General features: G+C 71.1%; 104 protein-coding genes and 3 tRNA genes (1 of these 107 only partly in view). 53 read left to right on the plus strand and 54 right to left on the minus strand.

The window, feature by feature from the left end:
* The 3 genes from ACIQPR_RS29990 to ACIQPR_RS30000 all read left to right on the plus strand — a co-directional run.
* A protein-coding gene (locus tag ACIQPR_RS29990; protein ID WP_403654583.1) for a LamG-like jellyroll fold domain-containing protein crosses the window boundary here: on the plus strand, positions 1 to 3666 show its 3' portion. Its footprint begins 2457 nt before the window's first position; only the last 3666 of its 6123 coding nucleotides appear in the window; its start codon lies off the left edge, out of view; it ends in the stop codon at positions 3664 to 3666.
* 173 nt (positions 3667 to 3839) lie between these two features.
* The gene (locus tag ACIQPR_RS29995; RefSeq protein ID WP_398943718.1) at positions 3840 to 4094 is read left to right on the plus strand and encodes a type II toxin-antitoxin system VapB family antitoxin; all 255 of its coding nucleotides are present in this window, start codon (positions 3840 to 3842) and stop codon (positions 4092 to 4094) included.
* The gene (locus tag ACIQPR_RS30000; RefSeq protein ID WP_403654585.1) at positions 4091 to 4498 is read left to right on the plus strand and encodes a PIN domain-containing protein; all 408 of its coding nucleotides are present in this window, start codon (positions 4091 to 4093) and stop codon (positions 4496 to 4498) included. The genes ACIQPR_RS29995 and ACIQPR_RS30000 overlap by 4 nt, the downstream gene beginning before the upstream one ends.
* Positions 4499 to 4831: 333 nt before the next feature.
* Here ACIQPR_RS30000 and ACIQPR_RS30005 read toward each other — a convergent pair.
* The 3 genes from ACIQPR_RS30005 to ACIQPR_RS30015 form a co-directional block, all read right to left on the minus strand.
* Positions 4832 to 4908 (minus strand) — tRNA-Ile (locus ACIQPR_RS30005).
* Positions 4909 to 5086: 178 nt separating this feature from the next.
* Positions 5087 to 5159, minus strand: a tRNA-Asn gene (locus ACIQPR_RS30010).
* Positions 5160 to 5165: 6 nt separating this feature from the next.
* A tRNA-Asn gene (locus ACIQPR_RS30015) sits at positions 5166 to 5238 on the minus strand.
* Between the two features lie 167 nt (positions 5239 to 5405).
* Here ACIQPR_RS30015 and ACIQPR_RS30020 point away from each other — a divergent pair.
* The 4 genes from ACIQPR_RS30020 (at position 5406) to ACIQPR_RS30035 (ending at position 11039) form a co-directional block, all read left to right on the plus strand.
* Positions 5406 to 5711 (plus strand): YtxH domain-containing protein, encoded by a 306-nt coding sequence (locus ACIQPR_RS30020; protein ID WP_403654587.1) that lies wholly within the window; start codon positions 5406 to 5408, stop codon positions 5709 to 5711.
* Positions 5712 to 5762: 51 nt separating this feature from the next.
* Entirely contained in the window at positions 5763 to 7220 is a 1458-nt protein-coding gene (locus ACIQPR_RS30025; RefSeq protein WP_403654589.1) for an FGGY family carbohydrate kinase, read from the plus strand.
* Between the two features lie 157 nt (positions 7221 to 7377).
* Entirely contained in the window at positions 7378 to 9111 is a 1734-nt protein-coding gene (locus ACIQPR_RS30030; RefSeq protein WP_403654591.1) for an ABC transporter ATP-binding protein, read from the plus strand.
* On the plus strand, positions 9111 to 11039 hold the full coding sequence (locus ACIQPR_RS30035) for an ABC transporter ATP-binding protein (protein WP_403654593.1): 1929 nt from the start codon (positions 9111 to 9113) through the stop codon (positions 11037 to 11039). The genes ACIQPR_RS30030 and ACIQPR_RS30035 overlap by 1 nt, the downstream gene beginning before the upstream one ends.
* 103 nt (positions 11040 to 11142) lie before the next feature.
* Here ACIQPR_RS30035 and ACIQPR_RS30040 read toward each other — a convergent pair whose 3' ends face one another.
* Positions 11143 to 12450: an RNA polymerase sigma factor gene (locus ACIQPR_RS30040; RefSeq protein WP_403654595.1), complete on the minus strand. Its 1308-nt coding sequence runs from the start codon at positions 12448 to 12450 to the stop codon at positions 11143 to 11145.
* A gap of 124 nt (positions 12451 to 12574) precedes the next feature.
* Here ACIQPR_RS30040 and ACIQPR_RS30045 point away from each other — a divergent pair, with 124 nt between their 5' ends.
* Together ACIQPR_RS30045 and ACIQPR_RS30050 are read left to right on the plus strand one after the other, a co-directional pair.
* Positions 12575 to 13066 (plus strand): GNAT family N-acetyltransferase, encoded by a 492-nt coding sequence (locus tag ACIQPR_RS30045; protein WP_403654597.1) that lies wholly within the window; start codon positions 12575 to 12577, stop codon positions 13064 to 13066.
* Positions 13067 to 13075: 9 nt separating this feature from the next.
* A complete protein-coding gene (locus ACIQPR_RS30050; protein WP_403654599.1) occupies positions 13076 to 14623 on the plus strand; it encodes a hypothetical protein in 1548 nt (515 codons plus the stop codon).
* Positions 14624 to 14641: 18 nt separating this feature from the next.
* Here ACIQPR_RS30050 and dnaG read toward each other — a convergent pair whose 3' ends face one another.
* The 4 genes from dnaG to ACIQPR_RS30070 form a co-directional block, all read right to left on the minus strand.
* Entirely contained in the window at positions 14642 to 16549 is a 1908-nt protein-coding gene (dnaG, locus tag ACIQPR_RS30055; RefSeq protein WP_403654601.1) for a DNA primase, read from the minus strand.
* 47 nt (positions 16550 to 16596) lie between these two features.
* Positions 16597 to 17862 (minus strand): NAD(P)/FAD-dependent oxidoreductase, encoded by a 1266-nt coding sequence (locus tag ACIQPR_RS30060; protein WP_403654603.1) that lies wholly within the window; start codon positions 17860 to 17862, stop codon positions 16597 to 16599.
* Between the two features lie 93 nt (positions 17863 to 17955).
* Positions 17956 to 19257: a deoxyguanosinetriphosphate triphosphohydrolase gene (locus ACIQPR_RS30065; RefSeq protein ID WP_403654605.1), complete on the minus strand. Its 1302-nt coding sequence runs from the start codon at positions 19255 to 19257 to the stop codon at positions 17956 to 17958.
* 91 nt (positions 19258 to 19348) lie between these two features.
* Positions 19349 to 20215: a sirohydrochlorin chelatase gene (locus tag ACIQPR_RS30070; protein WP_403654607.1), complete on the minus strand. Its 867-nt coding sequence runs from the start codon at positions 20213 to 20215 to the stop codon at positions 19349 to 19351.
* Positions 20216 to 20455: 240 nt separating this feature from the next.
* On the opposite strand from ACIQPR_RS30070, the gene ACIQPR_RS30075 reads away from it, so the two are divergent.
* Positions 20456 to 21151, plus strand: a complete 696-nt coding sequence (locus ACIQPR_RS30075) for a vancomycin high temperature exclusion protein (RefSeq protein ID WP_403654840.1) — start codon at positions 20456 to 20458, stop codon at positions 21149 to 21151.
* A 7-nt stretch (positions 21152 to 21158) separates the two neighbouring features.
* Here ACIQPR_RS30075 and ACIQPR_RS30080 read toward each other — a convergent pair whose 3' ends face one another.
* The gene (locus ACIQPR_RS30080; protein ID WP_403654609.1) at positions 21159 to 21578 is read right to left on the minus strand and encodes a gamma-glutamylcyclotransferase family protein; all 420 of its coding nucleotides are present in this window, start codon (positions 21576 to 21578) and stop codon (positions 21159 to 21161) included.
* Positions 21579 to 21733: 155 nt separating this feature from the next.
* On the opposite strand from ACIQPR_RS30080, the gene ACIQPR_RS30085 reads away from it, so the two are divergent.
* From ACIQPR_RS30085 to ACIQPR_RS30095, 3 genes are all read left to right on the plus strand, one after another.
* Positions 21734 to 23377 (plus strand): M4 family metallopeptidase, encoded by a 1644-nt coding sequence (locus ACIQPR_RS30085; protein WP_403654611.1) that lies wholly within the window; start codon positions 21734 to 21736, stop codon positions 23375 to 23377.
* Between the two features lie 91 nt (positions 23378 to 23468).
* Positions 23469 to 23945, plus strand: coding sequence for a carboxymuconolactone decarboxylase family protein (locus ACIQPR_RS30090; RefSeq protein WP_403654613.1), 477 nt, complete (start codon positions 23469 to 23471; stop codon positions 23943 to 23945).
* 38 nt (positions 23946 to 23983) lie between these two features.
* The gene (locus ACIQPR_RS30095) at positions 23984 to 24913 is read left to right on the plus strand and encodes an RNA polymerase sigma-70 factor (protein ID WP_403654615.1); all 930 of its coding nucleotides are present in this window, start codon (positions 23984 to 23986) and stop codon (positions 24911 to 24913) included.
* 6 nt (positions 24914 to 24919) lie between these two features.
* Here ACIQPR_RS30095 and ACIQPR_RS30100 read toward each other — a convergent pair whose 3' ends face one another.
* From ACIQPR_RS30100 to ACIQPR_RS30110, 3 genes are read right to left on the minus strand one after another with little or no spacing between them, the layout of a single operon-like run.
* Positions 24920 to 25543 (minus strand): hypothetical protein, encoded by a 624-nt coding sequence (locus ACIQPR_RS30100; protein ID WP_403654617.1) that lies wholly within the window; start codon positions 25541 to 25543, stop codon positions 24920 to 24922.
* Complete coding sequence (locus ACIQPR_RS30105) at positions 25540 to 27111, minus strand: hypothetical protein (RefSeq protein WP_403654619.1); 1572 nt, start codon at positions 27109 to 27111, stop codon at positions 25540 to 25542. The genes ACIQPR_RS30100 and ACIQPR_RS30105 overlap by 4 nt, the downstream gene beginning before the upstream one ends.
* Before the next feature lie 14 nt (positions 27112 to 27125).
* The gene (locus ACIQPR_RS30110; protein ID WP_403654621.1) at positions 27126 to 28589 is read right to left on the minus strand and encodes a hypothetical protein; all 1464 of its coding nucleotides are present in this window, start codon (positions 28587 to 28589) and stop codon (positions 27126 to 27128) included.
* 307 nt (positions 28590 to 28896) lie between these two features.
* Here ACIQPR_RS30110 and ACIQPR_RS30115 point away from each other — a divergent pair, with 307 nt between their 5' ends.
* Positions 28897 to 29145: a hypothetical protein gene (locus ACIQPR_RS30115; RefSeq protein WP_403654623.1), complete on the plus strand. Its 249-nt coding sequence runs from the start codon at positions 28897 to 28899 to the stop codon at positions 29143 to 29145.
* Between the two features lie 103 nt (positions 29146 to 29248).
* Here the strand turns inward: ACIQPR_RS30115 and ACIQPR_RS30120 are convergent, their stop codons facing one another.
* Positions 29249 to 29884, minus strand: coding sequence for an NADPH-dependent FMN reductase (locus ACIQPR_RS30120; protein WP_403654625.1), 636 nt, complete (start codon positions 29882 to 29884; stop codon positions 29249 to 29251).
* Between the two features lie 272 nt (positions 29885 to 30156).
* Here ACIQPR_RS30120 and ACIQPR_RS30125 point away from each other — a divergent pair, with 272 nt between their 5' ends.
* Positions 30157 to 30675 (plus strand): hypothetical protein, encoded by a 519-nt coding sequence (locus ACIQPR_RS30125; RefSeq protein WP_403654627.1) that lies wholly within the window; start codon positions 30157 to 30159, stop codon positions 30673 to 30675.
* A gap of 120 nt (positions 30676 to 30795) precedes the next feature.
* Entirely contained in the window at positions 30796 to 31413 is a 618-nt protein-coding gene (locus ACIQPR_RS30130; RefSeq protein ID WP_403654629.1) for a class F sortase, read from the plus strand.
* A 50-nt stretch (positions 31414 to 31463) separates the two neighbouring features.
* On the opposite strand, the gene ACIQPR_RS30135 is transcribed toward ACIQPR_RS30130, so the two are convergent.
* The 7 genes from ACIQPR_RS30135 to ACIQPR_RS30165 all read right to left on the minus strand — a co-directional run bounded on the left by ACIQPR_RS30135 (position 31464) and on the right by ACIQPR_RS30165 (position 37634).
* Positions 31464 to 32696, minus strand: coding sequence for a hypothetical protein (locus tag ACIQPR_RS30135; RefSeq protein ID WP_403654842.1), 1233 nt, complete (start codon positions 32694 to 32696; stop codon positions 31464 to 31466).
* Between the two features lie 32 nt (positions 32697 to 32728).
* Positions 32729 to 33883 (minus strand): glycosyltransferase, encoded by a 1155-nt coding sequence (locus ACIQPR_RS30140; protein WP_403654631.1) that lies wholly within the window; start codon positions 33881 to 33883, stop codon positions 32729 to 32731.
* A 69-nt stretch (positions 33884 to 33952) separates the two neighbouring features.
* Positions 33953 to 34513, minus strand: a complete 561-nt coding sequence (locus tag ACIQPR_RS30145; protein ID WP_403654633.1) for a hypothetical protein — start codon at positions 34511 to 34513, stop codon at positions 33953 to 33955.
* An 11-nt stretch (positions 34514 to 34524) separates the two neighbouring features.
* Positions 34525 to 35031 (minus strand): SigE family RNA polymerase sigma factor, encoded by a 507-nt coding sequence (locus tag ACIQPR_RS30150; protein WP_403654844.1) that lies wholly within the window; start codon positions 35029 to 35031, stop codon positions 34525 to 34527.
* Positions 35032 to 35141: 110 nt separating this feature from the next.
* Entirely contained in the window at positions 35142 to 35789 is a 648-nt protein-coding gene (locus tag ACIQPR_RS30155) for a LuxR C-terminal-related transcriptional regulator (protein ID WP_403654635.1), read from the minus strand.
* A 15-nt stretch (positions 35790 to 35804) separates the two neighbouring features.
* Complete coding sequence (locus ACIQPR_RS30160; protein ID WP_403654637.1) at positions 35805 to 37121, minus strand: sensor histidine kinase; 1317 nt, start codon at positions 37119 to 37121, stop codon at positions 35805 to 35807.
* Positions 37122 to 37130: 9 nt separating this feature from the next.
* Entirely contained in the window at positions 37131 to 37634 is a 504-nt protein-coding gene (locus ACIQPR_RS30165) for a hypothetical protein (protein WP_403654639.1), read from the minus strand.
* Between the two features lie 213 nt (positions 37635 to 37847).
* Here ACIQPR_RS30165 and nirB point away from each other — a divergent pair, with 213 nt between their 5' ends.
* From nirB to ACIQPR_RS30185, 4 genes are all read left to right on the plus strand, one after another.
* On the plus strand, positions 37848 to 40463 hold the full coding sequence (gene nirB / locus ACIQPR_RS30170; protein ID WP_403654641.1) for a nitrite reductase large subunit NirB: 2616 nt from the start codon (positions 37848 to 37850) through the stop codon (positions 40461 to 40463).
* Positions 40460 to 40819, plus strand: coding sequence for a nitrite reductase small subunit NirD (nirD, locus tag ACIQPR_RS30175; protein ID WP_403654643.1), 360 nt, complete (start codon positions 40460 to 40462; stop codon positions 40817 to 40819). The genes nirB and nirD overlap by 4 nt, the downstream gene beginning before the upstream one ends.
* A 158-nt stretch (positions 40820 to 40977) precedes the next feature.
* Entirely contained in the window at positions 40978 to 42117 is a 1140-nt protein-coding gene (locus ACIQPR_RS30180; protein WP_403654645.1) for an LLM class flavin-dependent oxidoreductase, read from the plus strand.
* Between the two features lie 190 nt (positions 42118 to 42307).
* Positions 42308 to 42781, plus strand: a complete 474-nt coding sequence (locus ACIQPR_RS30185; protein ID WP_403654647.1) for an excalibur calcium-binding domain-containing protein — start codon at positions 42308 to 42310, stop codon at positions 42779 to 42781.
* Between the two features lie 110 nt (positions 42782 to 42891).
* Here the strand turns inward: ACIQPR_RS30185 and ppdK are convergent, their stop codons facing one another.
* On the minus strand, positions 42892 to 45612 hold the full coding sequence (gene ppdK, locus ACIQPR_RS30190; protein WP_403654649.1) for a pyruvate, phosphate dikinase: 2721 nt from the start codon (positions 45610 to 45612) through the stop codon (positions 42892 to 42894).
* Between the two features lie 416 nt (positions 45613 to 46028).
* Positions 46029 to 47231: an ROK family protein gene (locus ACIQPR_RS30195; protein ID WP_403654651.1), complete on the minus strand. Its 1203-nt coding sequence runs from the start codon at positions 47229 to 47231 to the stop codon at positions 46029 to 46031.
* Positions 47232 to 47351: 120 nt separating this feature from the next.
* On the opposite strand from ACIQPR_RS30195, the gene ACIQPR_RS30200 reads away from it, so the two are divergent.
* From ACIQPR_RS30200 to ACIQPR_RS30210, 3 genes are all read left to right on the plus strand, one after another.
* Complete coding sequence (locus tag ACIQPR_RS30200; protein ID WP_403654653.1) at positions 47352 to 48779, plus strand: MGH1-like glycoside hydrolase domain-containing protein; 1428 nt, start codon at positions 47352 to 47354, stop codon at positions 48777 to 48779.
* Positions 48780 to 48828: 49 nt separating this feature from the next.
* Positions 48829 to 50766 carry a glycogen debranching N-terminal domain-containing protein gene (locus tag ACIQPR_RS30205; RefSeq protein WP_403654655.1) on the plus strand — a complete coding sequence of 646 codons (1938 nt, stop codon included), beginning with the start codon at positions 48829 to 48831 and terminating at the stop codon, positions 50764 to 50766.
* Between the two features lie 622 nt (positions 50767 to 51388).
* The gene (locus ACIQPR_RS30210; RefSeq protein WP_403654846.1) at positions 51389 to 52957 is read left to right on the plus strand and encodes a sulfatase-like hydrolase/transferase; all 1569 of its coding nucleotides are present in this window, start codon (positions 51389 to 51391) and stop codon (positions 52955 to 52957) included.
* On the opposite strand, the gene dusB is transcribed toward ACIQPR_RS30210, so the two are convergent.
* Complete coding sequence (dusB, locus tag ACIQPR_RS30215; RefSeq protein ID WP_403654657.1) at positions 52954 to 54144, minus strand: tRNA dihydrouridine synthase DusB; 1191 nt, start codon at positions 54142 to 54144, stop codon at positions 52954 to 52956. The two genes, ACIQPR_RS30210 and dusB, sit on opposite strands and share 4 nt — an antisense overlap.
* Positions 54145 to 54242: 98 nt before the next feature.
* Here dusB and ACIQPR_RS30220 point away from each other — a divergent pair, with 98 nt between their 5' ends.
* A complete protein-coding gene (locus tag ACIQPR_RS30220) occupies positions 54243 to 55688 on the plus strand; it encodes an MFS transporter (RefSeq protein ID WP_403654659.1) in 1446 nt (481 codons plus the stop codon).
* A 219-nt stretch (positions 55689 to 55907) separates the two neighbouring features.
* Positions 55908 to 56600, plus strand: coding sequence for a hypothetical protein (locus ACIQPR_RS30225; RefSeq protein WP_403654661.1), 693 nt, complete (start codon positions 55908 to 55910; stop codon positions 56598 to 56600).
* Positions 56601 to 56621: 21 nt separating this feature from the next.
* Here the strand turns inward: ACIQPR_RS30225 and ACIQPR_RS30230 are convergent, their stop codons facing one another.
* On the minus strand, positions 56622 to 57521 hold the full coding sequence (locus tag ACIQPR_RS30230; protein WP_403654663.1) for a helix-turn-helix transcriptional regulator: 900 nt from the start codon (positions 57519 to 57521) through the stop codon (positions 56622 to 56624).
* 101 nt (positions 57522 to 57622) lie between these two features.
* On the opposite strand from ACIQPR_RS30230, the gene ACIQPR_RS30235 reads away from it, so the two are divergent.
* The 4 genes from ACIQPR_RS30235 (at position 57623) to ACIQPR_RS30250 (ending at position 61110) form a co-directional block, all read left to right on the plus strand.
* The gene (locus ACIQPR_RS30235) at positions 57623 to 59050 is read left to right on the plus strand and encodes an MFS transporter (RefSeq protein WP_403654665.1); all 1428 of its coding nucleotides are present in this window, start codon (positions 57623 to 57625) and stop codon (positions 59048 to 59050) included.
* 134 nt (positions 59051 to 59184) lie between these two features.
* Entirely contained in the window at positions 59185 to 59391 is a 207-nt protein-coding gene (locus tag ACIQPR_RS30240; protein ID WP_403654667.1) for a hypothetical protein, read from the plus strand.
* Between the two features lie 79 nt (positions 59392 to 59470).
* Entirely contained in the window at positions 59471 to 60604 is a 1134-nt protein-coding gene (locus ACIQPR_RS30245) for a serine hydrolase domain-containing protein (protein ID WP_403654669.1), read from the plus strand.
* Positions 60605 to 60696: 92 nt separating this feature from the next.
* Complete coding sequence (locus ACIQPR_RS30250) at positions 60697 to 61110, plus strand: hypothetical protein (protein ID WP_403654671.1); 414 nt, start codon at positions 60697 to 60699, stop codon at positions 61108 to 61110.
* Between the two features lie 13 nt (positions 61111 to 61123).
* Here ACIQPR_RS30250 and ACIQPR_RS30255 read toward each other — a convergent pair whose 3' ends face one another.
* The 4 genes from ACIQPR_RS30255 to ACIQPR_RS30270 all read right to left on the minus strand — a co-directional run bounded on the left by ACIQPR_RS30255 (position 61124) and on the right by ACIQPR_RS30270 (position 65010).
* Positions 61124 to 61708 (minus strand): TetR family transcriptional regulator, encoded by a 585-nt coding sequence (locus ACIQPR_RS30255; protein ID WP_403654673.1) that lies wholly within the window; start codon positions 61706 to 61708, stop codon positions 61124 to 61126.
* A 26-nt stretch (positions 61709 to 61734) separates the two neighbouring features.
* Positions 61735 to 62745 (minus strand): aldo/keto reductase, encoded by a 1011-nt coding sequence (locus tag ACIQPR_RS30260; protein ID WP_403654675.1) that lies wholly within the window; start codon positions 62743 to 62745, stop codon positions 61735 to 61737.
* Positions 62746 to 62880: 135 nt separating this feature from the next.
* A complete protein-coding gene (locus ACIQPR_RS30265) occupies positions 62881 to 63492 on the minus strand; it encodes a LysE family translocator (RefSeq protein ID WP_403654677.1) in 612 nt (203 codons plus the stop codon).
* 135 nt (positions 63493 to 63627) lie between these two features.
* On the minus strand, positions 63628 to 65010 hold the full coding sequence (locus ACIQPR_RS30270; RefSeq protein ID WP_403654679.1) for a glycine--tRNA ligase: 1383 nt from the start codon (positions 65008 to 65010) through the stop codon (positions 63628 to 63630).
* A gap of 131 nt (positions 65011 to 65141) precedes the next feature.
* Between ACIQPR_RS30270 and ACIQPR_RS30275 the strand changes: the two genes are divergently transcribed.
* Genes ACIQPR_RS30275 through ACIQPR_RS30290 form a run of 4 tightly spaced genes read left to right on the plus strand, consistent with a single transcriptional unit; the run spans position 65142 to position 68255 of the window.
* Complete coding sequence (locus tag ACIQPR_RS30275; RefSeq protein WP_403654681.1) at positions 65142 to 66098, plus strand: metal ABC transporter substrate-binding protein; 957 nt, start codon at positions 65142 to 65144, stop codon at positions 66096 to 66098.
* A 17-nt stretch (positions 66099 to 66115) separates the two neighbouring features.
* Positions 66116 to 66877 (plus strand): metal ABC transporter ATP-binding protein, encoded by a 762-nt coding sequence (locus tag ACIQPR_RS30280; RefSeq protein WP_403654683.1) that lies wholly within the window; start codon positions 66116 to 66118, stop codon positions 66875 to 66877.
* Positions 66877 to 67779 (plus strand): metal ABC transporter permease, encoded by a 903-nt coding sequence (locus ACIQPR_RS30285; RefSeq protein ID WP_403654685.1) that lies wholly within the window; start codon positions 66877 to 66879, stop codon positions 67777 to 67779. The genes ACIQPR_RS30280 and ACIQPR_RS30285 overlap by 1 nt, the downstream gene beginning before the upstream one ends.
* A 59-nt stretch (positions 67780 to 67838) precedes the next feature.
* Positions 67839 to 68255, plus strand: a complete 417-nt coding sequence (locus ACIQPR_RS30290) for a Fur family transcriptional regulator (protein WP_403654687.1) — start codon at positions 67839 to 67841, stop codon at positions 68253 to 68255.
* A 6-nt stretch (positions 68256 to 68261) separates the two neighbouring features.
* Here the strand turns inward: ACIQPR_RS30290 and ACIQPR_RS30295 are convergent, their stop codons facing one another.
* The 6 genes from ACIQPR_RS30295 to ACIQPR_RS30320 form a co-directional block, all read right to left on the minus strand.
* Positions 68262 to 68804 (minus strand): YcxB family protein, encoded by a 543-nt coding sequence (locus ACIQPR_RS30295; RefSeq protein WP_403654689.1) that lies wholly within the window; start codon positions 68802 to 68804, stop codon positions 68262 to 68264.
* Positions 68805 to 68828: 24 nt separating this feature from the next.
* On the minus strand, positions 68829 to 69680 hold the full coding sequence (locus tag ACIQPR_RS30300; RefSeq protein ID WP_403654691.1) for an isoprenyl transferase: 852 nt from the start codon (positions 69678 to 69680) through the stop codon (positions 68829 to 68831).
* Between the two features lie 93 nt (positions 69681 to 69773).
* A complete protein-coding gene (gene recO / locus ACIQPR_RS30305; RefSeq protein ID WP_403654693.1) occupies positions 69774 to 70520 on the minus strand; it encodes a DNA repair protein RecO in 747 nt (248 codons plus the stop codon).
* Between the two features lie 55 nt (positions 70521 to 70575).
* The gene (locus tag ACIQPR_RS30310) at positions 70576 to 70791 is read right to left on the minus strand and encodes a hypothetical protein (RefSeq protein ID WP_403654695.1); all 216 of its coding nucleotides are present in this window, start codon (positions 70789 to 70791) and stop codon (positions 70576 to 70578) included.
* Positions 70792 to 71077: 286 nt separating this feature from the next.
* On the minus strand, positions 71078 to 71740 hold the full coding sequence (locus ACIQPR_RS30315; protein WP_403654696.1) for a response regulator: 663 nt from the start codon (positions 71738 to 71740) through the stop codon (positions 71078 to 71080).
* Entirely contained in the window at positions 71737 to 72939 is a 1203-nt protein-coding gene (locus ACIQPR_RS30320) for a sensor histidine kinase (protein ID WP_403654698.1), read from the minus strand. The genes ACIQPR_RS30315 and ACIQPR_RS30320 overlap by 4 nt, the downstream gene beginning before the upstream one ends.
* Before the next feature lie 133 nt (positions 72940 to 73072).
* Between ACIQPR_RS30320 and ACIQPR_RS30325 the strand changes: the two genes are divergently transcribed.
* From ACIQPR_RS30325 to ACIQPR_RS30335, 3 genes are all read left to right on the plus strand, one after another.
* Complete coding sequence (locus ACIQPR_RS30325; RefSeq protein WP_403654700.1) at positions 73073 to 73987, plus strand: ABC transporter ATP-binding protein; 915 nt, start codon at positions 73073 to 73075, stop codon at positions 73985 to 73987.
* The gene (locus tag ACIQPR_RS30330; protein WP_403654702.1) at positions 73984 to 74826 is read left to right on the plus strand and encodes an ABC transporter permease; all 843 of its coding nucleotides are present in this window, start codon (positions 73984 to 73986) and stop codon (positions 74824 to 74826) included. The genes ACIQPR_RS30325 and ACIQPR_RS30330 overlap by 4 nt, the downstream gene beginning before the upstream one ends.
* A 131-nt stretch (positions 74827 to 74957) precedes the next feature.
* Positions 74958 to 76175 carry a GNAT family N-acetyltransferase gene (locus ACIQPR_RS30335; RefSeq protein ID WP_403654704.1) on the plus strand — a complete coding sequence of 406 codons (1218 nt, stop codon included), beginning with the start codon at positions 74958 to 74960 and terminating at the stop codon, positions 76173 to 76175.
* Between the two features lie 15 nt (positions 76176 to 76190).
* Here ACIQPR_RS30335 and ACIQPR_RS30340 read toward each other — a convergent pair whose 3' ends face one another.
* Together ACIQPR_RS30340 and ACIQPR_RS30345 are read right to left on the minus strand one after the other, a co-directional pair.
* Complete coding sequence (locus tag ACIQPR_RS30340) at positions 76191 to 77168, minus strand: FAD-dependent oxidoreductase (RefSeq protein ID WP_403654706.1); 978 nt, start codon at positions 77166 to 77168, stop codon at positions 76191 to 76193.
* 218 nt (positions 77169 to 77386) lie between these two features.
* Positions 77387 to 78148, minus strand: a complete 762-nt coding sequence (locus ACIQPR_RS30345) for a helix-turn-helix domain-containing protein (RefSeq protein ID WP_403654708.1) — start codon at positions 78146 to 78148, stop codon at positions 77387 to 77389.
* 82 nt (positions 78149 to 78230) lie between these two features.
* Between ACIQPR_RS30345 and ACIQPR_RS30350 the strand changes: the two genes are divergently transcribed.
* Entirely contained in the window at positions 78231 to 78776 is a 546-nt protein-coding gene (locus ACIQPR_RS30350) for a class I SAM-dependent methyltransferase (RefSeq protein WP_403654710.1), read from the plus strand.
* Here ACIQPR_RS30350 and ACIQPR_RS30355 read toward each other — a convergent pair.
* Complete coding sequence (locus ACIQPR_RS30355) at positions 78750 to 79208, minus strand: protein-tyrosine phosphatase family protein (protein ID WP_403654712.1); 459 nt, start codon at positions 79206 to 79208, stop codon at positions 78750 to 78752. The genes ACIQPR_RS30350 and ACIQPR_RS30355 overlap by 27 nt on opposite strands.
* A 105-nt stretch (positions 79209 to 79313) precedes the next feature.
* The gene (locus ACIQPR_RS30360) at positions 79314 to 80027 is read right to left on the minus strand and encodes a FadR/GntR family transcriptional regulator (RefSeq protein ID WP_403654848.1); all 714 of its coding nucleotides are present in this window, start codon (positions 80025 to 80027) and stop codon (positions 79314 to 79316) included.
* Between the two features lie 200 nt (positions 80028 to 80227).
* On the opposite strand from ACIQPR_RS30360, the gene ACIQPR_RS30365 reads away from it, so the two are divergent.
* Genes ACIQPR_RS30365 through ACIQPR_RS30385 form a run of 5 tightly spaced genes read left to right on the plus strand, consistent with a single transcriptional unit; the run spans position 80228 to position 86782 of the window.
* On the plus strand, positions 80228 to 81862 hold the full coding sequence (locus ACIQPR_RS30365) for an ABC transporter substrate-binding protein (protein WP_403654714.1): 1635 nt from the start codon (positions 80228 to 80230) through the stop codon (positions 81860 to 81862).
* Between the two features lie 18 nt (positions 81863 to 81880).
* Complete coding sequence (locus ACIQPR_RS30370; RefSeq protein WP_403654716.1) at positions 81881 to 82840, plus strand: ABC transporter permease; 960 nt, start codon at positions 81881 to 81883, stop codon at positions 82838 to 82840.
* On the plus strand, positions 82840 to 84834 hold the full coding sequence (locus ACIQPR_RS30375) for a dipeptide/oligopeptide/nickel ABC transporter permease/ATP-binding protein (RefSeq protein WP_403654718.1): 1995 nt from the start codon (positions 82840 to 82842) through the stop codon (positions 84832 to 84834). Before ACIQPR_RS30370 ends, ACIQPR_RS30375 begins: the two co-directional genes overlap by 1 nt.
* Positions 84831 to 85850 (plus strand): oligopeptide/dipeptide ABC transporter ATP-binding protein, encoded by a 1020-nt coding sequence (locus tag ACIQPR_RS30380; protein WP_403654720.1) that lies wholly within the window; start codon positions 84831 to 84833, stop codon positions 85848 to 85850. The genes ACIQPR_RS30375 and ACIQPR_RS30380 overlap by 4 nt, the downstream gene beginning before the upstream one ends.
* A complete protein-coding gene (locus tag ACIQPR_RS30385) occupies positions 85847 to 86782 on the plus strand; it encodes a dihydrodipicolinate synthase family protein (RefSeq protein ID WP_403654722.1) in 936 nt (311 codons plus the stop codon). The genes ACIQPR_RS30380 and ACIQPR_RS30385 overlap by 4 nt, the downstream gene beginning before the upstream one ends.
* Here ACIQPR_RS30385 and ACIQPR_RS30390 read toward each other — a convergent pair whose 3' ends face one another.
* The 3 genes from ACIQPR_RS30390 to leuA form a co-directional block, all read right to left on the minus strand.
* Complete coding sequence (locus tag ACIQPR_RS30390; protein WP_403654724.1) at positions 86783 to 87976, minus strand: exo-alpha-sialidase; 1194 nt, start codon at positions 87974 to 87976, stop codon at positions 86783 to 86785.
* Between the two features lie 87 nt (positions 87977 to 88063).
* Positions 88064 to 88768, minus strand: coding sequence for a TerB family tellurite resistance protein (locus ACIQPR_RS30395; protein ID WP_403654725.1), 705 nt, complete (start codon positions 88766 to 88768; stop codon positions 88064 to 88066).
* Positions 88769 to 88964: 196 nt separating this feature from the next.
* Positions 88965 to 90695: a 2-isopropylmalate synthase gene (gene leuA / locus ACIQPR_RS30400; RefSeq protein WP_403654727.1), complete on the minus strand. Its 1731-nt coding sequence runs from the start codon at positions 90693 to 90695 to the stop codon at positions 88965 to 88967.
* Between the two features lie 301 nt (positions 90696 to 90996).
* Between leuA and ACIQPR_RS30405 the strand changes: the two genes are divergently transcribed.
* Genes ACIQPR_RS30405 through ACIQPR_RS30430 form a run of 6 tightly spaced genes read left to right on the plus strand, consistent with a single transcriptional unit; the run spans position 90997 to position 95709 of the window.
* Positions 90997 to 92064, plus strand: a complete 1068-nt coding sequence (locus tag ACIQPR_RS30405; protein ID WP_403654729.1) for a M4 family metallopeptidase — start codon at positions 90997 to 90999, stop codon at positions 92062 to 92064.
* A gap of 44 nt (positions 92065 to 92108) precedes the next feature.
* A complete protein-coding gene (locus tag ACIQPR_RS30410; protein WP_403654731.1) occupies positions 92109 to 92375 on the plus strand; it encodes a protealysin inhibitor emfourin in 267 nt (88 codons plus the stop codon).
* A 46-nt stretch (positions 92376 to 92421) separates the two neighbouring features.
* Positions 92422 to 93762, plus strand: coding sequence for a GH1 family beta-glucosidase (locus tag ACIQPR_RS30415; RefSeq protein WP_403654733.1), 1341 nt, complete (start codon positions 92422 to 92424; stop codon positions 93760 to 93762).
* Positions 93759 to 95030 (plus strand): MFS transporter, encoded by a 1272-nt coding sequence (locus ACIQPR_RS30420; RefSeq protein WP_403654735.1) that lies wholly within the window; start codon positions 93759 to 93761, stop codon positions 95028 to 95030. Before ACIQPR_RS30415 ends, ACIQPR_RS30420 begins: the two co-directional genes overlap by 4 nt.
* Before the next feature lie 41 nt (positions 95031 to 95071).
* The gene (locus ACIQPR_RS30425) at positions 95072 to 95311 is read left to right on the plus strand and encodes a type II toxin-antitoxin system CcdA family antitoxin (RefSeq protein WP_403654737.1); all 240 of its coding nucleotides are present in this window, start codon (positions 95072 to 95074) and stop codon (positions 95309 to 95311) included.
* Positions 95308 to 95709, plus strand: coding sequence for a PIN domain-containing protein (locus ACIQPR_RS30430; RefSeq protein WP_403654739.1), 402 nt, complete (start codon positions 95308 to 95310; stop codon positions 95707 to 95709). Before ACIQPR_RS30425 ends, ACIQPR_RS30430 begins: the two co-directional genes overlap by 4 nt.
* Before the next feature lie 7 nt (positions 95710 to 95716).
* Here the strand turns inward: ACIQPR_RS30430 and ACIQPR_RS30435 are convergent, their stop codons facing one another.
* Entirely contained in the window at positions 95717 to 96571 is an 855-nt protein-coding gene (locus ACIQPR_RS30435) for an NAD-dependent epimerase/dehydratase family protein (protein ID WP_403654741.1), read from the minus strand.
* A gap of 123 nt (positions 96572 to 96694) precedes the next feature.
* Between ACIQPR_RS30435 and ACIQPR_RS30440 the strand changes: the two genes are divergently transcribed.
* A complete protein-coding gene (locus ACIQPR_RS30440; protein WP_403654743.1) occupies positions 96695 to 97546 on the plus strand; it encodes a helix-turn-helix transcriptional regulator in 852 nt (283 codons plus the stop codon).
* Between the two features lie 11 nt (positions 97547 to 97557).
* On the opposite strand, the gene era is transcribed toward ACIQPR_RS30440, so the two are convergent.
* Positions 97558 to 98526: a GTPase Era gene (era, locus tag ACIQPR_RS30445; RefSeq protein ID WP_403654745.1), complete on the minus strand. Its 969-nt coding sequence runs from the start codon at positions 98524 to 98526 to the stop codon at positions 97558 to 97560.
* Between the two features lie 152 nt (positions 98527 to 98678).
* Here era and ACIQPR_RS30450 point away from each other — a divergent pair, with 152 nt between their 5' ends.
* Positions 98679 to 100019 carry an ammonium transporter gene (locus tag ACIQPR_RS30450; protein WP_403654747.1) on the plus strand — a complete coding sequence of 447 codons (1341 nt, stop codon included), beginning with the start codon at positions 98679 to 98681 and terminating at the stop codon, positions 100017 to 100019.
* Positions 100016 to 100354, plus strand: coding sequence for a P-II family nitrogen regulator (locus tag ACIQPR_RS30455; RefSeq protein WP_403654749.1), 339 nt, complete (start codon positions 100016 to 100018; stop codon positions 100352 to 100354). The genes ACIQPR_RS30450 and ACIQPR_RS30455 overlap by 4 nt, the downstream gene beginning before the upstream one ends.
* Here ACIQPR_RS30455 and ACIQPR_RS30460 read toward each other — a convergent pair.
* From ACIQPR_RS30460 to ACIQPR_RS30495, 8 genes are all read right to left on the minus strand, one after another.
* The gene (locus tag ACIQPR_RS30460) at positions 100248 to 101261 is read right to left on the minus strand and encodes a WxL protein peptidoglycan domain-containing protein (protein ID WP_403654751.1); all 1014 of its coding nucleotides are present in this window, start codon (positions 101259 to 101261) and stop codon (positions 100248 to 100250) included. The two genes, ACIQPR_RS30455 and ACIQPR_RS30460, sit on opposite strands and share 107 nt — an antisense overlap.
* A gap of 79 nt (positions 101262 to 101340) precedes the next feature.
* Positions 101341 to 102657, minus strand: a complete 1317-nt coding sequence (locus tag ACIQPR_RS30465) for a beta-xylosidase (protein ID WP_403654753.1) — start codon at positions 102655 to 102657, stop codon at positions 101341 to 101343.
* A 173-nt stretch (positions 102658 to 102830) separates the two neighbouring features.
* On the minus strand, positions 102831 to 103316 hold the full coding sequence (locus ACIQPR_RS30470; RefSeq protein WP_403654754.1) for a hypothetical protein: 486 nt from the start codon (positions 103314 to 103316) through the stop codon (positions 102831 to 102833).
* 211 nt (positions 103317 to 103527) lie between these two features.
* Entirely contained in the window at positions 103528 to 103881 is a 354-nt protein-coding gene (locus ACIQPR_RS30475) for a cytidine deaminase (RefSeq protein WP_403654756.1), read from the minus strand.
* A 37-nt stretch (positions 103882 to 103918) separates the two neighbouring features.
* The gene (locus tag ACIQPR_RS30480; protein ID WP_403654758.1) at positions 103919 to 104278 is read right to left on the minus strand and encodes an MmcQ/YjbR family DNA-binding protein; all 360 of its coding nucleotides are present in this window, start codon (positions 104276 to 104278) and stop codon (positions 103919 to 103921) included.
* Positions 104275 to 105591: a hemolysin family protein gene (locus ACIQPR_RS30485; RefSeq protein WP_403654760.1), complete on the minus strand. Its 1317-nt coding sequence runs from the start codon at positions 105589 to 105591 to the stop codon at positions 104275 to 104277. The genes ACIQPR_RS30480 and ACIQPR_RS30485 overlap by 4 nt, the downstream gene beginning before the upstream one ends.
* Positions 105592 to 105612: 21 nt before the next feature.
* Positions 105613 to 106110, minus strand: coding sequence for an rRNA maturation RNase YbeY (gene ybeY / locus ACIQPR_RS30490; protein WP_403654762.1), 498 nt, complete (start codon positions 106108 to 106110; stop codon positions 105613 to 105615).
* A 12-nt stretch (positions 106111 to 106122) separates the two neighbouring features.
* Positions 106123 to 107178: a PhoH family protein gene (locus ACIQPR_RS30495; protein WP_403654764.1), complete on the minus strand. Its 1056-nt coding sequence runs from the start codon at positions 107176 to 107178 to the stop codon at positions 106123 to 106125.
* A 284-nt stretch (positions 107179 to 107462) separates the two neighbouring features.
* Here ACIQPR_RS30495 and ACIQPR_RS30500 point away from each other — a divergent pair, with 284 nt between their 5' ends.
* On the plus strand, positions 107463 to 108179 hold the full coding sequence (locus ACIQPR_RS30500; protein WP_403654766.1) for an FAD binding domain-containing protein: 717 nt from the start codon (positions 107463 to 107465) through the stop codon (positions 108177 to 108179).
* A 22-nt stretch (positions 108180 to 108201) separates the two neighbouring features.
* Here ACIQPR_RS30500 and ACIQPR_RS30505 read toward each other — a convergent pair whose 3' ends face one another.
* The 3 genes from ACIQPR_RS30505 to ACIQPR_RS30515 form a co-directional block, all read right to left on the minus strand.
* Positions 108202 to 109365, minus strand: coding sequence for a carbohydrate kinase family protein (locus ACIQPR_RS30505; RefSeq protein ID WP_403654768.1), 1164 nt, complete (start codon positions 109363 to 109365; stop codon positions 108202 to 108204).
* 185 nt (positions 109366 to 109550) lie between these two features.
* Positions 109551 to 110840: a glucarate dehydratase family protein gene (locus tag ACIQPR_RS30510; protein ID WP_403654770.1), complete on the minus strand. Its 1290-nt coding sequence runs from the start codon at positions 110838 to 110840 to the stop codon at positions 109551 to 109553.
* Positions 110837 to 111787, minus strand: coding sequence for a 5-dehydro-4-deoxyglucarate dehydratase (locus ACIQPR_RS30515; protein WP_403654772.1), 951 nt, complete (start codon positions 111785 to 111787; stop codon positions 110837 to 110839). The genes ACIQPR_RS30510 and ACIQPR_RS30515 overlap by 4 nt, the downstream gene beginning before the upstream one ends.
* Before the next feature lie 105 nt (positions 111788 to 111892).
* Between ACIQPR_RS30515 and ACIQPR_RS30520 the strand changes: the two genes are divergently transcribed.
* The gene (locus ACIQPR_RS30520) at positions 111893 to 112675 is read left to right on the plus strand and encodes an IclR family transcriptional regulator (RefSeq protein WP_403654774.1); all 783 of its coding nucleotides are present in this window, start codon (positions 111893 to 111895) and stop codon (positions 112673 to 112675) included.
* The last annotated feature ends 107 nt before the right edge of the window (positions 112676 to 112782 follow it).

Here is a 112782-nt window from a genome sequence, read left to right on the forward strand (position 1 = left end):
TTCCAGGCCATGCTGGCAAACAAGAGCACCACCTCGAAGGTCGTCTCCGGTGACAGCGCGACCTTCGGCTTCGACATCCCCAAGGACGGCCCCTGGAGCTTCGGGGTCAACCTGACCAAGGCCAAGGACTACGGCATCTACAACCTGGTCCTGGACGCAGGCAAGCCCACCCAGGCCACCCTGCTCAGCGGCCTCGACGCCTACAACTCGTACACCACCACCCGGTTCGTCAACCTCGGCATCCCCAAGGACTCGAACGGTCAGCTGCTCACCCTCAAGCAGGGCGCGCACACCCTGACCCTCACCCTGACCGGCAAGAACCCCAGCTCCACCGGCTTTCAGGCCGGCCTCGACGTGCTGCGCCTCGCGCCCGCGCTGACCTGTGCGATGAACAGCACAGGCAGTTGCCTGAACAACACCGCGACCAGCACCTTCACCACCACGACCAGCGCGGCCGACGCCGACGGGTCCGGCAACAGCATCAACGCCACCGACCTGACCGGCACTTCGGGCTGGCAGAGCGGCAAGTCGGTGACCGTCGACGGTACGAACATCGCGCTGCCGAAGTTCGGCACCGGCACCTACGACAACATGCTGGCCTCCGGCCAGACGGTCACCGTGCCGGACAGCGGTGTGGTGAACACCGGTGACGCCGTGGTCTTCCTGGCCTTCGCCACCGGCGGTGCGGCCAAGGGAGCCACCGGCACCATCACCTACGCCAAGAACAACTGCCTGGACCTGAACGGCCCCGCCGACCAGTCGTACACCCTGGACACGGTGCCCGACTGGCTGAGCGGCCCCGCCTCCGCGGCCACGCTGACCCTCGTCCATCAGAACCACAGCAACAACACCCAGACCAGCCCCAGCCCTGGACCGAAGATCTACGCCGTCAGCGTCCCGCTGGCCTGCCCCGGTTCGGTCATCAGCAGCCTCTCCCTGCCGCTGTTCAGCAACGGGGTCCAGGCCGGCCAGCCGTCCCTGCACATCCTGGGCATGGGCCTGCGGCCGCTGACCACCACCGGCAACGGCACCCAGCACTGGGTCGGCACCTGGTCCTCCGTCCAGGACACCGCCAAGGTGACGCAGTCCGGCGGCACCACCGCCACCGTCAACGGACAGACCCTGCGCATCCCGGCCCACGTCAGCATCGGCACCGACGACGGCAACGGCGTCCGCGTCCACCTGTCCAACGCCATGGGCAGCAGCCCGGTGACCTTCGACGCGGCATCCGTCGCCCTGCAGGACGGCACGGCGGGCGGCGCCACGGCGGCCGCGGCACCGGTACCGCTGGCCTTCGGCGGCACCGCCTCCGTCACGATCCCGGCGGGCGGCGACGTCACCAGCGACCCGGTGACCCTGCACGTCGACCAGCAGGCGACCGTCCTGGTCAGCCTGCAGGTGCACGGCTCGGTCGCGGCCATGCCGGGCCACGCGGCGGCCCAGACCCCGGTCTGGGCCGGCGACGCGGCCAACCGCACCGGTGACACCGCGGCCACCAAGTTCACACAGACCACGTACACCGGTCTGCCGTACCTGGCCGGCATCGACGTCACCACGCCCACCTCCGCCCCCACCGGCTCCCTGGTCCTCTACGGCGACCAGAGCGTCAACGGCGACAGCGCGAGCGGCGACGGCCGGCACCACCTCAGCGACGCCATCACCGGCGCCCTGGTGACCGACCCCAACGGGGACTCCACGGTGGACTACGGCGTACTCAACGCCGGCACCAACAGCAACAGCCTGAGCAACAACCTGCTGCCACAGGACACATACAGCGACAGCCCGATCAACGCGCTCAACCCGCTGGACCGCAACGTGCTGGCGCAGGGCAATGTACGCACCGTTCTCGTCTCCACCGGTGCCACCGACCTGCTCAACTGCACCGGCACCGCCGACGCCTGCGCCACCGGCGTCGAGCAGGGACTCGCCGCGATCAACAGCGAGCTGAACTCGTACTACACCGACGACGGCCAGACCTACATCAACAATCAGCCGGTCACCCAGAACTCCAACATCACCGTCTACCTCACCACCATCACACCGTTCACCGCCGCGCACCCGGGCACGGCCACCCAGGAGTCCGCACGTGAGCTGGTGAATCAGTACCTGCTCGACAACTTCCCCAGCCAGGTCATCGACTTCGCCGCAGCGGTCTCCACGGACGGCACGGCCACCTCGCCGACCGTGAAGGCGGCGGACCTCTCCAGCGGCAACCCGTCGAACACGTACTACGACGACCTCGCCGCCCGCTACCTCAACGACACCAACACGCAGGTCGTCGGCATCGCGCCGAACCTGATCGTCCCGGAGGCCACCGGCAGCGACACCCCCGACAACGAGTGGGACCTGGCCGCCGACGGCACCGACGCGCGCGGGGACGACCCGTTCACCGCGGTCGGCGGGGCGACCTTCGGCTCGACCGGACCAGACGCGGTCAACGCGCCGGCCACCGCCACCTCCTTCGACGGGAGCACCGGATTCCTGGAGAGCGACCACACCGCCGTCAACACCCTCGCCGACTACACCGTCTCCGCCTGGGTGAAGCTCGACTCCACGGATAATCCGGCCACGGCCATCTGTGAGGGAACCAGCCAGCACCAGGCGTTCTATATCGGCTACGACCGGGGCAACAAGGGCTGGATGTTCCAGACCACAACCACCAACGACGACAACGCCGACTTCCCCACCGCGGAAGGCGACACCAACACCGGGGCCGTGGGCACCTGGACCCACCTCCTGGTCACCTACACCGCCCCCGTGGACGGCGACGCCGACAGCGGCGTGATGTCCATCTACCAGAACGGCACCCTGATGGGGACCGCCACCAACCTCACCCCGCAGTACGACTCGTCGATGCCCCTGACCGTCGGCGGCTGCATCAACGACCCCGCAGCGACCTCGCCGTACAACGCGTTCCCGGGCTCCGTCTCGGACGTGCAGGTCTACCCGTACGCGATGGAGGCCGGCGATGCCGACGCGGCAAGCGTGATCGTGCCGACCGGCTGGGACAACGGCATGCCCGAGGACGAGTGGAAGCTCGGATCGAACGGCACCGACACCGCCTCCCTCAACCCGGTCACCGCCACCGGCGGCGCCACCTACGGCAGCGACGCGCCGAGCGGGCTGTCCGGCAGCGTCGCCTTCGACGGCAGCGCCGGCTTCCTCAAGAGCAAGCAGAGCGCGGTCAACACACTCGGCGACTACACCGTCTCCGCCTGGGTGAAGATCAACTCTGCCCTCGGCACCAGCGCCGTCTGCCAGGGCACCACCCAGCACCAGTCCTTCTACCTCTCCTACGACAAGTCCAGCGCCGCCTGGATGTTCCAGACCACCACCACCAACGACGACAACGCCGACTTCCCCACCGCCGAAGGAGACAACAACTCCGGCCCGGTCGGCACCTGGACCCACCTGGTCGCCACCTTCCGGGCACCGGTCCCGGGAGGCTCCACCACCGGCAACATGGCCCTCTACCAGAACAGCACCCTGATCGGGACCGCCACCAACCTCAGCCCCCAGTACGACTCCTCCCTCCCCCTCACCATCGGCGGCTGCATCAACAGCGCCTCCGCCACCACCCCGTACCTGGCCTTCCCCGGCTCCGTCGCCGACGTCCACGTCTACCCGCGCACACTGTCGGCAACCGAGGTCAGCGCCCTGCGCTGACCCGCACCGCCGCCACGACCCTGCCGGTTCATCACGGCTCGGCAGGAGGTCGAAGGCCCCCGCCGCAAGGCGAGGGCCTTCTTCCGTGTGCGGTCTCTCCGCCCCGGAGCCCGGCCGGTACATAAAGGATCAAGTATCTTGATATACGCAGCCTGAATGTGACTGAGGACATCATGAGTCGCACGGTCATCGACCTCGACGACGAGGCACTGGAGGAAGCGGCCAAGGAACTGGGCACCACCACCAAGCGCGACACCATCAACACCGCCCTACGGGAAGTCACCGCCCGCTACCGATGTCTGCGCGCACTTGAAGAAGCCCGCAGCCTGGTGGCCGACAGTGCCCTGGACATGGACCTGTTGCTGGACAAGGATGGCTACCGACCCACGAGTGCGGGTGACGTCCCGAGCGCCGGAGCCGACGAGTGACCGTCGCCGACTACCTCATCGACGCCTCCGCCCTCGCCCTCGTCCCGCTCCGCCAGAACACGACCGAATGGGACGACAGGATCGCCGCCGGCCTCGTCGCGATCTGCGACCTCACCGAACTGGAAGTCCTGCACTCGGTCCGTTCGGCCACGGACCGCACCCGCATAAAGGCGGCCCTCGACGCCCACTACGCCTGGTGCCCCGACGGCGTCTACCGCCGCTCCCGCATCATCCAAGAGCAGCTGACGGCCAAGGAAGAGCACCGCAGCGCGGGTCCCGTCGATCTCCTCGTGGCGGCCGCCGCCGAGGAAGCCGGACTCACCCTGCTCCACTACGACCGCGACTTCGAAACCATCGCGCGCACTACAGGGCAGCCGGTCCACATGATCGACCTCAGGCAGTAGAACCTGGGGGCCGTCCGGGCAGACACCAGGCTTCGCGTGAGCGCGGATCCCAACCGCCTGCACCACCGAAGCGGCACACTCGAAGGTCACCGGACAGCACCTTCCGATTCCCCGCGTCCAGCCAGCGTCCAGAATCGGGGGCCAAACCCCTCCCACACACCGCCTGCGGAGCCCCGCACCTACCCCGAACCAAGACATCTTCCCAGGTCAGGGCGATTCGAACTAAAGCCGACAGCAGCGGAGTTGAACTCACGAGCAGCGGATTCAGCCCCGCAACCCAAAGCCCTGAATCCTTACGCGAGATGAGACGTTTCCGCAGGTCAGGTACCTGCATGGTGGGGCGGGTGGGACTCGAACCCACGGCCGACGGATTATGAGTCCGCTGCTCTAACCGGCTGAGCTACCGCCCCATTACGGCGCGTCGCGCACATTTGTGCGCGCCGTCTGCCGCAGCATAGCCGCTCATACGATCTCCTGCTTCGGATGGTCGACTTCGCACGACCATGAGGACCGCGGCCCGCGCCGGGCGGTTCCGGGGGACATGAAAAAGGACCCCAACGGGGTCCTCGTCCACTCACCAAGCGGTTGCTCTCCCGACTGGACTCGAACCAGTAACCTGCCGGTTAACAGCCGGCTGCTCTGCCAATTGAGCTACGGAAGATCGAAGCTCCCCCGACTGGACTCGAACCAGTAACCTGCCGGTTAACAGCCGGCTGCTCTGCCAATTGAGCTACAGGGGAATGCCTCGTTGCATCGATCGTACCTACCCGGGTATTCGCCAGGGGGCGTGCGCTCGCTGCGACACATACATTAGCGCAAGCAGGGGGGTGCTCCGCCAATCGGTTCCCCCGGCACCGATGCCGCGTCGGAGGTCCACGAGGACCCGCGCAACGGAAGGATGGCCGTCATGCGCTACAAGCTCACGTTCGTCGTCGGACTGGCTCTGGGTTACGTGCTGGGCACGCGGGCCGGACGCGAGCGCTACGAGCAGCTGAAGAAGTCGGCACGCCAGGTCGCCCAGAACCCGGCCGTCCGCAACACCGCCGAGTCGGCGGCGCAGCAGGGCCGCCAGTTCGCGGGCAGGGCGTACCACGCGGTCGGTGAGAAGGTGGGCGATCGGGTCCCCGACTCCGTCGCCCAGCGCGTACGGTCCCTGCGTGAGCGCAACGCGAACGGCACGGGCGAGGACGACTGGGGCACCAGCAACACCTAGGGCGCCGCGACCCGGCACGGCCACCTCCCGCCGTACGGCAGAATTTCCGCCATGGGGATAGTCGCCGGGCTGGACAGTTCGCCCGATTTCACTCGTATCGTCGTCTGTGACACGGACACGGGGTCCGTGCTCAGGCAGGGATACGCGCCGCATCCGGTCGAGTCCGAGACCGAGGGCGGCGGGCGGCCTTCCGATGTCGATCCACAGGCCTGGCTGCTGTCGCTGGGTGAGGCGGCCGGTGGCGGGCTGCTCGAAGGCGTACAGGCCATCGGTGTGTCCGCGCAGCAGAACGCGCTGGTGCCGCTGGACGCGCAGGGCAACACCGTGCGGCCCGCGATGGTCGGCGGCGACAAGCGGGCGCAGGTCGCGGCGGCCGATCTGATCGACGCGCTCGGCGGGCGCGAGGCCTGGGCGCAGGCGGTGGGCTGTGTCCCGCAGGCCGCGCAGCCGGTGACCAAACTGCGCTGGCTGAACCGGACCGAGCCCGACAACGCACGGCGTACGGCCGCCCTGTTGCAGGCCCACGACTGGCTGGTGTGGCAGCTCCTCGGGCGGCCGGCCAGGCGGACCACCGATCGGGGCGGGGCCTCCGGGACCGGGTACTGGTCCGCGGCCGGCGGTGGTTACCGGCCCGATCTCGTCGAGCTGGCCCTCGGGCATCAGGCCGTGCTGCCCGAGGTGATCGGTCCCTCCGACGCGGCCGGTACGACTCCGGAGGGGCTGCTGATCTCCGCCGGGACCGGCGAGACCATGGCGGCGGCCTTCGGCCTCGGGATCGGCTTCGGCGACGCGGTCGTCTCGCTCGGCGCCTCCGGGTCCGTGATGGCCGTGCACCCCGAGGCGCTCCTCGACCAGAGCGGGATGATCACCTCGCTGGCCGACGCGACCGGGATGCATCTGCCGGTCGTCACCACGCTCAACGCCGTGCGGACCCTGCGCGGGGCCGCCGAGCTGCTCGGGCTGCCCGATCTGGAGAGCCTGTCGGAGCTGGCGATGAAGTCGACCCCGGGAGCGCACGGGCTGGTGTTCCTGCCGTATCTGGAGGGTGAGCGGACGCCGAACCTGCCGCACACCGCCGGGACGCTGGCCGGGCTGCGGCGCGAGTCGATGAAGGCGGAACACCTGGCGCGGGCCGCCTTCGAGGGCATGCTGTGCGGCCTCGCGGACGCCCTGGACGTGCTGCGCGGGCGGGGAGTGGCCGTACGGCGGCTGTTCCTGCTCGGGCCGGCCGCCGAGCTGCCGGCCGTGCAGGCGGCGGCGCCCGCGCTCTTCGGGACGCAGGTCGTCGTACCGCAGCCCGCCGACTACGCGGCGATCGGTGCCGCCCGGCAGGCCGCCTGGGCGCTCGGTGTCTCGCAGGGCACGCTGGACCCGCGCACCCCGCCGCCCTGGCAGGGTCCGGTCGCGCAGGTGCTGGAGCCGGGCGACGAACTGGCCGTAGGGCAGGCGGTGCGCCAGCAGTACGTGTCCGTACGGGAACAGACGCATCCGGGCGCGTTCCGGTCGTAGGAGTTCACCCGTTCCGCTCTTAAGGGTTCATAAGGACGCATGTGGCACTGCTCTTGGCTTAATCAGTTGAGGTAACGCGGGTGGAGTGTCCGACGATGGGGGCGAGGGGCAACACCACACCCGCCCGCCCCTCACCGCCGACTCCGAGAGACGTAGCGTGCTCATACGACTTCTGCGGACCTATCTCAGGCCCTACAAGAAACCCATCGCCCTGCTGGTGCTGCTGCAATTCCTGCAGACCTGCGCCACCCTCTATCTGCCCACCCTGAACGCGCACATCATCGACAACGGCGTCGTGAAGGGTGACACCGGCTACATCCTGTCGTTCGGTGCGCTGATGATCGGGATCTCGCTGGTCCAGGTCGTCTGCAACACCGGCGCCGTCTACTTCGGCGCGCGCACCGCCTCGGCGCTCGGCCGGGACATCCGGGGCGCCATCTTCGACCGGGTGCAGTCGTTCTCGGCCCGCGAGGTCGGGCACTTCGGCGCGCCCTCGCTGATCACCCGTACGACCAACGACGTGCAGCAGGTCCAGATGCTGGCCCTGATGACGTTCACGCTGCTCGTGTCGGCGCCGATCATGTGCGTCGGCGGGATCATCCTGGCGCTCGGCCTGGACGTGCCGCTGTCCGCGGTGCTGATCGCGGTGGTGCCGACGCTGACGATCTGCGTGACGCTGATCGTGCGGCGGCTGCGCCCGCTGTTCCGGGCGATGCAGGTGCGCCTGGACTCGGTGAACCGGGTGCTGCGCGAGCAGATCACCGGCAACCGGGTCATCCGGGCCTTCGTCCGGGACGAGTACGAGAAGGAGCGGTTCCGGAAGGCCAACTCCGATCTCACCGAGATGCAGCTGAAGACGGGCAACCTGCTCGCGCTGATGTTCCCGGTGGTCATGACGACGGTGAACCTGTCGTCGATCGCCGTCGTGTGGTTCGGCGCCCACCGCATCGACAGCGGCGGGATGCAGATCGGTGATCTGACCGCGTTCCTCGCCTATCTGATGCAGATCGTGATGTCCGTGATGATGGCCACCTTCATGTTCATGATGGTGCCGCGCGCGGAGGTCTGTGCCGAGCGCATCGAGGAGGTCCTCGACACCGAGTCCAGTGTCGTGCCGCCGCTCGCGCCCGTCACCGAGCTGCGCCGGCACGGGCATCTGGAGGTCCGCGGGGTCGGCTTCTGTTATCCGGGCGCCGAGGAACCCGTGCTGAAGTCCATCGAGCTGGTGGCCCGTCCGGGCGAGACGACGGCCGTGATCGGCTCGACCGGCAGCGGAAAGTCCACCCTTCTGAGTCTGGTCCCGCGTCTGGTTGACGCGACCGACGGCGAGGTCCTCGTCGACGGGGTCGACGTGTCGACCATCGACCCGGTGCTGCTGGCCAAGACGGTCGGCCTGGTCCCGCAGAAGCCGTACCTGTTCGCGGGCACGGTCGCCACCAACCTCCGCTACGGCAACCCCGACGCGAGCGACGAGGAGCTGTGGCACGCGCTGGAGGTGGCGCAGGCCAAGGGCTTCGTCGAGGCGCTGGAGAACGGCCTCGACTCCCCCATCGCCCAGGGCGGCACGAACGTCTCCGGCGGTCAGCGGCAGCGGCTCGCCATCGCCCGGACCCTCGTCCAGCGGCCGGAGATCTACCTGTTCGACGACTCCTTCTCCGCCCTCGACTACGCGACGGACGCGGCGCTGCGGGCCGCGCTCTCCCAGGAGACCGCCGAGGCGACCGTGGTGATCGTGGCGCAGCGGGTGGCGACCATCAGGGACGCCGACCGGATCGTCGTACTCGACGAGGGGCGGGTCGTGGGGACGGGCCGGCATCACGAACTGATGGCGGACAACGAGACGTACCGAGAGATCGTGCTCTCCCAGCTCACGGAAGCGGAGGCTGCCTGATGGCCGGGCCCATGGGGCGGATGATGGCCGGGACGGGCCCCGACGCCCGTTCGATGGACTTCAAGGTGTCCGGCAAGCGGCTGATCGGCCAGTTCCGGCCGGAGCGGCTGACCATCGGCATCCTGCTGGTGTGCGTGGTGATCAGCGTCGGGCTGAACGTGGTGGGGCCGAAGATCCTCGGCAACGCCACCGACCTGGTCTTCGCGGGCATCATCGGGCGGCAGCTGCCGGCCGGTACGAGCAAGGCGCAGGCCCTTCAGGCGATGCGCGACCGGGGCCAGGGCTCGATCGCGGACATGCTCAAGAGCACGGACTTCACCCCGGGCAAGGGCATCGACTTCACCTCGGTGGGGCATGTGCTGCTGCTCGCGCTGGGCACGTTCATGGTGGCCGGGCTGCTGATGGCGGTGGCGACCCGGATGGTCAACCGGGCGGTCAACCGGACCATGTTCCGGCTGCGCGAGAGCGTCCAGACGAAGATGTCGCGGCTCCCGCTGTCGTACTTCGACAAGCGGCAGCGCGGTGAGGTGCTGTCCCGCGCGACCAACGACATCGACAACATCGGCCAGACCCTCCAGCAGTCGATGGGCCAGCTGATCAACTCGCTCCTCACGATCATCGGTGTCCTCGCGATGATGTTCTGGGTGTCGTGGCTGCTGGCGCTGGTCGCGCTGGTGACCGTGCCGCTGTCGTTCCTGGTCGCCACCCGCATCGGCAAGCGTTCGCAGCCGCACTTCGTGCAGCAGTGGCGCTCGACGGGCAAGCTCAACGCGCACGTCGAGGAGATGTACACCGGGCACACCCTGGTGAAGGTGTTCGGGCGGCAGGACGAGTCGGCGAAGCTGTTCGCCGAGCAGAACGACGCGCTGTACGAGGCCGGGTTCAAGGCGCAGTTCAACAGCGGTGTCATGCAGCCGCTGATGATGTTCGTGTCGAACCTCAACTACGTGCTGGTCGCGGTCGTCGGCGGTCTGCGGGTCGCCTCGGGCTCGCTCTCGATCGGCGATGTGCAGGCCTTCGTCCAGTACTCGCGCCAGTTCTCGATGCCGCTCACCCAGGTCGCGTCGATGGCGAACCTGGTCCAGTCGGGCGTCGCCTCGGCCGAGCGGATCTTCGAACTCCTCGACGCCGAGGAGCAGTCGGCCGACCCGATGCCGGGCGAGCGCCCCGAGGAACTGCGCGGCCTGGTCGCCCTGGAGCACGTCTCCTTCCGCTACGACCCCGACAAGCCGCTCATCGAGGACCTCTCCCTGACGGTGGAACCGGGCCACACGGTCGCGATCGTCGGCCCGACCGGCGCCGGCAAGACCACCCTGGTGAACCTCCTCATGCGGTTCTACGACGTCTCCGGCGGCCGGATCACCCTCGACGGCGTCGACATCGCGCGGATGTCTCGCGACGAACTCCGCGCCGGCATCGGCATGGTGCTCCAGGACACCTGGCTGTTCGGCGGCTCGATCGCCGACAACATCGCGTACGGCGCGTCCCGTGAGGTCACCCGGGGCGAGATCGAGGAGGCGGCGCGGGCGGCGCACGCCGACCGGTTCGTCCGTACGCTGCCCGAGGGCTACGACACGGTCATCGACGACGAGGGCACGGGCGTCAGCGCCGGTGAGAAGCAACTGATCACCATCGCGCGGGCATTCCTGTCCGACCCGACGATCCTGGTGCTGGACGAGGCGACGTCCTCGGTCGACACCCGTACCGAGGTGCTGATCCAGAAGGCGATGGCCAAACTCGCCCACGGGCGCACGTCGTTCGTGATCGCGCACCGCCTCTCCACGATCCGGGACGCGGACACGATCCTGGTCATGGAGAACGGCTCGATCGTCGAACAGGGCGCGCACGCCGACCTGTTGGCGGCGGACGGGGCGTATGCGCGGTTGTACAAGGCGCAGTTCGCTCAGGCGGTGGCGGAGGTCGACTGATAAACCGGGGGGGGGCTGGTCCAACTTAAGGGGCGCGGGGCTGCATCGATATGCGGCTCCGCCGCGCGGGCGCGACCAGCCCCCACCGCACCCGCACCCGGCATCAATCCAGATAACCCCTCAGCTGATCCGCGAATGCATGATCCCGAAGCTTGTTCAGAGTCTTCGACTCGATCTGCCGTATCCGCTCCCGCGTGACACCGAAGATCCGCCCGATCTCCTCCAGCGTGCGCGGACGCCCGTCCGCCAGGCCGTACCTCAGCTGTACGACCTTCCGCTCCCGCTCCCCCAGCGTCGACAGCACCGCCTCCAGGTGCTGCCGCAGCAGCAGGAACGCCGCGGACTCCACGGGACTCGTCGCGTCGCCGTCCTCGATCAGGTCGCCGAGGGCGACGTCGTCCTCCTCGCCCACCGGCGCGTGCAGCGACACCGGTTCCTGGGCGAGCCGCAGGACCTCGCTGACGCGTTCGGGCGCGAGGTCGAGGTGGTCGGCCACCTCCTCCGGGGTCGGCTCGTAGCCGCGCTCCTGGAGCATCCGGCGCTGGACGCGGACGACCCGGTTGATGAGTTCGACGACATGCACCGGGACGCGGATCGTGCGGGCCTGGTCGGCCAGGGCCCGGGACATGGCCTGCCGGATCCACCAGGTGGCGTACGTCGAGAACTTGTAGCCGCGGGCGTAGTCGAACTTCTCAACTGCCCTGATCAGCCCGAGGTTTCCCTCCTGCACGAGGTCGAGCATGGTCAGCCCGCGGCCGACGTACCGCTTCGCCACGGACACGACGAGCCGCAGGTTCGCCTCGATCAGCCGGCGCTTGGCCATCCGGCCCATGACGACCAACTTGTCCAGGTCGACGGCGAGTTGGCTGTCCAGGTCGAAGGCTCCGGAGAGCCGCTCCTCGGCGAACAGGCCGGCCTCGACACGGCGGGCGAGTTCGACCTCCTCGGCCGCGGTGAGCAGGGGGATGCGGCCGATCTCGCGCAGGTACTGGCGGAACAGGTCCGAGGAGGGCGCGCCGGTGTCGGCGACCCGGCCGCGGGGCCGTTCGTCGGGCTCGGGGGCCTCGGCGGTCTCCACCGCTTCGGCCGACGGTTCTTCGAGCTCGGGCGGGCTCTCCGGGTCCGCGTTCTCCGGGTGGTGCGCGGCACGGCTCTGCGGGGGGACGGTCGCGAGGACATCGGTCTCCGCGTCCGGTTCCGCGCCGTCCGTCGTGCTGGTCTCGGTCTGGTCGAGGGTCTGGGTCTGCACGGGGGCGACCTCCAGGATGATCGCTGCCAGGGGGTACGACAGCGGTACTTCAAGGGCGGAGTGGGCGGCCTCGCCGCGATCCGTCCCGTACTCGATGAGCGGAACCGCGGGGGTGAAGGACCCGCTGGGGACGGATCGGCCGCGCTCCGAGGACTCAGGCACCGGAACCCAGTGTGGAGTACGACACATCGCCGCCACGAGGGGCGTGCGGTGACTTTTTGCAATCGAGGCGTGACCGGACGGGTTCACAGGGTTGCCGTGCGCCGCGCGTGGCGATACTCCCGGCATGCTGGAGGTGCACCCGTGTACGGCCGACGACACGGCGGACCTGGACGAGCTGCTGGCCGCCTCGCACCGTGAACATCTGGGCCGGTACCCGGAGTTGGCGGGGAGCTACCGGGCGGGCGTCGATCCCGGCGCCCGCTTCCTGCTGGCCCGTTCGAACGGTGCGGACGGTGCGGACGCCCTCGGATGCGTGGCCGTGCAGCCGCTGGCGGTCCTCGGTGTCCCGCCGGGCGCCTACGAGGTCAAGCGGGTGTACGTGCGGGCCGGGGCCCGGCGGCTCGGGGTGGGCAGCGCGCTGATGGCCGCCGCGGAGACGCTGAGCGCGGGGCTCGGCACGCGGGTGCTCTACCTGGAGACCGGGGTACGGCACACGGCCGCGCAGGGGCTGTTCCGGAGCCGCGGCTTCCGCCCCGTCCCGCCGTATCCGCCGTATCTGGACGACCCGTTCGCGCTCTGTTTCAGCAAACGGCTCGAACCGAGAGCTCCGGCCTGAGGGAGTGCCATGGCCCCGTCCTTGAGACGCCGTCGTCACCATCCCATCCAGCAGCAGTCCTGGCGCTGGTGGGTGAGCGGGCAGCCGGCCTGGCTGCTGCTGCTCGTGCTGTTCGGCGGGCTGGCCGTCCTGTCGCTGCTGCTGGCCGGGGCGCACGCGCTGGTCGCCGCGCCGGAGCACCGGTACGGCAGCGTGAGCGCGTTCCTGTCCCTGACGGGCTCCATGTTCCGGGCGCTGAGCGGGCAGGGGGACTATCCGGACCGGCGGGCCGGGTCCTGGGACGATCTGCTGGCGAGCGTCGCGGCGGCGGTCGGCCTGGTGCTGCCCGCGCTGGTGATCGCGGTGGTGTTCGCCCGGATGTACTCGATCCGCGGCTTCGTGTGGCGTGCGCAGCCCAGTGTGTGTCTGCCGTGGGAGGTGGACGAGGCCGTGTACCGGCAGGAGAAGGAGGGCACGCACCACGGCACCATCGCGGTGCGCTTCTACAAGCAGCTGCGCCATCTCACCATCGCCGACCTGCGCTGCGAGGCGTATCTGCGGTATCTGGAGCCGTCGCCGGTGGACGGCAGCCGGCTGATCCGGACGCATCCGCTGGAGGTGCTCGGGTCCAACGGCAGCCGGGTCGGCGCCCGCATGTGGCCCGTGTCCAAGGAGGGCACGACCTTCACCCTGTGGATCCCGATGGACGCGGAACTGGACGCCGGGCAGATCCGTACCGTGCAGGGCATCGACATCTCCGACAGCGGGCTGCACGACCTGCTGATCCGGGTGTCGGGCAAGGTGGGCGGGCTCGGCGTCGAGGTGCACGACGAGCACTGGTACCGGCTCGATCCCCAGCATGTGCAGATCGGCCGTTTCTCCCGGGTGGACGTGGACCTGAACCGGCCGAGCAGTTCCTGGGCGGGCTGGGCCACCTTCGAACAGCCCGCCCGGCAGGCCCTGTTCGTCTACGGTCGGCTGGTGGATCCGCAGGCGCTGCGGGATCTGTACGGGCATGTGCCGCGGCCGGGCGCGGAGGTGGTCCGGGCCCGCATCCGCGGCTTCCGGCGGACCTGGAGCGTGGCGACGGACAACGCGGACGCCCAGCGCGCGATCGTCTACCGCAGGACGGGCGAGCCGGACGTGCCGGACGTGAAGGTGCTGTTCCTCAATCTGGAGGGGGCGCCGGCCCAGTACACGGAGGGCCTGCTGCTGCGGGCGAGCAGTGACACGATCGCCCAGCTCAACAGCCCCGACGGGAACTTCACCGTGGAGGACGTGACGGGGCTGGTGGAGTACGACCGTCCGTTCGACGACGGGCCGCCCGACATCGTGCACACCTATCTCGGCCGGCCCGGTCCCAAGGCGGCGGCGCGCTCCGGGCTCGCCGACGGAACGGCGGTGATCAGCGAGGAGTTCCTCACCGAGGTGCAGCGCGGGATGGCCGCCTACGATCTGGCGCTGCGCAGCACCTTCGAGGGGGAGGCGCTGCCTCCGGTGCCCGTGGAGCGGCTGGTGCGGACCCTGCGGGACCCGAGCAGGTCGATCGGGGCGTCCCGGATACCGGAGCAGGGGTGAGCCCCCGGCCCCGGTGCCTCACAGAGCCCCCGCGCCGTGCACCTGGAGTGCCTGGTCGTACTGCTGGAGCACCCACAACTCGTTCTGCACGGCGGCCAGTTCGGCCGAGTCGCCGTGGCTGCCGAGGCGGGTGAGCGCGCCCTGGATGTCGTGGATCCGGCGTACCACGGCTCTTCGGCGGACGGTGACGAGCTGCTCGCCCGCGTAGTTCTCGTCGACCGTGCGGCGCAGGATGGCCTCGACGGCGAGTTCGGTGACCATCGCGCGGACCGTGTCGTCCGGTGCCGCCTCGCGGACGCGGACCAGATAGTCCTGGGGGTCCTGGAGGCCGTACTCGGCGCCGCCCGCCTCGATGATCGCCTCGCGTACGGCTGCGTAGGGCGCTGCGGTGAACTCGTCCACCCCGTAGGCGTCGAAGGCCGGGGAGACCAACTCGGGGCGCTGGAGGGCGAGTTTGAGGAGTTCGCGCTCGGTGGCGAAGACGGGGTTGCGGAGGGTGAGGGCGGGGCCGCCGGTGGTGGGGCGGGGGGTGGTGTCGTACGACTGCTGCTGCGCGCCGCCCCGGGTCGGTGCCGGGCCCTTGCCGCCCCGGTCGCGGGCCCAACGGGCCAGCTGGGCGACCCTCTTGACCACGAACTGGGTGTCGAGGATGCCGAGCATGCCGGCCAGTTGGACGGCCACCTCGTGCTGGGCGCCGCTGTTCTTGATGCGGGCGACGATGGGGGCCGCCTCGTCCAGGGCGGCGGCGCGGCCCGCGGGGGTGTCGAGGTCGTAGCGGACGACGATCTGGCGGAGCGCGAACTCGAAGAGCGGGGTGCGGGGTTCGACCAGGTCGGCGACCGCCTCGTCGCCCTTCGCGAGGCGCAGTTCGCAGGGGTCCATGTTGTCCGGGGCGATGGCGATGTACGTCTCGGCGGCGAACTTCTGGTCGTCCTCGAAGGCGCGCAGGGCCGCTTTCTGGCCGGCCGCGTCGCCGTCGAAGGTGAAGATCACGCGCGCCGAGCCGTTGTCCATCAGCAGCCTGCGGAGGATCTTGATGTGGTCGCCGCCGAAGGCCGTGCCGCAGGTCGCGATGGCGGTGGTGACACCGGCGAGGTGGCAGGCCATGACGTCGGTGTAGCCCTCGACGACGACCGCGCGGGAGGACTTGGCGATGTCCTTCTTCGCGAGGTCGATGCCGTAGAGGACCTGGGACTTCTTGTAGATCGCGGTGTCGGGCGTGTTGAGGTACTTGGGGCCGTTGTCCGACTCGTAGAGCTTGCGGGCGCCGAAGCCGACGACCTCGCCGCCGATGTCGCGGATGGGCCACATCAGGCGGCCCCGGAAGCGGTCGATGGGGCCGCGGCGGCCCTCCTGGGCGAGGCCGGAGAGCAGGATCTCCTTGTCGCTGAAGCCCTTGCCGCGGAGGTACTTGGTGAGGTGGTCCCAGCCCTGCGGGCTGTAGCCGACGGAGAAGTGCTGGGCGGCGGACTGGTCGAAGCCGCGCTCGGCGAGGAACGTGCGACCGGTGTCCGCCTCGGGGCCGGCGGCCAGCTGCTCGACGTAGAAGTCGGCGGCCACCTTGTGCGCCTCGACCAGGCGGATGCGCTCGCCGCGCTGGTGGGAGGGGTTGTACCCGCCCTCCTCGTACCGCAGCGTGATGCCGGCCTGGGCGGCCAGCCGCTCGACCGACTCCGAGAAGGTGAGGTGGTCGACCTTCATCACGAACGTGATGGTGTCGCCGCCCTCCTGGCAGCCGAAGCAGTGGAAGAGCCCCTTGCTCGGGCTGACCTGGAAGGACGGCGACTTCTCGTCGTGGAAGGGGCAGAGGCCCTTGAGGTTGCCGCCGCCCGCGTTCCGCAGCTGGAGGTACTCGGACACCACGGCGTCGATCGGGACCGCGTCCCGAACCGCCTTCACGTCCTCGTCGTTGATCCGTCCTGCCACGCGTGAATTCTACGGGGCCGGACTGACAGCAGTGACGAGCAGGACCGCTAGCCGCCCAGGCTGTCCAGCGGAACGTGTGGGTCCGCGAGGGCCTCGGTGGTCACCTGGGCCCGGGAGCGGATGAGCTGCTGGATGGGCTCTGTGACGTCCCACACATTCACATTCATCCCGGCCAGTACGCGGCCCTCCTTCAGCCAGAAGGCGATGAACTCCCGCTTGCCCGCGTCTCCCCGGATCACCACTTCGTCGTAGGAACCCGGGGGCGCCCAGCCGGAGTACTCCATACCCAAGTCGTACTGGTCGGAGAAGAAATAGGGCACGCGGTCGTAGGTGACGTCCTTGCCGAGCATCGCGCGGGCCGCCGCCGGGCCGCCGTTGAGCGCGTTGGCCCAGTGCTCCACGCGCAGCCGGGTGTCGAAGAGGGCGTGGTGGAAGGCGGCCACGTCGCCGGCCGCGTGGATGTCGGGGTCGGAGGTGCGCAGCCGTTCGTCGACCGCGATGCCGCCGCCGTGCGCGCGGTCGGCGAGTTCGAGGCCGGCCGCCTCGGCGAGCGCGGTGCGCGGGGCCGCGCCGATGGCCGCGAGGACGTCGTGCGCGGGGTGCTCCTCGCCGTCGTCGGTGCGGGCCGCGAGGACCATGCCGTCCTGGCCGACGATCTCGGTGAGCCTGGCGCCGAAGTGGAAGCGGACGCCGTGCTCGGCGTGCAGGTCGGCGAAGAGCTGGCCCAGTTCGGGGCCGAGGACTCCGTGCAGCGGGGTCTGCGCGGGCTCGACGACGGTGACCTCGGCGCCGTACTCGCGGGCCGCCGCCGCGACCTCCAGGCCGATCCAGCCGGCGCCGGCGATCACCAGATGGCCGTTGTCCCGGCCCAGGGAGGCGAGGACGCCCTTGAGGCGCTCGGCGTGCGAGAGGCGGCGCAGATGGTGGACGCCCGCGAGGTCCGTGCCCGGGATGTCGAGGCGGCGGGGCTCGGAGCCGGTGGCGATGAGCAGCTTGTCGTAGTGGACGAGGGTGCCGTCGTCCCCGAAGCGGACCGTCTTCGCCGTACGGTCGATCGCGTCGACGGTCTGGCCGAGGTGCAGCTCGATGTCGTTGCGCGCGTACCAGGCGGGTTCGTGGACGAAGACGCTGTCGCGCTCCTCCTTGCCAAGGAGGTAGCCCTTGGACAGCGGCGGACGCTCGTAGGGGTGGTCGCGTTCGTCGCAGATCAGTATCACGCGGCCGGTGAAGCCCTCCGCTCGGAGCGCCTCGGCCGCCTTGGCGCCGGCCAGGCCTCCTCCGACGATGACGAATGTCTGATCCGCGTCGACCACTTGATGCCTCCTCGTAAGGGTGCCGCCATATGCGAGCGTCCCGCACGCAGCGTGATGCGGGAAGGGGGTGTGGCCCGATCAGGCCACGGAGGGTCACATTCGGGCTTGTTTCGCGTCACTGTGCCCCAGGGATGTGAGATGCGCGTGAAGAGACCGCGCCGACGCGTCGGTCAGGGACGCGATCTGATCGACGATCACCCGCTTGCGGGCCCGGTCGCCGCGCGCCGCGTCGAACTGGGCGCGGAACTGCGGCTCCAGGCCGTCGGGGGCGCGCGCCGTGAGCGCCCGCGCCAGCTCCGCGACCACGATCCGCTCGTCGGCGCGGATGCGCTCCTGCTCCGCGCGCTGCATCACGTACCGGTCGGCGACCGCCTTGAGGACCGCGCATTCCAGCCGTGCCTCGCGCGGTACGACGAGTTCGGCGTCGTAGCGGGTGAGGTGGCCGGTGCCGTACCTCGCGCGCGTGGCGGTCTCGGCGGCCAGGCAGAAGCGGCCGATGAGCTGGCTGGTGGCGTCCTTGAGGCGGGCCTGGGCGACGGCCGAGCCGTCGTAGCCGTGCGGCCACCACTCCTGGTCCTGGAGCCGGTCCAGCGCCTCGGCGAGTTCGTCGGGGGTCGTGTCCGCGGGGACGTAGCGGCCGACGGCCACCTCGAAGACGGCCTGGCGCTCCGGTTCGGCGTGCAGGCAGTTGGGGTCGATGTGGCCGGCGTGCAGGCCGTCCTCGACGTCGTGCACCGAGTACGCCACGTCGTCGGACCAGTCCATGACCTGGGCCTCGAAGCAGGTGCGCGTGCCGGGGGCGTCCTTGCGGACCCAGTCGAAGACGGGCCTGTCGTCGTCGTAGACGCCGAACTTCGGGGACGTGGGGTCGGTGGGGTGGGCTCCGCGCGGCCAGGGGTACTTGGTGGCCGCGTCCAGGGTGGCCCGGGTGAGGTTGAGCCCCACGGAGCCTTCGGCGGTGAAGCGCTTGGGCTCGATGCGGGTGAGGAGTCTCAGGGACTGCGCGTTGCCCTCGAAGCCGCCGCAGTCGTCGGCGAATTCGTTCAGTGCCTGTTCGCCGTTGTGGCCGAAGGGCGGGTGGCCGAGGTCGTGCGCGAGGCAGGCGGCCTCCACGAGGTCGGGGTCGCAGCCGAGGGCCGCGCCCAGCTCCCGGCCCACCTGGGCGCACTCCAGGGAGTGGGTGAGGCGGGTGCGGGGGCTGGCGTCCCAGGCCCGGCTGCGGGTGCCGGGCGTCACCACCTGGGTCTTGCCGGCGAGGCGGCGCAGGGCGGCGGAGTGCAGGATGCGGGCGCGGTCGCGCTGGAAGGCGGTGCGGCCGGGGCGTTTGTCGGGCTCGGTCGCCCAGCGGTCGACTGACGTCGGGTCGTAGGGGGGAGGTGCTGCTGTGCCGTCCATGCTTCGACAGTAAGCGGCGGCAGTGACAATTCGGGAGTTGCGGGTCTGTAGGACGCGATTCGGCCGCGGGCGGGCGGGCCCGGCGCCGCGCTCAGGCCGAGGCCAGCTCCGGGGCGGCGACCTCGGTCGTCGTCAGTGCCTGGTCGTAGCGGTGCAGGACCAGGCGGGCCATCGCGGGGTGGGCTCCCAAGGGGGCCGACGCGATCCAGGGGGCGGCCTCCGCGCACTGTGTCGCGAAGCGGCCGGGGGCGGTGAAGCAGGATGCCACCGCCACCCGGTGGCGGCCCCGGGCGGCCAGCGCGCGGACGGCCGCCTGGACGGTGGGGGCCGCCGCCGAGGCGTACGCGGGGATCACGGGGACTCCCAGGCGGTCGGCGAGGAGCTGGGCCGTGTGGTTGGTGTCGAGCTTGGATTCCGGGTCCCGGGAGCCCGCCGCCGCCAGGACGACGGCGCTGGAGCGCAGGGTGCGGTCGTCGGTCCTGGTGCGCCAACCCGCTTCCACCAGGCGGTCGTAGAGGGTCTCCACGAGGAGGGGGTGCGGGCCCAGCGGGGGTGCCACGCGCGCGCGTGCCGGTGCCTCGGCGGCCAGTTCGGGGATGTCGCGCTTGACGTGGTAGCCGCGGGCCAGGAGGAGCGGGACGAGGACGGCGTCCGTGGGGCCGAGGGCGGCGAGGGTGTCCGGGAGGCGGGGCTCGTTGAGTTCGATGTGGCCCAGGTGGACGGGGAGGCCGGGGCGCAGTTCGCGGACGCGTTCCATGAGGGCTCGTACGGTGCTCAGGGCGCGCGGGTCGCGGCTGCCGTGCGCGACCAGGACGAGCGGGGGCGGGCCGGGGCGGCGGTCGCCGTTCAGGGAGACGCGGCTGAGCTGGCTGGCGAGCTGACTGCTGATCCGGTTCATGAGATGCGCCGTACTGTCGAGGGTCGTGGACTCGTCGTGCGGATGAAGCGACGCCGTCATGGAGAGATGGTGGCGGCCGGACGTTGCCGTGCCGTTGCACCGGAATGACGGGGGTTTTCCGGGGGTTCACGGTGGGGTCGCGGGGGTGTGTGAGGCGATGTGAGCTGGGGGTTCGGGGCTCACAGTGAAGCCGGTCACACCGCGGTCGGCGAACCGGAGCGGGTCACGGCGCGTCTGTGACTGTCGGAACCGAACGGTGAGGGGCCCCCGTTGAGTCGTCTGAAGCGTCTGGCAGGTCTGGTGCGTCGCCCGAGATTTCGCCGCCCCCGGCTGCCGCGCACGCGTGCCGGGTGGCGGCGGCTGGTGCAGGGGGTGGCCCTCGGGTGTGTCCTCGCGCTGCTGCCGGCGACCTGGCTGTGGCTGGCGACGGCGGACCGGCTGCGGACGCTTCAGGACGCGCCGCGCACCGATGTGGCCGTGGTCTTCGGGGCCGGGCTGTGGGACGGCGAGCCGTCGCCGTATCTCGCGCACCGGCTGGACGCGGCGGCCACGCTGTACCGGGAGGGCCGGGTGAAGGTCGTCCTGGTGACCGGCGACAACAGCCGCGAGGACTACGACGAACCGGACGCGATGCGGGTCTACCTGGCCCGGCACGGGGTGCCCCGCGCGCGCGTGGTGACCGACTACGCCGGTTTCGACACCTGGGACTCCTGCGTCCGCGCCAAGAAGATCTTCGGCGTCGACCGGGCCGTGCTCATCAGCCAGAACTTCCACATCCGGCGCGCGGTCGCGCTGTGCGAGGCGGCGGGGGTCCACTCGTACGGCGTGGGGGTCGACGAGGCGCACAACGTGACCTGGTACTACGGCGGCACCCGCGAGGTCTTCGCGGCGGTCAAGGCCGCGCTGGACGTGACGGTCCACCCCGATCCGCGGTTCCTCGGCCCGAAGGAGAAGGGGGTCGCGCAGGCACTGGCGCTGGCCTCCGGCGGCAACTGAGCCCTGTTCAGGGCCGGTTGGACCAGTCGCCGCCCTCGATCAGCTCGCCGTGCGCGCGCAGGGCGGCGGTGACGGCGGGCGCCGCGAGGTACACCCAGGCCCGGACCGTCGCGCCGTCGGCCTCGCGGGTCACCCGGCGTTCGACGCGCTCGTAGAGGTTGCGCGGGTCGCCGGGGGCGTAGTCCTCCAGCCGGTCGAGGGCGAGGAGGAGTCGGGGGTAGGACTCGGCGCGGGCGGTGACGAGTTCGCCGACGACCGTCGAGCCGGGGGCCTCCACGGCGTACGGGTAGCCGGGGCCCGCGTAGAGGACGGCGCCGTGCAGGCGGCCGGGCTCCTCCGACCGTGTGTGGCCGCGCAGGAACAGGTCGTGGTTGGGCTCGCCGGGGCGGAGGGTGCCGTAGACGAAGAAGGGGAGGGGCGTCGTCATCACTCTCCGGTCGCTGGTTCTTCGGTCGCTGGTTCTTCGGTCTTCGCGCTGCGGCCTTTGCGTGCGCTATGGACATGACATGTCCGCGGCCCGTTAAATCTCATTCAACATCAACGCAGCCCCCACGCCCCCCACTTGCGTTCTTGAGGAGACCCATGCGCCGGACCCGGCACGTTCAAGGTTCCCGTCTCGCCACGGCCGGTATCGCGGCCGGTGCCGCGACCCTGCTGGCCGCCGGCCTCTCCCCCGCCGCCCAGGCCGTCGACCGGCCGAGCAGAAGCAGCGCGATCGCGAACGCCGCCTCCGCACTGGTGGCCCACGCCGGGAGTCTGGGGCTGACGGCCCTGGAGGGCACGTCGGTCCGCGACGTGGTCGTCGACCCGGACGGTGTCCAGCATGTGCGCTACGACCGGACGTATCGGCGACTCCCGGTCCTCGGCGGGGACTTCGTGGTGCATCTGGCGGCCGACGGGAGTTACCGGAGCGCCGACCGCGCCACCCGCGACTCCATATCCCTGGCGTCCGTGACACCGGAGGTGGCCGCACCCGAAGCGGCGGACCTGGCCGTCGGCGCGCTGCGGGCCGCGCGGCCCGGCGAGGCGCTCAAGAAGGTGACCGCGAAGCCCCAGCTGCTGGTCGACGCCCTGCACGGCACCCCGCGGCTCGCCTGGCGGACCAACGTCGTCGCCCAGGACTCGCTCGGCAACCCGGTCGCCCGCACGGTGCTGACCGACGCCCGCACCGGCGCCCGCATCGACGCCTGGGACAGCGTGGAGACGGCGACCGGGGACGGGAAGTCGCTGTACAGCGGGACGGTGCCGCTGGAGACGACGCCGTCGGGGTCGTCGTACCAGCTCAAGGACGCCACCCGCGGCGGGACCTACACCGGTGACGCGGCGAACCGGACGGACCTGTGCATCCTCGGCATCTGCATCAGCCGGGCGCCGTCCACCGTGTTCACGGACGCCGACAACCACTGGGGCACCGGGGCGAGTTCGGACCGCGCGTCGGCGGCGGTGGACGCGCAGTACGGCACGGACGAGACCTGGGACTACTACAAGAACGTGCACGCGAGGAACGGCATCGCGGGCGACGGGAAGGGCTCGTACAACCGGGTCCACTACGGCAACAGCTACAACAACGCGTTCTGGGACGACAGTTGCTTCTGCATGACGTACGGCGACGGTGACGGCACGCAGCTCGGTCCGCTGGTCGCGCTGGATGTCGCCGGGCACGAGATGACCCACGGCGTGACCTCGAAGACGGCGGCGCTGACCTACTCGGGCGAGTCCGGCGGGCTCAACGAGGCGACCTCCGACATCCTGGGCACGCTGGTGGAGTGGTACGCCGACAACCCGTCGGACCCCGGCGACTACCTCATCGGCGAGAAGATCGTCCGCTCCGGCTTCGGCAAGGCGGCGCTGCGGTTCATGGACAAGCCCTCCAAGGACGGCAACTCCGCGGACTGCTGGAGCTCGTCGGTCGGGAATCTCGACGTCCACTACTCCTCGGGCGTCGCCAACCACTTCGCGTACCTCCTCGCGGAGGGCAGCGGCGCGAGGACGGTCAACGGGGTCGACTACAACTCCCCCACCTGCAACGGCACTTCGGTCGGCGGGATCGGCCGGGACAAGCTGGGAGCGATCTGGTACCGGGCACTGACCGTCTACATGACCTCCTCGACGAACTACGCCGGCGCCCGGACCGCGACGCTCAGCGCGGCCAAGGACCTCTACGGGGCGGGGAGTTCGGAGTACGACGCGGTGGCGGCGGCCTGGAGCGCGGTCGGCGTGGGGTGAGACCCGGGTCACACGCGTCCATGTCACAGGGGACCGGGCCGTCTCGTCTCGTGGGTACAGGCACCGACCACGACGGCCCACGGAGGGCACCATGGACGCACGACTCAACTACCTCGCCAGCCAGACCGCCGGCAAGGCCGCCAAGCAGTTCATGGCGGTGGGCAGGTCCCTCAAGAACACCGAACTGCCCGTACTGACACAGGAGTTGGTGGCGCTGCGGGTCAGCCAGATCAACGGCTGCGCCGTCTGCGTCGACATGCACACCAAGGAGGCCGCAGCCGCAGGCGACACCTCGGTACGGTTGAACATGGTCGCGGTCTGGCGCGAGGCCACCGTCTTCACCGAGGCCGAACGGGCCGCGCTGGAACTGGCGGAGGAGGGAACCCGGGTCGCGGACGCGGCCGGCGGGGTGAGCGACGAGGTGTGGGCGCGGGTCGCCAAGCACTACGACGACGAGCAGCTCACCGCGCTGGTCATCCTGATCTCCTTCATGAACTCGGTGAACCGGCTGAACATCATCACCCGCCAGCCCTGCGCGGGCGACTACGAGCCGGGCATGTTCGGCTGAGGCTCACCCACACCGGCCAGCGCAGAGGAGATCCCCGAGTGAGCGAGACCGACCGGAAGGCCCAGGAGTTCGAGGAGCTGCGACCGCTGCTGTTCTCGATCGCCTATCGGATCCTGGGCAGTGTGGGCGAGGCCGAGGACGCGGTGCAGGAGACCTGGCTGCGCTACGACGGCTCGGCGACCCGGCCCACCTCGACCAAGTCGTTCCTGTCGGCCACGGTCACGCGGATCTCCATCGACGTACTGCGTTCGGCGCGGGTACGGCGGGAGGAGTACGTCGGGCCGTGGTTCCCGGAGCCGTTGCTGAGCGACCCGTACCAGGACCCGGCGCGGGCGGTGGAACTCGCCGACTCGGTGTCGATGGCGGCGCTCCTGCTGCTGGAGCAACTCAGCCCGCTGGAACGGGCGGTGTTCGTGCTGCGGGAGGTGTTCGCCTTCGGCTTCGACGAGATCGCCACGACGGTGGGGCGTTCGGAGTCGGCGTGCCGCCAACTCCTGGTGCGGGCGCGGCGGCACATGGCGGACCGGCGGCCCCGGTTCGAGGCGGACCGGCGGGAGCGGCAGCGGCTGGCGACCCGGTTCTTCGACGCGCTGAAGGACGGCGATGTGGGCGGGCTGCGTGAACTGCTCGCCGCGGACGTGCAGTTCGTCGGGGACGGCGGCGGAAAGGCCCCGCAGCTGGCCAAGGCCGTCACGGGTTCGGAGAACGTGGCCCGGGTGCTCGGTACGGTCTTCCCCTGGCTGATCCGGATCGACGTGTCCTTCGAGCCGCACGAGGTCAACGGCCAGCCCGGCGCGCTCTTCCGCGACCGCGACGGCAAGGTGCTCCACACCCTGGCCCTCGATGTACTGGACGGGCGGATTCAGACCATCCGCGCGGTGATCAACCCCGACAAGCTCACCCACCTCGGCCCGGTCGCCGACGCCTGGGCCGTCGACCGCGAGCTGAGGCACGCCAGGCGGGGTTGATCAGGCCTAGGCCGGGTCCGCGGTCAGGTCCGCCGTCTCCAGATACACCTCGGCCAGCACCTGCAACTCGCCGCCGCCGTCGGTGAGTTGCTCGCCCGGCCGCAGCCGTCCGGTGAGGTCGTCGGGCCGGCCGGGGACCGTCACCGTGCGCGCGGGGGTCTCCTCTCCGGCTTCCGTCGCCCACCACTCCCCCGCGCGTTGGGCGGTCACCACCTGGTCGAAGTCCGGGGGGCCGGTGAGGACATGGGCCAGGTAGAGCTGCTCGCGGCCGAAGAGGACGTAACGGAGGGTGCGGGGCTCGGCGGCCGGGGGGCCGACGTGCACCGTCTCCTCGATCGTGATGCGCACCTCCCCCAGCGGTTCGCCGTCCCTCCCGAAGCGGCCGAAGAAGAGGTCGGCCCGGCAGGTGGCGCCCGGTTCCAGATCCTTGAGGAGGACGGTCCGCGGGCGGGCGGTGAACAGGGCCGCCGTGCCGTAGTGCTCGCGGGCCGTGCGGTAGGTGTCCGTGTCCAGGGTCACCCGCAGGACGGCCTGGAAGTCGTGGGGCGCGGTGAACGTCGGCAGGTGGACGGCGTACACGGTGTCCGTCCCGAGCAACAGCAGCCCGTGCAGGGCGGGTTCGGGGCTCACCAGGTCAGGGCCGGATCCGGGTCGGGGCTCTTCGGCAGCTGTCTGCACACGAACCCGGCGAGGAACACGTCCTCCGGGGCGGTCGTGGTGTCCTGGACCGCCGAGGTCGCCTCCTGGTAGGCCACCCAGCGCAGGTGGAGGTCGTAGCCGTACTGGACGACGAGCACCTTGGCGAAGCGGCCCTCCGTCGTGCGTACGGCGAACACGTCCCCGTCGGTCAGTTGGTTGCCCGCGTCCGGGCTGCCGTCGAGAGGGGTGGTGGCGTAGGTGAGGGCCGCCAGGCGGTGGCCGTCGAAGGCGTCGTAGTCGACCGGGCCGAGGTTGACGAGGCCGGCCCGGGAGCCGGGGACCAGTTGGGCGCTGGTCTGCGTCGTCCACTCCCACCAGAGGTCGGCGGTGGTCATGTCGCCGCCCGCGACGCCGTTGTCGAGGTCCAGGGTCCAGGTGCCGCGCAGGGTGGTCTCGCCGGGGGTCTCGGTGTAGCCGACGGCCCGGCGGATCAGTTCGATGTTGCGGGCCAGGGCGACGGACTCGACGTAGGACGGGCAGCGGCCGTGCGGCGGGGTGGCGCCGTCGCTCAGCGGGGCGACGCCGGCCGACAGGCGCCAGGCGCGGGAGCCGAACAGTTCCATCGGCGGGTCCAGCCAGGGACGGACGACGGAGACGACGCGGTACTCGAAGGCGAGCGAGAACACCGAGTCGTCGGTGGCGCGGTCGCCGAACGCCGCCCGGAGTTCCGCCGGGGCCTGCGCGGCCAGCGTGCGGAACATCGGCTCGGAGAGGACGACGCGCGACCAGGGGTCGTCCAGGGCGCCGTCCGGCGAGTAGTAAGTGGGCGCGAAACGCGTGCCGTTGGGGGCGGTCGTGTACTGGTCGGGGAGGTTGGGGTTGAAGGTGTCGCGGTGTCGTTTCCAGATGCCGGAAGGGGCCTTGGAGGCGAGTTCGGAGGTCTCGCGCAGGGCGTCCTCGACCTCGGCCTTGTGGCCCGCGGTCTGCCAGGCGTCCATCGCGTCGTCCCTGGCCTGGCGCAGTCGCGGTTCGTCGACGTGGGTCCAGTGGTCGCGCGCCGCCGCGTCGGCCGACATGGCCGCCGCCTGCTCCGCCTGGTGGTAGTCCGTGTCGGCCTGGAGCCAGGCCTGGCGGGCCGTGCGGTACTCCCGCAGGGCGGGCGAGGGCACGATCACGCCGTCGGGGCCGGTGTCGTAGAGGTAGGCGACCGCCGTGTCGTAGCGCTGGTGCTCCTCCGGGGTGAGGGTGGAGCGGGCCAGGTCGGCGCCGAGGATCTCGCCGTAGACGTCCCACAGGTGGGTGGTGGCCGGGGGTGTCCAGACGGGCGGTTGGGTGGGGACGCGGTTGACGAGTTCGCAGAACTCGGACCAGACCGTGGCGCGGGCGGTGTCCAGGGCGCCGCCGAAGCGGAACGTGCTGTCCTGGTGGACGACCGGTGTCACCGCTACCCCGACCAGGTGGTCGGGGTCGGTGAGCAGGTTCCGGAAGTAGGCGCCCAGGCCGAACATGGCCGCCGCGTCCACCGGGGACGCCGACCACACCGCTTCGGTGTCGCTCATGACGGGCCGCCGTCCTAGACGAGTTGGTCGGGGTCGAGTCCGTCGAGCAGATCGGGTGTCCTGCCCAGCAGGTGGTTGACGAAGCCGATGATCTGCATGCCGGGGACGGTGATGGTGGCGCCGTCGTTCTCGGAGTGGAAGTGCTGGTCGGACTCGGAGTGGCTGTAGCTGCCGCGCACGGTGAACGGGCCCCAGCCGACACTGGCGTCGACCGACACGGAGCTCTGGTGGGTCTGCAACGCGCGGGCCAGCGAGGCGGAGTGGATGGTGAGGTTCCTGATGAACAGGGCCTGGAGCGGGTAGCCGATGAAGCGGCCCTGGGGCGGGCTGCCGCCGTCGGAGGGCATCTCGTCGTAGTTCCAGCCCTGTCCCTTGCGCAGGTCCCAGCCCTGGTTCTCCAGGAACTCCGGGGAGAACCACGGCCGTACGACCTGTACCTGGGCCATCTCGAAGGACATCGAGAAGTCGTCGACCTGGTAGTTCTCGCTGTAGTCCTGGGAGTTGGAGGTGACGCCCGCGCTCGCGCTCCACAGACCGAAGTTGAGACCGCCGCCCGCCGACCAGGACGTCGTCTCGTAGTGGCTGTGGGAGTCCACCATCTGGTGGTACATCGAGTACGCGGTCCAGCCGCTGGAGGTGGCGAAGTCACCGGGGACGACCGTCGTGTAGCGGAAGGACTGGCCCGGGCCCAGCGCGTCGGTGTTGGCCTCCTCGTAGAAGCGCTCCAGGTTCCGCTTCCACAGCAGCATCGACTTCTCGGTGGTCTGGTCGATGTAGGCGTTGATCTCCTCGACCTCGTTGCGGTACCCGCTCGACGTCCAGTCGTCCAGCGCGGCGGCCACCTGCATCGAGTACAGCTGCGCGTTGGCCGCCCAGTCGGCGACCGCCTGCTTGCCGGACTCGCCGACGGCGGCCTGCGCGGCGATCCGCTTGTTGTTGTACGCCAGCGCGGCCATGACGTACGCCTGCATGCACGCCTTGTAGGCCTTGAGCATGGGGCTGTCCTCGGTGACCTGCTTCTCCTGCTCGGTGACGATGTCCTTCACCGTGCGCGTCACCCGCAACAGGCTCCGGAACCGGTCGAGTTTGGCCTTCTGCTCGTCGGTGAGCCGATCGTCGACCACTTTGGAGAACGTGAGGATCTGGCCGTAGATCTCACTGAGCCGGGCCCCGCTCGCGTTGCGCCACACCCCGTCCTGGCGGCCCGAGGAGTACGCCGAGGTCACGTCCGGGACGAAGTCGATGAGCGAGGCGAAGTTGTACGCCTGCTGGAGCAGGAGCTTGTCCTCCGCGGCCGTGGCGCCGGTGCCGATGCCCTGCGCGGCGAACGCGAAGTCCGCCTCCTGGTAGGGCAGTCCGGGCATGCACCAGGTGATGAAGCTGGACTTGGCCGGCGGGACGCTGCCGTCGCCGCCGGTGAGCACGTTGTACATCTGGTCGCGGAACGTCCGCCCCAGATCCCCCAGTTGGTATCCCATGCCCCCGTCCTGCCCGTGTCATATGACACCCATTCGGCGGCTTCTCGGCGTTCACCCGGATAAGTGAACGACGGGAGGGTTCGGCGGGCGGATTCGACCGGCGGCCCCGCCGTCCGCGCCCCCGCCCGGACGGGTGCTCCGCAGGGCGGTCCTCATGGCGCGGGGCGGGTTCCCGTTTGAGTGAATCAGGGCGCGATCCACGTGGCGTCAACGCGGTGGCATGCCGTTTTCAGTGATCGTTCAGGCGTCGAACCGACCGACGTGCCCGTTTTCCGGCACGTCCCTCGCAAGAACCTTGGGAGTAGTCATGCGTATGCGTTCCGCCCTGACCACGTCCGTCCTCGCCGTGGGCATCCTGCTCGGCGGTGCCGGTGCCGCCCTCGCCCACGGCGACGACAACGGGGTCGTCCAGGGCACCGGCTCTCAGGGCTCCGGGCACACCGACGACACGATGTTCGCCGGTGTGATCAACCACGTCGGCCCCGTCTACTCCTCGACCAGCAAGACCGGCCACGACTGGGACCGCGGTACGTTCCAGGGCATCTTCGGTTACTGAGACATCCACCCGGCACCGGTCCGGGTAGCGCACCTGGCCCATTCGTGACGGTGCGAGGGGGCGGCCGACCCGTGTCGGCCGCCCCCTTTTTCGCTGCCCGCGCTCAGCCCCCGCCGAGCGCGACGAGCGGCCTGGCCGCGCGCGCCTCCTTCAACGCCCGCCCCCACCAGACCAGTTGGTCGAGCATCAGCTTCGCCGCCGCGTCCGGCGCCGTGGGGTCCCTGAGCAGGCCGCGGTCGTCGAAACCGGCGCCCGCGTTGTGGAAGGAGACCGTGTCGCGGACCGTGACGGCGTGCAGTTCGGCGAAGACCTGACGCAGGTGCTCCACCGCGCGCAGGCCGCCCGCGAGGCCGCCGTAGGAGACGAGGGCGACGGGCTTGGCGCGCCACTCGGCGCGGTGCCAGTCGATCAGGTTCTTGAGGCCGGCCGGGTAGGAGTGGTTGTACTCGGGGGTGAGGACGACGAAGGCGTCGGCCGAGGCCAGTTTCGGGGTGACGCCGGCGAGGGCGGCGGTGGCCTCCGGGGTCGGGGCGAAGGTCGTGGGCAGCGGGCCGGTGTCGGCGACGTCGACGACCTGGAGGGTGAGGTCGGCGCGGTCGGCGACATGGGTGAGGAGCCAGTCGGCGACGACCGGGCCGAAGCGGCCGTGGCGGTTGCTGCCGATGACGACGGTCAGGGCCAGAGGTGCGGTGTCCGTGTCGGTGTAGGTGCCGGTGTAGGTGCCGGGTTCGGTGTCCATGCCGAGCAGCCTGGTACCTCAAGCATTCTTGAGGTCAAGTGCCGGTTCTGACCGGCCGTCACCCGTTCACACGCTCGGCGTGGGCTCTTCGGGTACTCCTTCGGGGCCCGGTCGCCGTACCCCCATGACCTGCTGAAACAGCGGCGGAACGGGGTCCCGCGACCGCTTCCTGACACCCATTCACCACACTTCCGACGCGCGCTCGGGAAGCGGGCCGGGCCCGGTGCCCCTTTCCTCGGAAGGGCAGCCAACCACAGCTCGGAGGAGCACCGATGCGTCGTACGGCCCGTCTGTTGACCGGTACCGCGCTCGCCTTCGCCGCCGCGGGTCTCGCGACCGCGCCGGCGTACGGCGGCGAGACCGGCAGCCTGGAGGTGTTCCCGTCGAGCGCCGTGCCGGGCGGCGACGTCACGGTGAACACGGCCGCGTGCGGCGACGCAGGTACGGCGGCCGGTGACGCCAGCGCGGTGGGCGCCGGCACGTTCACGCTGGCGCCGAGCACGCACGAGGGCGACGCGATCGGGCAGTTCAAGGTGCCGCCGAGCGCGCAGCCGGGGACGTACGAGATCGTCGCGAAGTGCGCGGACGGCAAGCAGGTCTCCGGCGATCTGATGGTGACGCTGGCCTCCATGCGGCAGCAGGTGCAGCCGCGCGGAAGTGTGAAGACGGGGGTCGGTGGCGCCCTTGGCCCCGACCCCGTGCAGACCGCGGCCGGTGTGGCGGCTCTCGCCGTCGCCGCCGCGGGCGGTACCTGGCTCCTGCATCGCCGGGCGAGAGGCGACGGGATCTGACGGACACCCTCCGCTGTCCGTCCGCCGGTACCGCATGTCCCCTCCCCCTCCGGGTCCGACGCCCCTCGTGGCCCGGAGGGGGCGCGGGGCGAACCCTGGTCCCCGGGAAGGGGGTGCGCGATGCGTTTCGGCAACACCGCGATAGGGGCCGTCACGGTGGTCGCCCTGTGCGCGGGCGCGTGGCTGCTGACCAACGGCAGCGAGACCCACGCCCCGCCGCAGCCGTCCGCCGCGGAGGCCCGCCCCGACCCGGCCGCCGGGCGCGCCGCGGCCCGCGCGCTGCCGCCCTCGCCGCCGGACCGCATCCGTATCCCCGCGATCCGCGTGAACGCCCCCCTGATGGGCCTCGGACTCACCGGCGCCGGCAGCCTGGACGTGCCCCCGGCCGCCAGGAAGAACCTCGCCGGCTGGTACGAGGCCGGAACCACCCCCGGTGAGACCGGCACGGCGATCGTCGCGGGCCATGTCGACAACGCCGACGGACCCGCCGTCTTCTACGACCTCGGCGCCCTGAAGAAGGGCAACACCGTCGAACTGGACCGGCTGGACGGCAGCGTCGCGGTGTTCACGGTGGACGCGGTCGAGGTGTACGGGGCGAGCCGCTTCCCCGACCAGAAGGTCTACGGCGCCGCCCGGCGCCCGGAGTTGCGGGTGATCACGTGCGGCGGCGGCTACTCACGGTCGACGGGCTATCAGGGCAACGTGGTCGTGTTCGCGCACCTCACGGGCAGCCGCTAGCCGACCGGCGACCGGCACCCTCAAGTCCGGTCAGGCCAGGTCAAGTCCCGTCACGGGACGCCGAGTTCGAAGAGGGCGTAGCCCGCGTACGAGCCGGAGGCGAGGGCCGCGAGGCCGAGCAGTGCGAACTGGTGGCCGAGGCCGAGGCGGCGCAGTGCGGCGGCGAGCGGGAGGAGGAGGGGGAAGAGCGGGAGCAGATAGCGGGAGACGTTGCTGAAGATCTGCTGGCTGCCCAGGACCAGCACGAGGGTGAGGACCGTGTAGACGACGAGGACGGCAGGCGGGCGCAGCCGGAACAGCAGCGGCAGCAGGGCGAGCGCGAGCAGCACCACACAGACGCCGATCAGGTCCGCGAAGGGCCAGGCGAAGAGGTAGGTGGTGCGGCCCACCGGGAGCGAGGTGAGGACGTCGAGGGTCTGGCGGCCGTAGTCCCACTCGTGGGCCCAGGCACCGGACTGGAGCTTGAAGTAGCCGCCGTAGTCGCCCATTCGGTGGCCCACCCAGCCGAGATAGGCGAGCAGGCCGAGCGGTGCCGTGAGCAGCGCGGCGAGGGGGCGCGCCATGCCGTCGCGGTGGCGGTCGCGGAGGGCGAGCAGGGCCGCGAGGGCGACGGCGGCGATCAGTGCCGCCGCGGTGGGGCGGTTGAGTCCGGCGGCGCAGGTGAGGAGCCCGGCGGTGAGCCAGCGGCGGGTGAGGACGGCGTGACAGGCCCAGGCGGCCAGGGCGACGAAGAGGGAGTCGGAGTAGACCGCCCACTCGACGCCGGAACCGGGCCAGACGGCCCAGAGTCCGGCCGCGGCCCAGCCGGCTCGGCGGTCCAGGAGGTGCGCGGCGACGGCGTGGATGCCCAGGGCGGCGGCGAAGGAGGCGAGCACGGAGACCAGTAGGCCGGCGCCGTAGGAACCGAGACCGGTGAGTTCGGAGGTCAGGCGGATCAGCGCCGGGTAGAGCGGGAAGAAGGCCGCCGAGTTCCCTTCGAGGGTGATCAGTCCGGTGGCGCCGGGGATGCGGACCAGTTCGGGGTGGTAACCGTGGACGGCGATCTGCTGGTACCACCAGCCGTCCCAGGTGGCCAGTACGTCCCAGGGGTGGGCGCCGCCGCCGAAGCGCGGGTTCTTGGTGCGGTAGTTCCCGGCGGAGCTGAGCAGCCACATGAAGGAGCCGAAGCCGATGAGCTTCAGCGTGCCGTAGAAGGCGAGCACGGGAAGGTACTCCCGGACGGCCGCCCCGCGCGGCCGTCGCCACGCGCCGTCCGTGAGGGCGGGCCGCTGCGGCGACGTCACGCTCCGGGCGCGCGGTGGGATGACGGTCTCGTTCACGCGCGGAACACCCACGCCCGAAGCAGCAGGAACCGCAGCACGGTCGCCACCGGATTGGCCGCCAGCAGTACGGCGAGTTCGGCGGCGTGCCCGGCGGAGGGCAGCGCGTGGTGCAGGGCCGCGAGGGCTCCGCCGGTGAGCCCGAGCCCGACCAGGAAGACGACGAGCCCCCGGCCGTGGTGCCGCAACGCGCCCCCGCGTCCTCGGTACCCGAACGTCAGCCGCCTGTTCGCGGCCGTGTTGCCCAGCGCGCACAACAGCAGCGCGAACGCGTTGCCGACCTGCGCACCGAGCACCGGGCTGAGGGCCGCGTACAGGAGGAGATGTCCTAGGGTGCTCATCGCACCGATGGCGGCGAAGCGGGCGAGTCGGGCGGTGTCCGGGCGGGCGAGGTGCGATGTGCTCGGTGGCAAGGTGCCGCGGGCCAGGGATCTGCCGAGTCTGGCGATGCCGCGCAGGTCGGCCAGGGCCGTGGGGAGGATGTCGACCCGGCTGTCAGGGTCGTCGATCCAGTCGACCGGTATCTCGTGGATGCGGAGTCCGGCCCGTTCGGCGATCACGAGGAGTTCGGTGTCGAAGAACCAGCCGGTGTCCTCGACCAGGGGCAGCAGCGCCACCGCGACGTCGCGTCGGATCGCCTTGAATCCGCACTGCGCGTCGGAGAAGCCGACGGCGAGGGTGGAGCGGAGCAGGGCGTTGTAGCAGCGGGAGGTGACTTCGCGCTTGGGTCCGCGTACCACTCGGGAGGCGGGGGCGAGGCGGGTGCCGATGGCGATGTCGGAGTGGCCGGAGATCAGCGGGGCGACCAGGGGCAGGAGAGCCGTGAGTTCGGTGGACAGGTCGACGTCCACGTACGCAAGTACCGGCGCCGGCGACTGCGACCAGGCGGCGCGCAGGGCCCGGCCCCGGCCCTTCTCGGGCAGCCGCAGCCACTCGGTACCGGGCAGTTCGGCGGCCAGGCGGGCGGCTATCCGCGGGGTGCGGTCCGTGCTGGCGTTGTCGGCGACGGTGATCCGGAACGGGTATGGGAACGTCTCGGCGAGGTGCGCGTGGAGGCGGCGCACGTTCGGTTCCAGATCCGTCTCCTCGTTGAACACCGGGACCACGACGTCCAGGACGGGCGTAGGGGCGGGCGGATCGCCTTTTGTCACAGTTCGACCTTTCTGTGCTCTGGTTCAGGACATGCCGAAGGCAGCGGTGGCGGCGGGAGGGGGACGGGTTCAGGAACCGGATCCGGGCGAGGCCGCGGACGACGACGTGAGGGACGACGGTTCGTCCTGGCTCCGGTCGACCGCAGTGGCCGTGCCCGAGGGCGTCGAGGAAACCGTGGGCGGTGTCGTGACGCCCGTGTTCCCGCCCGCGGTCCCGGTCCCGGTCTCGGTGGCCGTCGCCGAACTCCCCGTCGTGGCGGGCGCCGTGGGAGTCTCCGACGTCGTACCGCCGGGGTCGGACAGGGATGTCGTGGCGGACGAGGTGGGCGGAGCCTTCGTGGTCGCTCCCGGTGTCGGGGCCGAGCCGGTGGACGTCGGGCTGGTCGCGGGTCTCGGGTGGGGCTCGGCGGGCTGGACCCGGGTCGGGCCGGCGGGGAGCAGGAGCAGCCCGACGCCGACCCCGACGACGGCCAGCGCGCAGCCGACGGCCCTGCGCACCGTCCTGGTCCGGCGACGGACCCGTACGCCTTCGTGGAGACGTTCGCGGTGGCGCGGCCCGAAGGGGACGGACTCCTGCGTGTCGCGCATCATCCGCGCCAACTGCCGTTCGAACGGCTCCATTTGGTCCATGGGGTCCTTCTTCACCGCGTCGGCTCGATGGCGTCGGTCAGGATCTGGCGCAGCCGTGCCACACCACGGGACGCGTGGGAGCGCGCGGTGCCCACCGGGCAGCCGAGCGCCTCCGCCACCTGGCCCTCGGGCAGATCCTGGTAGTAGCGCAGCACCACGGCGGCCCGTTGGTTCGGCGACAGCTGCGCGAGCGCGGCCTCCAGCCGGGTCCGCTCGGCCACGTCGGCGGACACGTCCCCGGTGGTCGCCCCCTCGGGCAGCCGCTCGACGGGGCGTTCACCCCACCAGCGCCGGCGGCCCGAGCGCGCGGCCGCCCGGACCATCACCTTGCGGACGTAGGCCTCCGGCGCGTCCTGGGAGATCTTCGGCCAGACGAACCAGAGCCTGACCAAGGACTCCTGCGCCAGATCCTCGGCCCGGTGCCGGTCACCGCCGACGAGCAGGCGGGCCAGATGAAGGAGTACCGACCAGCGGGCCGCCACGAACTCCTCGAACTCACCCGCCTGGCCCTGCTCGATGCGCACTGTCTCTCGCTCCCACTGGTTGCCTACACCGGGTAAAAGGCGGTGGGAGGCCTGCCACGCTGCACCTGCGGGCCGTGATCTGGATCACGGGCGGGGCGCGGACGTCAGCGGCCGTTCTCCAGGTAGCGGAGTACGGCGAGCACCCGCCGGTTTCCGGTCTCCGAGGGTGACAGGCCGAGCTTGGTGAAGATGTTGGCGACGTGCTTCTCGACGGCCCGCTCGGAGACGGTGAACGCGGTGGCGATCGCGTGGTTGGTGCGGCCCTCCGCCATCTGGGCGAGCACCTCGCGTTCGCGCGGGGTGAGGGTGTCGAGGGCGGTGGACCGGCGGGCGGCGCCGAAGAGTTGGGCGACGACCTCGGGGTCGAGCGCGGTGCCGCCGGCCGCGACCCGCTCCAGCGCGCCGACGAACTCGCCGATGTCGACGACGCGTTCCTTGAGGAGGTACCCGAACCCGGCCGGATTGCCGAGGAGTTGGGCCGCGTGCGCCGTCTCGACGTATTGCGAGAACAGCAGCACGCCGGTCGCGGGGTGTCGCTGTCGCAGTCGTACGGCCGCCCGTACGCCCTCGTCGGTCTGGGTGGGCGGGAGGCGGATGTCGACGACGGCCACGTCCGGGGTGTGGGCGGCGACCGCGGTCAGCAGGGACTCCGCGTCGCCGACCGCCGCGGCCACCTCCACGTCCCGCAGCTGGAGCAGCTGGACCAGGCCGTCGCGCAGGAGGGCCGAGTCCTCGGCGATGACGACGCGCATACGGCACGGCTCCGTTCACGTGTGGGGCAGCTCGACCGTGACCACCGTAGGGCCTCCGTGCGGGCTGTCGCAGGTCAGTGTGCCGTCGACGGTACGGACCCGGGCCAGCAGGCCGGTGAGTCCGGACCCGGCGCCGGGCAGCGCGCCGCCCTGTCCGTCGTCGGTGACGCGCAGTCTGAGGACTCCGTCGCGGGCGGTGACGTCGACGGCGGCGGCCGTGGCCCGGGCGTGTTTCGTCGCGTTGGCGAGGAGTTCGGCGGCGCAGAAGTAGGCGATGGTCTCGACGGCCGGGGTGGGGCGGGTGCCGATGTCGGTGGTGAGGGTGACGGGGAGCGCGCTGTCGGCAGCGAGGGTGGTGAGCGCGGCGGGCAGGCCTTCGTCGAGCACGGGCGGGTGGATGCCCTTGACCAGGTGGCGCAGGTCGGTGATGGCCTGGGTGGCGTTGCCCCGGGCGGTGTCGACGACGGCCAGGACGCGCTCGGCGGCGGCCTCGGTGGTGACCAGTTCGCGGATCATGGTGAGCTGCATGGCGAGGGAGACCAGCCGGGCCTGGGTGCCGTCGTGCAGATCGCGCTCGATCCGGCGGAGGGTGGCGGCGGCGTCGTCGACGGCGCGGGCCCGGGTCTCCTCCAGGGTGCGGATACGGCGGGTCGCCGCGTCGGGGCCGAGCAGCACGGTCAGCAGGGCGCGCTGCGGGCCGAGGGCGTAGCGCAGGAGGGCGGGCGCGAGGGCCAGCAGCAGGAGTCCGGCCGCGAACGGGATCAACCAGCGCGGCCAGGAGTCGAGTTGGAAGCCGAAGAGCTCCAGCGCCACATGGTGTGTCGAGCCGTCGGTGCCGCCGCCCACCGTGTGGCGGTTCCAGCGCTTGAGCAGCGGATGCAGGGTGAGCAGTACGCCGTAGACGTATCCGATGACGACGGCCGCGTACGCGAAGACGGCGGTGAACGGGGTCAGCAGGGCGCTGCCGACCGCCCGCCAGCCGGTCCGGTCCAGCAGGACGCCCCGCCGCCAGCCGAGGAGCCCGCTGCCACCGGGTGCGCCCGGCGGTTCGATCTCCAGTCCGAGCAGCCGCCGCGCGAGCCCCCGCTGCACCGCGCCGAGCGCCAGCGCGCCGCGCACGGTCAGGGCCAGCAGCCACAGCCCCAGCGTGGTCACCGACAGCGCTCCGCCGAACACCAGCCCGGCGAGGGTGAGGAAGCAGCCGGCCAGGGCGAGCGGGAGGGCGATCACGCCGTAGAGGACGACGGCCAGCGCGCGCCGGCCGAAGGTGGCGACGAGGCGGGAGCGGAGTCGGGAGCGGAGTCGGGAGCGGAGGCTCGGCATGCTCGGCATGGGATCAACCTAGGAGAGGAGCGACCTGGCGACGCGGATCTGGACGGTGGTGAGGCCGCGGACCAGCCACGGCGTCAGCAGCAGGAAGCCGATGCCGCCCAGGACGGCGTGGAAGGCCCAGGCGCCGGCGAAGGTCGGGCCGCCCCACGCGGCGGAGTAGTCGGAGCCGGCGCGCAGCGGCCAGCCGAGGTTCATGGGGACGATCGCCCAGCCGTAGACCGTGACGAAGGCGGTGAGGAGGTTGAGGGGGGTGGCGAGGAGCGCGTGGCGCAGGCCGCCGCGTCGCGCGGTGCCCGGAAGGTCCGCGCCCAGGAAGCGGCGGACGAGTCCGCGCTGCCAGCGGGCCGTGGGGGCGCCGAGGAGGGCGAGCGGGACGCACGCCAGGCCCACAGGGAGGGCGAGTACGGCGTAGGCGGTGCGGCGCCAGGTGGCGGCGGTGAAGGGCGCGCGGGCGAGTCGCCGCGTCCACTCCGCCCCGGTGTCGTGGACCTGTACATCTCGGACACTGCCCATAGTGCTTCCTCCTGGCCGTGAACTGCGGAGAACCGATGTCTCCAGGTTTCCGCCGCCGCGCGCCGTACACGATGGTGCCTGCACGGAAGTGCGGGGTTCGGATAACCGAACCGGAACCCTCACACCCCCGGCGCGCTCCCGCTGAGGGCAGCGTTCCTCACGGGAAACAACCGTGATGCGGTCGGGTAACACCGAGGTCGCAGGCTCCTGGGCATGACCTCGAATCCGCGTGTGGTGCCCACCATCGTGCTCGTCGGCCACGGCATGGTCGGTCAGCGCTTCCTCGAAGCGCTCGCCGAGCGCGGCCTGACCGCCACGCACCGGGTGGTCGTGCTGTGCGAGGAGCCGCGTCCGGCCTACGACCGCGTCCAGCTCACCTCGTACTTCTCGGGCCGCACACCCGAGGAACTGTCGCTCACGGACGCGGAGTTCATCAAGGACCACGGCATCGAGCTGCACGTCGGCGACCCGGCGGAGACGATCGACCGGGCGGCGAGGACGGTGACCGCCCGCTCCGGGCTGACCGTCGGCTACGACACCCTGGTCCTCGCCACCGGCTCGTACCCGTTCGTGCCGCCGGTTCCGGGCAAGGACTCCGACGGCTGCTTCGTCTACCGCACGATCGAGGACCTCCTCGCGATCGAGGCGTACGCGAAGTCACGGGCCACCACGGGCGCCGTGGTCGGCGGCGGGCTGCTCGGGCTGGAGGCCGCGGGCGCGCTCAAGGGGCTCGGACTGGCCACCCACATCGTGGAGTTCGCGCCCCGGCTGATGCCGGTGCAGGTCGACGAGGGCGGCGGCGCGGCCCTGCTGCGCACCATCGAGGACATGGGTCTGAGGGTCCACACGGGGACCGGTACGCAGGAGATCGTGGCCGGGGCGGACGGTGCCGTCGTCGGCATGAGGCTGTCGGACGGTTCCGAACTCGCCACGGACATGGTGGTGTTCAGCGCCGGTGTCCGCCCGCGCGACCAACTCGCCCGGGACTGCGGCCTGTCGGTGGGCGAGCGCGGCGGCATCACGGTCGACGAACAGTGCCGTACGGTCACCGACCCGCGCGTGTTCGCGATCGGCGAGTGCGCGCTGGCGGCGGACGGCCGGGTGTACGGGCTGGTGGCGCCCGGCTACGAGCAGGCGGAGACGGTGGCGGCGACCGTCGCCGAGGACGAATCGGCGTTCACCGGCGCCGACCTGTCGACCAAGCTGAAGCTGCTCGGCGTGGACGTGGCGTCCTTCGGCGACGCGCACGGCGCCACCGCGGACTGCCTCGACGTCGTCTACTCCGACGCGCGGGCGGGGACGTACAAGAAGCTGGTGATCGGCCGGGGCGGCGAGCTGCTGGGCGGCATCCTGGTCGGCGACGCGGAGGCCTACGGCACGCTGCGCGCGTTCACCGGGTCCGTACCGCCGGTCTCCCCCGAGCAGTTGGTGCTGCCGGCCGGTTCCGGGGGCGCCGTCCAGCTCGGCCCGTCCGCGCTGCCCGACGAGGCGGTGGTCTGCTCCTGCCACAACGTCACCAAGGGCACGATCCGCGGCGCGGTGACGGACCACTCCTGCACGAGCGTGCCGGAGGTGAAGAAGTGCACCAAGGCCGGTACGGGCTGCGGGAGTTGCGTCAAGGTGCTCGGCCAGCTGGTCACCGCCGAGCTGGAGGCGAACGGCGTCGAGGTCGACAAGGGCCTGTGCGGCTGCTTCGCGCGGACCCGCGAGGAGCTGTACGAGATCGCGCTCGCGCTGCGCGTCAACTCCTACCAGGACCTGCTGGACCGCTACGGCCGCGAGGGCGCCCGGGGCGGCGACGGCTGCGAGATCTGCAAGCCGACGGTCGCCTCGATCATCGCCTCCCTCGCCCCGACGATCGGCGCGAGCGGCTATGTCCTGGACGGCGAACAGGCCGCGCTCCAGGACAGCAACGACCACTTCCTCGCCAACCTCCAGAAGAACGGCTCCTATTCGGTCGTACCGCGGATTCCCGGCGGCGAGATCACCCCGGAGAAGCTCATCGTGATCGGCGAGGTGGCCCGCGACTTCGGCCTCTACACGAAGATCACCGGCGGCCAGCGCATCGACCTCTTCGGCGCCCGGGTGGAACAACTCCCGCTGATCTGGGCGAGGTTGGTGGACGCGGGCTTCGAGTCGGGCCACGCGTACGGCAAGTCCCTGCGCACGGTGAAGTCCTGCGTCGGCCAGACCTGGTGCCGCTACGGCGTCCAGGACTCGGTCCGGATGGCGATCGACCTGGAGCTGCGCTACCGGGGCCTGCGCTCCCCGCACAAGCTCAAGTCGGCGGTCTCCGGCTGCGCCCGCGAATGCGCCGAGGCCCAGTCGAAGGACTTCGGGATCATCGCCACCGCCAACGGCTGGAACCTGTACGTCGGCGGCAACGGCGGCGCCACCCCACGCCACGCGGACCTGCTGGCGCAGGACCTGTCCGACGCCGAACTGGTGCGTCTGATCGACCGGTTCCTCATGTTCTACATCCGCACGGCCGACCGCCTGGAGCGCACCAGCGTGTGGCTGGAGCGCGTTCCGGGCGGCCTCGACCACGTCCGCGAGGTGGTCGTGGAGGACTCGCTCGGCATCTGCGAGGAGCTGGAGTCGCTGATGGCCGCGCATGTCGCCGGGTACCGCGACGAGTGGGCCGAGACCATCAACGACCCCGAGAAACTGGACCGGTTCGTGTCCTTCGTGAACGCGCCGGACACCCCGGACCCGGTCGTCGGCTTCGTCCCCGAGCGCGACCAGATCAAGCCCGACCTGCCGCTGCTGTCCATCGGCATGCGGCCCCAGCAGTCCGCAGACGTCCTGGAAGGAAGCGCCCAGCGATGACCCTGGCTCCCGAGACGACCGACCTGAAGGTCCAGCTCCGGCCGGACCCGGAGAACGACGGCTGGTTCACTGTCTGCGACCTGAACCGGCTCACCCCCGGGCGCGGGGTGGCGGCCCTGCTGCCGGACGGCCGCCAGGTCGCCCTGTTCCGCGACCGCTCGGGCAGCCTCTACGGCATCGACAACCGCGACCCGTTCGGCGGCGCCGCGGTCCTCTCCCGGGGTCTGACCGGCACCCACCAGGGCCGCCCGTTCGTCGCCTCCCCGTTGCTCAAGCAGCGGTTCGACCTGGCCACCGGGGAGTGCCTGGACGACCCGGCGGTGCGGATCACGGCGTACGAGGTACGGGCACACTGAGCCCGCTTCCTTCACACCTGCTCACAAAAACCGACCAATCACGACATGAACCCCACAGCGGGTCGATACATCCTCAACACACTTACCTGACAGCCTGATCCCGCCGCGCGGGACCGCTCCCCGCGACAAGTCGGCGAACGGGAAAGGCAGTTCAGCACGTGAAGCTCGACATGTTCAGCGAGATCCAGGACCCCCGCCCCTGGGCGACCGACGACCACGAACACCTGCGCATCCAGGAGACGATCGAACAGGCGGTGCTCGCCGACCGCTCCGGCTACGACTGCTGGTGGCAGGTGGAGCACCACGGCGCGGAGGAGTTCAGCCTCAGCTCGGCACCGGAACTGCTGCTGACGGCGCTGTCGCAGCGCACCTCCCGGATACGGCTCGGGCACGCGGCGGTACTGGCACCGGCCGAGATCAACCACCCGCGCCGGATCGCCGAACGCGCCGCCTGGCTCGACCAGTTGAGCGGCGGCCGGGTGGAGCTGGGCCTGACCCGCTCCACCGCTCCCGAGTGGCGGATGTTCGGCGTCGATCCGGCGGGCGCGCGGGCCCAGACCGACCGGGCCTTCGAGGAGATCCCCCGGCTGCTGACGGGCGCCGGGGACCGGCCGCTGGTCCCGGCACCGCTCCAGCGACCGCACCCGCCGCTGTGGCAGGCGGCCTCCAGCCCGGCCTCCTTCGAGGAGGCGGGCCGACGCGGGGTGGGCGTCCTGGGCACCACCCTCTGGGAGCCGCTGACCCGGGTGAGCCGACTGGTGGAGCTGTACCGGGAGGCGGTGGCCGACTGCGAGCGACCGGTCGGCGCGTTCGTCAACGACCAGGTCGCCTTCTTCACCTTCGTCCACTGCGCCGAGACCGACGAGGAGGCGCTGCGGTCCGGGGCCGCCGCGGCGGCGGCCTGGTACACCGCGCGGGCCCTGACGTTCTTCGAGGCGGCGGAGGCGTTCGTCGAGACGATGACGATCCAGCAGCGCATCCTGGCCGACCCGGCCGGCGGCGGGCTGACCGGCGCGTTCCTGCGCGACGAGGCCCACACCGCGCCCAACGCGGCCCAGCTGGCCATCGGCCGCATCCTCCAGGGCGAGACGGTCCCCGAGGAGGAGCTGTTCGAGGCGCTCATGGCGCAGGACTCGCTGATCGTCGGCAGCCCCGACACCTGCCGCAAGAAGCTGCGGGCGTACGCCGACGCGGGCATCGACCGCCTGATGTGCTTCCAGCAGGTCGGCGCGATCCCGCACGAGCGGGTACTGGACAGCATCCGCCGGGTCGGCGAGCTGATCCCCGAGTTCGCGTGACCTGACGGCGGGGGCGGTCGCCGCGTGGGGGGACGCAGGGTGGAGTGCCCCGGCCGTTCTGGCCGGGAATGTTCCGCACGCCCCAAGCGGACGTTTTCATCACGGAACCGTCACCTTTCCCTCGCGCGTCGCGGCCCGGTCCTACGGTCGTCCCCTGCACGTGTCCGCATGACACACCTTGGGGGACGACATGACCAACCCGTACATGCCACCGGTGCCGCAGCCCGTCCGGCCCGCGCCCCGCTGGGCCCGCAAGCGCTACGCGCTGCCCGCTCTCGCGCTGGCCTTCCTCATCGGCGTCGGCGCCGGCGGCTCCGGCCAGGACCAGAAGAAGGACACGGCGAGCGACGCCAGGCCCGCCGCCGCGAGTCCGCGGCCGACGACGACCGTCACGGCGACCGCGACGGAGACCGCCACCCCCGCTCCGGCGCCCACGGTGACGGCCACGAAGACGGTCAAGGTCACCAGAACGGTCACCGCCCGGGCCGCCGACGACAGCGGCTCGGGCTCGGGTTCCGACGACAGCGGTTCCGGCGGGGGCGGCGGCACGTACTACGCGAACTGCACCGCGGCCCGCGCGGCCGGTGTCACACCGCTCTACCGGGGCGAGCCCGGCTACGACTCGCACCTCGACCGCGACGGGGACGGCGTCGCCTGCGAGTGACGACGCGGAGAGGGGCGGTACCCCCGCACAGGGTGCCGCCCCTCTCCTCGTGATCCGGAGCCGCCGTCGGGTCGGTGAGGGTCAGGACGACCGACGGCTGCCCCGGGGCCCTACCGGTGGTCGCTCCCCTGCGCCACGCAGGCCGCCCGCCCCGCCTCAAGGCGTGCCACCGGGATCCGGAACGGCGAGCAGGAGACGTAGTCCAGTCCGACCTCGTGGAAGAAGTGGACCGACTCGGGGTCGCCGCCGTGTTCGCCGCAGACGCCGAGCTTCAGGTCGGGGCGGGTCTCCCGGCCGGCCTTCGCGGCCAGTTTCACCAGCGAGCCCACGCCGTCCCGGTCGATCGTCTCGAAGGGGCTGACTCCGAAGATGCCCTTCTCCAGGTAGGCCGTGAAGAACGAGGCCTCCACGTCGTCGCGGCTGAAGCCCCACACCGTCTGGGTGAGGTCGTTCGTGCCGAACGAGAAGAACTGCGCCGCCTCCGCGATCTGGCCCGCCGTCAGGGCGGCGCGCGGCAGCTCGATCATCGTGCCGATGGACAGCTTGAGTTGGGTGCCCGTCGCGGCCTCGACCTCGGCGATGACCTGGTCGGCCTCCTCGCGGACGATCTCCAGCTCCTGGACCGTGCCGACGAGCGGGATCATGATCTCGGCGCGCGGGTCGCCCTTGGCCGCCTTGCGCTCGGCCGCCGCCTCGGCGATGGCCCGTACCTGCATGGTGAACAGCCCCGGGATGACCAGGCCCAGCCGCACGCCCCGCAGGCCCAGCATCGGGTTCTGCTCGTGCAGGCGGTGCACCGCCTGGAGGAGGCGCAGGTCGTTCTCGTGGGACTCCTGGCGGGACTCCGCGAGCGCGACGCGGACCGACAACTCCGTGATGTCCGGCAGGAATTCGTGCAGCGGCGGGTCCAACAGGCGGACGGTGACCGGGAGTCCGTCCATCGCCTTGAACAGCTCGACGAAGTCCGCCTTCTGGAGCGGGAGCAGGGCCTTGAGAGACTCCTCGCGTTCGGTGTCCGTGTCGGCCAGGATCAGTCGCTCGACCAGCTCACGGCGGTCGCCGAGGAACATGTGCTCCGTACGGCACAGGCCGATGCCCTGGGCGCCGAAGCGGCGGGCGCGCAGCGCGTCCTCGGCGTTGTCGGCGTTGGCGCGCACCCGCAGGCGGCGCACCCGGTCGGCGTACCCGATGATCCGGTGGACGGCCTCGACCAGTTCGTCGGCGTCGTCGGCGCCCGCGTGCATCCGGCCCTCGAAGTACTCCACGACCGGGGACGGGACGACCGGGACCTCGCCGAGGTAGACCTTGCCGGACGAGCCGTCGATCGAGATGACGTCGCCCTCTTCGACCACGTGTCCGCCGGGGACGGTCATCCGGCGGCGCTTGGTGTCGACCTCAAGCTCCTCCGCGCCACACACGCACGTCTTGCCCATGCCGCGCGCGACGACGGCCGCGTGGGAGGTCTTGCCGCCCCTGGAGGTCAGGATGCCCTCGGCCGCGATCATGCCGTCGAGGTCGTCGGGGTTGGTCTCGCGGCGGACCAGGATGACCTTCTCGCCCGAACGCGACCACTTCACCGCCGTGTACGAGTCGAAGACCGCCTTGCCGACCGCGGCGCCCGGCGAGGCGGCGATGCCCCGGCCGACCTGCTGGACCTTGGCGTCCTCGTCGAAGCGCGGGAACATCAGCTGCGCCAACTGGGCGCCGGTGACCCGCTGGAGGGCCTCCGCCTCGTCGATCAGCCCCTGGTCGACGAGCTGGGTGGCGATCCGGAAGGCGGCACCGGCGGTGCGCTTGCCGACGCGGGTCTGGAGCATCCACAACTGGCCGCGCTCGATGGTGAATTCGATGTCGCAGAGATCCTTGTAGTGGTTCTCCAGGGTCTCCATGATCCGCATGAGCTGGTCGTACGACTTCTTGTCGATCTGCTCAAGTTCCGCCAGCGGCACGGTGTTGCGGATGCCGGCGACGACGTCCTCGCCCTGCGCGTTCTGCAAGTAGTCGCCGTAGACGCCCTGGTGGCCGCTGGCCGGGTCGCGGGTGAAGGCGACGCCCGTGCCGGAGTCGGGGCCGAGGTTGCCGAAGACCATGGAGCAGACGTTGACGGCGGTGCCGAGGTCGCCGGGGATGCGTTCCTGGCGGCGGTAGAGCTTGGCGCGGTCGGTGTTCCAGGAGTCGAAGACGGCGTGGATGGCGAGGTCCATCTGCTCGCGCGGGTCCTGCGGGAAGTCGCGGCCCGCCTCGGTCTTGACGATCCGCTTGAAGCGGGTGACCAGCTTCTTCAGGTCGGCCGCGTCCAGCTCGGTGTCGACCGCGACCTTCTTGGCCTCCTTGGCCTTGTCGAGGGCCTCCTCGAAGAGGTCGCCGTCGACGCCGAGGACGGTCTTGCCGAACATCTGGATGAGGCGGCGGTAGGAGTCCCACGCGAAGCGCTCGTCGCCGGCCTGCTTGGCGAGGCCCTGCACGGACTTGTCGGAGAGGCCGATGTTCAGGACGGTGTCCATCATCCCGGGCATGGAGAACTTCGCCCCGGAACGGACCGACACGAGGAGCGGGTTGTCGGCCTGTCCCAGCTTCTTGTCCATCGTCGACTCAAGGGCGTCGAGGTGCGCACTCACCTCGTCACGCAGTGCCGCCGGCTCCTCGCCACTGTCGAGGTAGGTCTTGCACGCCTCGGTGGTGATGGTGAAGCCGGGGGGCACGGGAAGGCCCAGGTTCGTCATCTCGGCGAGGTTGGCACCCTTGCCGCCGAGAAGGTCCTTGAGGTCCTTGTTTCCCTCGGTGAAGTCGTAGACGAACTTCGCTACGTGGGGTTCTTTGTTTTCCGACACGGGTCTCGACTCCTCGGGACGCGGGTGGCTGCCCTGACGGCCAGGAACATACCCAGATCGAAGGCGCCTGGGTACGTCCACTTGCATGTCATGCGTCCGTAACCCGCGGTCCGCCAGCGGATCGAAAGTCAAGGCTCGGCAAGCGAACACCGCCGGGTGTTTTCACTTCTTGAACGCAATCGGGGTCACCAGTGCAGTTTTACGCTCACATGAGCGACTTGCGGCTCGGCTGATTTCGATCGATGAACGATCAAGGGGTGGCACGGAGTGCCACCCCTTGGAGAAGTGCAGCCGCGCAAGATCCGCTCACCTGAGCGCCACCCTTATCAAAGGTGGCGAGAATCACGCTTCCACACCCGACCGGATTTCACCATGCGGACGGCCCCCGGACACGTCCCCGAACCGAAACGCGGACGTCACACACCCAGCGCGAGCAGCCGCTCCTCGACCCGCTCCGGCGCGTACAGGTACTCCACGACCAGCGCGCCCGCCCCCACCAGACCGGCCCGCTCACCGAGCCGCGAGGTCAGTACGTGCAGATGAGCGGTGGAGCGCGGCAGCGCCCGCTGGTACAGCAGCTCGCGCACGCCCGTGAGGAAGGACGTGCCGGCCAGGTCCCCCGCGATCATCAGCACCCCGGGGTTGAGCAGCGTCACCACGGTCGCCAGGACGTCCCCGACCTGCCGTCCCGCCTCGCGGGCGAAGGCCGCCGCTCCCGGGTGACCCGAGGCCAGCAGGTCCCGTACGTCCGAGCCGGACTCCGCCCGCACCCCGGTCTCGGCGAGCCGGCGCGCCACGGCGCCACCGCTGGCGACGGCGGCGAGACAGCCGTAGGACCCGCACCGGCACAGCGCCTGCGCGCCCGCCGGGATGCGGATGTGGCCGATGTCGCCCGCGCCGCCGTCGATGCCCCGGAAGATGGAGCCGCCGACGACGACCCCGGCGCCGATGCCCGTCGAGACCTTGACCAGGACGAAGGCCTGGCAGTCGGGGTGGCCGGTGCGCTGTTCGCCGTAGGCCATGAGGTTGGCGTCGTTGTCGACGAGGACCGGGACCCGCGGGGCGCCGGTGTGCTCGGTGAAGGCGCGGGCCAGGCGGCCTCTTATGTCGTAGCCGTCCCAGCCGGGCATCATCGGCGGCTGGACGACGCGGCCGGTGTCGGTGTCGACCGGGCCGGGCACCGCGAGTCCGATGCCGCACACCTCGGCCGCCCGGTGGCCGGCCTTCTCCAGCAACTCGGCGAACCAGCGGCCGAGTTCACCCAGCACGACGTCCGGGCCGTCCTCGACGACGAGCGTGCCGCCGTGCTCGGCGAGGATCTCGCCGGTGAGCGAGAGGACGCACGCGCGCGCGTGGCGGGTGTCCAGGTCCGCGGCGAGGACCACGGCGTGGGCGTCGTCGAATTCGAGGGTGATCGAGGGCCGGCCGCCCAGCGGGGAGTCCACCGGGCCGCCCGCGCCCTCGCGCAGCCAGCCCGCGCGGAACAGCCGGTCCAGACGCTGGCCGACGGTCGCGCGGGAGAGTCCGGTCACCTGCTGGAGGGCCCCTCGGGTGGTGGCACGCCCGGTGCGCACCAGTTCGAGCAGATCTCCGGCGCTCCCTTGACCTCTTCCCGTCATGCGCACCCCCTTGTGTTTCTCAACCCTGCATTACATATTGAGTTTTGCGTGTTAAATAGACGTAACCCTACGGTAGCCATGACCGAAGCGGTCGGCACGACGTCTTTCGTGGAGTTCCCAGTGGATCGCACCGCCCAGCTCACCGCACTCCCCACGGAGCGCACCCTCGTATACGATCCGCCGTCCCCCGCGGCTTCCCTGCACCTCAGGGCGGCTGCCGTACTGGAAGCGAACTGGACGGGAGCCTCCACCGTTCCCTCGCGCGGTCTGTATCCGCACCAGTGGTCCTGGGACTCCGCGTTCATCGCGATCGGACTGCGGCACCTCTCGCCGCTGCGGGCCCAGACCGAGCTGGAGACGCTGCTCGCCGCCCAGTGGGGCGACGGCCGGATCCCGCACATCGTCTTCAACCCCTCCGTACCGCTCGACGCGTACTTCCCGAGCCCCGACTTCTGGCGCTCCTCCACCGCGGGGCACACCGCGGGCGCCCCGCGCACCGTACAGACCTCGGGCATCGTGCAGCCACCGGTGCACGCGCTCGCCGCCTGGCTGGTGCACCGCGCCGACCCGGGCCTGTCCCGCGCCCGCGGCTTCCTGGCCGGTGTCTACCCCCGGCTGGCCGCCTGGCACCGCTATCTGCTGCACCGGCGCGACCTGGGCGGGGGCGGGCTCGCCTCCGTCGTGCACCCCTGGGAACAGGGTATGGACAACAGCCCTTGCTGGGACGCCCCGTTGAGCCGCGTCACGCCTGCCCCGGCCCGCTCCTTCCGCCGCGCCGACCTCGACCACGGAGCCGCCGAGGACCGGCCCACGGATCTCGACTACGGCCGTTACGTGCGGCTCGCGACGGACTACCGGGACGGCCGGTACGCGGACGGCGCGAGCGAGTTCGCGGTGGAGGACCCCTCCTTCAACGCCCTGCTCATCGCCTCCGAGCACGCACTCGCCCGGATCGCACGGGAGTTGGGCGCCACCGGCACCGCCCGGCACGCCCGCGCGCAGCGCCTGACCGGCGTCCTGATCGAGCGGCTGTGGGACCCGGCGGAGGGCCTGTTCCTCTGCCGTGACGTGCGCGGCGAGGGCCTCCTCCCCGAGCGGAGCGTCTCCGGTCTGATCCCGCTGCTCCTGCCCGACCTGCCCCGGGACATCGCCGCGGCCCTCGTCCGTACGGCGTCCGGACCGCACTTCGGACTCGGGCACAGCACCCGACTCCCGCCCAGCTACGACCTGTTGGGCGAGGCCTTCGACCCGCACCGCTACTGGCGCGGCCCGGCCTGGTTCAACACGAGCTGGCTGCTGGAGCGCGGACTGCGGCTGCACGGCGAGCGGTCGAGGGCGGACGCGCTGCGCGACGCCGTCCTGGAGACGGCCGCCGCCACCGACTTCGCCGAGTACGTCGACCCGTACGACGGCGAGGCGTGCGGCGCGACCGGCTTCAGCTGGACCGCCGCACTGACCCTCGATCTGCTTCACGAGCCCCCCGGGCACGCCGTGTCCGGCACGGGCAGCGGCACGTTCGACATGCGCGGCAGCACTGAACCGAAGTGAACGGCAAGGCGGTCAAGGGCGCCAGGAGAGTCAAGGGAGGGGACCGGGGATGACGGACCGGCATCATCTGCTCGTGCACGGCGGCACGTTCGCAGCCGTGGGAGACGGCGGGGACATCAGCGGGGTACGGGGCGGCAGTTCCCCGGACGGGTTATTCGTACGGGACGCCCGGCACCTGAGCCGCTGGCAGTTGACGGTCGACGGCGCGGTGCCGGAGGCACTGACACCGGTGGCCGACGGGGACATGGCGCGCTGCGTCCTGGTCCCGCGCGGTGGCCGCCAGGAGCCGCCCGCGCACACGCTCTTCCGTGAACAGGCCGTCGGCGACGGCTCGTTCGTCGAGTCGCTGAAGGTCACCAGCAACCGGCCGGTGCCGACCACGGTCCGGCTCGCGGTCACCGCGGACGCCGACTTCACCGACCAGTTCGAACTCCGCTCCGACCACCGCACCTACGCGAAGACCGGCGTCACCCGCTCCCGCCAAGTCCTGGACGACGGCGTGGAGTTCGTCTACCAGCGCGGTGAATGGCGTTCCTGTACGACGGTCACGGCCGACCCGGCGCCCGACGGCGTCGAGGAGACCGGCACCGGCGCCCGCCGCCTGGTATGGACCCTGGACCTGGAACCGCACGGCACCGCCGAACTGGCCCTGCGGGTGATGGCCCGCCCGCACGGCGACAAACGCGCGCTGCGGGTACCGCGCTCGCCGTCCGCGCTGAACGAGCAACTCCTCGCGCTGGAGGGCGAGTACGTCCAGGGCGTCTCCTTCCCCACCGGCTGGCCGGAACTGGCCGCCGCCTGCGCCCGGGGGCTGTCGGACCTGGCCTCGCTCCAGGTCCCGGCGGCGGGCCCGGACGGCGAGGAACTGCGCGTACCGGCGGCCGGCGCCCCCTGGTTCCTGACCCTGCTGGGCCGGGACGCCCTGCTCACCTCGCTCTTCGCGCTCCCCTACCGCCCCCAACTCGCCGCCGCCACCCTGCCCGCGCTCGCCGCGACCCAGGCCACGGCGGTCGGCCCCGAGTCGGTCTCCCAGCCCGGCAAGATCGTGCACGAGGTACGGCACGGCGAGTTGGCGCACTTCGGGCAGGTGCCGTACGGGCGCTACTACGGCTCGGTCGACGCGACCCCGCTGTTCCTCGTGCTGCTCGGCGCGTATGTCGAGCGGACCGGCGACACGGCCCTCGCCCGCCGCCTGGAGCCCAACGCCCGCGCGGCGGTGGGCTGGATGCTCGACCACGGCGGCCTGACCTCGCGCGGCTATCTCGTCTACCGCTCCGACCAGGGCGGCCTGGCCAACCAGAACTGGAAGGACTCCCCCGGCGCGATCTGCTCCGCGGACGGCACCCGGGCGAGCGGTCCGGTGACGGCGGCGGGCGCCCAGGGGTACGCGTACGACGCGCTGCGCCGCACCGCGTGGGTCGCGCGGACCGTGTGGGACGACGAGACCTACGCGGCCCTCCTGGAGCAGGCGGCGGCCGATCTGCGGGACCGTTTCCAGCAGGACTTCTGGATGCGGGACCACTCCTTCCCGGCGCTCGCGCTGGACGGGGAGGGCCGCCAGGTCGACGCGCTGGCGTCCGACGCGGGCCATCTCCTCTGGTCCGGCCTCCTCGACAAGGAGTACGGCGAACTGGTCGGCCGCAGGCTCCTGGAGCCGGACTTCTTCTCCGGCTGGGGCGTCCGCACGCTGGCCGCCGGCCAGGCCGCCTACCACCCGCTCTCCTACCACCGGGGTTCGGTCTGGCCGCACGACAACGCCCTGATCACGCTGGGCCTTTCGCGCTACGGCCTGCACGACGAGGCCCGTACGGTCGCGCACGCGCTGGTCGACGCGGCGACGGCGGCCGGCCACCGGCTCCCGGAGGTCCTCGCGGGCTACGGCCGCGACACCCACCCGGAGCCGGTCCCGTACCCGCACGCGTGTGTGCGGGAGTCCAGGTCGGCGGCGGCTCCGCTGGCGCTGCTCACGGCGGTGGGGGGCGCGTGACGCAACGGTGATAAGCCGTTTGCCGGGTGTTTGCCCAGTTCCGTGAACGGGCGCATGAGGCAACTCGTACGGAATGACGGCGGTCCTGCCTCCCCAGCGAGGGTCTGGCCAGCCAGGCCCCAAAGGGCCGCCACTCCGACTACGGGCTCCTCATGGAAGGACCTTCGGGTTGCCTCAGCACACGAGCACACGCCAGTCACCGAACACGGCCGGGGCAGCCGATGGCAAGGTTCCGCCGCCGGACGTCGACGACGAGATCGACAACGAGACCGCCGTAGACAACGACAGTGCCGTCAGCGGTGACGCCGACACCGACACCGACCGGGATAGCGAAGCCGAAGCCGACGCCTCCGAGTCCGCGGACTCCAAGGCCGCCCCCGAGGCCGATCCCGAAGACGCCGAGGACCCCGCGACCCCCACCCCCGAAGCCCCGGCCCCGGCCTCGGACACCGCCCCCGCCGCCACCCCCCGTCCCGCTCGCCCCGGCCCCCGCGCCTGGAGCAGTCGGCTCGGGCTGCGGCGGCGGATACGGGACTGGCGGGAGCGGCATCCCGTCGCCGCGCGCGTCGCGTCCTGGACCGTCACCGTGCTCGCCGCCGCCGTCGTCTACGTGTGTCTGCTGATGCCGACCACGTTGAACAGCCTGAAGCCCAGCGAGTTCGTGCGGCTGCCGGCCGAGGCGATCATGGGGGCCGTGGTCCTGATGAGCCTGCCGCGTCGGCCGCGGATCGTGCTGGCCGCGTGCTGCGGCGCGCTGACCGCCGTGATCGCGATCCTGAACATGCTGGACATGGGCTTCAACGAATACCTGGGCCGGGGCTTCAACGTCGTCCTGGACTGGAGCCTGTTCGGTGACGCGCGCGGCTATCTCTCGGACACGCTCGGCGGGACGGTCACCTCACTCGTCACGGTCGGGGTCGTGCTGTTCGTCCTGCTGCTGATCGTGCTGGTCGCGCTGGCCACGGTCCGGCTCAGCAACCTGCTGGCCGGTCACAAGGCCCAGGCGTCCCGGGGCGCGCTGATCGCCGGCACCGTCTGGATCACCTGCTCGGCCTTCGGCCTCCAGGTCTCCGGCGTGCCGCTCGCCGCCGACCACACCGCGGCGATCCTCAAGCTCCGCACCGTCGCGGTCCGCAACACCCTGCGCGACGAGGCGGAGTTCAAGAAGGTCGCCAAGGTCGACGCCTTCGGCAACACCCCGGGCAGCCAGCTCGTCCCGGACCTGCGCGGCAAGGACATGATCTTCACCTTCATCGAGAGCTACGGCCGCAGCGCGATCGAGGACCCGATCATGGCGCCCGGTGTGGACGAGACCCTCGCGGCCGACACCAAGGCCCTGTCGAAGGCGGGCTTCGCCGCGAAGAGCGGCTGGCTGACCTCGGCGACCTACGGCGGCAGCAGCTGGCTCGGTCACTCGACGACCATGTCGGGGCTGTGGGTCAACAACCAGCAGCGCTACCGCACGGTGATGGCCAGCGACCACCTGAGCCTGACCGACGCCTTCAAGAAGACCGGCGACTTCGACACCATCGGTGTGATGCCGGGGGTGCAGAAGGGCTGGCCGGAGCAGAGCTTCTACGGCCTGGACAAGGTCTACAACGCCTTCCAACTGGGCTACAAGGGACCGAAGTTCAGCTGGTCGACGATGCCGGACCAGTACACCCTTGAGCAGTTCCAGAAGCGGGTGCACAGCAAGCCGCGCGCCGACGGCAAGTCGCTGATGTCGATGATCATCCTGACGTCGAGCCACCAGCCGTGGGCGCCGATCCCGAAGCTCGTCCCGTGGGACCAGCTGGGCAACGGCTCGATCTTCGACGCGATCGAGAAGGCCGGCAACAAGGCCTCCGACGTCATCGCCGACACCACCAAGTCCCGCCAGGAGTACGGCAAGTCGATCCAGTACTCGGTGAACTCCCTCACCCAGTGGCTGGAGCGCTACGGCAACGACAACACGGTGCTGGTCTTCCTCGGCGACCACCAGCCGATCGCCCGGGTCAGCGGCAACCACGCGAGCCGCGACGTGCCGATCTCGATCGTCGCCAAGGACCCCAAGGTCCTGGCGAAGATCGACAGTTGGAACTGGACGGACGGGCTGCGCCCCGCGCACGACGCCCCGGTGTGGAAGATGAGCGCCTTCCGCGACAAGTTCCTCACGGCGTACGGCTCGACGCCCCACCCGAAGACCAACTAGCCGCCGGAGGAGTCGAGTTCGGCGTCCTCGCCGAGCCACGCGCAGTCGTACGGGTCCTTCAGCCAGCCGTCCGGCAACACCACCCGGTTGTTGCCGGACGTACGGCCGCGGGGCCCGTCGGCGCCCGTGGGCCAGGGCTGGTCGAGGTCCAACTCGTCGAGGCCGGAGCGGAGTTCGTCCAGGGTGGACGTGATGGCGAGGCGCTTGCGCATCTCGCTGCCGACCGCGAAGCCCTTGAGGTACCAGGCGACGTGCTTGCGGAAGTCGATGACCCCGCGCGCCTCGTCGCCGATCCACTCGCCGAGCAGGGTCGCGTGCCGCACCATGATGTCGGCGACCTCGCGCAAGGACGGCTTCAGACTGCATCCATCAGTGCCTCCGGCACGGGCCTGCTCACGCCCCTCGAAGGCGGCAACGAGGTCGGCGAAGAGCCAGGGCCGCCCGAGGCACCCACGCCCGACCACGACCCCGTCGCACCCGGTCTCGCGCACCATGCGCACCGCGTCCTGGGCGGACCAGATGTCGCCGTTGCCGAGGACGGGGATCTCCGGCACGTGCTCCTTCAGCCGCGCGATGGCGTCCCAGTCGGCGGTGCCGCCGTAGTGCTGGGCGGCGGTGCGGCCGTGCAGGGCGATGGAGGTGACGCCCTCCTCGACGGCGATGCGGCCGGCGTCGAGGAAGGTGATGTGGTCGTCGTCGATGCCCTTGCGCATCTTCATGGTGACGGGCAGGTCCCCGGCCCCGCCGACGGCCTCCTTGAGGATCGCCCGCAGCAGGTTGCGCTTGTACGGGAGCGCGGAGCCGCCGCCCTTGCGGGTGACCTTGGGGACCGGGCAGCCGAAGTTGAGGTCGATGTGGTCGGCGAGGTCCTCGTCCGCGATCATGCGGACGGCCTTGCCGACGGTCGCCGGGTCCACGCCGTACAGCTGGATCGAGCGCGGCTTCTCGGTCGCGTCGAAGTGGACCAGCTGCATGGTCTTCTCGTTGCGCTCGACCAGTGCCCGGGTCGTGATCATCTCGCTGACGAACAGGCCCTTGCCCCCACTGAACTCCCTGCACAGGGTGCGGAAAGGCGCGTTGGTGATCCCGGCCATGGGGGCCAGGACGACGGGCGGCGAGACGGTGTGCGGGCCGATCCGCAGGGGCGACACGGCCGGGGGCGCGGGCAGGGACACGGGCGTGGACATTCCTCCATTGTGGCGCACGGCTTCCGGTGCCTGCGGACGGAGATCATGTAGCAGTCATTAGTTAGACACACTATCGAGTTTCGCGTAGGATGGAGCGCATGCCCGAGCTCAGCCACCGCCGCCGCATGCTGGTGCTCGCGATCTGCTGCATGAGTCTGCTGATCGTGAGCCTGGACGTGACCATCCTGAACGTCGCCCTGCCCGCGATGCAGACCGATCTGCACGCGAGCACCTCCGGCCTCCAGTGGACGATCGACGCGTACACCCTGGTCCTGGCCTCCCTGCTGATGCTGGCGGGCTCCACCGCCGACCGGATCGGCCGCAAGCGGGTCTTCATCATCGGGCTGGTGGTCTTCAGCCTGGGCTCACTGCTCTGCTCGCTCGCGCCCGACCTGGACGCGCTGATCTGGTTCCGCATGATCCAGGCGATCGGCGGTTCGATGCTCAACCCGGTCGCGATGTCGATCATCACCAACACCTTCACCGAGCCGCGCGAACGGGCCCGGGCGATCGGCGTGTGGGGTGCGGTCGTCGGCATATCGATGGCGGCCGGTCCGCTGATCGGCGGGCTGCTGGTGGACTCGGTCGGCTGGCGCTCGATCTTCTGGATCAACCTGCCGGTGGGGGTGGCCGCGCTGCTGCTCACCCTGAAGTTCGTCCCCGAGTCGCGCGCGCCCAAGGCCCGCCGCGCCGACCCGGTCGGCCAGCTGCTGGTGATCGCCCTGTTCGGCTCGCTGACGTACGCGATCATCGAGGCGCCGGACTCCGGGTTCACCACGATCCTGCCGTTCGCGGCGCTCGCGCTGGTCGCCCTGGTCGGACTCGTCCGGTACGAGCCGCGCCGCGACGAACCCCTCATCGACCTGCGCTTCTTCCGCTCCGCTCCGTTCAGCGGGGCCACGGTGATCGCGATCAGCGCGTTCTCGGCGCTGGGCGGCTTCCTGTTCCTGTCCACGCTGTATCTGCAGAACGTGGTCGGGCTCGACGCGCTGCACGCCGGCCTGTGGATGCTGCCGATGGCGGTGCCGACCTTCCTGTGCGCGCCGATCTCCGGGCGCCTGGTGGGCAGTCGCGGCCCCCGGATACCCCTCCTGATCGCGGGCTCCGCGATGACCGTGAGCGCGCTGCTGTTCGCGGGCTTCGAGGCGGAGACCTCCAACGTGTCGCGCTTCATCGGCTACTTGCTGTTCGGCATCGGCTTCGGTTTCGTGAACGCGCCGATCACCAACACCGCGGTGTCCGGAATGCCCCGCGCCCAGGCGGGAGTCGCGGCGGCCGTCGCCTCCACCAGCCGCCAGCTGGGCCAGACCCTCGGCGTCGCGGTGGTCGGCGCGGTACTGGCCTCCGGGGTCGGCTCGTCGTCGTACAAGGACACGTTCGTCTCGGCGGCCCGCCCCGGTTGGTGGATCCTCGTGGCCTGCGGCCTGGCCGTACTGGCACTGGGCGCCCTGACCAGCGGCGCCTGGGCGAGGCGAACCGCCGAACGCACGGCGGAGAACCTGTCGTCCGTCGAGGTCCGAGAGGCGGCCGGCATCACCGCGTAGCCCTCCGGACCGGCCGAACTCCCCGCCGAGCACGGCCGGTTGACCAGCCGGACCCACGAGGCCGTGACACGAACGGCACTCCGGTCAAGCAGCCCCGGCCGACCGCCGACCCGAACACCCGCCAGAAACCGCCGAGTCGACCGGTCAGGACACTCCGCAGACCCCGGATCGTATGATCCATCCGTTGTCAGTCGGCAGCGGGGTCAGTAATTTGAACGGATGTCCGATGCGATGGTCATGCGCTGCTCAGGGTGGACGTTCTCGTTCGACGGTCGGTCGTTGACCCTCACCCGGCGGGGGACGCCCTGGCGCCCCAAACGGGTCGAGCACCTCCCGCTCGGCCGGCTCCGCGCCTGCTACCTCCGCTTCTCGGAGAGCCACGGGCTCGAAAGCCACGACTTCTGGCTGGTGTACGACACCGATGCCGTGTCGGTCGGTGTCGGCAGGCAGTTCTACGAGGGCGACGCCCACTGGTTCGCCAAGTACCTCAGCGAGGCGATCTGCGAGCGGCTGCGGCGGATCTTCGAGCACACCATCGGGCTCGGCCCGCATCCCGAGGCGGAACTCCTCGGGATCGTCCGGCCGGCGCTGGGGCTCGATCCGTACACCTACAGCATGGGCGACATACCCCGGCGGCTGACCGCGCTGCGCAAGGACGACGAACTGGAGTGGGGACGCCGGACACCCGGTGCGACCCGGCCCTCCGACTTCCAGATCAACCACCACCACGCGCTGAGCCACGAAGCACCGAACTTCGAGAGCTGGTGGACCTTCGTCGAGTACGTCCGCGCGGGCCACGAGCCGGTGGACGACCCGGGCTGGGAAGAGGTCGTGCAGGATCTGCGGCGGGGCCGGGAGTTCATGACCCTGAGCAACCCGAGGTACAACCGGTCGGGACATCCGCGGTTCTGACGCGGCGCGGCGAGCCCGGCCTCACTTCTCCAGCGCGATGGCGTGCAGCTTCTCCAGCCGCTGCCGCGACTCCTCGTCCACAGGCGCGTACGTCACCATCCGCGGGCCCCGCGACGGGCCCAGCCACAGGTCGGTGTGGTCGACCGTGAGACGGCCCACGTGGGAGTTGCGGAACTCCTTGCGGCGCGGGCTCGCGCCCATCACCTCGTGCCGGTCCCAGACCTCGCGGAAGTCGGGCGACATGTGCAGCCGCTTGAGCAGGGTCTTCCAGGCCGGGTCGGCGAGGTGGTCGGCCATCGAGCCACGGAAGCGGGCGGCCATGAGCCGCTGGCTCTTCTCCAGGTGCACGATCGAGGAGCGCCACTCCTCGTGCGTGTAGGAGAGGATCATGCAGTTGCGGTCCTCGGGCGGTACCGCGTCCAGGTCGCACAGCAGCATGCCGTAGGTGCGGTTGTAGGCGAGGATGTCGTACCGGGCGTTCTGAAGGCAGGCCGGGATCGGGTCCAGCTGGTCCAGCATCGCCTGCAACGCGGGGGTGACCACGGGGCAGTCGGCGGCCGGCTGCGGATCGACCGCGTCGGCCAGCTGGAACAGGTGGGACCGCTCGCTGCGGTCGAGCAGCAGGGTGCGGGCCAGCGCGTCGAGGACCTGGCCGGAGACCTGGATGTCCCGGGCCTGTTCGAGCCACGTGTACCAGGTGACCCCGACCGCGGCGAGCTGCGCGACCTCCTCGCGCCGCAGTCCGGGCGTACGGCGCCGGGTACCGCGCGGCAGGCCGACCTGCTCGGGGGCGATGTGCTCGCGGCGGTGGCGCAGGAACGCGGCGAGTTCATGGCGCCGGATCGTGGACGCGGAGGCGGAGGAACTCTGTGGGGTCGCCGTGCCGGTCGCTGTCGGCGTCTCCTGTGCCATGGTCGTCATCACCCCAGTCTGCCGTGGCGCCGAGCCTGTTTCCAGGTTCTCCCGCTACCAGGATAAGAACACTCTGGTACCAGGCTGCCGACAGGCGCAGGCTCGTCGGCGTGACCGAAACCATGACTTCCCGCACCGTCCGATCCCCGGCGGCGCCCCCCGTGCTCGGCGGCCTCGGACTGTTCACGGTGCTGCTGGCCGCGGCGCTGCCCCTCATCGACTTCTTCATCGTCAACGTGGCCCTGCCGACCATCGGCCGGGACCTCTCGGCGAGCGAGGCCGTCCTCGAACTCGTCGTCGCCGGGTACGGGGTCTCGTACGCCGTGCTGCTCGTCCTCGGCGGCCGGCTCGGCGACCTGTTCGGGCGCCGCCGGCTGTTCCTGGGCGGGATGGCCGCGTTCGGCCTGACCTCGCTGGCCTGCGGGCTCGCGCCCACCGCCTGGGCCCTGGTCGCCGCCCGGATCGCGCAGGGCGCGGCCTCCGCCGCGATGCTCCCGCAGGTCCTCGCCACCATCCAGGCCGCCACGCAGGGCCCGCGCCGCGCCAAGGCGATGGGCCTGTACGGCGCGACCGCCGGCATCGCCATGGTGGCCGGGCAGATCCTCGGCGGGGTCCTGGTGGCCGCCGACATAGCCGGTACCGGCTGGCGCGCGGTGTTCCTGGTGAACGTGCCGGTGGTCGTCGTAGGACTGTTCCTGGCCGCCAGGGTCGTACCGGAGACGCGCTCCCAGCACCCGGAGCCGGTGGACGTGCCCGGGACCTTCCTGCTGGCCGCTTCGCTGCTGGCGCTGCTGGTGCCGCTGACCGAGGGCCGGGCGGCGGGCTGGCCGCTGTGGACGTGGCTGTCGCTGGCCGCGGTCCCGGGGATCGTGTCGGCGTTCTACGCGGTGGAGCGCGCGGCGGACCGGCGGGGCCGTACGCCGCTGGTGCCGCCGAGTCTGCTGGCGCTGACCTCGCTGCGGCGCGGGCTGGCGATCATCCTGCCGCTGTCGATCGGCTTCAGCGGGTTCATGTTCGTGATCGCGGTGGGGCTCCAGCGCGGCGCGGGCCTGGGCCCGGTCGCGGCGGGCCTGGCGCTCGCCCCGATGGCCGTGGCCTTCTTCCTCGTCTCGCTCGCCGGACCGCGCCTGGTGACCCGGTACGGCACCCGGGTCGTGGCGGTGGGTGCCGTCGTGCAGGGCGTGGGGGTGGGGCTGATCGCGCTGGCCGCGTGGCGTTCCTGGCCGGACCTCGGATTCGTCGAACTGCTTCCCGGGATGGCGGTCGCGGGTGCCGGTCAGGCGCTCCAACTGCCCATCGTCTTCCGGATCGTGCTGTCCGAAGTCCCGGCCGCGCGGGCCGGTGTGGGCGCCGGAGTGATGGTGACCACCCAGCAGTCGGCGCTGGCGCTGGGCGTGGCCACGCTGGGCACGCTCTTCCTGTCGCTGATCCCGGGCATGGGCATGCGGGACGCGCTGGTGACGACGCTGCTGGTGCAGCTGGCGGGGGTGGTGCTGACCGGGCTGCTCGGCCTGCGGCTGCCGCGCACGATCGGCTGACCGCGGGACCAAGACTGGGACGAACTCCGGGATGACATGTTCACAGCTTGGACAACTCGGCGTGAATTGCGCCCCGTTGATGTTGGTCTTGCTGCACACTCCTTGCCGGACACTCCTGAGCGGAGGCGAGGCGCATGTTGCAGATCAACACGAGCAAGGTGAGCCGCTGGGACCAGCACGGACGCGAACACGTCGTCCGCGTGCAGCGCAAGGGTGCGCAGCGCACGATCAAGTGCGACACCTGCGGCTGGAAGAAGAGCGCGCAGTTCCTGCCCTGGCTGAAGGCGGAGGAGCATCTGGCCGAGGAGCACCAGGCGACGGTCGACCCGTCCGGGGACTGACCGGGAGCGATGAGTTCGCGGGGCGGGGAGAGTCGTATCCGGTGCATCCGCTACGACTCTCCGACCGGAAGGCCGACCGATGAGCTCTCTCCACGACACCCTGCGGCGCTCCGTCGACGACGGCAGTGTGCCGGGCGCGGTGGGCCTGGTGGCCCGTGGCGACGACGTCGAGGTGGTGGCCGTGGGCTCCGTCGACGTCGAGGGCACCGCGCCGATGGCCCGTGACTCGATCTTCCGGATCGCCTCGGTCACCAAGCCGATCATGGCGGCGGCGCTGCTGACGCTGGTGGACGAGGGCCGGATCGGGCTCGGCGACCCGGTGGCCGAGTGGCTGCCAGAGCTGGCGAAGCCGCTGGTGGTGCGCACCCCCACGAGTCCCGTCGACGACGTCGTGCCCGCCGAACGCCCGGTCACCGTCGAGGACCTGCTCAGCTTCCGCACCGGCTGGGGCCTGCCCTCCGACTTCTCGCTGCCCGCCGCGCGGGCCCTGTTCGCGGTCCAGGACCACAGCCGCCCCTTCGGCCAGTGGCCGGACCCGGACACCTGGCTGGGCCTGCTCGCCCAGGTGCCGATGCTGCACCAGCCGGGCGAGGCCTGGCTCTACGGCACCTCGTCCGCCCTTCAGGGTTTCCTGGCCGCCCGGGTGTCGGGCCGCTCCCTCCCCGAGTTCCTGGCGGAGCGGATCTTCGAGCCGCTGGGCATGCGGGACACCGGGTTCGAGGTGCCGGCCTCGAAGCGGCACCGCTTCACCTCGGCCTACGCCCCGGCCGAGGACGGCACCCTGCGCCTGACGGACACCCCGGACGGCGACTACGGCCGTCTGCCGCGCTTCCCCTCGGGCGGCGGGGGCCTGGTCTCCACGGCCGACGACTGGCTGGCGTTCGCGCGCATGCTACGGGCCGGCGGGCAGGGACTCCTCTCCCCCACCTCGGTGAGCCGCATGACGACGAACCACCTCACGGCCGCCCAGCGCGAGGCCGCGACCCTCTTCCTGGAGGGCCAGGGCTGGGGCTACGGCGGCCAGGTCGACGTCACCCCCGTCGACCCCTGGAACGTCCCCGGCCGCTACGGCTGGATCGGCGGCACCGGCACCACCGCCCACCTCGTCCCGCCCACCGGCACGGTCACGATCCTGCTGACCCAGGTGGCGATGAGCGGCCCGACACCGATGCGGCTGATGCGGGAGTTCTGGGAGTGCGCGGCGGGGCTGTGACGCCCCCGAGTCGCCGTCACGGCCGACCGGCGTGAGCATGGACGGGTGTGATCAGCCGAACGATGTGGTCGGCCGAACGAGAGGAGTCCCCCGTGCACGTCTCACTCCGCCGTCGCGGCACTCGTACGATCGCCGCCGGTGCCCTGAGCATCGCCCTGCTGTCGGCCGGTACCGCGAGCGCCTTCGCCGCGTCCCCCAGTCCGAAAGCGAGCCCGAAGGCCAGTCCGAGCGCGATGGGCTCGATCACCGTCAAGGCCGACAAGAGCATGGTCAAGGCCGGTGACAAGGTGACCTTCAGCGGCCGTACGAAGGGCCTGAAGGTCGGCACCAAGCTGGTCCTCCAGCACGAGAAGGCCGGAAAGTGGAACGCGCTCAACGGGAGCACCACGGTCAAGAACGGCAGCAGCTACTCGCTGACCGCGAGGCTCAACACCAAGGGCCAGGAGCATCTGCGGATCGCGGCCGGTACGACCTACTCGCCGACCGTGACCGTCAAGGTGACGTGACGGCGGGCCGCCGTCAGCCGCGCAGCCCGCGCAGCAGCAGGTCCACCAGCGCCTCGAACTCCCGCTCCACGCCCGGCTTCTGCCACTCCCGCGCGTAGGACGGGTCGTGGAAGCGGCCGGTGGCCTGGAAGACCGCGCGGGCGGCCACGGCCGGGTCGGGGACGGTGAAGGCGCCGGTGGCGATCCCCGCCCGGACGATCTCGGTGAGCTGGCCGGTCAGTTCGTCGATGTGCCCGCAGACCACCTCGCCCGTGTCCTCGGCGAGGACCGAGTAGGTGGCGAAGAGTTCCGGATCGCCGCCCGCCTTCTGCCGCTTGGCCTCGAACAGCCCGGCCAGCCAGTCCCGCAGCCGTCGCTCCGGGTCGCCGTCCTCCGTCACGAAACGCGACAGGGTCTGCGACGTCCGGTCCAGCCAGCGCCGGGTGACCGCCGCACGCAGCGCGGCCTTGGTGCGGAAGTGCCGGTAGACGGTGCCGTGGCTGACGCCGAGCGCGCGGGCCACGTCCACCACGGTCGCCTTCGCGGGGCCGTGGCGGCGCAGCACCTCCTCGGTCGCTTCGAGGATGCGCTCGGCGGTCAGGGTCTCGCTCGCTGCCATGGAGAAGACCGTACCCGCAGGCCGGATCAGCGCTCGCTGTCGAGGTGCGCCATCGCCGCGGCCGGGTAGCGCTCACCGAGCGCCGAGTCCGCCGGTACGGCCGCCTCGATCGCGGCGAGGTCGGCCGCGTCCAGGACGACGTCCAGCGCGCCCAGCGACTCCGTGAGCCGCTCCCGGGTGCGGGCGCCGATCAGCGGCACGATGTCCTCGCCCCGGGACAGCACCCAGGCGATGGCGAGCTGCGCGACCGAGACGCCCTTCTGCTCGGCAATCTTCCGCAACTGCTCGACCAGGCCCAGGTTGTGCCGGAGGTTCTCGCCCTGGAAGCGCGGGGAGTGCGCCCGGTAGTCGCTCGCGCCGAGTTCGCGGTCGGCGCCGAAGTGCCCGGAGATCAGCCCCCGGGACAGCACGCCGTACGCGGTGACGGAGATGCCCAGTTCACGGGTGGTCGGCAGGATGCGGTCCTCGATGCCCCGGGTGATCAGCGCGTACTCCAGCTGCACGTCCGCGATGGGTGCAACGGCGGCGGCCCGGCGGATGGTGTCGGCGCCGACCTCGCTGAGCCCGATGTGCCGGACGTACCCCTGCTCGACCAGTCCTGCGATGGCGCCGACCGTCTCCTCGATCGGTACGTCGGGGTCGACCCGGGCGATCCGGTAGACATCGATGTGGTCGACGCCGAGGCGCTGGAGGGAGTAGGCGGCGAAGTTCCTGACCGCGCCGGGCCGGCCGTCGTAGCCGCTCCAGCTGCCGTCCGGACCGCGCAGGGCCCCGAACTTCACGCTGGTGAGCGCCTGTTCGCGCAGGGCGGCGGGGGCGGTGCGCAGGGCTTCGCCGATCAGCATCTCGTTGTGGCCCATGGCGTAGAAGTCGCCGGTGTCCAGGAGGGTGACGCCCGCTTCGAGGGCGGCGTGGACGGTCGCGACGGACTCGCTCCGGTCCGCCTCGCCGTACAGCGCGGACATGCCCATGCAGCCGAGGCCGGGGGCGGAGACCTGGGGGCCGGTGGTACCGAGGGAACGCGTGGGGATCGTCATGGGGACCAGCCTCGCACGACAGATGACAGATTTCAATATCTGTCATTCCATACTTGTCAGGCCACGGCCGACCGCGACGGCTCGAAGCACTGGACGTTCGACGGCAACGCGAAGTCCCCGCAAGGCCGTTGAGACTCATCTGGCCGTGAGGGCGAGCTTGGCCCCCAGCGCCACGAACGACCCCGCGAAGCTCCGCCGCAGCCATGTCATCACCCTCGGCCGGGAGGTGACGTGGCCGCGGACGGAGGCGGCGAGGGCACCGTACGCGGCGAACACGACGAAGGTCACCAGCATGAAGACCCCGCTGAGCGCCGACATCCTCACGGCGGAGTGGGATCGGCCGGGGCTCACGAACTGGGGCAGGAAGGCGAAGAAGAAGATCGTCAGCTTCGGGTTGAGGATGTTGATCAGGACGCCCCGGACGATCACGCGGCGCGCGGACAGGGGCGCGCCGTCCCGGTCGACGTCGAGCACCGACGTGTCCTTCGCCGTCGTCCACGCCATGTGGAGGAGATAGGCGACACCGGCGTACTTGAGGATCTGGAAGGCGGCGGCACTGGCGTTCAGCAGCGCGGCCAGCCCGACGACCGTGGCGAGCGCGTGCGGCACGATCCCGAGCGTGCAGGCGAAGGCCGCGAGGACGCCCGCGCGACGCCCGCGGGAGAGACCGGCGGCCAGCGTGTAGACGACGCCGGTACCGGGGGTGGCGACCACCACGAGGGTGGTGAGGAGGAAGGCGAGGCTCATGGGAGCCAGCCTGGCGGCGCGGTGGACCTCGCGGCAGGTCCAATGAGCCGCCCGCATCGGGGACCAATCACCGACGCCGGACGGGCGTTTCGGCCCGTCCGGCGTCGGTTACGGCACTACGGCACTACGGAGGACCTACGCGCCGACGAGGCGCCCGGCCAGGTAGCCCTCGATCTGGTCCAGCGACACGCGCTCCTGCTTCATCGAGTCGCGCTCGCGGACCGTCACCGCGTTGTCCTCAAGGGTGTCGAAGTCGACCGTCACGCAGTACGGCGTGCCGATCTCGTCCTGGCGGCGGTAGCGGCGGCCGATGGCGCCGGCGTCGTCGAACTCGATGTTCCAGTTCTGCCGGAGGGCGGCAGCGAGGCCCTTGGCCTTCGGGGACAGCTCGGGGTTGCGGGAGAGCGGGAGCACCGCGACCTTCACCGGGGCCAGGCGGTGGTCCAGCCGCAGCACCGTGCGCTTCTCCAACTTGCCCTTGGCGTTGGGCGCTTCGTCCTCGACGTAGGCGTCGAGCAGGAACGCCAGCATCGCGCGGCCGACACCGGCGGCCGGCTCGATGACGTACGGCGTCCAGCGCTCCTGGGCCTCCTGGTCGAAGAAGACGAGGTCCTGGCCGGAGGCCTTGGAGTGCGCGGTGAGGTCGTAGTCGGTGCGGTTGGCGACGCCCTCCAGCTCACCCCACTCGTTGCCGCCGAACTGGAAGCGGTACTCGATGTCGGCGGTGCGCTTGGAGTAGTGGGAGAGCTTCTCCTTGGGGTGGTCGTACCACCGCATGTTCTCCTCGCGCAGGCCCAGGCCGGTGTACCAGTTCCAGCGCTCCTGCATCCAGTACTCCTGCCACTTCTCGTCCTCGCCCGGCTTGACGAAGAACTCCATCTCCATCTGCTCGAACTCGCGGGTGCGGAAGATGAAGTTGCCGGGCGTGATCTCGTTGCGGAAGGACTTGCCCATCTGCGCGATGCCGAACGGCGGCTTCTTGCGCGAAGTGGTCTGCACCTGGGCGAAGTTGGTGAAGATGCCCTGGGCGGTCTCGGGGCGCAGGTAGGCGATGGAACCGGTGTCCTGCGTCGGACCGAGGTGGGTGGAGAGCAAGCCGGAGAACTGCTTGGGCTCGGTGAACTGGCCCTTGTTGCCGCAGTTGGGGCAATTGATGTCGGCGAGGCCATGCTCGGGGAGGCGGCCGTGCTTGGCCTCGTACGCCTCCTCCAGGTGGTCCGCGCGGAACCGCTTGTGGCACGCGGTGCATTCGGTCAGCGGGTCCGAGAAAGTGGCGACATGGCCGGAGGCGACCCACACCTCGGGGGCCAGGATCACGGACGAGTCGATACCGACCACGTCCTCGCGCGACGTCACCATGTAGCGCCACCACTGGCGCTTCAGGTTCTCCTTGAGCTCGACACCCAGGGGTCCGTAGTCCCAGGCGGCCTTCTGGCCACCGTAGATCTCACTGCACGGGAATACGAAGCCACGGCGCTTGCTCAGGCTGACGATGGTGTCGATCTTGTCGGCGGCCACGATGCTCTCTTCATGACGAATGGACGGCGGCGAATGACTTAGGTTACCGGCGCTGCCCGCCCCCATATCAAATCGGTTCCCCGGTCCCAGTTTGTTGACAACGGTTTCCATCTCAGTTGAAAATGACTGTCATGAACGTACGACGACGCCACATATCCGTGCTCGCGACAGCCGCCGCCACCGCCCTCGGTCTCGGGACCCTCTCCGCCTGCTCCGACAGCGCGGCAGCCGCCAACACGGACAAGTTCGACGTCGTCGCGTCGTTCTACCCGCTCCAGTACCTCGCCGAGCAGATAGGCGGGAGTCACGTCCACGTCACCAGCCTCACCAAGCCCGGCCAGGAGCCGCACGACCTGGAGATCAGCGCGCAGCAGATCGTCGCGCTCCAGGAGTCCGACGCGGTGCTCTACCTCAAGAACCTCCAGCCCGCCGTCGACGAGGCCGTCGGCCAGTCCGACCTCAAGACGAAGATCGACGCGGCCTCCCTGACCACGCTGGAGAAGCACGGCAACGAGGTCGGCGGCCACGCGGCCTCCCACGACACCTCGGAGAACGAGGAACTGGCCGGCCTCGACCCGCACATCTGGCTCGACCCGGTGCGCTACGCCCAGGTCGCCCAGGGCGTCGGCAAGAGCTTCGAGAAGGCCGACCCGAAGAACGCGGCCGACTACAAGGCCAACACCGCGGCCCTGGTCGAGAAACTGGACGCGCTCAACACGGAGTTCAGGACCGGCCTCGCGAACACCAGGACCAAGGTGTTCATCACCACCCACGCCGCCTTCGGCTACCTCGCCGAGCGCTACGGCCTCACCGAGGAGGCCATCAACGGCCTCGACCCCGAGTCGGAACCCAGTGCCGAGCGCGTGAAGGACCTTGAGAAGATGGCGAAGGCCGACGGCGTCACCACCGTGTTCTACGAGACGCTCGTCAGCGACAAGACCGCGAAGACCATCGCCGCCGACGCGAGCCTGAAGACCGACGTCCTCGACCCGATCGAGGGCATCACCAAGAAGTCCCGCGGCACGGACTACTTCTCGGTCCAGCGGGCCAACCTCAAGGCGCTACAGGCCGCGTTGGGCGCCAAGTGACCGATACGGAGGACGACATGGGCGCATCGCCCGAGCCCGTCATATCGCTGCGCGGAGTCCGCGCCGAGCTGGGCTCGCGCCCCGTCCTGCGCGGCATCGACCTCACCGTGCACCGCGGTGAGGTCGTCGCGCTGCTCGGCGCCAACGGCTCCGGCAAGTCGACCGCGATCCGCGCGATCATCGGTCAAGTCCCGCTCAGCGAGGGCGGGATCAGGCTCTTCGGCACCGACCGCGCGCGCTTCCGGGACTGGCGGCGCGTCGGCTACGTACCGCAGCGCACCACGGCCGCGGGCGGGGTGCCCGCCACGGTCACCGAGATCGTCACCTCCGGCCGCCTCTCCCGCACCCGCTTCGGCCTGCTGCGCAGGGCCGACCACGAGGCCGTACGGCACGCCCTGGAACTGGTCGGCATGGCGGACCGCGCCAAGGACTCGGTGAACGCGCTGTCCGGCGGCCAGCACCAGCGGGTGCTGATCGCCCGCGCGCTCGCCGCCGAACCCGAACTGCTGATCATGGACGAGCCGATGGCGGGCGTCGACCTGGCCAGCCAGCAGGTGCTGGCGGACACGCTGGCCCGCCAAGTCGCCCAGGGCACCACGGTGTTGCTCGTGCTGCACGAACTCGGCCCGCTGGAGCCGCTGATCGACCGGGCGGTCGTGCTGCGCGACGGCTGCGTCCAGCACGACGGCCCCCCGCCGCGCGCCCTCGGCCAGCACGCCCTGCCCGGCCACGACCACGTACACCCGCACGAGCCGCTCCACTCGGGACTGCTGAGCTGATGGACTTCCTGAACTACGCCTTCATGCAGCGGGCCCTGCTCGCCGCCGTCCTGGTCGGCGTCACCGCCCCCGCCGTCGGCATCTACCTCGTCATGCGCCGCCAGGCCCTCATGGGCGACGGCATCGGCCACGTCGCCATGACCGGCGTGGGCCTCGGCTTCCTCCTGAACACCTCCCCGGTCTGGATGGCGACCGGCGTCTCCGTCCTCGGCGCGATCCTCATGGAACTGATCCGCTGGTACGGCAAGACCCGCGGCGACATCGCCCTCGCGATGCTGTTCTACGGCGGTATGGCCGGCGGCGTGATGTTCATCAACCTCGCGCCCACGGGCTCCAACGCGAACCTCACGTCGTACCTCTTCGGATCGCTCTCGACGGTCTCGCGGTCCGACGTGACCGCGATCTGTCTGCTCGCCGCCTTCGTGGTGGTGGTCACGCTGGGGCTGCGCAGGCAGCTGTTCGCGGTGAGCCAGGACGAGGAGTTCGCGCGGGTCACCGGGCTGCCGGTGCGCGCGCTGAACCTGCTGACGGCGGTCACGGCGGCCGTCACGGTGACCGTGGCGATGCGGGTCGTGGGGCTGCTGCTGGTGTCGGCGCTGATGGTGGTCCCGGTGGCCGCCGCCCAGCAGCTGAGCCGGAGCTTCACCGCGACCTTCGTCATCGCGGTGGCGATCGGTGTGAGCGTGACCATCGGCGGCACGGTCACCTCGTACTACCAGAACGTCCCGCCCGGCGCGACGATCGTGCTCCTGACCATCGGCGCGTTCATCGCGCTCACCGCCCTCGCGGCCCCGCTCGCCCGCCGCCGGGCCCGGGCGGCAGCCGCCGCGCGGCCCGCCGGAGACCCGGTGGAGTGCGTGATTCCGGCCACCCGGGAGGCCGCCGACGAGGTCGGCGTCTGACCAAGCACAGTCCGGGCTGGCACAATGGCCCGGCAAAGTGCAGACGTGAGGAGGCAACGGTGACGACGGCCGGCCCGCCCGTGAAGGGACGATCCACCCGCCAGCGTGCCGCCGTGTCGGCGGCGCTCAACGAGGTCGACGAGTTCCGCAGCGCCCAGGAACTGCACGACATGCTCAAGCACAAGGGCGACTCCGTCGGCCTGACGACGGTCTACCGCACCCTCCAGTCCCTCGCCGACGCCGGCGAGGTCGACGTCCTGCGCACCGACGACGGCGAGTCCGTCTACCGCCGCTGCTCCACCGGCGATCACCACCACCACCTCGTCTGCCGCGTCTGCGGCAAGGCGGTCGAGGTCGAGGGCCCGGCCGTGGAGAAGTGGGCGGAGGCCATCGCGGCGGAACACGGCTATGTGAACGTGGCGCACACGGTGGAGATCTTCGGCACCTGCGCGGAGTGCGCGGCGGCGGCCGGCTAGGACCGTCTAGATCCGGGCCAGGTGGGCGTCGAGGATCGCCCGCAGCCGGTCCACGTCGGCGGGGTCCTGGACGGCGCGCTTGGGCAGCGAGGTGAAGCTACAGGCGTTCTTCTCGGGGCTGAACATGTAGAAGCCGTCCGCGGTCTCCCGGTAGCGGGGCTGCACGGACCAGTTCAGCGAGTTCGACGCGTCGTCGGTGACCACCGACACCCCGGTGTCCGTCACGGTCACCCGGAACTCGCCCCGGCGCTCCGCGAGACGCTGGAACTGGCGGGCCACGAGCCGGGGTTGGAACACCAGGAGAAACGCGGCGAGGACGATGGTGACAAGCATCGGGACCGGCGGCGACTCACCCCTCTGCAACGAGGTCGCGACCACCAGGGCACCGAGGACGAACACGGCGCCGACCATCCACCGCAATCTTCGCGCGGACCGGCTGACCCGCTTGCGCGCTCTCAGCGCCGCCAGGAAGTCCTCGGCGGTCGGCCGGTACACCAGCTCGACCACTCGCCCTGTCACATCGGTCACGTCATCCCGCCCCAGGTCCATGAGGCGGGATGGTAGCCGCAGTTCCTAGCCCTCCTCGGGCCGCCCCCGCATCTCCGCCTCCATCGCGAGCAGCTTCTCGTTCGGTACGGCCCCGCCGAACCGCCGGTCCCGCTGGGCGAACTCGACGCAGGCCCGCCACAGGTCACGGCGGTCGAAGTCCGGCCACAGCACGTCCTGGAAGACCATCTCGGCGTAGGCGCTCTGCCAGATCAGGTAGTTGGAGGTCCGCTGCTCCCCGCTGGGCCGCAGGAACAGGTCGACCTCGGGCATGTCCGGGTAGTACATGTACTTGGCGAAGGTCTTCTCGTCGACCTTGGCCGGGTCGAGCCGACCCGCCTTCACGTCCTCGGCCAACGCCCTTGCCGCGTCGGCGATTTCGGCCCGCCCGCCGTAGTTCATGCAGAAGTACAGCGTGAGCGCGTCGTTGTTCTTGGTCTGCTCCTGGGCGACCTGGAGCTCCTTGGCGACCGACCGCCACAGCTTGGGCATCCGGCCCACCCACCGCACCCGGATGCCGAGTTCGTCGAGGGTGTCGCGGGTCTTGCGGATGAAGTCGCGGTTGAAGTTCATCAGGAAGCGCACCTCGTCGGGCGAGCGCTTCCAGTTCTCGGTGGAGAAGGCGTACAGCGAGATCGCCCCGACGCCCATCTCGACGCCGCCCTGGAGCACGTCCAACACCCGCTCGGCGCCGACCTTGTGGCCCTCGGTGCGCGGCAGCCCGCGCTCCTTGGCCCATCGCCCGTTCCCGTCCATGACGATCGCCACGTGCTTCGGGATCAGCTCACCGGGCAGCTTCGGCGCACGGGCCCCCGAGGGGTGCGGCTCCGGCGCCCTGTACTCGCGCCGCTGGCGCCCCAGGATCCCGCGAACAGCCATGTGCTTCTCGTCTCCTCTTCAGCTTCTTCTCTACGACGACTTCTCTACGACGACTCGCTGCTACGACTTCTCTACTACGGCTTCTCCACCGCGCTATTTCTCCACGTACCGCAGTGAGCGCAGCCCGCGTTCCAGATGCCAGTGCAGATAGGCGGACACCAGCCCGCTGCCCTCCCGCACATGGCGTGCCTCGCACGCGTCCGCCGTCGCCCAGTCGCCCGTGAGCAGCGCGCCGAGCAGTTCGAGGGCCTGGGGCGAGGGTACGACGCTCCCGGCCACCCGGCAGTCCGCGCAGACGACCCCGCCGGACGCCACGGAGAAGAACCGGTTGGGTCCCGCCATCCCGCACTTCGCACAGTCCCCGAAGCTCGGGGCGTACCCGTTGACGGCGAGCGACCGCAGCAGAAACGCGTCGAGAATCAGATGCGGCGCGTGCTCCCCGCCTGCCAGCGTCCGCAACCCGCCCACCAGCAGCAGATACTGCTGTACGGCGGGCTCGCCCTCGTGGTCGGTGAACCGCTCGGCGGTCTCCAGCATGGCCGTACCGGCGGTGTACCGGGCGTAGTCGGCGACGATCCCGCCACCGTACGGAGCGATCGTCTCACTCTGTGTGCACAACGGCAGCCCGCGGCCGACGAGTTCGCTCCCCCGCGCGAAGAACTGCACGTCCACGTGCGAGAAGGGCTCCAGCCTGGCCCCGAACTTCGACTTGGTCCGCCGCACCCCGCGCGCCACCGCGCGCACCCGCCCGTGGCCGCGGGTGAGCAGCGTGATGATCCGGTCCGCCTCACCCAGCTTCTGGGTGCGCAGCACGATGCCGTCGTCGCGGAACAGACTCATGGGGCCCATTGTCCCCTACGGCTCCGCGCCCCCACGACGTCCGGCGCCGTCGGACTCAGGACACCTCGCCCCGGCTGCGGGCGTTCGCGTAGGCGGTCGCCGCGCTCAGCCGCTCGGCCGGGGTCGCGTCCCGCACGGAGCCCGGTTCGACGTCCCACTCCCGTCCGCCGCCGTAGGGCCGCAGCTGGACGTAGGGCCCCTCGTGCCCCATGACGATGCCCACTCTCCCGGTCCGGGTGTCCACGGCGACCGATCCGACAGGCGGTGTCATCGGCGGCTCCATCACTCTCCTCGCACCCGAATCCGCAATTCCGTCAAGGTGTCCCTCGCCTCCGAGCAGTGTGCCCACACCTGGCTCCCCTCCCCTTTCGGGTTTCACGCTTCTCCTCTCCGGGGTGCCTCGCTCCGCCTACACTCGGCGGGAGTCTGTCGACTACAAGTGCGGTACAGGGCAAGGGGGTTGGCCGGTTGGCCTTGGCCAACGGTTCACGGCGGGCGGGGTGGGAGGGCGACGGAGGCGGGGTGGGAGCGCGACGACACGTCCACCGGCCCGGCGCCTATCCGACCGAGACCAGCCCCGCCTCATAGGCGAGGATCACCAGCTGGACACGGTCCCTCGCGTCCAGCTTGGTGAAGAGGCGGGTCAGGTACGTCTTCGCCGTGGCCACGCTGATGCACAGCTCGGCCGCGATCTCCGTGTTGGACAGCCCCGAGCCGACCAGCGTCAGCACTTCGCGTTCACGCTCCGTGATGCCCTTCAACACCCTTGCCGGCCGGGCCTGTTCGGGGCGGGACGACGCGAAGTCGTGGATCAGGCGCCGGGTCACGCTCGGGGCGATCAGGGCGTCCCCGGCAGCCACCACCCGCACCGCGCCGATGATGTCGTCCAGGGCCATGTCCTTGACCAGGAACCCGGACGCGCCGGCGCGCAGCGCGCCGTAGACGTGATCGTCGTCGTCGAAGGTCGTGAGGACGACGACCCGGGCCGCGGGCGAGTCGGTCATGATCCGGCGGGTGGCCTCGATTCCGTCCGTCCCGGGCATGCGGATGTCCATCACGACGACGTCGGGGGCGAGTTCGGCCGTCAGCCGTACCGCCTCCGCGCCGTCGGCCGCCTCCCCGACCACCTCCACGTCGTCGATGTCGGCCATCACCATGCGCAGTGCCGTCCGGATGAGCTGCTGGTCGTCGGCGAGGAGGACCCGGACCGGGCCGCTCATCGGGCCGCCGCCGCGGGCACCGGGAGCCGGGCGGCGACCCGGAAGCCGCCCTCGGGACGCGGGGCCGCGGTGAACTCGCCGTGCAGCAGGGCCACTCGCTCCCGCATGCCCGCCAGCCCGAAGCCGGTGTCGACGGCGGTCCCGTGGCCGCGGCCGTCGTCCGTGACCTCCAGGGCGAGTTCGCCCTCGCGGTAGTCGAGGGTGACCCGGCAGGCACGGCTGCCCGCGTGCCGTACGACGTTGGTCACCGACTCCTGGACGATGCGGAACGCCGACAGGTCTATGTCGGGCGGGAGTTGGCGCGGTTCGCCGTGCCGCCGCACCTCGACCCGCACCCCGGCCGCCGTGGTCGTCGCGGCGAGCCGGTCGATGTCGCCGAGACCGGCGGCCACGACCGGCACCCCGCTGTCGGCCGCCCTCAGCGCGACCAGCATGCGGCGCAGCCCGGCCAGGGTCTCCCGGCCCTCGTGCTCCACCGCTCGCATGGCCTCCCGCGCGGCCTCCGGCTGGGTTGTCGTGACCCGGGCCGCCGCGCCCGCCTGGAGGGCGATGATGCCGATGCTGTGGGCGACGGTGTCGTGCATCTCCCGGGCGATGCGCAGGCGTTCCGCGGTGACGGCCTGGGTCGCGGCCTGGGCGGCGAGCCGCTCGGAGTAGGCGCGGCTCTGCCGGACCGAGTTGCCGATCAGCCAGGCGACGACGGCGGTGAGCGCGAGCACCGACCAGCTCTGCCAGTCGCCCCGGCCCGCGCTGTAGGTGAAGAGCAGCGGGCGGCCGAGGCCGGTGCGGGTGAATTCGTAGCCGGGCAGCACGGCGACCGCGAGGGCGAGGGCGGTGAGGCTGCGGCGGCGGCCGGCGGACGCGGCGATCCAGCCCACGGCGATGTCGATCGCCCCGTAGTGGATCAGGCCCACGGTCAGCCCGTTCAGGCCCAGCGTCACGGTGTACGTCCCCGCCACCAGCAGCCCGAGCCCCGGCAGCGGACGGCGGCGCAGCAGCGCGCAGCCTGCCGGGGCGAGGACACTGCCCGCCCCGATGAGCACCCAGCCGTCGGGCGTGGGCGGGAAGGGGTCGGTCGGCATGAGGGGGAGGTGGAGGAAGGCCCGGATCGCCAGCAGCGTGCCGTAGAGCCAGGGCACGACCGTCCAGGCAACCGGCGGCACGCGCTTGAGCAGGGGCCGGGTCGGTGTGGCGGGCATACCGCGATCGTAGGGTCGCCGCGCGGGTGCGGTCATCGGCCCGGAGACGTACGACCGAGGTCGACATCGGGGCCGTGGGACTGTCACCGCCGGGCCGATGCCGGGGACCGGCCGCCCGCGCGACCGTGGTGGCGTGATCGAAGCCGACGAACTCACCAAGCGGTACGGCCCCACCACCGCCGTACGCGCACTCTCCTTCACGGTCCGGCCGGGGCACGTCACCGGTTTCCTCGGCCCGAACGGTGCGGGCAAGACGACAACTCTGCGGATGCTGCTGGGACTTGTCGCACCGACCACCGGCACCGCCGTCATCAGCGGGCACGACTTCCGCCGGCATCCACGCGGGCTGCGTCACGTCGGTGCGCTGCTCGACGCGGGCGATGTGCACGGTGGGCGGTCCGCGCGGGCTCATCTGCGGGCGCTGGCCCGGAGCAACCGGATCGCCGCGGGACGGGTGGAGGAGGTGCTCACCGAGGTCGGGCTCACCGGGGCGGCGGCCCGGCGCCGCGTGGGCGGGTACTCGCTCGGGATGAAGCAGCGGCTCGGCATCGCGACCGCCCTGCTCGGCGACCCGCCGGTGCTCCTCTTCGACGAGCCGCTCAACGGCCTCGATCCCGAAGGGGTGTTGTGGGTCAGGGGACTGTTCCGGAAGCTGGCGGCGCAGGGTCGTACCGTCTTCGTCTCCAGCCATCTGATGTCCGAGATGGAGAACACGGCCGACGAGCTGATCGTCATCGGCCGGGGCGAACTGATCGCCGCCGAGAGCCTCACCGACTTCGCCGCACGGGGGACGGCGAAGTCGGTGACGGTACGGACGCCGGACGCGGGCGCGCTGGCCGCCGTACTCGCCTCGGAGGGTGCGGTGGTGACGCCGTACGACGAGGAGACGCTGAGGATCACCGGGGTCGACGCCGCCCGTGTCGGAGTGCTCGCGCACGAACACCACTTCCTGCTGCGGGAGTTGACGACGGAGCACGCCTCGCTGGAGGCCGCCTTCATGGAACTGACCGCCGACAGCGTCGACTACCCGGCCGGAGACCCCCGATGACGACCATGACCACCGCGTCGCCCGTGCCCGCCCCGCGCTTCGCCGACCTGCTGGCCGCCGAGTGGCTCAAACTCCGTTCCCTGCGCTCCACTTACTGGGCGCTGGGGGTCAGCGCCCTCGTCGTGATCGCCTTCAACGCCAACGCGGCCCGCGCCGACTACGTCGACTATCCGCACTACAACACGATGATGCGCGCCCACTTCGCGAACAACGCGCTGTTCGACGCCTTCACCGACGGTGCCGCGATGATCCTGATCCTGACGGCGGCGAGCGTCGGCGCGGTCACGGTCGTCGGCGAGTACTCGACGGGGCTGATCCGCACGACCTTCGCGGCCGTGCCGGACCGGCGGGCCCTGGTGTCGGCGAAGGCGGCGGTGGTGACCGCGGTCATGACGGTGTACGGCGCGGTCGTCGCGTCCGTCTCCTTCGCGGCGACCCAGGCGATCCTCGCCGGGCGGCACGTGGGCCTGTCGATCAGCCACCCCGGCGCCCTGCGGGTGGTCGTCGCGTCGGCGCTGCTCGCCCCGGTGTGCGCGCTGGCCGGCATGGCGATGGGCGCGCTGATCCGGCACGGCGCCACGACGATGGTCCTCTCGACCGGCCTCCTGCTCCTCCTCCCCACCTTCGTCACCGACCGCTACCACTGGACGGCGTGCGTCCGCAACGCGCTGCCGTTCCATGCCTGGGAGCGACTCGTCCAGGTCGACTACGGGCATGTCCCGTATCTGCTGGCGGCGCGGTATCCCACAACCGTCGGGGGTGCGTGGGCGGTGTTCGGGGTGTGGTGGGCGGTTGCCGCGCTGGTCACGGTGTTCGCGGTGGACCGGCGGGACGTGTGACCGGTCTTCCACCGTCGGACACGGGGTTCGTCGCGTCCCAACGATGCCTCTACGGCAGGTAGTTGATCTGTAGGATTCAGCGACTGGTGACCAGGGGACGACCGGCACCTAGCTGAACGAAACGGATGGACATGCCTGGATGGCCCACCCGGACGGCGTCCACCGCCGACCTGACCGAGTTGGGCCCACTGCTGACCGACGCGTGCGAGGCGGCGCTCGTTCCGTCGTCGGCGCTGCTCACCGAGGCCGTCGCGCGTGGGCTGGTCCGAGTCCTGGAATTCCAGGGCGAGTTGGCGGGGTGCGTCGTCGCGGAGATGCCTTCGTCGGAGCATGTGCGGATCGTCGTGATCGCGGTCCGTGCCGGCATGCGCGGACAGGGCATGGCCAAACAGCTCCTGACCGACCTGGTGCGGGACATCCCCCGGAAGTCGGACGGGCCGCCGCTGATATCCGCCCTGGCGCGGACGGATCAACTGGCCGTGACCCGGCTCCTGTTGGCCGCCGACTTCAAGGGCACCCGGGTCATCCGCACCGACGCCGCCGACGGCGCCCTCCAGATCCACTACCAGTTCAGGTCCCGCGTGGAGTACATAGATCCGGACGCCCGGCATCTGGTGCCCGTCACCGCTCGGGCGCAGCTCGTGGAGTCCCTCGCGCCCGCCGACCACGCGATCACGGGGCTGGTGACACTGGGCGGTGAACCGGCCTTCGAGACAGCCCGGTTCGAGCAGGACGACCCCGCGACCCTCCAGTCCGGGGAGGCCGCGGCCGGTATCGCCTTCTCGGGTTCGATACTCGCCGCCATCACCTTCCTGCTGGGTTTCGCCTTCTCCTCGACCCGCTTCCCGGACGACGTACGGCTGCTGCTCATCGGGGCCACGTTCAGCACCGTGCTCTCCCTGATCATCTACGCGAGCGCCTCAGGCGAACTCGCCCGGATCCGGTCGAACTCCTTCGGCAAGATCATGAAGTGGGGCAACGTGCTCTCCGAGTACGGCGGAGTCTTCCCCTTCCTCATCTCGCTTCCCGTCACCTACGCGCAGGCCAGCGGCGATCCCTGGACGACCATGATCCTGGCCGTCGTCTTCAGCGCGGCGATCGCCTGGTACGAACGCTCCGAGTTCTCCATCGCGCAGCGGTTCCAGCGCAGCCGTACCGAAGTCACCCTGACCGTGCTGACGGCGCTCTCGCCGACGGCCGGGGCGGCGCTGGTGACGGCGAAGACGACCAGCTGGCCGTGGACCATGGTCCTCATCGTCACGCTCTCGGCCCGGACCTGGCTGTATCTCTTCCGCAGAGGAGCGGAGGCCGACATCGAGGAGCGCAGGCAGTGGCAGATCAGGGGGTAGCCGACGGAGCGCGGGTCACCCGGGGGACGGCCGGGCCGCCTCGACGCGTTCCGTGATCTCCCGGGCGCAGCCCCAGGACAGGGTGACTCCGGCGCCGCCGTGGCCGTAGTTGTGCAGCAGCAGCGTGTCGCCGCGCCACTCGTCCGCGAGCCGGATCCGGTTCCGGGCCGGCCGCAGTCCCACCCGGTGCCCGATCACCCGGGCGCCGGCGATCGACGGTTCCACGGCGGCGCAGCGGCGGACGATCTCCCGGGCCGCGTCCTCGTCCGGCCGCAGCTCCCAGACGCCCCGCTCCGCCGTCCCGCCCAGCACCACGACGTCGGCGTGCGGATAGATGTAGGTGAGGTCCTCGGCCGCCGGGGTGTCGTCGCAGAAGAAGGTCCGGATCCCGGGGTTCTCCACCACGACGAGCCGGCCGCGCACCGCCTCGACCGAGGTGTCGTCGGCCAGGAACCGGGCTTCGGCGCCCGAGCAGTTGACGACGACCGGTGCCTGGGTCAGGGCCTCGTCGAGCGTGTCGTAGCGGTGCCTGCGCAGGGATCCGCCGGCCCGCTCCAGCCGTCGGACCAGGTAGTCGAGGTAGCGGGGCATGTCGACGAGCGGCGCGCGGTAGCGCCACCCGGTCACGAATCCGGGCCGCAGTTCGTCCGGCAGGCAGCCGCGCGCGCCCACCAGCCCGCTCCAGACCGGCAGTTCGCGGGGCACGCGGGATTCCTGGGTCCCCTCCAGCAGCCGGATCCCGGTCTCCGCGACCGTGCTCAGCGCGGTCAGCTCCACCAGCGTCTCCCGGCTCCAGCGCTCCACCAGGTCGCCGGGCTCGGCCAGATACGGGTCCCACATCGCGCCGGCCGCGGCCGAGGTCGTGGCGCCCGGGAGCCGGTCGGTGTCCACCCGGACCTTCATTCCGGACTCCGCGAGACACACCGCCGTGGTGAGCCCCGAGACACCGGCACCGATCACCACGGCACCGGCCGTCGCGGCACTGGTCGCCACTGCTTAGCCTCCGTCGCCCGGGCCGCTCGTCACCCGGACCCGGGCAACGTTGTCACCAGGACCAACACTACTGGTGCCCCGTGAGCCGGGATGAGCCCCCACGTCGGTCACCGGAGAGATCGTTGACGGACACGGCCCCCACGCCCACCCGCCGCACCCCTCTGTGACCTGGACGAACTGGTGGCGAAGGCCGCCGAGTCGGTGGCGGCGGCGCTCGGCTAGCGCGGGAAGTACTGTCTCGGCGTGACTCCGACGACCCGGTGGAACGCGGCCGTGAAGGAGCTCGCCGAGGCGTAGCCGACCCGGCGGGCCACGGACTCCACCGGCAGGCCCTCGGCGAGGTGGGGCAGCGCGGTCTGCATGCGCAGCCGTTCGCGCCACTGGCCGAAGCCTAGGCCGGTCTCGGCGATGAAGAGCCGGGCCAACGTCCGTGCGCCGGCGCCGACTTGGCCGCCGTGCTCGGCGAGGGTCCGGGGGTCCGCCGGGTGGGCCCGCAGCGCCTCGGCCACCGCCCGTGCCCGTGGATCGCGCGGTTCGGGTACGGCCACACTGGTCACCGGGACGGGACGCAGTTCGTCGAGCAGCACCAGTTCGGCGTGCGAGCGGGCGTCCGGTGTCAGGTCCGTGCGGTCGAGATGGACGACCAGTTCCCTCAGCAGCGGGGTGACCTCGACGACCGTGGGGTCCGTCCACCCGATGTGGGGGCAGCTCACCGGGTCGACGTAGACACCGCGCATGACGGCGTCACCCTCGGACGCCGTCGCGTGCGGGACCTGCGCGGGGACCCACAGGGCCAGCGACGGCGGCAGCAGCCAGGTCCCGTGCGCGCTGCGGATCCTCAGCAACCCCTGTACGGAGCAGAGGAGTTGATGGACCGGATGGCGGTGGGTGGCGAACGCGGTGCCGCGCGGCATCGCGAACTGCCCGACGAGGATGGCCGTGTCGTACCGGCGGGAGGGCCCCTGTCCGTTTCGCGACATGACACGGCAGCCTAGCCCGTGGAGGACAGCCGGCCGCCGCGCCTACCGTCGAGGTATGCCGATGAATCGAGCACACCGAAAGATGTGCAGCTCAGAGCAGTGGGCTCGGACGACGAAGGAACAGATCCTGCCCTGGGCGCTGGAACATGTGGAACTCGGCGCGGACGTACTGGAGATCGGCCCCGGCTACGGCGCCAACCTCCGGGTCCTCGTCGAGCGGGTGGACCACCTCACCGCGGCCGAGATCGACGCCGACTCCGCCCGGCTGCTGCGGTCCCGATGGGGCGACCGGGCGGACGTCCTGCACGCGGACGGCGCCGAACTGCCGCTGCCGGACGGTTCGTTCGACTCGGTCGTCTGCTTCACGATGCTGCACCACGTGCCGACGGACACCCACCAGGACCGCATCTTCGCCGAGGCGTTCCGGGTGCTGCGCCCCGGCGGGACGTTCGCCGGCAGCGACAGCCGGTCCAGCCTGCGCTTCCGGCTGCTGCACTTCCGGGACACGATGAACACCCTCGACCCGGAGACACTCCCGGCCCGGCTGGAGCGGGCCGGTTTCACGGACGTGGCGGTCGACTCGCCCGCGAAGAGCGGTCGCCTACGCTTCCGGGCGCGCCGGGCCTGAGGGCGCCCCGAACCGTCGTACATAGCGGCGCTGCCAGGGGGTCTCCACCGCGTGCGGGTCGTAGTGGGCGCGGACATAGGCCACCGCCTCCTCCGGCGGCACCCCGTCCAGTACGGCCACGCACGCGAGCGCCGTGCCCGTACGCCCGCGCCCGCCGCGGCAGGCGACCTCGACGCGCTCGTGGGCGGACCGTCGCCACAGTTCCGCGAGTACGGCCGGGGCGGCGGGGTCGGCGGGCAGCCGGAAGTCGGGCCAGCGGATCCAGTCGGCGTCCCACGCGGTCCCGGCCGGCGGTCGCGCCAGCAGATACACGCCGTACGCCGGTCTCGGCGCCCCGGGCGGCAGCGGATGCCGCAGACCGCGCCCCCTGATCAGGCGTCCGGAGGGCAGCCGCAGCACACCGGGGTCGGCCGGATTCCAGGTCTCGGTCACGAGGGCAGGATAGGGGCGGCCCCGCCCCGCGCGCCCCCGCGACCGCGCCACCCCGCAACCGCGCGCGTCCGTGACCGCCCGCACACCCGCGCCCCTGCCCGCCCGCTAGCTCACCCCCCGCGACTCCTGGGCCGCGCGGGCCTCGATGCCGCGGAAGTGGTCGGCCATCGCCCGTCGCGCGCCCTCGACGTCGCGGGCGCGCAGCGCGGTGACGATGTCGCGGTGGCGGCGGACGGTGACGCCGGGGGTCGGGTCGTCGGTCCAGCCGCGGGCGGCGGCGACCCGGTGGAACACCGTCCAGAAGGCGCCGAGGAGCTGCGGGACGAGTTCGTTGCCGAGCGAGGCGTAGAGCAACTCGTGGAACTCGCGGTCGAGTTCGGGGAAGGGCCGGCCGGTGCGGCCCGCCTCCTCCATCCGGGCGACGACCGTGTCCAGCCGGTCCAGTTCGGGTTCGGTGACGGTGGCGGCGACCCGATGAATCAGGCCTTCCTCCAGCACCTCGCGCACCTGGAGGATCTCGGCCAGCGCGTCCGCGTCGTCCTCGTGCCGGGTCAGCGTGCGGAAGGTGAGGCCGTCGACGAGCGGGGTCAGCGAGGCCCGGCCGACGTAGGTGCCGTAGCCGTGTCTGATCTCCACGATGTCGAGGGCCTGGAGCGCCTTGAGGGCCTCGCGGACGGAGTTTCTGCTGATCCCGAGGCCGTCCATCAGCTCGGCCTCGGTGGGCAGCGGCGCACCGGGCTGGAGCTTGCGGTCGAGGATCAGCTGGACGACCTCGCGCTGTATCCGACTGTTTCTCGGCTCCCCGGACATGCGCCGCATCGTACGCGCACCGGAGGTCCCACGTCCCATGTCCGGCCGGTCCGGGCCTGAAAGGGCGTCAACTCACGTCATTTCAAACCGTCATTGGTCCGACCTCTGGCGGCTACGCCATTCGTGTGTGATGCCTTGACCGCCCCCACGGGCGCTCTTATGGTCGCGCTGACCGCAGGACGTAGGACGTCGTACCTCCTGGAGGAACCGTGCGCGAAGACGTGAACCGGAACGTGCCCGCGCTGCACCGCCGGGCGTTCCTGAAGTACTCCGGCGCGCTGGGCGCGGCGGCGGCGATCTCCTCGTCCCTGACGGCCTGTTCGTCGGGGCCGCAGTCGACGAACGACACCGGCGGCGGGGGCACCGGCAGGAACCGCACCCTGACCGCGGTGATCGGCTACGGCAACGACGGCAGCTGGGATCCGACGCAGACCGCGTCCGCGTTCGCGATGGCCGGCAACAACCACATCTACGAGGGGCTGATCGACACCGATCCGATCACCCGCGCGCCCTACCCGGCGCTGGCGACCGCGCTGCCGAAGGACACGAGCGGCACCTCGTGGAGGTTCACCCTCCGGGCGGGCGCGACGTTCCACGACGGGCGGCCGGTCACCGCCGACGACGTCGTCTTCGTCTTCGACCGCATCCTCGACCCGAGGACGACGACCCTCGCGCAGGGCTTCTTCGTGAGCTGGCTGAAGGAGGCCCGGAAGATCGACGCGCAGAACGTCGAGCTGGTCCTCAAGTACCCCTTCCCGGAAGGGATTTCGCGGCTCACCCTGGCGAAGATCATGCCCAGGCACATCTTCTCGCAGCCCGGTGCGTGGGACGACGCGATCAAGGGCAAGGCGGTCGGCTCGGGGCCGTACCGACAGACCGCGCACCACCCGAAGTCCAACACCACCTTCACCGCGTTCACCGGCTACAACGGCCCGCGCCCGCCCGCCTTCAAGACGATGAACTGGCTGACGATCGTGGACGCGGCTCCCCGGGTCGCCAAGATCTCCGGGTCCGACGCGGGCGCGCAGATCGCCGACAACATCCCCTACGCCAACATCCAGCGGCTGCGCGGCGGCGGGCTGACGGTCGCGGGCGGGGCCGGGATGAACAACCTGTTCCTGATGTTCAACACCCGGCACAAACCCTTCGACGACGTGCGGGTCCGCCAGGCGCTGCACTACGCCGTCGACACCGGCAAGATGGTCCAACTCGCCCTGCGCGGCCACGGAAAGCCGTCCTCGTCCTTCCTCAACGAGGCCAACCCCGCCTACCGGCGCGCCAAGACGGTCTACGACTACGACCCCGACCGGGCGAAGGCGCTGCTGAAGGCGGCCGGGGTCAGCGGGCTCAGCGTCAACCTCATGTCGGTGAACGTGAGTTGGATCGTCGACTGCCTGCCCACCATCAAGGCGTCCTGGGACGCGGTCGGGGTGCGGACCACCCTCTCCCCGCAGGAGACCACGGCGGTCTTCACCAAGATGGACCAGAAGCAGGACTACCAGGTGGTCGCCGCCGCCTCCAACCCCAACCAGTTCGGCCTCGACGCCGACCTGATCATGCACTACAACTACGGCCCGCAGAACCTCTGGATGGGCTACGCCCGTTGGGCCGGCGACCCCGTCGCCAAGCAGCTCTTCAAGGACATGGACCGGGCGACCCGGGAGCCGGACCCGGCGAGGAAGAAGACGATGATCCAGGACTACATCGACATCGTCGCCGAACAGGCCGTGCTCTACCCGGTCGTCCACAACGAGCTGATGACCGCCTGGGACCCGAGGAAACTGACGGGCATAAGGGCGCAGCCCTACCCCGGCATAAACGTCCTCCAGGCCAAGTGGGTCTAGCCGTACAGGAGTTGGCCCATGGTCACCGTCGTCAGGATTCTGGCCCGCCGTATCGTCCTGCTCGTGCCGCTGCTGCTCGGCATCGTGCTGTTCGTGTTCGTGGTGATGCGCTTCTCGGACGTCGACCCGGCGTCCGCGTTCTTCCAGGGCGCCAACCCGACCCCGCGGCAACTGCACGACTTCCGCGAACGCAACGGACTGCTGGACCCGCTGCCGCTGCGCTACGTCCATTTCGTGGGCGCGCTCCTCCACGGCGACCTGGGCACCAGCGCGCTGACCCGGGCACCGGTCGTCCAGCAGGTCACCACCGCGCTGCCGCTCACCCTCCAACTCACCTTCCTGGGGCTGGCGGTCGCGATAGTGCTGGCGCTGCTCGGCGGGGTGACGGCGGCCGTCTACCGGGACCGGCTGCCCGACCAGATCATCCGGGTCGTGTCGCTCACCGGGGTCGCCGCGCCCGGCTTCTGGCTGGCGCTGCTGATGATCCAGTACCTGGCCGTGGACCGGGGCTGGTTCCCGACCGGCGGCTACATCAACCCGGCGGACTCCCTCACCGGCTGGCTCCGGACCATGGCGCTCCCCGCGCTCGCCCTCTCCCTCCCGGTCGCGGCCCAACTCACCCGTATCGTCCGGACGTCGGTGGTCGAGGAGCTGGACAAGGACTACGTCCGCACGGCGATCGGCAGCGGACTGCCACCGAGGGTGGTGGTCGGCCGCAACGTGCTCCGCAACGCGCTGATGAACCCGCTGACCGTGCTGGGGCTGCGGGTCGGATACCTGCTCGGCGGTGCGGTCGTCATCGAGACCATCTTCTCCCTCCCCGGGATGGGCAAGCTGATGATCGACGCCGTGCAGAACGGCGACCCGGCCGTCGTCCAGGGCGTGGTGCTCACGACGGCGACCGGGTTCGTCGTGGTGAACCTGGTCATCGACATCCTCTATCTGCTGGTCAACCCCCGCCTGAGGGAAGCCTCCTGATGTTCACCCAGTTCTCCCGCAAGGGCCTCGCCGAGACCCTGTCGCTGCCGGGCGTCAGGCTGCGCGGCTGGCGCCGGCTGCCGCTCGCGTCGAAGGTCGCGGTGTGCTTCCTGGCGGTCGTGGTGCTGGTGGCCCTGTGCGCGCCGCTCCTCGCGCCCGACGACCCGCTCGACCAGCAACTCCCCGTCGACGGCACCGGACACCCCTCCGCCGGCCACTGGATGGGCCAGGACAGCCTGGGCCGGGACATCCTCAGCAGGCTGATGTACGGCGCCCGTTGGTCGCTGGCGATCGGGCTCGGGGCGACCGCGCTCGCGCTCGTCGTCGGCGCGCTGCTCGGCGCCGTCGCCGCGACCGCCCGCAAGGGGGTCGACGAGACGCTGATGCGCTGCCTGGACGTGGTGATGGCGTTCCCCGGCATCGCGCTCGCGGCCGTCCTGGTCGCCGTGTTCGGCGGTGGGATCACCGTGCTGATCTGCGCCATCGCGTTCCTGTTCACCCCGCCGGTGGCACGGGTCGTACGGGCCAATGTGCTCGACCAGTACGGCGAGGACTACGTGACCGCCGAACGGGTCGTCGGCGCCCGCACCCCGCACATCGTGATCCGGCACGTGGCCGTCAACTGCGCCGCTCCCGTCCTGGTGTTCTGCACCGTGCAGGTCGCGGAGGCCATCGTTTTCGAGGCCTCGCTGTCGTTCATCGGCGCGGGCGTCCGGCCCCCGGACCCGTCGTGGGGCAGTGTCATCGCGGACGGCAAGAACATGGTGCTGACCGGGGGTTGGTGGGCGACGGTCTTCCCCGGTCTGCTGATGCTGGTCACCGTGCTGTCCCTGAACATACTGTCCGAGGGAGTCTCGGACGCCTGGGCGGCCCCGGCCCCGCGCGAGGTGGACGTACGGCAGGCCGCCGACGACGACCCGCTCGACGCGCCGCGGCCCGGCACCGGCGAGGTCCTGCCGCTGCCCGGCCTGACGGAGGCGGCGCTGCGACTCCGGTCCCGCGCACGGCCGTTGCCCGACCCGGACGGCCAACCGGTGCTGGCGGTGGAGAACCTGGCCATCGGTTTCGAGGACCGTCATCACGGCGTGGACATCGTCGACGGCATCAGCTTCGAGGTGCGGGCGGGCGAGGTGCTGGGCCTGGTCGGCGAGTCGGGCTGCGGCAAGTCGCTGACGGCGCTCGCGATCATGGGCCTGGAGCCGAAGGGCGCCCGGGTGCGCGGCCATGTCCGGTTCGACCAGCGGCAGTTGGTGGGCGAGCCGATGCGGGTGCGGCGCAGGCTGCTGGGCCACGAGATGGCGATGGTCTACCAGGACGCGCTGTCGTCGCTGAATCCCGCGATGACGATCCGCGCCCAGCTGGGGCAGGTAATACGGCGCGGAGGGCGCCGCGGCGCGGGCGAGTTGCTGACCATGGTCGGCCTCGACCCGGAGCGCACCCTGCGCAGCTACCCGCACGAACTCTCCGGCGGCCAGCGCCAACGCGTCCTGATCGCGATGGCGTTGTCCCGCGACCCCAGGCTGATCGTCGCCGACGAACCGACCACCGCCCTCGACGTCACCGTGCAGGCGCAGGTCATGGAGCTGCTGTTGCGGCTGCGCGAGGAGTTGGGCTTCGCCCTGGTCCTCGTCTCGCACGACCTCGCGCTGATCGCCGACGTCACCGACCGGGTGGCGGTGATGTACGGCGGCCAGATCGTGGAGACGGGGGTGACCGCCGACCTGGTGGAGTCACCGGCCCACCACTACACGCGCGGCCTGCTGGGCAGCGTGCTGTCCCTCGAATCGGCGGCCGAGCGGATGACCCAGATCGCGGGGGTCGTCCCCTCCCCCGCCGACTTCCCGGCCGGCTGCCGCTTCGCCGACCGGTGCCCGCTGGCGAGCGAGCTCTGCCGGACGACCGCGCCGGACCTGGTCGGCCCGCGCACGCACACGGTGGCCTGCCACCACCCGGCGATCGACCTGGTGACGACGGAGAGCGAGACGGTGTCATGAGCGCGCTGGTGGAGCTGACCGACACCCATGTCGTCCACAAGGCGCGCGGCGGCGGTCTGTTCGCCCGTGACCGGGTGTACGCGCTGACCGGCGCCGATCTCACCGTCGCGCCCGGTGAGACGGTCGGTGTGGTCGGCGAGTCCGGCTGCGGCAAGTCCACGCTGGCGAAGGTGCTGGTGGGGGTGCAGCGGCCGACGTCCGGCACGGTGTCGCTCCGGGGCCGGGACCTGTGGTCGATGCCGGACGGGGAACGCCGGGCCGCCGTGGGCACCGGCATCGGCATGATCTTCCAGGACCCGTCGACCGCGCTGAACCGCCGGCTGCCGGTCCACCGGACCCTGCGGGACCCGCTGGATGTGCACGGCCGGGGTGACCGGCGTCAACGTGAGGACCGGGTGCGGGAGTTGATGTCGCTGGTGGGTCTCCCGCGTGTTCTGGCGGACGCCCTGCCGGGTCAGCTCTCCGGCGGTCAGCGCCAACGGGTGGCCATCGCGCGGGCGTTGGCGCTGGAACCCGAACTGGTGGTGGCCGACGAACCGACCAGCGCCCTGGACGTCTCGGTCCGCGCCCAGATCCTGAACCTGCTGCTGGACCTGAAGGAACGGCTCGGCCTGGCCCTGGTGTTCGTGTCCCACGACATCCAGACGGTACGGCGGATGAGCGACCGCGTGATCACCATGTACCTGGGCCGGATCGTCGAGGACACCCCGGCCGGCCAGGTCACCGACCGGGCCAGGCACCCGTACACCCGGGCGCTCTTCTCGGCGACGCCGGGTCTGTCGCACTCCGTCGACCCGATCCCGCTGATCGGGCCGGTGCCGTCGGCGACGCGACCGCCGAGCGGGTGTCCGTTCCGTACCCGCTGCTGGAAGGCGGACGAGGTGTGCGCGTCCGTCATGCCGGACTTTTCACCCGCGTCGACACCGGGACATCGCTACCGCTGCCACCATCCTGTGGAGGAGGACCTGACCACCCGCGACCTCGTTCGCCAGAGCCGCCCCATGGAGCCTTCATGACCTTCCCCGCCCCGCTGACCGGTGTCGTACCGCCCGTCTGCACGCCCCTGACACCGGACCGCGAGGTGGACGTCCGTTCGCTGCTCGGGCTCGTCGACCATCTGGTCGGGGCCGGGGTGCACGGGCTGTTCCTGCTCGGCTCGACCTCGGAGGCCGCGTATCTGACGGACCGGCAGCGCAGGTACGCGGTCGAGGCGGTGGTGGCGCACGTGGGCGGCCAACTCCCGGTGCTGGCGGGCGCGATCGACATGACGACCCCTCGCGTCCTGGACCATGTGGCGGCGGTGACGGACGCGGGCGCCGACGCGGTGGTGGTGACGGCCCCCTTCTACACGCGCACGCACCCGGCGGAGATCGCCCGCCACTACCGCCTGATCGCCGCCGCCTCGCCGGTCCCCGTCGTGGCCTACGACCTGCCCGCCTCCGTGCACAGCAAGCTGCCCGCCGACCTGATCCTCGAACTCGCGGCGGACGGTGTCCTGGCGGGTCTCAAGGACTCCAGCGGTGACCTGGGCGGCTTCCGCGCGGTCGTGACGGGCACCCGCGCCCGTCACGACATCACCGGGTTCAGCGTGCTGACCGGCACCGAACTCTTCGTCGACGCGGCGCTGGCGATGGGCGCGGACGGGGCGGTGCCGGGGCTCGCCAACGTCGATCCGCACGGGTACGTCCGCCTCGACGCGCTGTGCCGGGCCGGGGACTGGGAGCGGGCGCGGGCCGAACAGGAGCGGCTGTGCGCCCTGTTCGGCCTGGTGGGGGTCGGTGACCCGGCGCGGATGGGGGGCAGTTCGTCGGCCCTGGGGGCGTTCAAGGCGGCGTTGCAGCTGCGGGGCGTGATCGCCTGCGGGGCGACGGCGGAGCCGCAGGTGCAGTTGTCCGCCGACGAGGTGGAGCGGGTGGGGAAGTTCCTGGCGGCGGCCGGGTTGCTGTGACTACAGTCCCCCGGCGCTCACCCGCCTGAACTCGATCGTGTCGTACGCGCTCCGCGTGCCCGTCTCGTACAGCACCCCCACCGTGCCGCCGTCCACGGGCACCAGGTCCGAGTAGCCCGCCCGCTGCTGGGAGAGCGTCAGGGACTTCGTGAAGCCTCGGCCGCCGTCCGTGCTCCGCCAGATCGCCATCGACTGGCGGACGTTGGGGACGGACGGGGCCGAGAACAGCAACGGGGCTCCCGCGCCGGGGAGTTGGAGCACGCTGCCTTCCACCACCGGGACGTCGTCCAGGGTGTGCTGGACCGCGTACGGGCGGTCGAGGGTCTCGCCGCCGTCGCCGGAGTAGGTGTCGAGCCGGTTGCCGGCGCTCGTGCCCAGCTGGTCGCGGGAGCTGAAGTACAGGCGCCCGTCGGGGAGTTCGGCCGCCGACGACTCGTTCGCGTTGTCGATCCCGGTGTATGTGGAGTCCACGAACCCCAGCCGCCAGGTCCCGCCCCCGTCGTCGCTGTACAGCGCGTGGCCGCCGTAGTAGCGGGCCTCCTGTCCGGTAGCGGTCGAGCCGGCGGGGGGCGCGGTGGAGTGGTTCGCGGGGATCACCAGGCGCCCCGCGTGCGGGCCCCGGGTGAGCGCGACCGCGTGTCCGGGCCCGGTGGCGTACCAGCGCCAGGTCGGGAGCTTCACCTCCGCCGTGATGTCGCGCGGTGGCGTGAAGGTGCGGCCGTCGTCCCAGCTGCGCTGGACGAACACCCGGCGGCTCTGCTGCGGGGTGACCTCGCCGCGCATGATCCGGCCCTCGGTCACGGCCCCGCTGTTGTAGGAGGTGACCAGTACGACCGCGCCGGTGCGGGGGTCGACCACGGGCGCCGGGTTGCCCCGGGTGTCCCCGTCCCCGGCGGCCACCACGGACAGCGGTCCCCAGGTGCAGCCGCCGTCGGTGGAGCGCCGTAGGACGACGTCGATGTTGCCGGTGTCGCCCGCGTCGTTGTGCCGTCCCTCGGCGAAGGCGAGGACCGTGCCCCGCGCGGTGACGACGGCCGCGGGGATGCGGTAGGTGTCGTAGCCGCCGTCCCCGGAGACATAGGGCACGGACGAGGCGCAGGCGGCGTGCGCGGCGGCCTTCTGGGCGAGGGCGAACGGGGCGATCAGTACGGCGGTGACGGCGGCGAGGTGGAACGTGCGGCTCAGGGTGGGCATCGCTCTCCCGTACGGGCTGTCGAGGACCGGTACGTCACATGGTTCCCCGACTCGCCGTCCCCGGCCCGGGCATCACCGCCGCACGGGCTACGACGGTGTCCGGGCCGCCGCCAGCAGCCGGGTCACGTCGTCCGAGCAGATGGTGAGGGCCGCGCCCACGGTGGCGAGGGCGTCGCGTTCGGCCGGGGTGTAGGGGCCGTCCGCGAGGGCGATGCGGGCGCCCTGGAGGAGGATCGCCTCGCGGCCGGCGGGGGCGAGGTGGGGGGCGAGGGGGTCGAGGGCCTCGTGGAGTTCTATGGCGAGGCCGGCGCCGCTGGGTTCGCCGAAGAGCCGGCCGGTGTCGGCGGCCAGGGCCTCGACGAGGGCGCCGAGCTGGTCCTCGGTGCAGTCCTGGAAGCCGGCGGCGCGGACGGTGCCCGCGGCGGCCTCCAGGGACGTACGGGCGCAGGTGCCGCCTGCCGCGAGGACGGCGAGGGCGACCGTGTGGACGGCGTCGCGGAGCATCGCGGAGAAGCGGCTCGTGGTGGGGTGGTCGAGGACGTCGGTGCCGTAGTGGCCCTGGCAGGCGGCGCACTCGACGACCGGGCCGGTGTCGCCGCGCGGCAGCACCGGCAGGCCGAGCAGGGTGAAGCGGCGGCGCCCGGTGAGCCGCTGGTAGTTGCGGTCGCCGCCGCAGCCGGGGCAGAAGAACTCGCCGTCGCCGACGCTGGTCCACGCGGTACGGATGCCCAGGACGCGCGCTGGACGGCCCTCGTGGACAACTCGGCCGTTTCGTCCCCGTTCAGGCAGCACGTCGCACCTCCGTAACGCCGCGGCAACATCGCCGCGCTGGCGTGATGTTAGCCACATTGCCCAGCCGGAGTCAGTACCCAGGACGAGACCTTCCCGTGACCTGCACATCGAATGGCCGGGAAACGACGGGGCCCCGCCCGCCGGAGAGTGGCGTGCGGGGCCCTTGGGCGTCGGGTAAACCGCCGGTCAGGATGGTTCAGCGGGTAGCGCGGTTGACGGCGGAGACGACCGCCTTCAGCGAGGCACGTGTCGTATTCGCGTCGATCCCGATTCCCCACAGAACCTTGTCGCCGATCGCGCACTCGATGTACGAGGCGGCCTGCGCGGAGGCGCCCTCGCTCATCGTGTGCTCCTGGTAGTCCAGCAGGCGTACGTCGATGCCGACGGACTGGAGGGCGTCGAAGAAGGCAGAGATCGGGCCGTTGCCGGAGCCGGTCAGCACGGTGTCGGCGCCGTCGACGGTGGCCTCCACCTTGAGCGTGTCCACGCCGTCGGTGTCGGTGGTCGACTGGCCGGTCTTCACCTGGATACGGCCCCAGGGGTTGTCCGGGTTCGGCAGGTACTCGTCCTCGAAGGTCGCCCAGATCTCCTTCGGGGTGACCTCGCCGCCCTCGGCGTCCGTCTTGGCCTGGATCAGCTTGGAGAACTCGATCTGCATCCGGCGGGGCAGGTCCAGCTTGTGGTCGTTCTTCAGGACGTACGCGATCCCGCCCTTGCCGGACTGGGAGTTGACGCGGATGACGGCCTCGTAGGAGCGGCCGACGTCCTTCGGGTCGATCGGCAGGTACGGGACCGCCCACTCGATGTCGTCGACGGTGACGCCCTTGGCCTTGGCGTCGGCCTCCATGGCGTCGAAGCCCTTCTTGATGGCGTCCTGGTGGGAGCCGGAGAAGGACGTGTAGACCAGGTCGCCCACGTACGGGTGGCGCGGGTGGACCTCCATCTGGTTGCAGTACTCCCACGTACGACGGATCTCGTCGATGTCGGAGAAGTCGATCTGCGGGTCGACGCCCTGGGAGAACAGGTTCATGCCCAGGGTGACCAGGTCGACGTTGCCGGTGCGCTCGCCCTGCCCGAACAGGCAGCCCTCGACGCGGTCGGCGCCGGCCATCAGCGCCAGCTCGGCGGCGGCGACGGCGGTGCCGCGGTCGTTGTGCGGGTGGATGGACAGGACGACGTGCTCGCGGCGGGACAGGTTGCGGTGCATCCACTCGAAGCGGTCCGCGTGCGTGGACGGGGTCGAACGCTCCACCGTGGCGGGCAGGTTGAGGATGATCTCGCGGCCCGGACCGGGCTGCCAGACGTCCATGACCGCCTCGCAGACCTCCAGCGCGAAGTCCAGCTCGGTGTCCGTGAAGATCTCCGGGCTGTACTGGTAGCCGAACTCGGTCTCGGGGCCCAGCAGCACGTCGGCGTACTTCATCACCAGGCGGGTGCCGTCGACGGCGATCTGCTTGATGTCGTCCTTGGAGCCGCGGAAGACCACGCGGCGGAAGACGGGCGCGGTCGCGTTGTAGAGGTGCAGGGTGGCCCGCCTGGCGCCCTTCAGGGACTCCACGGTCCGCTCGATCAGGTCCTCGCGGGCCTGGGTCAGTACGGAGATCGTGACGTCGTCCGGGATCGCGCCCTCTTCCTCGATGATCGAGCGCACGAAGTCGAAGTCGGTCTGGCCGGAGGCGGGGAAGCCGACCTCGATCTCCTTGTAGCCCATCTTGACCAGCAGGTCGAACATCGCGCGCTTGCGCACCGGCGACATGGGGTCGATCAGGGCCTGGTTGCCGTCCCGCAGGTCCGTGGAGAGCCAGCGGGGGGCGACGGTGATCCGCTGCTGGGGCCAGGTGCGGTCGGGGATGTCGACCTGCTCGTACTGGCCGTACTTGTGGATCGGCATGGAACTGGGCTGCTGGCGATTGGCGCTCTGGGCCATGATGCGTGGGCTCCTCGTGGTGTCCTGAAGGACGGCCGACGACGCAACGCGAAGCTCCGCGGGGAGGGAGTCGACCTGGACTACAGGCCCTCGCCGCGGCAGCTAAGGAGAAGCAGCCCGAAACGCATGATGCTCAGCAGAGTAGCCGAGTCGTGCGCCGTGCGGGGGGCCGTATCACTATGCGGGACATTCGCCGCCGTATACCACTCTCCGCTACGGCACTGTGATGATTGTCCCCGTATTTCACCAATCATGGTTGCCGGTAGTGACAGCGGCATAACTCGGTGCCAAGGTGCCGGGCATGACGACACACGGGGGCTTCGAGCCCGTCTTCTGCACGATCGTCCCGCCGCATGTCCTCGACAAGCTCGCCCAGCACGAGGACCCCGCGCTCGCCGGTCCCGCCCGCGAGACCCTCCAGCGCGACGCCTACGAGCGCACCCACCGCCGGCTCACCACGGTGCTCGGCGCCCCGACGCTCGCCGCGCCCACCGCGAGCGACCAGCCGCAGCGCACGATCTACGACGCCAAGCACAAGCAGGACCTGCCCGGGAAGAAGGTCCGCGCCGAGGGCTCCGAGCCCGGCAAGGACGCGACCGTCAACCGCGCCTACGCGGGGCTCGGCGCCACCTTCGAGCTCTACCTCAACGCCTTCAACCGGCACTCCATCGACGGCGAGGGCCTGCCGCTCAACGCGTCCGTCCACTACGACGTGAAGTACGACAACGCGTTCTGGAACGGCGAGCAGATGGTGTTCGGCGACGGCGACGGGGAACTGTTCCTCGACTTCACCATCCCGGTCGACGTCATCGGCCACGAGCTGACCCACGGCGTCACGCAGTACACCGCGAACCTGACCTACTTCGGCCAGTCCGGCGCCCTCAACGAGTCGATCTCCGACGTCTTCGGCTCGCTCATCAAGCAGTACTCGCTCGGCCAGACCGCCGCCGAGGCCGACTGGCTGATCGGCGCGGGCCTGCTCGCCCCGCGCGTCACGGGCGTCGCCCTGCGCTCCATGAAGGCCCCGGGCACGGCCTACGACGACACCGCGCTCGGCAAGGACCCGCAGCCCGCGACGATGGACGGCTACGTCAAGACCGGCCGCGACAACGGCGGTGTGCACCTCAACTCCGGCATCCCCAACCACGCCTTCTACCTGGTCGCCGACGCGATCGGCGGCCATGCCTGGGAGAAGGCCGGGCAGATCTGGTACGACGTGCTGACCGGCGGCCAGCTCAAGAAGGACGCGCTGTTCACCGACTTCGCCACGCTCACCGTGGCCGCCGCGAGGACCCGGTTCGGGGACGGCGGCGAGGAGTTGCAGGCCGTGCAGAAGGCGTGGGAACAGGTCGGGGTGCCGATCTCGTGACCACGGCGGTCGCGCCGGGCCCGTATCCGTACTAGACAGGACCCATGCGTATTCAGGTACGGCGCACGGGCGGTTTCGGTGGCATCGAGCGCCGCGGCGAGGTCGACACCTCGGCGCGGCCCGACGCCCAGGAGTGGCACGCGCTGGCCGAACGGGCGGTCGCCGACGGCCGGAGCACGCCGAGGTCCGGTGTCCCGGACGGCTTCCACTACGAGATCACGGTGGACGGGAAGACCGTGCACACGGCCGACCCCCGGCTCACGGAGGAACAACGGACCTTGATCCAGAGGGTGTTGAAGGAGGGTGCGTAACTGCTTGTTCACGCCCGCCCGTTGACACCCGTTACCACCGGTACGGATGATCCGGCGCATGGCGACTGATGCAGGCAATCCGATCCCCCGGTTCCCGGCCGACTTCCTGTGGGGCGTGTCGACCTCGGCGCACCAGATCGAGGGCGCGGCGGACCAGCGCGAGCGCTCCGTCTGGGACGTGTTCGAGGCCGAGCCGGGCCGGATCAAGGACGGTTCGACGGCGGCGGTGGCCTGCGACCACTTCCACCGCCATCGCGAGGACGTGGACCTCCTGGCCGGTCTGGGCGTGGACGCGTACCGCTTCTCGATCTCCTGGCCGCGGGTGAACTCCCCCGGCGGCCTGGACTTCTACGACCGTCTCGTCGACGACCTGAGCGCGGCGGGCATACGTCCCGTGCCGACCCTGTTCCACTGGGACCTCCCGGCCGGGCTGGACTGGCTGGAGCGGGACACGGCCGCGCGGTTCGCCGAGTACGTGTCGGTGGTCGCGGAGCGGCTGGGCGACCGGGTGACGAAGTGGATCACCCTCAACGAGCCCGCGGAACACACCCTGTTGGGGCACGCGCTGGGCGCCCACGCCCCGGGGAAGACCCTGCTCTTCGACGCCCTGCCGGTCGCCCACCACCAACTCCTGGCCCACGGCCTAGCGGTACGGGCGCTGCGCGCGGCCGGTGCCGCCGACATCGGCATCGCCAACTCGCACGGCCCGACCTGGCCCGCCTCCCAGGAACCGGAGGACATCGAGGCGGCCGACTTCTACGACCTGCTCCTCAACCGCCTGTTCGCCGACCCCCTGCTCCTCGGCGAATACCCCTCCGGGCTGGGCGAGTTGATGCCGGGCGACGTCGAGTCCGACCTGAAGGTGATCGCCGAGCCGATCGACTGGTACGGCATCAACTACTACGCGCCGAGCCGGGTCGGGGCGCCCCAGGGCGCGGAGATCGAGTTCGGCGGACTCACCCTCCCCGCCGAACTCCCCTTCTCCGTCCGGGACATCGAGGGCGTCCCGGTCACGGACTTCGGCTGGCCGGTGGTCCCCGAGGGCCTCACCGAACTCCTCACCACCTTCCACGGCCGCTACGGCGACCGCCTCCCGCCCGTCGTCATCACCGAGAACGGCTGCTCCTACGACGGCCTCGACGACCAGGACCGGATCAGCTACCTCGACGGTCATGTCCGGGCGCTGCACCGGGCGTTGGCGGCGGGCGTGGACGTCCGAGGCTACTTCGTGTGGTCGCTCCTCGACAACTTCGAGTGGGCCGAGGGCTACGAGCGGCGCTTCGGCCTCGTCCACGTCGACTACGAGACACTGGCGCGCACCCCGAAGGCGTCGTACGGCTGGTTCCAGGGCCTGCTGCGGGCCCAGAGAGAGCGAGGACAGGGATGACCACCGCCGACGCGGCGGACGCGGTCTCCGCGCCCGGCGCCCTCGCCGAGCCCGTCGAACGCGTCGGCCGGGGCTGGACCTCCGCGCTCTCGCTCGCCAACGGGGCGATCTGGGTGGGCTGGTACGGCCCGTTGCAGATCCTGCTGGCCTCCCAGGCCAAGGACTTCGCGCCGGGCACCGGCATGTCCAAGGAGACGATGCTGGCGTGGGTGACCGGCGCGGGCGCGCTGGTGTCGCTGGTCGCCAATCCGCTCTTCGGCGCGCTGTCGGACCGCACGACGTCACGCTGGGGCCGCCGTACGCCGTGGATCGTGGCCGGCACGGCGGGCGGGGCGCTGTCGTTGCTGCTGCTCGCGGGCGCGGGCGGGGTGTGGACGATGGCGGCCGGCTGGTGCCTGGTCCAGCTCACCCTGAACGCGGCCTTCGCGGCGGTCACGGCGGCCGTCCCCGACCGCGTCCCGCGCCTTCAACGGGGCTCTGTGGGCGGCTGGTTGGGTGCCGCGCAGATTGTGGGCGTGGTCGGCGGCACGGGCCTGGCGACGGCGGCCGGGGGCATCGGGGCGGGCTATGTGGCGTGCGCGGTGTTCACGGCGGTGGGTGTGCTGCCGTACGTGCTGCGGTACAAGGACCTGCGGCTCAGCCCGGCGGACCGGCCGCCGTGGTCCTGGCAGGGGTTCCTGCGCGGCTTCTGGCTGAGTCCGCGCCGCCACCCCGACCTCGGCTGGGCCTGGCTGACCCGCTTCCTGATCAACCTGAGCAACGCGCTGGTGCTGCTGTACCTCCTGTACTACCTGCGCGACCGCCTCCACTACCACGACCCCGACCAAGGCGTCCTGGTCCTCACGGCGGTCAACGGCCTGACGCTCCTGGCTACGGTCGTGGTCGGCGGGGTCTGGTCCGACCGCGTCGGCCGCCGCAAGCCGTTCGTGATCTGGTCGGGAGTGCTGATGGCGGTCGCGACGGCGGTCCTGGCGGGCTGGCAGACCTGGCCGGGCGCGATCGTCTCGGCGGCCCTCCTCGGCATCGGCTTCGGCGTCTTCACCTCGGTCGACTTCGCCCTGATGACGGACGTCCTCCCCAAGGCCCTGGACCGCGGCAAGGACCTGGGCGTCATCAACGTCGCCAACGCCCTGCCCCAGGTCGCGGCCCCCGCCCTCGCCGCACCGATCGTGACGTATCTGGGCGGGTACCGGGTGCTGTACCTGGTGTCGGCGGTGATCGGAATGGCGGGGGCGCTGCTGGTGCGGCGGATCCGGGGGGTGGACTGAGGCACGGGTCGCCGTGTGCCATATTGCGGTATGGTCGCCGCATGGCCAGCAAGAAAATCACCATCACCGTGCCCGAGGAGCTCGTGGAGGCAGCGCGCGAGCTCACCGACAACGTGTCCGGTTATGTGGCGGAGGCGTTCGCTTCCAGGATTCGGCGCGAACTGCTCGCCGAGGATCTACGGCGTTACGAAGAAGAGCACGGCGCGTTCACCGAGGAGGAGATGGCCGAGGCCTTCGCCCGTCTCCATGGCACCGCCACCTCGAACCAGGAAGCCGCGTGACACAGATCACCACCCTTGTCCTCGACTGCGAAGGGCTCTCCGCCTGGATCGCCCAGGACCGGAAGACCGCCGCCTTGTTCAAGGCACTGCTGCGCTCCGAGGCCAACCTCGTCGTGTCCGCCAACAGCATCATCGAGGTGACTCACGCCCGCACGAACATGGCCCGGCTGGACTGGGCGCTGTCCCGTATCAAAGTCGAACCCGTCACCGCCCAACTCGCCAAGGCCGCCGCGAAACTCCTGAAGGACACCGGACTGCACGGCCACGAACACGCCGTCGACGCCACCGTCGCGGTCACCGCGCTCAACCAGCCCGGTCCCGTCGCCATCCTCACCTCCGACGCCGACGACCTGACGAAGCTGTGCGAAGGGAAGCGGGTCAGGGTCGTCGCCCTGTGAGCCGCCCTCAGAGCGCGCCCGCCTCCCTGGCCGTCCACACCGTCGGGTACAGCGGCCGGTAGCCCAGCTCGCGGCGGATCCGCTCCGTGGACATGACGCCGAACCAGGGGTCGGGGTCGGTGCGGGTGTCCATGTCGGCGGGGAGTTCGACCCCGTTGAGGTAATGCAGCTCGACCGCGGTGACCGGGGCGTCGTCGGCGATGTTGTAGACGCGGCCCGCGACGCCCGGGGCGTGCAGGAGCCGCAGCAGGCCCTGCGCGACATCCGCGTGGTGGCCCATGTGCAGGCGCTGGTTCGAGGCCCAAGTCGCCGCCCAGTGCATGGCGTTGGCGAGGTGCGGGTCGCCCTCGCCGTAGACGAAGGGGAGCCGGGCCACCCGGACGTCCATGGTGTCGAGCGCGAGGAGTTCGCGTTCGGCGGCCACCTTCGACTCGTTGTAGGCGCCCCAGATCTTGCCGCCGGGCCGGCTCTCGTCCTCCTCGGTCAGCGGGCGCCCGCGGCCCACGCCGTACACCATCCCGGTGCTGACCTGGACGAAGCGCCGTACGCCGGAGGCCGCCGCCGCCCGGCCCAGGGCGACCGCGGCGTCGTGGTTGACGGCCCAGGCCTCCTCGTCGGGTACGCCGCGGAAGGACGCGGCGACGTTCACGACCGCGTCGGCGCCGGACACCGCCTTGCCGAGGGCGGTCTCGTCCCGCAGGTCGCCGAGGACGACCTCGGCGCCCAGTGCGGCGAAGGGCTCGCCGCGGGCCTCGTCGCGGACCAGGACCCGTACCTGCTCCCCCGCCCGCGTCCGCGCCAGCAGCCTCGGTACGAAGCGCCGCCCGACCTGTCCCGTCGCGCCGGTCACCAGTGTCAGCATGATCTTCTCCTCTTCGTCTGGTGCCACCAGCCTCGGACGGCTGCGGCGCGACCGGGAGAGACCTTCCGATCAGGGGATCGGCAGTCCCTGGATAAGCGCGGCGGACCGGCGCACGCTGGAAGCGTGAACCGAGCCGAACTCGCCGACTTCCTCCGCCGGGGCCGTGCCCGCCTGGACCCCTCCGACGTGGGCCTCACGGCCGGCGCCCGCCGCCGTACGCCCGGCCTGCGGCGCGAGGAGGTGGCGCAGCTCGCCGGGATGTCCGTGGACTACTACACGCGGCTGGAGCAGTCGCGGGGCCCGCGCCCGTCCCGCCAGATGCTCACGGCGCTCGCCCGGGCGCTGCGGCTCACCGACGACGAACGCGACCACCTCTTCCACCTGACGGGCGAGGAGCCACCGCGCCGGGGAAGCACCTCCGGGCATCTGCGGCCGGGCCTCCTGCTCGTCCTGGACCGGCTGCACGACACCCCGGCGCACGTGTCCAGCGACTGCGGTGAGGTGATCGCGCAGAACGCGATGGCGCGGGCGCTGTCGGGCGACGCGTTCGCCCGCCCGCCCCGGGAGCGCAATCTGCTCCGCCGCTTCTTCCTGGACCCGGCCTCGCGGGAGCTGTTCCCGCCGGAGGACGTGCCCGAGCACGCGCGCTCCCATGTGGCGAACCTGCGCGCGGTGGCGGCGGCCCGCCCCGACGACCCGGAACCGGCCGCGCTGGTGGCCGAACTACGGGCGGGCAGCGAGGAGTTCGCGCGCCTGTGGGAGGACCACGAGGTCGCCGTACGCCGGCAGTCGACGAAGCGTTTCCGCCACCCGCTGGTGGGTCTCCTGGAGCTGGACTGCGAGGTCCTCCTGAACCAGGACGCCCACCACCTCCTGATCATCCACACGGCCCGCCCGGGCACGGAGTCCTACGAGCGCTTGCAGCTGCTGCGGGTGGTGGGGTTGCAGGACATGAGCCCCCGAGAAGTCTCCTAGGACCCCGGCTCTCAGAACCCCAGCTTCCGCAGCTGTCGAGGGTCCCGCTGCCAGTCCTTCGCCACCTTCACGTGCAGGTCCAGGAAGACCGGTGTGCCGAGGAGCGCCTCGATCTGCTTGCGGGACTTGATGCCGACCTGCTTCAGGCGGGCGCCCTTGGGGCCGATGATGATGCCCTTCTGGCTGGGGCGCTCGATGTAGACGAAGGCGTGGATGTCGAGGAGGGGCTTGTCGGCGGGGCGGTCCTCGCGCGGGAGCATCTCCTCGACGACGACGGCGATGGAGTGGGGCAGCTCGTCGCGGACGCCCTCCAGCGCGGCCTCGCGGATCAGTTCCGCGATCATGACCTGCTCGGGCTCGTCCGTGAGGTCGCCCTCGGGGTAGAGGGCGGGGCCCTCGGGGAGCAGCGGGATGAGGAGGTCGGCCAGCAGGTCGACCTGCTGGTCGGCGACCGCGGAGACCGGCACGATCTCCGCCCACTCGAAGCCCAGCTCCCTGCCGAGCTGGTCGATGGCGATGAGCTGCTCGGCGAGGGCCTTGGAGTCGACCAGGTCGGTCTTCGTGACGATCGCGATCTTCGGCGTCTTCTTGATGGACGCCAGTTCCTTCGCGATGAAGCGGTCGCCGGGGCCGAGCTTCTCGTTCGCCGGCAGGCAGAAGCCGATGACGTCGACCTCGGCCCACGTGGTGCGGACGATGTCGTTGAGCCGCTGGCCGAGCAGTGTGCGCGGCTTGTGCAGGCCGGGGGTGTCGACCAGGATCAGCTGCGCGTCCGGCCGGTGCACGATGCCCCGGACCGTGTGCCGCGTGGTCTGCGGCTGGTTGGCGGTGATCGCCACCTTCTGGCCGACCAGAGCATTCGTCAGGGTGGACTTGCCCGCGTTGGGGCGGCCCACGAAGCAGGCGAAGCCGGCGCGGTGGGCAGCCTCCGACGGCACAGGCGGCTTGGATGACGGGGTACGAACGCTCATGGCGCCCATTGTCCCTGATCCTCAGGCCCCCGCCGCACAACAGTCCACGGGGGCCTCACACGGTGAGCTTTCGGTAACCCCGACGCAATGAAACGTCCCGGAAACACGGACGTGCACAACCGGAAACCCGGGCCGGTGACCCTCTGACGAGCCCCCCACCGTTGGAGACGACCGTGACGACCGTGACCCCCGCCGCCGCACTCGCCGCCGGGCGCATCGACACCGGCGACACCGCCTGGCTGCTCGCCGCCACCGCTCTCGTCCTGCTGATGACCCCGGGCCTGGCCCTCTTCTACGGCGGCATGGTCCGCACGAAGAGCGTCCTCAACATGCTGATGATGAGTTTCGTGTCGATCGCCCTGGTCACGGTGGTGTGGCTGGCGGCCGGGTACTCGCTCGCCTTCGGCGACGACATCGGCGGCGGGCTCCTGGGCGGCCTCAGGCACGCCGGCATGGCGGGCCTCGGCCCGGACTCCGTGCACGGGACCGTGCCCACCCTCCTCTTCGCCACCTTCCAGCTCACCTTCGCGATCATCACGGCCGCGCTGATCAGCGGCGCGGTCGCGGACCGGGTGCGGTTCGGGGCATGGCTGGTGTTCGTACCGGTCTGGGCGCTCCTCGTATACGTTCCCGTCGCGCACTGGGTGTGGGGCCCGGGCGGCTGGATCGCGGCGCACCTCGGCGCCCTCGACTTCGCGGGCGGCCTCCCCGTCGAGATCACCTCGGGCGCCTCGGGTCTGGCGCTGTGCCTGGTCGTCGGTCCCCGCCTCGGCTTCAAGAAGGACGCCATGCGCCCGCACAACCTGCCCATGGTGATGCTGGGCGCGGGCCTGCTCTGGTTCGGCTGGTTCGGCTTCAACGCGGGCTCCGCGCTCGGCGCGAACGGCCTGGCCGCCGCGGCCTTCCTCAACACCCTCGCCGCGGGCTGCACCGGCCTGCTGGGCTGGCTCTTCGTCGAGCAGAAGCGCGACGGGCACCCCACCACCCTGGGCGCGGCCTCCGGCGCGGTGGCCGGCCTGGTCGCGATCACCCCGTCCTGCGGCTCGGTCTCGCTGCTCGGCGCGCTGGTCGTCGGCCTGGCCGCCGGTGCCGTCTGCTCGTACGCGGTCGGCTGGAAGTTCAGGCTGAACTACGACGACTCGCTCGACGTGGTCGGCGTCCACCTGGTCGGCGGAGTCATCGGCACCCTCCTGATCGGCGTCTTCGCGGTCACCGCCATGACGGGCGGCCCGGAGGGTCTCCTCTACGGCGGCGGGCTCGCCCAGCTCGGCAAGCAGCTGGTGGCGGTGGTCGCCGTAGGGGCGTACGCGTTCGTGGTGACGTACGGGATCGGGAAGCTGCTCGACAAGGCGATGGGGCTGCGGGCGAGCGAAGAGGAGGAGCGGACGGGGCTGGACCTTACGGTGCACGCCGAGACCGCATACGATCACGGCGTCCTGGGGCACGGAGCCCCGGTCGGTCCATCCGTCTCCTCCCTCCAGAAGGCCAAGTCCCAGGCATGAAGCTCATCACCGCGATCGTCAAGCCGTACCGCCTCGACGAGGTCAAGACGGCGCTCCAGGAGCTCGGCGTGCACGGCCTGACCGTCACCGAGGCCAGCGGCTACGGCCGGCAGCGCGGCCACACCGAGGTGTACCGGGGCGCCGAGTACCGCGTCGACCTCGTCCCGAAGGTGCGGATCGAGGTCGTCGTCGACGACGCGGACTCGGACGCCGTGATCGAAGCGGTCGTCAAGGCCGCGCAGACGGGGAAGATCGGGGACGGGAAGGTGTGGTCGATTCCGGTCGAGACGGTCGTGCGGGTACGGACGGGCGAGCGCGGCCCCGACGCGCTCTGACCGCGAGCACTCCCCCGGCGAACCCGACGGCGAGCAGCAGCGCCGCCGCCAGCCAGGGCAGCGCGAAGAACGACGCGCTCGCCGACTGTCTGGTGCCCGGCGCGCTCGCGGTCAACGTGATGTCGCCCCAGTCGAGTTGGGGCGCGTCCCGCCACGGTTCGGTCAGCTTCACGCTCTGCCCGGGGAGCAACTCGGCCGGGATACGGGTGAGTCCGCGCGAGAGCAGCGTCCGGCCGAACAGGCCCTGCGCCTTCAGGGTCACCTTCGGGTCGAGGGTGACGTTGCCGGTGTTGTGCAGCGTGTAGGAGATCGTCGCGTCGCTGTTCCCCAACCCCGGTATCAGCGGCTGGTGATGGGCGATGTGGACGTCCTCGACGGCGACCGCGGGCAGCGTCGGGCCGCTCACCCGGAGGTAGACACGGGCGCCGACGGCCCGCTGCACGCCGAGGGCCAGTGAGCCGTCGCCCTTGTCGACGCGTTCGTCGAGGGCGACCAACGCGCCCGGGTGGTCGCCCGGTTCGGCCCCTTCGGGCACGTGCAGGGTGAAGGGCACGGTGACCGACTTGTGGGCGGGGACGGTGACCCGGGACTTCGCGGGCTTGGCCCACGCGCCCACCCCGCGCATCTTCTCCTGCACCGTCCGCACGGCGAACCCGCCGTCGCGCGCGGTGTTGTAGGCGTCGGCCGCGTAGAGGCGGAAGGTGAGGGGCTGCGCCGTCTTGTTGGCGACGACCACCTTGTCCTGGATGGTCTGGCCGGGATCGGCGGAGAGATAGAAGTACGGCCGCGCGGCGATCTGCGAGGCGGCCGGGTACACGGACCAACTGCCGTTGTCGGCGGCGTGGGACGACGGCGCGGCGAGCACGCCGAAGCACAGGCTCAGGAGGAGGACGTACAGCTTGCGCATGGGTGCGGACCCCCACGGACGTGGTGTGCGGCGGTCGGGCGGGTGCGGGCGCCCGGCCACCGGAAGGGAGTTCGGACGGTCAGGTGAGCGTGAGCGTCAGAACGCCGGAGTACGAGCCCGGAGGCGTGAACGCCGGTACGTTCAGGGAGAGTCCGGCATCGACGGTGAACTCGCCGCCGGTGACCGTGCCGTCGGGCGTGGACGCGAGCGTCGCACCCGAAGAGCCCACCGCGCCCGCCGAACCGGCGACACAGGTGCTCGGGCTGCCCGCCTTGGTGGCGCAGGCGGGAGTCCAACTCAGCGCCCCGGCATCGATCTTGGCGCCGGGACCGGTGAAGTCGGTGACCTTGCCGGTCAGGGACCAGCCCGCGGGTCCGCCGCGGAAGTCCTGGACCGTCACCGTGTTCAGGGCGCCCGTGGAGGCACCGCCCTTGCCGAAGTCGACGGCGGAGAGGGCCACCGCGTCCCCGGCCTGCGACATCGACAGGCTGCCCGCCTTGACGGTGGTCGTCAGCTTCTGACTCCCCGGCGGAACGGGCGTGGTGTCGTTGACGACATAGGCGGCCGGACCGGCACCCAGATCGGCACTCCACGCACTGCCCTCGTACGCCACGATCCCGGTCGTCGTCTTGTCGTTGACGGTGAGCGAGCCGCTGATGGTGCCGGCGCTGGTGGCCGTGACGGTCGCCGTGTCCGCGGTCTGCGCGCTGCCGGACCGCCCGGCCAGCGTCACGGTGGCACCCGGGGTGAAGTTGCTGCCGGTGACGGCGACACTGTCACCGGCGTTGCCGGAGGCCGAACCCAGGCTGATCGTACGGGTGTTGACCGGAACGGTGGCGGTCGCGGTGACGGTCTCGGAGACCGGCGCCGGCGGGTTCGTCACCGTGCAGGGGGTGTCCAGCTCCAGGATGTAGCTGGTGTGGATGTTGTAGTCGCCGGGCGAGAGGGTGATCGCGCCCGGAGTGGTGACCGTGAAGCTGCCGGTCATGGAGAACGACGGGAAGGCGCCGTTGCCCGGCACCGGGTCGTTCTTCTTGGGCCCGGTGACCGTGACGTTGCCGGTCTGGGCACCGCCGAGGACGACGTTCCCGGTGGGCGTCATGATGTCGGCCGGCAGGGCGATCGCGGTCGGGTTGCTGGCGGCCGGCGTGACCACCGTGTAGGTCACGTTGACGGTGTCGCCGACCTTCGGCGCGGTGTTGTCCACCGTGATCGCGGCGGTCGTGGTGCCGTCGATCGGCGGGATGCCCGCGATCGCCGGCGGGATGCAGTGCGTGGCGAAGCTCACGTTCGTCGACGCGCCGGCCGGACAGGCCAGCGCACCGCCCGTGGCGACCGCGAGCGCGGTCACCCCGAGCAACGACGCCCAACGGCGTCTTCGGGATGTCGTAGCCATGGCTGTGCCCCCTCCTGAGGACGGTGGGCGCAGCGGCTCGTCCGCGCCCACAGGGGGCATTGATGTGGGGATCGCGTGAGAAGTCAATGGAAACGGGCGAATTAACTGATGGGCCGTCAGTTCACGCCCGACGGCGGGAACTGACGGCCCGGTTGAGCCCGTGGGGGGAATTCTCAGTCGAACACGAACGGCCCCGGCGACTGCGCCGCGGTGGGTGTGCACGTCACGGCGATGCCGAAGATGGTCATCTGCAACGAGCCGCCGTACGCCTCCAGGCTGTCACCGGAGGCGACGGTGCCGCTGAGCGGGCCGACGGTGACGGCGTCGCCGGTCGCCATGGCCGGGTTCACCGTCCCGCTGAAGACGGTCGTGCCACCGCTCGCGTTCACGAAGGTGAAGGTGGAGGCGATGGAGTCCTGCGCCAGGGGCAGCGGGGCGGTGATGGCCGAGTTGACGGTGACCGTGGCCGCCGTCCCGTCCTGCGTGGCCGTGATGGTGGCCGCGCCGCCGCCGAAGATGCCGCAGTCCGCGTTGATCGTCGCCGTCTGGGGAGTGACGGCGAGAGCGCTGGGCGCGAACGCCAGTGAGGTGGCCGCGAGGACCCCCGTCACCAGTGCCGCACCCGTGCCGATTCGCTTGATTCTCAGCTTGCCTTTCATGGAACCGGTTCCCTTCCCGTGTCTGGGAATGCCATGTGGGGACGGACGGACCACCACGCCGGCCCCGCCTCGCAGACGCGGTGCGGTGCGCCACGCGAGGGAGAATCTGACGGTCCGTCGGAACTTACGGTTCCATTGATGCGCGGGAGACGGGGAGAGAGCAAGGGCGAAATCCGGACGGGCTACTTCCGGACAGGGGGCGTCCGGCGGCTCAGCCCGCGGCGACCGTCAGCCGGACCGTGCCGTCCGGCCCGGCCACGTGCACCGGCGTCCCCGCCCCGCCCAGATCCCGTACCGCCGCCAGGTCCTCCGCCGGGACCGACTCCGTCTCCGTGACGACCGCCGCCGCCTCCAGCGACTTCGCGCCGGACGCCACCGCCATCGCCACCGCCGTCCGCAGCGCGCTCAGCCCCAGCGACGGCAGGGCGACCGTCCCGGCGACATACGTCCGCCCGGTCTCGTCCCGCACGGCCGCGCCCTCGGGCACACCGTTGCGGGCCCGGGCCGAACGGGCCAGGGTGACGATCTTGCGGTCCTCGGGGTCAAGCGCGCTGCTCTCGGTCATGCCCAGAGCATACGAAGGACCGGTCCCGCCCGCTCCGTCAGGGCCGGTCCAGCCGCAGCCGCTCCGCACGCGGCAGCCCCGCCACCACCAGGTCGTACGAGTCCTCGATCAGCTCCTTGAGGACCCGGTCCGGGAGGTCCCCGTCCACCGTCACCGTGTTCCAGTGCCGCTTGTTCATGTGATAGCCGGGGACGATCAGACCCTCGTACTCCTCCCGGAGCCGGATCGCGTCCTCCGGGTCGCACTTGAGGTTGACCGTCAGGGGCCGTCCGTCCAGCCGGGTCAGCGCGAAGAGCTTGCCCAGCACCTTGAAGACCGACATCTCCGGGCTGAAGGGGAAGTCCTCCACCGCCGCGTTGAACGACAGGCAGAACGCGCGCAGTTGCTCCGGGCTCACTCCGGCTTCGCCTCCTCCGCCGGCGGATCGGCGGGCCCCGCCGGCTCGACCGGCTCCACCAGCACCGTCACGATCTTGTTCCGCCGGCCCGCCGACGCCTCGGCCGTGAGCCGCAGTTCGCGCCCGTCGGGCAGTTCCACGACGGAGGACGCACCGGCGATCGGAACCCGCCCCAGCGCCTTCGCGAGCAGCCCGCCGACCGTCTCCACGTCCTCGTCGTCGTAGGCCTCGAAGCCGTACAGCTCCCCCAGGTCACCGATGTCGAGGCGGGCGGTCACCCGGTAGCGGTCGTCGCCCAGCTCCTCCACCGGAGGCAGCTCCCGGTCGTACTCGTCGGTGATCTCCCCGACGATCTCCTCCAGGATGTCCTCGATGGTGACGATGCCGGCCGTGCCGCCGTACTCGTCGATGACGACCGCGACATGGTTGCGCTCCTGTTGCATCTCGCGCAGCAGATCACCGGCGTTCTTGGTGTCCGGCACGAAACTCGCGGGCCGCATGGCCGTCGACACCAGCTCCGACTCGGCGTCCCGGCTGATGTGCGTCTTGCGGACCAGGTCCTTCAGATACACGATCCCGACGATGTCGTCCTCGCTCTCCCCCGTCACCGGGATGCGCGAGAAACCGGAGCGCAGCGCGAGGGTGAGGGCCTGACGGATCGTCTTGTAGCGCTCGATGACCACGAGATCGGTCCTGGGCACCATCACCTCGCGGACCAGGGTGTCGCCGAGTTCGAAGACCGAGTGCACCATCCGGCGCTCCTCGTCCTCGATCAGCGACTCCTTCTCCGCGAGGTCCACCAGCGCCCGCAACTCGGCCTCGGACGCGAACGGACCGCGCCGGAAACCCTTTCCGGGCGTCAGCGCGTTGCCGATGAGGATCAGCAGATACGGGATCGGGCCCATGATCCGCGCGAGCGGCAGCAGCACGTACGCCGCCGCGGTCGCCGTGTTCAGCGGATGCTGACGCCCGATGGTGCGCGGGGACACCCCCACCGCCACGTACGACACGAGGACCATGACGCCGATCGCGGCGAGCAGCGCGGGCGCCGTCCCGTGGATCACGTGCAGGCACTCGTAGGTGACCAGCGCGGCGGCGGCCATCTCGCAGACCACCCGCACCAGCAGCGCCACGTTGAGATAGCGGGTCGGGTCGGCGGCGACCTGCGCGAGCTTGGCGCTGCCGCGCCGGCCGGACCGTACGGCCTCCTCGGCGCGGAAGCTGGAGACGCGCGCGAGGCCCGCCTCCGCGCAGGCGGCGAGCCAGGCGACAACGACGAGGGCGATGGCCCCGACGACGATCTGAGGACTCATGAGAGGTGGTGACCCGCTGCCCTAGGAGACCGTCGGCGCCGGAGAGGGGCCGTCGTGGCCCTTCTCCGCGCGCCAGCCGTCCACGATGGCGGCCTGGAGACCGAACATCTCGGCCTTCTCGTCGGCCTCCTCGTGGTCGTACCCGAGGAGGTGCAACACACCATGGACGGTGAGGAGTTGGAGCTCCTCGTCCATGGTGTGCCGGGTCTCCGCCTCGGCCCCCTGCCGCGCGGCGACCTCCGGGCACAGCACGATGTCACCGAGGAGCCCCTGCGGGGGCTCCTCGTCGTCCTTGCTCGGCGGACGCAGCTCGTCCATCGGGAAGGACATGACATCGGTCGGGCCGGGCAGGTCCATCCACTGGATGTGCAGCTGCTCCATGGCGTCGGCGTCCACGACGATCACCGACAGTTCGGAGAGCGGGTGGATGCGCATCCGCGCGAGCGCGTAGCGGGCGATGTCGAGGATCGCCTGCTCGTCGACCTCGGTTCCGGACTCGTTGTTGACGTCGATCGACATGGTCGTGCTGGTCTACTTCCGCTTGTCACGGGCACCCTTGTGGGTGCCGTTCTCCGTACCGTGCTCGTTGTCGTACTTCTCGTACGCGTCGACGATACGGCCGACCAGCTTGTGCCGTACGACGTCCGCCGACGACAGGCGGGAGAAGTGCACGTCGTCGACCCCCTCCAGGATGTCCTGCACCTGCCGCAGCCCCGACTTCGTCCCGCTCGGCAGGTCCACCTGCGTCACGTCACCGGTGATCACGATCTTCGACTCGAACCCGAGCCGGGTGAGGAACATCTTCATCTGCTCGGGGCTCGTGTTCTGGGCCTCGTCGAGGATGATGAAGGCGGAGTTCAACGTACGGCCCCTCATGTACGCCAGCGGCGCCACCTCGATCGTCCCCGCCGCCATCAGCTTCGGGATCGACTCCGGGTCGAGCATGTCGTGCAGGGCGTCGTACAGGGGGCGCAGGTACGGGTCGATCTTCTCGTACAGGGTGCCGGGGAGGAAGCCGAGGCGCTCGCCCGCCTCCACCGCCGGGCGGGTCAGGATGATGCGGTCGACCTGCTTGGACTGGAGTGCCTGCACCGCCTTGGCCATGGCGAGGTAGGTCTTGCCGGTGCCGGCGGGGCCGATGCCGAAGACGATCGTGTTCTTGTCGATCGCGTCGACGTAGCGCTTCTGGTTGAGGGTCTTGGGGCGGATGGTGCGGCCTCGCGAGGACAGGATGTTCTGGGTGAGCACCTCGGCGGGTGTCTCCTCCGGGCCATCCCCGTTCTCGCTCGCCCTGAGCATGGCGATCGAGCGTTCCACTGCGTCCTCCGTCATTGGCTGCCCGGTGCGGAGCACCAGCATCATCTCGTCGAACAGGCGCTGGATGAGGGCGACTTCACGGGCATCGCCGACCGCACTGATCTCATTGCCCCGGACGTGGATGTCGGCCGCCGGGAAGGCCTTCTCGATCACCCGCAGGAGAGCGTCGCCGGATCCCAGGAGGGTCACCATGGCGTGCTGGGCGGGGACGGTGATCTCTGCTCTCGCCTGTCCCCGCGCGGGGGTGTGAGCTGTGGGTGTCTGCGTCATGGGCCGGCTCTGTAGGCCTTGCTCGTCCTCCTCGAAACGACTCGCCCGCCACAAGGGCGGCCTGGTGATTTCCAGGGTACGCCGGGCCACTGACAACGCCGTAGGGCTTTTCGGTGACCGTAGGGCCACGAAACACGGGGTGGACGCGTGGGTTCCGGGTGGCGCACCCGGCGCAGGGAGGGAGCACGGGGTGACGCCGTGAGCCCTGTTCGCGCCCCCTCGTATGTACGGACAATGCGCTACGTCCGTCAAGTGAGCCATGCAGGGAAAGCAGGTCGGCCGCTGTGTTCGTGCGTCTGCCCACGTCCGTGTCCGAAGCGCAGGAGTGTCTGGCCGAGGGGGCGGTGCCTGTCGGCGGGGCGACGCTGGTGTGGGCCGGCTGGCAACGGGACGGCTTTCCGGAGCAGGCGGTGTCGTTGCGGGAGCTGCCCGAGGCGAAGGTGATCGGCGACGGTGCGCTGGGTTCGGCCGTGCTGCTGCACGAGGTCGACGCGCGGGTGCCGGAGGTGCTGCGGCGGGCGGCGGCCGGGGTGGGGACCGGTGCGGTGCGCCGGACCGCGACGGTCGGCGGGAACATAGTCGGCAGCACGCTGCGCTGTCTGCTGCCCCCGGCGCTGGTGCTGGACGCCCGCGCGGTGGTCCTGGAACCGGACGGCCCCGTCGAGACCGATCTCGCCGAGCTGCTGGCGAAGCGCCCGCTGCTGCTGAGTCTGCGCTGGCGGGAGCCGGTGGCCAGCGGTTACCGCAAGCTGTCCGACGTGCTGCGGGGCGAGGTGCCGTTCGTGGTCGCGGTCGCCGTGACGGGGGCGGAGCGGCTCATGCTGCGGGTCGCCGTCCGTGACGGGTATGACGTGCTGAGCGAGGTCGTTCCCTACGACACCGATGCCGGCCGGGTCCTGTCCGCCTTGGCGCTCACGCCCCTGGGCACCTTGCCCGAGGCGGTCTTCGAGGCCGTGCGGGAAGAGGTCGCCGGGGTGGTGGAGCGGGCCGGGGCTCGCTGAGACGAGGCCTCGCGCGGTCGCGTCACGTCGATCTGCCGAAGCCGATCGTCGGTACCGCCCGGCGCAGGGGCCAGGGGCTGTCGTCGGGTCGGTGCTCGGGGACCAGGCCCGCCAGGAACGCGTAGCGGTTCAGGGCCGCCGGGTCCTGGCCCTCGACGGACTGGACCTTGCGCCACCAGGCGCCGATCTCGGACCAGCCCGGCGCGGAGAGGGAGCCGCCGAACTCCTGGACGGAGAGCGCGGCCGTGAGGCCGGCGAAGGCGAGGCGGTCGGCGAGCGGCCAGCCGGCCAGGGTGCCGGTGACGAAGCCGGCCACGAAGACGTCCCCGGCGCCGGTGGGGTCGAGGGCCTCGACGGCGATGGCCGGGACCGAGGCCGATTCCCCGGTGCGGCGGTCCACGGCGTAGGCGCCGTCCGCGCCGAGGGTGACCACGGCCAGCGGTACGTGTGCGGTGAGGGCGTGGGCGGCGGCGCGGGGGCAGTCGGCGCCGGTGTAGCGCATGGCTTCCTCGGCGTTCGGCAGGAACGCCTCGCAGTGCGCGAGGTCGGCGAGTCCGGCGAGGTCCCAGGCGCCGGTCTCGTCCCAGCCGACGTCGGCGAAGATCCGGGTGCCCTCGCTCGCGGCCTGGGCGACCCAGGGGGCCTGCTTGCCGGGGGTGAGGGAGGCGACGGCGGCCCGTGCGCGCGGCGGGCGGGCGGGGGCGCCGCCCGCGCTGAACTCGGTCTCCGGGGGCGGCTCGTGGCCGTGGGAGACCATCGTGCGCTCGCCCTCGTAGGCCATCGAGACGGTGACCGGGGAGTGCCAGCCGGGTACCGAGCGGGAGGTGGAGAGGTCGATGCCCTCGCCCTGTTCCAGCGCGTCCCAGCAGTACTCGCCGTAGTGGTCGTCGCCGAAGGCCGCGGCGAGGGAGGTGCGCAGGCCGAGGCGGGCGAGGGCGGTGGCCATGTTCGCGACGCCGCCGGGGCTGGAGCCCATGCCGCGGGCCCAGGACTCGGTGCCGCGCACGGGGGCGGATTCGAGGCCGGTGAAGATGATGTCGAGGAAGACGGTGCCGGTGAGGTACACGTCCCAGGGCGGGTCGTCCGGCACGCGCAGTCCGGAGAGGGGGTCGACCTGGGCCGGGCAGGATCTCCTCTCCCGGTCGGACGGCGATCCCTTTCCGGTGGACGCGGTGGACGCGGTCACGGTGCGCTCCCTGACGTGATGCGGATCAGGCCAGTGTGCACCACCGCGCACGGGTGAGCGCGCCTCCCGCTCCGGACCCGCCCCTCGCGCCGGTCCCGGACCGCCGCAGGTCCGGGCCGTTCGGGGTGTGCGGACGCCCCTCGGCCTCCCGTGCCGAGGGGCGTCCGGATCCGGTCATCCGGTTGCTACCACCGCGGCATCGCGGGCGTGACCCACTGGGGGTCGGTGATCCGCATCGCCGCCGCGTCGTCGCGTTCGCGCAGCGCACCGTCGTCGTCGAGCCATCGCCGGTGCAGCGACTCCAGCTTCGCGCGGTCGAGTTCGACGCCGAGGCCGGGCGCGTCGGAGACGGTGACCTTGGCGTCGGTGAAGGTGAGGCGTTCGGTGAGGACGTCCTCGGACTGCCAGGGGTAGTGGGAGTCGCAGGCGTGGTGGAGGTTCGGCACGGTCGAGGCGACGTGGGTCATCGCGGCGAGGCTGATGCCGAGGTGGGTGTTGGAGTGCATGGAGATGCCGACGCCGAACGTGCGGCAGATGGCGGCGAGTTGCTGTGTGTTGCGCAGTCCGCCCCAGTAGTGGTGGTCGGAGAGGACCACCTGTACGGCACCGCGGGTGAACGCCTCCTCGATCTCGGCGAAGGTCGTCACGCACATGTTGGTGGCGAGCGGTACGTCGGTGCCGGCGGCCACCTCGGCCATGGCGGCGGTGCCCAGGGCCGGGTCCTCCAGGTATTCGAGGACGTCCCCCAGTTCCTTCGCGACCTTCAGCGAAGTCTCCACGGACCAGGCGCCGTTGGGGTCAAGGCGCAGCGGGTGGCCGGGGAAGGCGGCGGCCAACGCCCTTACGGCGGCGATCTCTTCGTCGGGCGGGAAGACTCCGCCCTTGAGCTTGAAGGAGGTGAAGCCGTAGCGCTCCTTGAACTTCCGTGCCTGCTCGACGACTCCGGCCGGGTCGACGGCCGCGCCCCAGTCGTCCCGCTCGCCCGGCACGCCCTCGGGGTGGTCGGCCCACTTGTAGAACAGGTAGGCGCTGTACTCCACCGCGTCCCGCACCTTGCCGCCGAGCAGCGCGTGCACGGGCAGGCCCAGGGCCTTGCCGAGGGCGTCGAGGCAGGCGACCTCGAAGGCGGAGACGACGGACAGGCGCAGCTTGTCGGCGGTCTGCACGCCGCGCAGTCCGCCGACGTCGACCTGCGAGGAGGTCAGGGCACTGTCGACGGCGACCTCGTCGGCGACGGTGAACAGGCCGTTCAGGTCGGTGACTTGACGGCCGATCAGTTTTTGGGCGTACGGCCGGGCCAGTTCCAGGTACTTGGTGTCGCCGTAGGTCTCGCCGAGGCCGGTGATGCCGTCCGCGGTCTCGATCTCGACGATCAGGCGGGGGGTGTAGGGCTGGTGGACGCCCTGGGTGTTGAGCAGGGGCGGGTCGGCGACCAGGATCGGGGTGAGCCGGACGTCGGCGATGGTGAGGTTCACAGCGCGGCTCCTACGAGGTCGAGTCCGGTGGTGAGCAGGGCGGTGAGGTCGGCCAGGTCGGCCGCCGTGGGGTCGGTGAGCGGGGCGCGCACGGGGCCCACCGGACGGCCGCGCAGCCGGGCCGCCGCCTTGACGAGGGAGACCGCGTATCCCGGTACCCGGTCGCGGAGTTCGACGAAGGGGACGTAGAACTCGCGGAGCAGTCGCTCGACCGTCTTGTCGTCGCCGTCCCGCAGCGCGGTGAAGAAGGTGTTCGCGATCTCGGGGGCGAAGGCGTGGACGGCGGAGGAGTAGGCGGGGACGCCGACGGTGGCGTAGGCGCGGGCCTGGATCTCGGCGGTGGCGGCGCCGTTGAAGAAGAGGAAGCCCTCGGGGGCGGCGAGGGTGAGGCGCTGGAGGCGGTCGAGGTCGCTGTGGCCGTCCTTGAGGCCGATGACGCCGGGGATGCCCGCGATGCGCCGCAACGAGCTCGCGGTGAAGGCGACTTGGCCGCGCTGGTAGGCGATGAGCGGGAGCCGGGTGCGGGCGGCGAGCTGTTCGAGCTGGGCGACCAGGCCGTCCTGCGGGGCGGCGACGAGGTAGTGCGGGAGGACCAGGAGCGCGTCGGCGCCGGCCTCCTCGGCGATGCGCGCGAAGCGGGCGGCCTGGGCCCAGCCGTAGCCGACGCCGGCGACGACGGGGACGCGGCCGGCCGCCTCCTCGACGGCGATGGTGACGACCTGGCGGTACTCGTCCTCGTCGAGGGAGAAGAACTCGCCGGTGCCGCAGGCCGGGAAGATCGCGCCGGGGGCGGTGGCGGTCTGGGCGGCGACATGCGCGCGGAAGCCGTCGGGGTCGAGGGAGCCGTCGTCGTGGAAGGAGGTGAGCGGGAAGGAGAGCACTCCGCCCGCCATCCCGTCCCGCAGTCCGCGCACCACGGTCTCCGTTTCGCCGTTCACCTGGGCCATCTCCTGGCCATCTCCCTATGTAGACGTCATCCACGTATGAAGACAAAGGTTAGATACGCGAACCACAGTCGTCAATGGGGAGCCCGTGCTCGCTACCATCGCCCCATGTCAGAGCCCGGTGGCGTCCGCGAGGTGAAGTCCGCCGCCCGCACGGTCGAGCTGCTCGAACTGCTCGCCGCGCGCGGCGACCGCCCCGCGCGCCTCCAGGAACTCGCCGCCGAACTCGGCGTGCCGCGCAGCTCGATGTACGCCCTGCTCCAGACCCTGATCGGACACGGCTGGGTCCGCACCGACAGCACCGGCTCGCTCTACGGCATCGGCATCCACGCCCTGCTCACCGGCACCAGCTATCTGGACTCCGACCCCCGCGTGCGGACCGTACGGCCCCATCTCGACGAGGCGTCCCAGGCGCTCGGCGAGACGATCCACCTCGGACGCCTCGACGGGCGGGACGTCGCCTATCTCGCGACGCGGGAGTCCCACGAGTACCTGCGCACCATCAGCCGGGTGGGACGGCGGCTGCCCGCGCACGTCGGCGCCCTCGGCAAGGCGCTCCTCGCCGAACGCCCCGACACCGAGCTGCCGCCCGGACCGTACGAGGCGGCGACCCCCAACACGCACACCACCCGGGAGTCCCTGGCCGCCGACCTCGCGACGGTCCGCGCCCGCGGCTACTCCGTCGACCGAGAGGAGGGCGTCCTCGGGATCGTCGGCTTCGGCTTCGCGCTGCGCTACGACAACCCGCCGCTGGACGCGATCAGTTGCTCGGTCCCGGTGGTGCGCCTCACGCCGGAGCACGAGGGGCGGATCGTGACCGTGATGCGCGAGGTCAGGGCCAAGATCGAGGCGACGGCACCCGCGGCCGGCGGCGCGGTCCACTGGCGTTAGGCCGTGCCCGCCGCCGGACGTTCGCCGGACGGCCCCGCGATGTGGGCCCGCGTTTACCCGGCCTCCCACCCCGCAAACACGACGTGCCCCACATCACACCCCCCGCC

Origin of the sequence: Streptomyces sp. NPDC091280 (assembly GCF_044768565.1) — a bacterium.
GTDB lineage: Bacteria > Actinomycetota > Actinomycetes > Streptomycetales > Streptomycetaceae > Streptomyces.

Bases quoted from the DNA above. Each gene is read 5' to 3' on its own strand.
- ACIQPR_RS30310 (WP_403654695.1), bottom strand. From the start codon at position 70,791: ATGACACCGCCTGTCGGATCGGTCGCCGTGGACACCCGGACCGGGAGA.
- ACIQPR_RS30260 (WP_403654675.1), bottom strand. From the start codon at position 62,745: ATGACGATCCCCACGCGTTCCCTCGGTACCACCGGCCCCCAGGTCTCC.
- ACIQPR_RS30465 (WP_403654753.1), bottom strand. From the start codon at position 102,657: ATGGCTACGACATCCCGAAGACGCCGTTGGGCGTCGTTGCTCGGGGTG.
- ACIQPR_RS30475 (WP_403654756.1), bottom strand. From the start codon at position 103,881: ATGACCGAGAGCAGCGCGCTTGACCCCGAGGACCGCAAGATCGTCACC.
- ACIQPR_RS30025 (WP_403654589.1), top strand. From the start codon at position 5,763: ATGGGGATAGTCGCCGGGCTGGACAGTTCGCCCGATTTCACTCGTATC.
- ACIQPR_RS30205 (WP_403654655.1), top strand. From the start codon at position 48,829: ATGACGGACCGGCATCATCTGCTCGTGCACGGCGGCACGTTCGCAGCC.
- ACIQPR_RS30240 (WP_403654667.1), top strand. From the start codon at position 59,185: ATGTTGCAGATCAACACGAGCAAGGTGAGCCGCTGGGACCAGCACGGA.
- ACIQPR_RS30520 (WP_403654774.1), top strand. From the start codon at position 111,893: ATGTCAGAGCCCGGTGGCGTCCGCGAGGTGAAGTCCGCCGCCCGCACG.
- ACIQPR_RS30295 (WP_403654689.1), bottom strand. From the start codon at position 68,804: ATGGACCTGGGGCGGGATGACGTGACCGATGTGACAGGGCGAGTGGTC.
- ACIQPR_RS30425 (WP_403654737.1), top strand. From the start codon at position 95,072: ATGGCCAGCAAGAAAATCACCATCACCGTGCCCGAGGAGCTCGTGGAG.
- ACIQPR_RS30375 (WP_403654718.1), top strand. From the start codon at position 82,840: ATGTTCACCCAGTTCTCCCGCAAGGGCCTCGCCGAGACCCTGTCGCTG.
- ACIQPR_RS30385 (WP_403654722.1), top strand. From the start codon at position 85,847: ATGACCTTCCCCGCCCCGCTGACCGGTGTCGTACCGCCCGTCTGCACG.
- ACIQPR_RS30265 (WP_403654677.1), bottom strand. From the start codon at position 63,492: ATGAGCCTCGCCTTCCTCCTCACCACCCTCGTGGTGGTCGCCACCCCC.
- ACIQPR_RS30410 (WP_403654731.1), top strand. From the start codon at position 92,109: ATGCGTATTCAGGTACGGCGCACGGGCGGTTTCGGTGGCATCGAGCGC.
- ACIQPR_RS30185 (WP_403654647.1), top strand. From the start codon at position 42,308: ATGACCAACCCGTACATGCCACCGGTGCCGCAGCCCGTCCGGCCCGCG.
- ACIQPR_RS30230 (WP_403654663.1), bottom strand. From the start codon at position 57,521: ATGACGACCATGGCACAGGAGACGCCGACAGCGACCGGCACGGCGACC.
- ACIQPR_RS30035 (WP_403654593.1), top strand. From the start codon at position 9,111: ATGGCCGGGCCCATGGGGCGGATGATGGCCGGGACGGGCCCCGACGCC.
- ACIQPR_RS30390 (WP_403654724.1), bottom strand. From the start codon at position 87,976: ATGCCCACCCTGAGCCGCACGTTCCACCTCGCCGCCGTCACCGCCGTA.
- ACIQPR_RS30145 (WP_403654633.1), bottom strand. From the start codon at position 34,513: ATGGACCAAATGGAGCCGTTCGAACGGCAGTTGGCGCGGATGATGCGC.
- ACIQPR_RS30225 (WP_403654661.1), top strand. From the start codon at position 55,908: ATGTCCGATGCGATGGTCATGCGCTGCTCAGGGTGGACGTTCTCGTTC.
- ACIQPR_RS30220 (WP_403654659.1), top strand. From the start codon at position 54,243: ATGCCCGAGCTCAGCCACCGCCGCCGCATGCTGGTGCTCGCGATCTGC.
- ACIQPR_RS30285 (WP_403654685.1), top strand. From the start codon at position 66,877: ATGGACTTCCTGAACTACGCCTTCATGCAGCGGGCCCTGCTCGCCGCC.
- ACIQPR_RS30495 (WP_403654764.1), bottom strand. From the start codon at position 107,178: ATGACGCAGACACCCACAGCTCACACCCCCGCGCGGGGACAGGCGAGA.
- dusB (WP_403654657.1), bottom strand. From the start codon at position 54,144: ATGTCCACGCCCGTGTCCCTGCCCGCGCCCCCGGCCGTGTCGCCCCTG.
- ACIQPR_RS30330 (WP_403654702.1), top strand. From the start codon at position 73,984: ATGACGACCATGACCACCGCGTCGCCCGTGCCCGCCCCGCGCTTCGCC.
- ACIQPR_RS30420 (WP_403654735.1), top strand. From the start codon at position 93,759: ATGACCACCGCCGACGCGGCGGACGCGGTCTCCGCGCCCGGCGCCCTC.
- ACIQPR_RS30210 (WP_403654846.1), top strand. From the start codon at position 51,389: ATGCCGACCACGTTGAACAGCCTGAAGCCCAGCGAGTTCGTGCGGCTG.
- ACIQPR_RS30320 (WP_403654698.1), bottom strand. From the start codon at position 72,939: ATGCCCGCCACACCGACCCGGCCCCTGCTCAAGCGCGTGCCGCCGGTT.
- ACIQPR_RS30245 (WP_403654669.1), top strand. From the start codon at position 59,471: ATGAGCTCTCTCCACGACACCCTGCGGCGCTCCGTCGACGACGGCAGT.
- ACIQPR_RS30085 (WP_403654611.1), top strand. From the start codon at position 21,734: ATGCGCCGGACCCGGCACGTTCAAGGTTCCCGTCTCGCCACGGCCGGT.
- ACIQPR_RS30050 (WP_403654599.1), top strand. From the start codon at position 13,076: ATGGCCCCGTCCTTGAGACGCCGTCGTCACCATCCCATCCAGCAGCAG.
- ACIQPR_RS30045 (WP_403654597.1), top strand. From the start codon at position 12,575: ATGCTGGAGGTGCACCCGTGTACGGCCGACGACACGGCGGACCTGGAC.
- ACIQPR_RS30275 (WP_403654681.1), top strand. From the start codon at position 65,142: ATGAACGTACGACGACGCCACATATCCGTGCTCGCGACAGCCGCCGCC.
- ACIQPR_RS30335 (WP_403654704.1), top strand. From the start codon at position 74,958: ATGCCTGGATGGCCCACCCGGACGGCGTCCACCGCCGACCTGACCGAG.
- ACIQPR_RS30485 (WP_403654760.1), bottom strand. From the start codon at position 105,591: ATGAGTCCTCAGATCGTCGTCGGGGCCATCGCCCTCGTCGTTGTCGCC.
- ACIQPR_RS30065 (WP_403654605.1), bottom strand. From the start codon at position 19,257: ATGGACGGCACAGCAGCACCTCCCCCCTACGACCCGACGTCAGTCGAC.
- ACIQPR_RS30345 (WP_403654708.1), bottom strand. From the start codon at position 78,148: ATGTCGCGAAACGGACAGGGGCCCTCCCGCCGGTACGACACGGCCATC.
- nirB (WP_403654641.1), top strand. From the start codon at position 37,848: ATGACCTCGAATCCGCGTGTGGTGCCCACCATCGTGCTCGTCGGCCAC.
- ACIQPR_RS30120 (WP_403654625.1), bottom strand. From the start codon at position 29,884: ATGGACACCGAACCCGGCACCTACACCGGCACCTACACCGACACGGAC.
- ACIQPR_RS30110 (WP_403654621.1), bottom strand. From the start codon at position 28,589: ATGGGATACCAACTGGGGGATCTGGGGCGGACGTTCCGCGACCAGATG.
- ACIQPR_RS30460 (WP_403654751.1), bottom strand. From the start codon at position 101,261: ATGCGCAAGCTGTACGTCCTCCTCCTGAGCCTGTGCTTCGGCGTGCTC.
- ACIQPR_RS30130 (WP_403654629.1), top strand. From the start codon at position 30,796: ATGCGTTTCGGCAACACCGCGATAGGGGCCGTCACGGTGGTCGCCCTG.
- leuA (WP_403654727.1), bottom strand. From the start codon at position 90,695: ATGGCCCAGAGCGCCAATCGCCAGCAGCCCAGTTCCATGCCGATCCAC.
- ACIQPR_RS30405 (WP_403654729.1), top strand. From the start codon at position 90,997: ATGACGACACACGGGGGCTTCGAGCCCGTCTTCTGCACGATCGTCCCG.
- ACIQPR_RS30380 (WP_403654720.1), top strand. From the start codon at position 84,831: ATGAGCGCGCTGGTGGAGCTGACCGACACCCATGTCGTCCACAAGGCG.
- ACIQPR_RS30415 (WP_403654733.1), top strand. From the start codon at position 92,422: ATGATCCGGCGCATGGCGACTGATGCAGGCAATCCGATCCCCCGGTTC.
- ACIQPR_RS30070 (WP_403654607.1), bottom strand. From the start codon at position 20,215: ATGACGGCGTCGCTTCATCCGCACGACGAGTCCACGACCCTCGACAGT.
- recO (WP_403654693.1), bottom strand. From the start codon at position 70,520: ATGAGTCTGTTCCGCGACGACGGCATCGTGCTGCGCACCCAGAAGCTG.
- ACIQPR_RS30350 (WP_403654710.1), top strand. From the start codon at position 78,231: ATGTGCAGCTCAGAGCAGTGGGCTCGGACGACGAAGGAACAGATCCTG.
- ACIQPR_RS30105 (WP_403654619.1), bottom strand. From the start codon at position 27,111: ATGAGCGACACCGAAGCGGTGTGGTCGGCGTCCCCGGTGGACGCGGCG.
- ACIQPR_RS30315 (WP_403654696.1), bottom strand. From the start codon at position 71,740: ATGAGCGGCCCGGTCCGGGTCCTCCTCGCCGACGACCAGCAGCTCATC.
- ACIQPR_RS30300 (WP_403654691.1), bottom strand. From the start codon at position 69,680: ATGGCTGTTCGCGGGATCCTGGGGCGCCAGCGGCGCGAGTACAGGGCG.
- ACIQPR_RS30125 (WP_403654627.1), top strand. From the start codon at position 30,157: ATGCGTCGTACGGCCCGTCTGTTGACCGGTACCGCGCTCGCCTTCGCC.
- ACIQPR_RS30195 (WP_403654651.1), bottom strand. From the start codon at position 47,231: ATGACGGGAAGAGGTCAAGGGAGCGCCGGAGATCTGCTCGAACTGGTG.
- ACIQPR_RS30515 (WP_403654772.1), bottom strand. From the start codon at position 111,787: ATGGCCCAGGTGAACGGCGAAACGGAGACCGTGGTGCGCGGACTGCGG.
- ACIQPR_RS30155 (WP_403654635.1), bottom strand. From the start codon at position 35,789: ATGCGCGTCGTCATCGCCGAGGACTCGGCCCTCCTGCGCGACGGCCTG.
- ACIQPR_RS30255 (WP_403654673.1), bottom strand. From the start codon at position 61,708: ATGGCAGCGAGCGAGACCCTGACCGCCGAGCGCATCCTCGAAGCGACC.
- ACIQPR_RS30435 (WP_403654741.1), bottom strand. From the start codon at position 96,571: ATGCTGACACTGGTGACCGGCGCGACGGGACAGGTCGGGCGGCGCTTC.
- ACIQPR_RS30090 (WP_403654613.1), top strand. From the start codon at position 23,469: ATGGACGCACGACTCAACTACCTCGCCAGCCAGACCGCCGGCAAGGCC.
- ACIQPR_RS30080 (WP_403654609.1), bottom strand. From the start codon at position 21,578: ATGACGACGCCCCTCCCCTTCTTCGTCTACGGCACCCTCCGCCCCGGC.
- era (WP_403654745.1), bottom strand. From the start codon at position 98,526: ATGGGCGCCATGAGCGTTCGTACCCCGTCATCCAAGCCGCCTGTGCCG.
- ACIQPR_RS29995 (WP_398943718.1), top strand. From the start codon at position 3,840: ATGAGTCGCACGGTCATCGACCTCGACGACGAGGCACTGGAGGAAGCG.
- ACIQPR_RS30470 (WP_403654754.1), bottom strand. From the start codon at position 103,316: ATGAAAGGCAAGCTGAGAATCAAGCGAATCGGCACGGGTGCGGCACTG.
- ACIQPR_RS30360 (WP_403654848.1), bottom strand. From the start codon at position 80,027: ATGCGGCGCATGTCCGGGGAGCCGAGAAACAGTCGGATACAGCGCGAG.
- ACIQPR_RS30020 (WP_403654587.1), top strand. From the start codon at position 5,406: ATGCGCTACAAGCTCACGTTCGTCGTCGGACTGGCTCTGGGTTACGTG.
- ACIQPR_RS30160 (WP_403654637.1), bottom strand. From the start codon at position 37,121: ATGCCGAGCATGCCGAGCCTCCGCTCCCGACTCCGCTCCCGACTCCGC.
- ACIQPR_RS30280 (WP_403654683.1), top strand. From the start codon at position 66,116: ATGGGCGCATCGCCCGAGCCCGTCATATCGCTGCGCGGAGTCCGCGCC.
- ACIQPR_RS30455 (WP_403654749.1), top strand. From the start codon at position 100,016: ATGAAGCTCATCACCGCGATCGTCAAGCCGTACCGCCTCGACGAGGTC.
- ACIQPR_RS30115 (WP_403654623.1), top strand. From the start codon at position 28,897: ATGCGTATGCGTTCCGCCCTGACCACGTCCGTCCTCGCCGTGGGCATC.
- ACIQPR_RS30165 (WP_403654639.1), bottom strand. From the start codon at position 37,634: ATGGGCAGTGTCCGAGATGTACAGGTCCACGACACCGGGGCGGAGTGG.
- nirD (WP_403654643.1), top strand. From the start codon at position 40,460: ATGACCCTGGCTCCCGAGACGACCGACCTGAAGGTCCAGCTCCGGCCG.
- ybeY (WP_403654762.1), bottom strand. From the start codon at position 106,110: ATGTCGATCGACGTCAACAACGAGTCCGGAACCGAGGTCGACGAGCAG.
- ACIQPR_RS30370 (WP_403654716.1), top strand. From the start codon at position 81,881: ATGGTCACCGTCGTCAGGATTCTGGCCCGCCGTATCGTCCTGCTCGTG.